Genomic DNA, 115,343 nt, shown 5'->3' on the forward strand with positions numbered 1-115,343 from the left:
CGTTGATAGGTTGGGTGTGTAAGCGCTGTGAGGCGTTGAGCTAACCAATACTAATTGCCCGTGAGGCTTGACCATATAACACCCAAGCAATTTGCTTGCTTCGAAGCTGAAAAGCGAAAGAGCACCAGATTGCGGTGTGTGAAGACGAAACGAACCGAAAGTTCGAAACGCACAAACACCAGCTGTCACATACCCAATTTGCTGAAGCGAGGCCATCTGGTCACGAGTCAGTACCCGAATTTCTTGACGACCATAGAGCGTTGGAACCACCTGATCCCATCCCGAACTCAGCAGTGAAACGATGCATCGCCGATGGTAGTGTGGGGTTTCCCCATGTGAGAGTAGGTCATCGTCAAGATTAAATTCCGAAACCCCAATTGCGAAAGCAGTTGGGGTTTTGTTTTGCCTGCGAGAAAGTTCGATACGTCGTCCAAGCCGACGAATCGACATGGCGAACCTCCCGATCCGGTGCCTTAATGTCTCTCTTTCGGGGCGGGGGGATGAGTATGCGACGTCGCGGAGCCAAATATTGGTTATGGATCAACAGCCGTTTACCGATGCACAGCCATGACGAGACACTGAGCGACGGCTTACAGATCGAGGTCCAGGCTCGCGTAGGTCTGAGTGGCGACACGCAAGTATTCATCGGCGTTTATACGAAAGAGGGGCGAGCGGTCAGTGAAGAATTTCATGACCGTGGCAAAGACATTCCCTGCGAAGTTGCGCTGAAATGGGCAAGCGAGCGAGCCCGGGAGATCGTTATCGATCAACAGGAATTCGCCGCCCCGCATCGTACCCAGATCACCCTGAGCGCAGTGGTGACTGACCCCTCGGTGGTGGCCATCCGGCGAATGGAGATGAGCGAATACGAGCGACTTAAACTCAAGGCGTCGGATGCCTGGTCAGAATATCTGGATGCCAAGAACGCCATGCTCGACCTGATGCGCCTGAGGCGCGTCGACCCAGGCATCTGGGCCGAGAGCAAGGCGCGCCTGCAGCAGGCGATCGACCGTCGCGTGTGCATCCAGCGCGCCTATCTGCGCTGATTACCGTTAAAGCAATTGCGAGCGGCGCAGCGCATCAATGGTGTCGATCAAATCGTCATAGGCCACAGGCTTGCCGAGGTGCTGATCAAAACCTGCTTCGCGAGATTTCTGCATATCGCTCTGCGTGCCATAACCGGTGAGGGCAATGGCTGGCACGTTTTTCACTAGCGGCAATTTGCGTAACGCGCTCATCAGTTCGTAGCCGCTCATGACCGGCATGCCCAGATCGGAAATGATCAGATCGAAGCGCGTGCTTTCAGCTGCTTTCAGTGCGGCGACCGGATGATCGAATGCAGTAACGTCCGCGTCTTCCATTTCCAGCAACATCTTCAGCGTGTCGAGCACTTCGGGTGAGTCATCCACCAACAGGATACGCAGGCCATCCAGTTTGCCAGACGCCACTTCAACTTCTTGCGGCGAATCTTCTTCAACAACATCAATAGCCAAAGGCAGGCACACGGTAAACGTGCAACCGGCGCCTAGCCCCGGCGATGTCACCAGAACCGAGCCATGTTGTGCCTCAGTCAATTGCCTCACCAGTGACAGACCAATTCCCAGACCTTCACGCTGGTGATTGGTGTGCTGCTTTTCCGCTTGGCCAAACAGATCGAACACATGTTCCAGATTTTCCGCAGCGATGCCGACGCCGTTGTCCTTGATGTCCAGGCGGGCCATTTGCGCGCTGCGACTGGCGATCAATTCGATTCGCCCGGTCGGTGGGGTGAATTTCAGCGCGTTGTTCACCAGGTTCCAGATGATCTGCTCAACCCGTGTCGGGTCGGCATGGATGACGAGCGGATCGTCGGGCAACCGTAAATCGACTCGCGTTGCATGCTGCTCATTCAGCACCACCGTATGGATGTCACGCAGTACGGCGCTGAGGTCAACCCGTGTCAATTGCAGCTTGAGCTTGCCGGTGCGCACTCGCGCGACGTCGAGCAGGTCATCGATGATCCGCGCCTGGCTGTTGACCGCATCGCAGATGGTATTGACCGCTTTGGTCGCCGGCCCTGCGGTACGGATGACCGGAAGGCGTCGCAGCAGCTCGGCGTTGAGCTGAATAAGGTTCAGTGGATGTTTGAGTTCATGGGACATGACTGCGAAGAACTCATCACGCAGGGACACCGTGTTACGCGTCTGCGCCAGTTCCTGACTCTGTTCGTCCTGCGCGCGTTTGTGGCCGGTCAGGTCGCGGGCGATCTTCACGTAGCCTTGCAGATAATCGCCGCTGAGCAGGGTGACTTCACCGCTGCAGAAGAAGCGGCTGCCGTCCTTGCGCTGGTGCCAGCGTTCATCTTCGGCGCGGCCGTGGGTACGGGCGGTCGCCAATTCATTCTCGGCCATCCCGGCGGCGCGATCTTCGGCAGTAAAGATAAAATCGTAGAAAGCACCCTCGGCTTCGGCCTTGCTGTAGCCGAAGATCAGCTCGGCGCCTTTGTTCCAACTGGTGATTGCGCCTTGCTCATCGAGGATGATGATCGCGTAATCGCGGGTGCTCTCGGCCACCAGGCGCATGCGTTCTTCGCCCAGGCGCAATTCCTCTTCGGCAGCGCGGCGTTTGGTGATGTCGATGAAGGTCAGCACCGTACCGTCGATATGGTCTTCGCTGGAGCGATACGGCAGTAACCGGGCGATGTACCAGCGGTTATCGGTGCTGTTCACTTCGCGCTCGATCATGTTCAGCGACTCGAACACCTGCGCTGCGTCCTCGGCGAGGTCGGCGTAATTCAAACGATGGGTAATGTCGAGCAATGAACGTCCGGTGTCGACCGGCAGCATGCTGAAAATATCGGTGGCGCGCGGGGTGAACCATTTGATGCGCATGCTGCGATCGACGAAAACCGTGGCGATGTCGGTCGAGGCGATCAGGTTGGTCAGGTAATCGTTGATCTTGTCTGTTTCTTCGACCTTGGTTTTCAGCTCGTAGTTGACCGTCAACAGCTCTTCGTTGATCGACTGCAACTCTTCCTTGCTGGTTTCCAGCTCTTCGGTGGCCGAGCGCAGCTCCTCGTTAATCGCCTGCATCTCTTCGTTGGAGGCTTTCAGTTCTTCGCTGGAGACTTCCGACTGTTCGATGGTGTCCTGCAGGTGCAGCTTGGTGCGTTGCAGTTCGCGCTCGAGGTTTGACAGCACCTGGCTCTCCGTCTGCAACATGGTGGTCGTCGCATCTTCGGCGGGGTCGATTTCCGTTTCCTCGAAAATCACCAGCACGCATTCGCTGTCCGACTCGTCGTCTTTATACGGTTGGGCGATCAGATCGATGCGGAACTGCCGCTCTTCGCGCTTGAGGATCACTTCCCGCGAGCGCACGGTCAGGTTGCTTTGCTGCACCTGGAACAGCGTGGTGCGAATCTCCAGGCGCAGCTCCGGCAGGATCAGCGTCAGCAGGTTGCGCGACAGCTCGCCGCCGACATGCCGCAGAAAGCGCCCGGCGCTTTCGCTCATGTGCAGGATATCGGCGTTGCTGTCGACAATGATGCTCGGCGGCGCCGAACGCTCGATCGCGCGACGATGAATGTCGGCGAATGACAACTTGGGTTGTTCGCTGGGCTTCACTTCCGGACGCGAGACACTGCTGCGCATATAGCCGCCACGCGGCATGGTCGGCGTGCGACGGCTGTTCGGCGTGCCAGTCTTGGCGCGGAAGATGCGGTTGCGCTTGTCCACCGGGGTGAACAATTCATGGCAAGCATCGGCGCTTTCCGAGGTACCGAGAAACAGGAAGCCTCCCGGTCGCAAGGCAAAATGAAACATCTGCAGGATCTCGCGCTGCACTTCGCGATCCAGATAGATCAGCAAGTTGCGGCAGGTGATCAGATCGATCTGCGAAAACGGCGGATCGGACAGCAGGCTGTGCTTGGCGAACAGGACCTTCTCGCGGATTTCCTTGCGGATGCGGTAATGCTCGTCGTCTTTAACGAAATAATGGCGCAGGCGATTAGGCGGTACGTCGGTAACGATGGCTTGCGGGTAAGTGCCGGCGCGGCCGACGCTGATCGCGCGTTCGTCGATATCGGTGGCGAATACTTGCAGATTGGCCTTGCTGTTTTCGACTTGCATTTGGTCGTCAAGCAGGATCGCCAGGCTGTAGGCTTCTTCACCGGTAGAGCAACCGGCGGACCAGACGCGTAATTCCTCTTTTTCAGCCGAGCTGGATACCGACTGCACCAATTGCGGCAGTACTTCGCGTTCCAGCGCTTCAAAGGCTTCGCGGTCGCGGAAGAAGTTGGTGACGCCGATCAGCATGTCGCCCAGTAACGCTTTGGCTTCGTCTGCGGTGTTTTGCAGGTAATCGTAATAGGCGCTGAGGTCGGACTGGCCGGTGACCTGCATGCGCCGCTCGATGCGGCGCAGCACGGTGGCGCGCTTGTAATGCTTGAAATCGTGGCCAGTACTGGCGCGCAGATAGATCAGGATGTCGTGCAGACGCTGTTCGGCAATCGCGGCTTCCTGATCGCTGGACGGCGATTGCACTTTGATGTCGGGGTCATTGGCGCTGGGCAGGGTGATGTTCTGCGAATTGCTCCACAACTCCATCAGTTTTTGCGGCATCTCCACCACGGGCAGCACCAGGTCGACCATGCGCGTTTCGATCGCGGCACGCGGCATGCCGTCATATTCGGCGTCCTCCGGCACTTGCGCGAGGGTGACGCCGCCCTGTTCCTTGATGCGCGACAAACCCACTGCGCCATCGGAGCCGGTGCCTGACAGCACCACGCAAAACGCCCGCTCGCGATGCACATCGGCGAGATCGCGGAAGAACAGGTCGATTGCCAAATGTCGGGTGGATTGTGTGGCGGCGGCGCTCACGCGCAAATAACCATCGTTCATCGACAGCGATTGCGCGGGTGAAATCACGTACACGCAGTTTTTTTCGATCGGTACCGGCTGCGTCACCTGCAGGACCGGCATCCGCGTCGACTCCTGAATGATCTTGTCAGCGACGCTCTGATGATCCGGCGATAAATGCAGGATGATCACGAAGGCCATGCCAGTGTCTTGCGGCATGTGCTCGAAAAACAGCTTGATCGCTTGCAGGCCGCCAGCGGACGCGCCGATGCCGACCACCGGAAAGTCCAGGTGACTGGGGCTCAGGCCTCGGCGCTCGGGAGCAGAGGGCGAGGAGGGTGATTTCGAGGTCATGACTTCGGCCTTGAGAAGGCGACGGATGGGGTCGCGGTGGATCAAAAAACGCATGGGTAACTGCGCAGGATAATCCTGTTTCCGACTTTTTTCCTGCCGCAGTTCGAATGGCGTGCTGGTTGTTTTGTGTTGACCGCGCTCTCGGGCTAAACGCACCAACTATCTTCAAGAGATTCGAGGGAGCGGCCGATAACCCGTTCGGTGACAGCAACGTCGCGCGAAATCGCTTGATAGCATTTGGCCGGCAGCTATCATCTGCGCGCCTGAAATTGCCCTCTCTTCATTTGCCTGGAAATCGTCGATGTCGTCGTATCACCAAAAAAGCTTTCTGATCGTCGATGATTTTTCGGATTTCCGCAGTTCCGTGCGTTCGATGCTGCGTGAACTGGGCGTCAAGGATGTCGATACCGCTGACACGGGTGAACAGGCGCTGAAGATGTGCTCGCAGAAATCCTACGATTTCATCCTGCAGGATTTCCATCTCGGCGACGGCAAGAAAAACGGCCAGCAAGTGCTCGAAGACCTGATGTCGGAAAAGCTTATCAGCCACGAAGCGGTGTTCGTCATGGTCACCGCCGAGACCAGTCAGGCGATGGTGCTCAGTGCGCTGGAACACGAGCCCGATGCGTACCTGACCAAGCCATTCAACCGCTCCGGCCTGGCCCAGCGCCTGGAGCGTCTGGAGCAGCGCAAGACCCTGCTCAAGCCGATTCTGCAAGCCCTCGACCGTGGCAAACCGGTCGAAGTGCTCAACGCCTGCATCGCCTTGTGCAAGCAGGACATCCGCTATTCGCCGCTGTGCCTGCGCTATCGCGCCGATGCGCTGCGCGACATGAATCAGAACGAAGCGCTGGAACGCCTCTATGACGGCATCATTGCCGATCGGCCGTTGCCATGGGCGTTTGCCGGCCTGGGCAAGCTGTTGTTCAAGCGTGGCCAGGTGACACAGGCCAAAGAAGTCTATGAGAAAGCCTTGAAGGTTTTCCCGATGATGCCGGCGCTGTATGACGGCATGGCCGATGTGCTGGTGGCCGAGGGCGACAGTAAAGGCGCGCAACGGGTGCTGGAAGAAGCGATTCGCCTGTCACCGTTGGCGGTGCGTCGTCAGGCCTTGCTGGGCAAACTGGCGATGGCCAACGAGGATTTCGAAACCGCCTCGCGCGCCTATCGTCAGGCCGTGTCGCAGGGCGCGCAATCGCGCTTCAAGGACCCGGAAAGCAACCTCGGCCTGGCGCATGCGCTGATCAGCAAGGGCAGCGATCGTGGCCTCGATACGCGCACGCGACTGGAGATCAACACAACCCTCAGCGCGGTCGCCAAAGAAAACCCGAGTGACCCCGGTCTGCAGATTCGTGCGCGGCTGATGAAAGCTACCAGTCTGCTGCTCAACGACGCCGAGACCGCCGACAAGCTCACCGAACAAGCGCTGATGCGCCTCGACGGCATGGAGCAGTTCATGAGCCCGGAAGCGGCGTTGCTGGTGGCCAAGCAGTTGCAGATGCTCGGGCAGGCCGAAGCGGGCACCTCGATGCTCAAGAGCTGCGCGGAAATCTACGGTGATGACCCGGCGGTGATGAAAGACATCGCCAAGCTCACCGATGACCCGACCATTCTCAGTTCCAGTAACGCCGCTGCTGACCTCAACCGCCAAGGCGTGCGGGTGTACAAGACCGGCAACCTGGTGGAAGCCCGCGAGGTGTTCCGCAAGGCGTTGAAGATGCAACCGAAGAACCTCAGCATCGCGCTGAACCTGGCCCAGTCGCTGCTGCATGGCACCGACACCAGTGTGCCGTCGGCCGAGCTGGAAGAATGTCGGGCCTGCCTGAAAATGGTCGGCCTGATGCCCGACACCGACGCGCGCTTTGCGCGTTATCAGAAGCTGAAAAGCAAGGCGTTTGGCGAATGAATCACAACGAGCAGGCGCTGGATTTTTCCACGGTGATCGCCTCCACCGTTCACGACATGAAAAACTCCCTGGCCATGCTCATGCAGGCGCACAGCCAATGGCTGGCGCGACTGCCGCAAGCGCAGCGTGAGGGCGCGGAGCAGGGCGTGATCGACTTCGAGTTCGCTCACCTCAACGGCATGCTTGTGCAGTTGCTCGGGCTGTACAAGCTCGGCGTCAATCAGCTGCCGCTGCAACCGGCCTATCACGAACTCGACGATTTCATCGAGGCGCAACTGGCCGCGCATCAGGAGGTGTTCGCCAGCCGCGGCATCATCGCCACCTATGAGGTCGATCCGCTGAGCCCGCTGGGTTTCTTCGATCGCGAGCTGATCGCTTCGGTGCTGAGCAACTGCATCAACAACGCCATTCGTTATGCGCGGGAGTCGTTGCTGATCACCGTCAGTGACGAGGCCGGGCAACTGGTCCTGAGCATCAACGATGACGGCGCCGGTTATCCGCGCGAGATGCTTGAGCGTCAGGCCGATTACGTGCAAGGCATCAATCACAGCAGCGGCAGTACCGGGCTCGGCCTGTACTTTGCCCATCGCATCGCGGCGCTGCATCAGCGCAATGGTGTCGAAGGGCGCACGGAAATCAGTAACGGCGGTCCGCTCGGCGGCGGAGTATTCAGTCTGTATCTGCCGTAATAATGGTTTTTGCTGACGCTGCTTGATATTCCGAACAGCCGGAGCCTATTTTGTACGGGTCGCCGTTCGCGGCTCGCACAATAACAAGGATTGCGTCATGACAACCGATGGCCAGCGCTCACTCGCACAGCGACTGACGGGCATTGATGAGATTGAATGTGTAACGCCGGATCTTAATGGCGTGCCGCGGGGCAAAGTGATGACCGCCGAGGGTTTCCTCGAAGGGCGGCGTCTGCAGTTGGCGCGAGGTGTGCTGCTGCAATGCATCATGGGTGGTTATCCGCCGGCGCGGTTTTACGGCAGCGACGACGGCGACCTCGCCCTCGTCGCCGAACCGACCCAGATCCATCGCCTGCCCTGGAGCGACGAGCCGCGCGCCCTGGCGATTTGCGACGCTGACGAGCTGAGCGGCGAAAGCTCGCCGCTGTCGACCCGTGGCCAACTAAAGAAAGTCATTGCCCGTTACGCCGCGCGCGGATTGGCGCCGGTGGTGGCGACCGAGCTGGAGTTTTTTGTTTTCGCGCCCAACCCTGATCCGACCCAAGCGTTTCGCCCGCCCGTCGGCCTCGACGGTCGTCGCGAGGACGGCCAGTCGGCATTCAGCGTCAGCTCCAATAACGGACTGCGCCCGTTCTTCAGCGAAGTCTATAAATGCATGGCCGCGCTGGGCTTGCCGCGCGACACCTTCATGCACGAAATGGGCGTCAGCCAGTTCGAGATCAATCTGCTGCACGGCGATCCGCTGTTGCTGGCCGACCAGACGTTCCTGTTCAAGCATCTGCTCAAAGAGGTCGCGCTCAAGCACGGCCTGACCGTGGTGTGCATGGCCAAGCCGCTGGCGCATACGCCGGGCAGTTCGATGCACATTCACCAGAGCGTGGTCGAGATCGGCAGCGGCAAAAACGTTTTCAGCGACTCGAGCGGCGAGGCGACTGCCATGTTCCGTCATTTCATCGGCGGCCAGCAGGCAGCCATGGCTGACTTCACCGCACTGTTTGCGCCCAACGTGAATTCCTATCAGCGCCTGTGCCATCCGTATGCGTCGCCGAACAATGCCTGCTGGTCCCACGATAACCGTGCCGCCGGGCTGCGCATTCCGGCCAGTTCGCCGGTCGCTCGTCGGGTCGAAAACCGCTTGCCGGGCGCCGACGCGAATCCGTATCTGGCGCTCGCCGCCAGTCTGGCCGCGGGTTTGCATGGCATTGAGCAGGAACTCGAGCCCAGCGAGGCGATCCAGGGCGAGTTTGTCGTGCCGGATAATCTTGCGTTGCCGTGTACCTTGCATGCCGCTCTGGAACGTCTGAAGCGTAGCCACTTGGCCAGGGAACTGTTCGGAGCCGAATTCATCGAAGGCTACATCGCTTCGAAGACCATGGAGTTGACCAGCTTCTTCGATGAAATCACCCCCTGGGAACGGCGTGTTCTAGCAGCCCAGGCCTGACGTACTGTCGCCACCGGGCTAGCCTTTGGTTAGCCCGGTCTTTACTGCAAGGAGCCGCTCGGAACGCCGATGCGCCAAATCTGGAAATCCTTTCGAGCGCTATATTTCGCCTCGCTGATGATGTTGATCGGCTCGGGCCTTCTTTCTACCTATCTGGCCTTGCGTCTGGCCGCAGACAATGTCGACGGCCTGTGGGTCGGTGCGCTGATGGCCGCCAACTATTTCGGCCTGGTACTGGGCGGCAAGATCGGTCACCGACTGATCGCCCGGGTCGGACATATCCGTGCCTATTCGGCATGTGCGGGAATTGTCGGTGCGGCAGTGCTGGGCCATGGTCTGGTCGATTGGCTGCCGGCGTGGCTGGTGCTGCGGACGATCGTCGGCCTCGGCATGATGTGCCAGTACATGGTGATCGAAAGCTGGCTCAACGAGCAGGCGGATGCCAATCAGCGCGGTCTGGTGTTCAGCGGTTACATGATCGCTTCGTATCTGGGCCTGGTACTCGGTCAGTTGATTCTGGTCATGCACCCGGGCCTCGGGCTCGAGCTGCTGATGCTGGTCGCGCTGTGCTTTGCGCTGTGTCTGGTGCCTGTGACGCTGACCCGGCGGATTCACCCGGCCCCGCTGCATCCAGCGCCGATGGAGCCGCGTTTCTTTATCAAGCGGGTGCCGCAATCGTTGAGCACGGTGCTCGGCGCCGGTTTGATCATCGGTTCGTTCTACGGTCTGGCGCCGTTGTATGCCTCGCAGCAAGGGCTGTCGACCGAGCAGGTCGGTCTGTTCATGGGTAGCTGCATTTTTGCCGGTTTGCTGGTGCAGTGGCCGCTCGGCTGGTTGTCTGATCGCTATGACCGGGCGTTGCTGATTCGCTGCTTCGCCGGGTTTCTGGCAGTGGCGGCGCTGCCGTTGGCGGTGTTGCCGCAAGTGCCGCTGGAAGTGCTGTTTGTGGTGGGCTTCCTGTGTTCGCTGGTGCAGTTTTGTCTGTATCCGTTGGCCGTGGCGTTTTCCAACGACCATGTCGAGGGCGATCGGCGGGTGTCGCTGACGGCGATGCTGCTGGTGACCTACGGCGTGGGCGCGAGCATCGGGCCGCTGCTGGCCGGCGTGCTGATGAAATTTCTTGGCAGTCAGAGTCTGTATGCGTTCTTCAGCTTTTTTGCACTGGTGCTGGTGTGGCGGATTCGGCCGAAAGCCGTGACCAATCTGCATCAGGTCGATGATGCGCCGCTGCATCACGTCGCCATGCCGGACAGCATGTCGAGTTCGCCACTGGTGGCGGCGCTCGACCCGCGCGTCGATGAGCAGGTGGTGCAGGAGCAGATGGTCCAGGACCCGGCACCGACCAGTCCAGAGCCGGAACCTGAGCCAGCCGAGCCGCCGCAAGCGGTGGTCGAAGAAGATGTGACCAGCGCAGATGACAAGCCTGCGCCGGATATCAGTGGCGCGCGACCCTGAATCGAAGATAAACACTCGCGCATGAAAAAGGGCAGTCCTGTGAGGGGCTGCCCTTTTTTTTAGTCATTACGGCTCAGAGATCGTCTTTATCAAACCGCCGCGCTTCACGTTGAAGCTGATAAACGAAACGCTCGACGTTGCGCGCCGCCTGTCCGCTGATGTTGTGAAAGCGCAGGCCGGCGAAGGTGATGTTGAGCTTTTCTTCGAAGTGCAGGTAGCGCAGTTCGACGGCGATCGGCTGGTTGCCGAACAGCGGCGGGGCGATCAGGCGGTCGTAGACCTGGCCCAGTTGCAGGCGGTCGGTGATATCGCCTTCGAAACGAAACTTGCAACCGGTCGCGGAAATATCCAGGAGCTTGCCGTGGATCGGCGACTTGAGTTTTTCGCCACCCAGTTCAACGCTGACCAGATCAGTCAGTTTCAGCGCGGCGCGGAAGGCGTTGCGACGCTGGTGATAAACCACTTCGGTCGGTAGCTCGCCGGTGTAGAAGCGGTCGCCGTCGGATTCTTCGATGTTCAGCGTGCCGTTGCATTCCCAGGCGATGCGTACGCCGTCATGAAAACCTTCAACCTTGAACGGCTCGCCGGCGAGCAGGAAGCGTTCGCCATCGCGCGGGATCATTTCGTCCAGAGCGATCGACGCGCTGTCGCGGTCGACTTTGATCAGGTAGCTCTGAAAACGCTGGCTGCGCTCGTGGAAGGTGATGATCAGCGGATCGTGGCTGTCCTGCAGCTGGCGCAGGTTGCTGGAGATTTCCAGTGGCGTGGTGAGCACCTTAGGGGGCTGCGGAGCATCATCCGCGCTGAGGGCGTTGGACACGGTTTATCAATCTCCAGACAAAATATGACGACTAGCCAGCATTTTGCCAGCATGTTCCGCGGGTTGATAGAGCTGGCGCATCAACGGCTCATGCCTGGCTGAGCGGACGCGGTTTGGCGGGCTTGGCAAAAGTGCCGCTGGCGTCGTACAACGCTGGCGGTTCGCCCCCGGTGAGGATTTTCAGCTGATTGGCCGTGGTGGCCTGCTGGATGCGGATCGACTGGCCATTCTTGACGTTGGCTGCCTGGCATTGGGCGATCAGATCGGTCAGGGCATCGCCCTGTCGCAACAACTGCTCGCCAATGCTCGATTGCGCGGCCAGCTGTTGCAGGCCGTTGCGATCGGTCGGCAGATTGAGGCTGGCGAGGATTTCGCTGCGCTTGCGGCCATGCTGTTCCAGCAGAATGATCAACGCCTGCTTGCGCGCCAGAATTTCTTCCAGCAGGGGCATGTCACGACCGTGCAACGCGAGAGATTCGGTTTGCAGCAACTCCAGCAATTCTTGCGCTGGAGCAAAGTCGTCGTCGATCAGTTGCAATAAAGTAGTGTCGTGCATGGCTGGCCTTGGGGTTTAAGCGTCCAAAAGCCTGGCGCCGGCAAAAGCCTAGCGCTGGGCTTCGAAGTTGAGCAGTTTGCTGGCTACACGGTTGCTGTCGACTTTATAGCTGCCATCGGCAATCGCGGCTTTCAACTCGGCCACACGGGCTTTGTCGACAGCAGGCTGATCGCGCAGCTTGTCAGTGACCTTCTGCAACTGTTGAGCCTCATTGCTGAGGTGTACCGACTCCCCGCTTTTGGCGGCATTGGCCTGTTCGGCCTGGGTATTCAGCGGCGCGGAGGGGCTGTTTTCAGCGCTTTCCTTGGCGTTGCTGGTACGTGTGCTGCCTGTCAGTGACGAGGAACTGTTCAAACGGCTGAAATCGATGACCATGATAAAAACCTCTGGGAATTTGGACGCTTGCCATGTTTTCGGCTATCCCATGAAAAACTTTAGGCACATTTTTTCAATGCGCCGGGCTGCATCGCGGCATGTCCTGCTGCGACACAGTTTAGGGAAGCTGGGAGGTCCGCGCCAGTTTTCTCACAGGGCGTTTACATGGCCACTTCCACTTGTCCCGGCGCGGTGACCTGCGCCTTGATCACCCGTTGTGAATTGAGGTTTTTTACCCGGATCTGTTCTTTCAGGCCGCCGTTGGCCAAGGCTTCGCCCGGCATGCGCACCGCCAATGTGCCGCTGCGTGCGGTGATGACTACCTGATCACCCTTGCGAATGACTTCCGCCTGTTCCAGATGGACCTGGGTGATGACCTGATCGGCGACCGTTGGTCGGGTCAATTTCTGCCCGATCGCTTCGTCCACCGAAGTCAGAAAGCCCTGGTTGATCTGGCTGACGTCGCGCTCGCGCAAGGTCACGTCCTGCGGCTCGATAATACCGGCGCGCTTGAGCGCACGCGTGGTCGTCACAATCTCGCGAAACAGGCGGACTTGAGCGGGTACGAACACCGTCCAGGGCGATGTTCCCTCGCAGCGAACCTTCACCGTGACCCGGCCCAAAGGGCGTGCCGGACTCTCCAGCGTCGCTGTCAATTCCTTGTCGCACATCGGCATGCGCATGCGCGGGTCGAGCTGGTTGACTTCGATTTCATAACGGCCTTCGGTTTGACTGCTCGTCAGATAGTCTTCTACGGTGAACTCAAGAAAGCCCTGAGCGACGCCGATAAGCATGTCAGGCAAGGTAACCGCATCAGCATGGGCAGGACTGCCAAAGAACAAGCAGCAAATGGCACACGCACTGGCAAGCGCTCTGCGAAGAGGCGCTGTCAGGTGTCGGGAAAATGTCGTTTGAATGTTCATACGGGTTAAAAAGCAAGCGCCGTGCCGTTTAGCAATGAATGTGCGTCGCAACAACACTTGGCGTTGATGTAGGAGTCTGGGCATGGCTGGTGTAATGGATTCGGTGAACCAGCGCACGCAACTGGTAGGGCAGAATCGCCTGGAGCTGTTGTTGTTCCGTCTCGACGGTCAACAGCTCTATGGCATCAACGTGTTCAAGGTACGGGAAGTGTTGCAATGCCCGTCGCTGACGTTGATGCCCAAGTCCAGTCCTGTGGTGTGCGGGGTGGCAAATATTCGCGGGGCGACCATTCCGATCCTCGATCTGGCAATGGCGACCGGTTCCGGAGCGTTGAAAGACAAGAACAGTCCGTTCGTGATCATCACGGAGTACAACACCAAGACCCAGGGTTTCCTGGTCCGCTCGGTGGAGCGCATCGTCAACATGAACTGGGAAGAGATCCATCCGCCGCCCAAGGGCACCGGTCGCGATCACTACCTGACGGCTGTGACTCGGGTCGACAATCAGTTGGTCGAAATCATCGACGTCGAAAAAGTGCTGGCGGAAGTCGCACCGACGCCGGAAGCGATTTCGGTGGGCGTGGTCGATGTCGAGACCCAGACCAAGGCGTTGTCGCTGCGGGTATTGACGGTCGATGACTCGTCGGTGGCGCGCAAGCAGGTGACCCGTTGCCTGCAGACGATCGGTGTCGAAGTGGTGGCGCTGAACGACGGCAAGCAGGCGCTGGATTACCTGCGCAAGCTGGTCGACGAGGGCAAGAAGCCGGAAGAAGAGTTCCTGATGATGATTTCCGACATCGAGATGCCGGAGATGGACGGGTACACCCTGACGGCGGAAATCCGCGGCGACGCACGCATGCAAAAGCTCCATATCATCCTGCATACTTCGTTGTCGGGGGTATTCAATCAGGCGATGGTGAAGAAAGTCGGCGCCGACGACTTCCTGGCCAAATTCCGTCCTGATGACCTGGCATCCCGGGTAGTCGACCGGATCAAAGCAGCAGATATCAGCTAGGGACCTACTGTCCCTGGTGATCAACACGATTTAAGAGGCGGCACCATTGTCTACGGGTAATTTGGATTTCGAACAGTTCCGGGTCTTCCTGGAAAAGGCCTGTGGCATTTTGCTCGGTGAAAACAAGCAGTATCTGGTCTCCAGCCGTCTCAACAAACTGATGGAGCAGCAAGGCATCAAGTCCCTGGGTGAGCTGGTGCAGCGCATCCAGACCCAGCCGCGCAGCGGTTTGCGCGAGCAGGTGGTCGATGCCATGACGACCAACGAAACCCTGTGGTTTCGCGACACCTATCCGTTTGAAGTGTTGAAGAACAAGGTGCTGCCGGAAGCGATCAAGGCCAGTCCGAACCAGCGCTTGCGCATCTGGTCGGCGGCCTGCTCGTCGGGTCAGGAACCGTACTCGCTGTCGATGTCGATCGACGAGTTCGAGCGCAGCAACCTCGGCCAGTTGAAGATGGGTGTGCAGATCGTTGCCACTGATCTTTCGGGACTGATGCTCAACAACTGCAAGACCGGCGAGTACGACAGCCTGGCCATCGGCCGTGGTTTGTCGCCGGAACGTCTGCAGCGTTACTTCGATCCGAAAGGGCCGGGGCGCTGGGTGGTCAAGGCGCCGATCAAGAGCCGGGTGGAGTTCCGCTCGTTCAACCTGCTCGACAGCTATGCCGCGCTGGGCAAGTTCGACATCGTGTTCTGCCGCAACGTGTTGATCTACTTCTCTGCCGAAGTGAAGAAAGACATCCTGTTGCGTATTCACAGCACGTTGAAGCCGGGCGGGTATCTGTTCCTCGGCGCCTCCGAAGCGCTGAACGGTCTGCCGGACCATTACCAAATGGTCCAGTGCAGCCCGGGGATCATTTACAAGGCCAAGTGATTGCTGCGGCAATACCAAAAACGGGAGCCCTCATGGGGCTGCCGTTTTTTTGTGCCTGCCGTAATTGTTCCTGACACCAATACCCCCTGTGGGAGCGAGCCTGCTCGCGATGGCGGTCCGTCAGTAAAACAATTGTCCTCTGACACGCCGCCTTCGCGAGCAGGCTCGCTCCCACAGTTGTCCGGCGGTGGTGGCAAGAGGCAACCAAGCGGCAAAAAAGCGGCATATGGCGGAAGCCGGTTGCCGCTTTTCTGGCATTGCCGCTTTGCCGATCACCCGCAAAGCCACGGAAACCGGCAGTTTTACACTCTGGCACGGCGCTTGCTAAAGCTCAGTTACGAAAAATCCGGTCACCTGAAGGTTCCCGACATGAGCATCAGCTTCGACAAAGCGCTCGGCATTCACGAAAAGGCTCTGGGCTTCCGCGCCCAGCGTGCCGAAGTGCTGGCCAACAACATCGCCAACGCCGATACCCCGAACTACAAGGCGCGGGATCTGGACTTCTCGAAAGTACTCGAAGCCCAGACCCAGAAAAACGCCCACGGCACCATCGCGCTGAACAAGACCAACAGCCGTCACATCGAAGCTGAAGGTCTGGGCAATGGCGACGAGTCGCTGATGTATCGCACGCCGATGCAGCCTTCGATCGACCAGAACACCGTGGACGCTCAACTGGAACAGTCCAACTACGCGGAAAACGCGGTCGGCTTCCAGGCCAGCTTCACCCTGCTCAACAGCAAATTCAAAGGGCTGGTGTCAGCCCTGCGCGGAGAGTAATCCATGTCCCTGTCCAGCGTTTTCAACATTGCCGGCAGCGGCATGAGCGCCCAGACCACACGTCTGAACACCGTGGCCTCGAACATCGCCAACGCCGAGACCGTCTCCTCGAGCATCGACCAGACCTACCGCGCCCGTCACCCGGTGTTCGCCACCATGTTCCAGGGCGGCCAGAGCGGCGGCAGTGATTCGCTGTTCCAGAATCAGGATGCTGCCGGTCAGGGCGTGCAGGTGCTCGGCGTGGTCGAAGACCAGAGCAACCTCGAAGCGCGTTACGAGCCGAACCATCCAGCGGCCGACGCCAAGGGCTACGTCTACTACCCGAACGTCAACGTGGTGGAAGAGATGGCTGACATGATTTCCGCGAGCCGTTCGTTCCAGACCAACGCCGAAATGATGAACACCGCCAAAACCATGATGCAGAAGGTGCTGACCCTCGGTCAGTAATAAGGGGCGACTGCCATGAGCGTTACCGATACCACCAGCTCCCTGAGCATGAATGACATCCTGGCGAACTCGTCGAAAAAGACCAGTTCGACCACCGATGGCATTGCTTCGGCGACCAACAGCAGCACCGGCGGACAAGCGCTGGGCAAGGATGCGTTCCTGCAGTTGCTGGTGACCCAGCTGAAAAACCAGAACCCGCTCGACCCGCAGGACAACAGCGCATTCGTTGCGCAGTTGGCGCAGTTCAGCAGCCTTGAAGGCATCACCACGCTGAACTCCACCGTGAGTGGCCTGGCCGGCAACTACAACTCGTCGCAGGCGCTGCAAGCCTCGTCGCTGGTTGGCCGTAACGTGATCGTGCAGACCAACACCGCACAGCTCGATGATCCGAGCAAAGGCCTGACCGGTTCGGTCACCGTACCTTCGTCGATTGCCGGTGGCACCGTGACCATCACCGACAAGGACGGCAAAACCGTTCGCACCATCGATCTGGGCAGCCGCGCCGCCGGCGCTGCGAGTTTCACCTGGGACGGCAAGGACACCGCTGGCACCGTGGTGCCGGTCGGGACTTACACCTTCAAGGCCAACGCACCGATCAACGGCGCGGCGACGGACCTGGCGACTTACCTGCCAGCGACCGTCAACAGCGTGACGATCAGCCAGACCGGCGGCGAGCTGATGCTCAACCTCGCTGGCAAGGGCACCGTCGCCCTGTCCAAAGTTCAAACCATTGGTATATAGAGCCGACTAACCCGGCATAAAGGAGTGGAATATGTCTTTCAATATCGGCCTTAGCGGTCTCTATGCAGCCAACAAGCAACTGGACGTGACCGGCAACAACATCGCCAACGTTGCCACCGCCGGTTTCAAATCCTCGCGCGCAGAATTCGAAGACGTGTACTCGGCGACTCGCCTGGGCAGCGGCAGCAAGGTGATCGGCAACGGCGTGCGCCTGGCCAACGTTTCGCAGCAGTTCACCCAGGGTGACATCAACAACACCGGCAACGTGTTGGACATGGGCATCAACGGTTCGGGTTTCTTCACCATGAACAACAGCGGTTCGGTGTCGTATACCCGTGCCGGTACGTTCAAGGTGGATAACGCCGGTTACATCACCAACACCGACTACACCTCGCGTCTGCAGGGTTACGGTGTGGATGCCAACGGCAAGATCATCAACGGCGTGTTGACCGATCTGAAGATCGACACTTCGAACCTGGCGCCGAAGTCGACGTCGGCAGTGACTTCGAGCATCAACCTGAACTCCACCGCTACGGTGATCGACGACACGGTACCTGCGGGCAAATTCGACCCGGCCAATACCGCGACCTACACCAAGTCGTTCAGCACGCCGATCTATGACAGCCAAGGCAACCAGCACACCATGGATCAGTACATGGTGAAAACCGGTGCCAACACCTGGAAGGTCTACACCCTGGTGGACGGTCGTAACCCGGATGCAACCGGCAGCGATCCGAAAGTCACCGCGCCTGTGGCCTCGACCCTGTCCTTTGACGCCACCGGCAAGCTGACCCAGGTCAGCACACCGAATCCGGCGGGTGGCGCGCCCATCATCAGCAGCGACCTGAAACTCACTGGCTGGGTGCCGGGTACCGTCACCAACGGTACTTTTACGCCTAACGGCGCCGCGGCAAACCCGGCTGGCGTGACCATCTCGATGGCCAAGACCACCCAATACAACGCTGATACCTCGCGTACGATCCCGACTCAGGATGGTTACGCCACTGGCCAGATCACCAACCTGACGATCGACGGTACCGGTACGCTGTTCGCCAACTTCAGCAACAACCAGAGCAAGGCGATTGGTCAGGTTGCACTGGCCAGCTTCACCAACGAGCAGGGCTTGCAGGCGATCGGTGGTACCAGCTGGAAAGAGACTTTTGCTTCGGGTATCCCGGGGTACGATGCGCCGGAAACCGGTACGTTGGGTTCCGTGGTGTCCAACTCGCTGGAAGAGTCGAACGTTAACCTGACCAATGAGCTGGTTGATCTGATCAAGGGTCAGAGCAACTATCAGGCGAACGCCAAGACCATTTCGACTCAGAGCACGATTATGCAGACCATTATTCAGATGACCTGATTGGGGTTTGTGATGGTTTTGGGCCCCTCGTTTTGAGGGGCTTTTTTTTTGGCCGTGGCGGCCTGTGGGCCGACCAGGCTCTGGTTGGATTTGTTTGCATATCCGTTGCTTCGGGGGCTGCGGCTGGCGGTTTCGCCCTTACGGCGAGTCCCTTTTTCAGACGCCAAAAAGGAACCAAAAGGCTTTGCTCCTGCGTTCGGCCCTCGCAGGCTCGGGTTCCTTCGCTCCGGGATCGATCCGGGCGCAGCGGCTACGGTTTGCTTCGCTGCACCTCCTTGCGCTGTGTCTGGCTGCGCCAGACGGTCGCTGCGCTCCCACGCCCGGATCGATCCCTACGCTCAGCCTTCCGATGTCGCTGGTTAGGCAAGATCAAGAGCACTCGAGCTGGCGCTCATTGTTGAGTGGTTAGAAGCGTCGCATGGCTTTGGGATTTGTGGTGGATTCGCCCCTCACCCCAGCCCTCTCCCGAGGGAGAGGGAGCCGATTTTCGTGCTTTTCAAATTGTGCATTCAACTCGATATCCCAGGTCAGCGTATCTCCCACATCCACCTCGGTCAGTCCCCTCTCCCTCCGGGAGAGGGCTAGGGTGAGGGGCTTTTGATTTTGCCTTTGATCCGGCTCTTGATCTGGCTTTTGATTTTTTGCCCCTTCGGAAGGCTGAGTGAAGGGATCGATCCGGGTGTGGGAGCGTAGTGACCGTACGACGAAGTCGTACACAGCGGAAGTAGGTGCAGCGAAGCAAACCGTAGCCGCTGCGCCCGGAGCGATTCCGTAACGAAGGAACCCCGAGCCCCAGCGAGGGGCCGAACGCCGGGGCAAAGCCTTTTGCTTACTTTTCGGCGTCTGGAAAAGTCAGTCGCTGTAAGAGCGAAACCGCCAGCGGCAGCCCCCGCAGCAACGGATATGCCGCCAATCTTCCAATCTCCAATCCCCACCCCCCAAAAAAGAAAACCCCCGACAAACCAGAAGTCTGTCGGGGGCTTTCTATTGGGAAGTCTCAGGCGTCTCACAACGCCCGAGTCAGCTCAGCTTATTGGCAAGCTTCGCAATCCGGCTCGTCAATCGCGCAAGCCTTTGGCACGGGTGCCGGACCGGCCGGAGCGGCCAGGACCGAATCATCACCATGGTTGCCGCCGCTGGAAACAGCATTCAGCTTGCCGGTGTTGATGGTCGACTTCTCGGTGCTGGTCGCGGCCAGGGCACGGAGGTAGTAGGTGGTTTTCAGACCACGGTACCAAGCCATGCGGTAGGTCACGTCGAGCTTCTTGCCCGAGGCGCCGGCGATGTACAGGTTCAGCGACTGGGCCTGGTCGATCCACTTCTGACGACGGCTGGCGGCGTCAACGATCCACTTGGTGTCCACTTCGAACGCGGTCGCGTAGAGCTCTTTGAGTTCTTGCGGGATGCGTTCGATCTGCTGAACCGAACCGTCGTAGTACTTCAGGTCGTTGATCATGACCGAATCCCACAGGCCGCGCGCTTTCAGGTCGCGAACCAGGTACGGGTTGATCACGGTGAATTCGCCCGACAGGTTCGATTTCACATACAGGTTCTGGTAGGTCGGTTCGATCGACTGCGATACGCCAGTGATGTTGGCGATGGTCGCGGTCGGGGCGATGGCCATGATGTTCGAGTTACGAATGCCTTTCTGCACACGGGCGCGAACCGGTGCCCAGTCGAGGCTTTCGTTCAGGTCGACATCGATGTACTTTTGGCCGCGCTGTTCGATCAGGATCTGTTGCGAATCCAGCGGCAGGATGCCTTTGGACCACAGCGAACCGTTGAACGTCTCGTAGGCGCCGCGCTCATCGGCCAGGTCGCAGGAGGCCTGGATCGCGTAGTAGCTGACCGCTTCCATCGACTTGTCGGCGAACTCGACAGCAGCGTCGGAGCCGTAAGGGATGTGCTGCAGGTACAAGGCGTCCTGGAAGCCCATGATGCCCAGACCGACCGGACGGTGGCGGAAGTTGGAGTTCTTCGCTTGCGGCACCGAGTAGTAGTTGATGTCGATCACGTTATCGAGCATGCGCACGGCGGTGTTGACGGTGCGCTGCAGCTTGGCGGTATCGAGCTTGCCGTCGACGATGTGGTTCGGCAGGTTGATCGAGCCCAGGTTGCAAACGGCGATCTCGTCCTTGTTGGTGTTCAAGGTGATCTCGGTGCACAGGTTCGAGCTATGGACCACGCCGACGTGCTGCTGCGGGCTGCGCAGGTTGCACGGGTCTTTGAAGGTCAGCCATGGGTGGCCGGTTTCAAACAGCATGGACAGCATCTTGCGCCACAGGTCTTTGGCCTGGATGGTCTTGAACAGCTTGACCTTGCCCGGGTATTCGGTCAGCGCTTCGTAGTACTCGTAACGCTCTTCGAAAGCTTTACCGGTCAGGTCGTGCAGGTCCGGAACTTCGGATGGCGAGAACAGGGTCCACTTGCCGTCATCGAAGACACGCTTCATGAACAGGTCAGGGATCCAGTTGGCGGTGTTCATGTCGTGGGTACGACGACGATCGTCACCGGTGTTCTTGCGCAGCTCGATGAACTCTTCGATGTCCATGTGCCAGGTTTCCAGGTAGGCACACACAGCGCCTTTGCGCTTGCCACCCTGGTTCACGGCCACTGCCGTGTCGTTGACGACCTTGAGGAACGGCACGACGCCTTGCGATTTGCCGTTGGTGCCCTTGATGTACGAGCCCAGCGCACGCACCGGGGTCCAGTCGTTGCCCAGGCCACCGGCGAATTTCGACAGCATGGCGTTGTCGTGGATCGCGTGATAGATGCCCGACAGGTCATCCGGCACGGTGGTCAGGTAGCAGCTCGACAGCTGAGGACGCAGGGTACCGGCGTTGAACAGGGTCGGGGTCGAAGCCATGTAGTCGAACGAGGACAGCAGGTTGTAGAACTCGATCGCACGGTCTTCTTTCTGCTTTTCTTCGATTGCCAGGCCCATGGCCACGCGCATGAAGAAGATCTGCGGCAGTTCGAAACGCACGCCATCCTTGTGGATGAAGTAACGGTCGTACAGGGTTTGCAGGCCCAGGTAGGTGAATTGCTGATCGCGCTCGTGGTTGATCGCCTTGCCCAGTTTTTCCAGGTCGAAGGAGGCCAGCACAGGGTTCAGCAGTTCGAACTCGATACCTTTGGCGATGTAAGCCGGCAGTGCCTTGGCGTACAGGTCGGCCATCTCGTGGTGAGTGGCGCTTTCGGCGACACCGAGGAAACCCAGGCCTTCGGCACGCAGGGTGTCCATCAGCAGGCGGGCGGTGACGAACGAGTAGTTCGGCTCACGCTCGACCAGGGTGCGCGCGGTCATGACCAGTGCTGTGTTGACGTCGGTCAGGGCCACGCCGTCGTAGAGGTTTTTCAGGGTTTCGCGCTGGATCAGGTCGCCGTCGACTTCTTCCAGGCCTTCGCAGGCTTCGGTGACGATGGTGTTCAGGCGGCCCATGTCCAGCGGCGCCAGGCTACCGTCGGTGCGGGTGATGCGGATCGACGGGTGTGCGTTGACGGCGGCTTCGGCCGGCGCGTGGGCAGCGCGTTCTTTCGAACGACCGTCGCGGTAGATCACGTAGTCGCGGGCCACTTTCTGCTCGCCGGCACGCATCAGGGCCAGTTCGACCTGGTCCTGGATTTCTTCGATGTGGATGGTGCCGCCCGATGGCATGCGACGCTTGAAGGTTGCGGTGACCTGTTCGGTCAGGCGGGCCACGGTGTCATGGATTCGCGACGAAGCGGCAGCGGTGCCGCCCTCAACTGCGAGAAACGCTTTGGTGATAGCGACGGTGATCTTGTCATCGGTGTAAGGAACGACAGTGCCATTACGCTTGATCACGCGCAGCTGGCCAGGCGCGGTAGCTGCCAGATCCGAAGTCGAATCGGCGGCCTGCGGCAAGGTGCCCTGCGGGTTCTCGCGAGTTGTGTCGGTTTGCATGGGGGGTGGTCTCCACATTCTCTATGTTTGTTTGGCACCGTCATGGTGCTCACCGTTCTGTACCGAAGCACTGCAACCGACTTGCGTCGGCAATTACCACTTCGGAACAGACGAAAAAGGCTGCAACGCCGCGTCCCTGCCGAAGTTCTGGTTGCGGGACAATGCCCAAAACCGGATTCCTTCCCGGGTGACAGTAATGACTGCAACACCCATACCGTTTTGTCCGCCTGGAACTAAAAAAACGGTGCCATCCGCAAGCGCGGTTTGGGCTTCGAAAAACTTGCTTCGTTCAACCCGAAACTCGCAATAAAGCGCTTGAGTTTCAGGTCTGAAATGTGGTTGGGCGCTTTAGGCAAAAACCCTACATGTAGGGTCTCTGTTTTCGCCGTGCTACAAGATAATGCGTTTTGAGGGGGCTTGCAACGTACGGGCTGTGGATAAGCCTGTGCGTAAATTGTGTAAGAAACAGGGAAAACGCGTGTAGGCCGCGGACCCGCTGAGCCAGACCGTTTGTCACTGTTTTTTTACCCGGAAAAAACGCTTCAGCGGTTTTTTAAGGGCGCGAACCCTACCACAATTTTTCGCCTGGTCCGAACGCATTTACCGACTTGTTTTCCGGGTGGTCGGCGTTTATACAAGCGCTGGGTGCGCAGGCGTTCTTATCCTCCTCGAACATGACAAAAAGACGGGAGGATGGCGAAAATCCTGTGTGAGCCTGCTCGCGATAGCGTCTTTCCGGTCAGCATCTTCATTGGCTGATCAACCGCTATCGCGAGCAGGCTCGCTCCCACAGGGGGCCGGGTTATTCAGTGATACCTTCTTATATCAATAACAACAGCCAGCAGAGGTCACCGGTGGAGCAACAAACCTTTCAGGTATTGATCGTCGAGGATGACCAGCGTCTGGCCGAGCTGACGCGTGACTACCTGCAAGCCAATGGATTGCGCGTGGATATCGAAGGCAATGGCGCGCTGGCGGCGGCACGGATCATCAAGGAACAGCCGGATCTGGTGATTCTTGACCTGATGCTGCCCGGTGAAGACGGTCTGAGCATCTGTCGCAAGGTGCGCAGTCAGTACGACGGGCCGATTCTGATGCTCACCGCGCGCACCGACGACGCCGATCAGATTCAGGGGCTGGACCTTGGCGCCGACGATTACGTGTGCAAGCCGGTGCGCCCGCGCTTGTTGCTGGCGCGGATCCAGGCCTTGCTGCGACGCAGTGACAGCGCGGAGCCCGCCGCGGAAAAATCCCGCCGTCTGCAATTCGGGCCGTTGGTGGTCGACAACGCCTTGCGCGAAGCCTGGCTGAATGACATCGGCATCGAGCTGACCAGCGCTGAATTCGACCTGCTCTGGCTGTTGGTCGCCAATGCCGGGCGCATCCTGTCCCGCGAAGAAATCTTCACCGCACTGCGCGGCATCGGCTACGACGGCCAGGACCGCTCGATCGATGTGCGCATTTCGCGGATCCGCCCAAAAATCGGCGACGACCCCGACCATCCGCGCTTGATCAAAACCATCCGCAGCAAAGGCTATCTGTTCGTCCCCGAAGCCTGCGTAGACCTTGCGTTGTGAACTCGATCTTCCTGCGCATCTACGGCGGCATGTGCGCAGCGCTGATTCTGGTCGCTGTGCTGGGTGTGCTGGCGCTGCACCTGCTCAATCAGGTGCGCAGCGAGCAATACCGTGAACGCCTGGCCCACGGCACATTTTCGCTGATGGCCGACAATCTGCAGCCGATGAACGAAACCGAGCGCCATCGCGCACTGCTGGTGTGGGAGCGTTTGCTCGGCATCCCGCTGGCGCTGAAGAAATTTACCGAAACTGACCTCGATCTGACCCAGCGCACCCGAGTGCAGCGCGGGCAGGCCTTGGTCGAGCAGACCGGACCGCATGCGGCCAGGGTCTATCGACTGGTCAGCGACAAGGAGCAGTTGGTGCTCACCGGTGAGGTGCAGCAGATCAGTGAGCAACTGGCCCGGGCGACGATTTATCTGTTGGCCGATGAGCTGGTGCGCGTGCCGGTCGCCGAGCAGCCGAAACGCCTGGCGCAGATAAAGGAAGAGAAGGGCTTTGGATTCGACCTGCGTCTGGTTACGGCAAACGACGCTGACATGGACGAGGACCAGAGCCGCCGCGTTTCGGAGGGCGACACGGTGATGGCGCTGGGCAAGGGCGGCGACTCGATCCGCGTATTCGCCGGCATGGTCGGCACGCCGTGGGTGCTGGAAATCGGCCCGCTGTATCAAATGAACCCGTACCCGCCGGAATGGCTGGTGCTGATCGCCGCGCTGGGCCTGACCCTGATCGGGCTGATCGTTTATTTGCTGGTGCGCCAGCTCGAGCGACGCTTGCGTGGTCTTGAAGCCGCAGCCACGCGCATCGCCAAGGGTAGCCTCGAAACCCGGGTGCCGGCGCGCGGTGCCGACTCGGTCGGGCGGCTGGCCGCGGCGTTCAATGGCATGGCCGAGCATCTGCAGCAGTTGCTGGCGATCCAGCGCGAACTGGTGCGCGCGGTGTCCCACGAATTGCGCACGCCGGTGGCGCGTTTGCGCTTCGGTCTGGAGATGATCGGCTCGGCGACCACGCCGCAAGCCCTGGAAAAGTACCGCGAGGGCATGGACCACGACATCGAGGACCTCGATAAGCTGGTCGATGAAATGCTCACCTATGCGCGTCTGGAGCAGGGTTCGCCGGCATTGACCTTCCAGCGCGTCGACCTCGACGCCTTGGTCAATCAAGTGATCGCAGAGCTGGCGCCCCTGCGCGCCGAAGTCACTGTGCAGCGCGGTTTGTGCCTGTCCGCCGCGGATAATGACGATGCCTGGGTTGAGGCCGAGCCGCGTTATCTGCACCGGGCATTGCAGAATCTGGTGAGCAACGCCATGCGCCATGCGCGCGGCAACGTGACGGTGAGTTATCAGGTCGGGCAATTACGCTGCCGGGTCGATGTCGAGGATGACGGCCCGGGTGTGCCGGAAGTGGCCTGGGAGCGAATCTTCACGCCGTTCCTGCGCCTTGATGACAGCCGTACGCGGGCGTCGGGCGGGCATGGTCTGGGGTTGTCGATCGTGCGGCGGATCATTCACTGGCACGATGGTCGAGCGATCATCGGCAAGAGCAAGAGCCTGGGTGGGGCGTGTTTCAGTTTGAGCTGGCCGAGGAATCAGGAGCGGCGGTAGGTTGTGTGGTGGCCTTGATGCCGCCTTCGCGAGCAGGCTCGCTCCCACAGGGGATTGCATTTCAAATGTGGGAGCGAGCCTGCTCGCGAAGGGGTCGTGCCAGGCAATGCACATCTTCAGGCCTGAATGCTCACCAGGCTCAACACCTGTTCATCCCGAACCGCAAACTGCGCCTCCAGCTCCGTGCCGTTGCGCCATTCGCTGGACAAATCAGTCAACAACCGCAGCCTGACCTGACCCGCCTCAGTCCATTCCAGCACTTCGGCATGCTCGAAGTAAAAGCGCTGCTGCACGATCGGGTACAGCGCCTTGAACAGACTTTCCTTCACCGAAAACGTCAGCGTCACCCATAGCGCCCGCAGATCCTGCGAGCCGGCGGCCATGCGCTGCATTTCCGCCGGCGTGAGAATTTCCCCGGCCAGACGTTCGGCGCGGTCATCGCTCAGCAGATTTTCCAGGTCCATGCCCAGGCCGCGCCAGTGCTGGCGGTTGGCGACGATCGCGGCAGCGCGACCGCTGCTGTGGGTAATGGAGCCACAGATATGCGCAGGCCATACCGGTGCGCGATCTTCGCCAATGGCCGGAACCGCGCCGTCGCCTTGCAGTTGTTGCAACGCTGCCCGGGCGCAAATCCGCCCGGCGAGAAATTCGGCCTGACGCTTGGCCACCGAGCGCTGAATGCTCGGCGGCGCCACGATCGCGCTGCGCTGATAATCATCAGCCAGCAATTGGGCCGGATCGAATTGCGTGCTGATCAGCACAGTGTCGGGCAACACGATCGGCAACGGCCAATGGCTGTCGAGCGCGGTGCAGCAGGCGGGGAGGGCGGGGGTGAAATTCATGGCGGGCATTTTGCCGGTTAGTCGAGGCAAGGTCGAGAACGGCGGTGCCGCTTTCGCGAGCAGGCTCGCTCCCACACCGCGCACAGAGCGTGGGAACGATCATCCCTGTGGGAGCGAGCCTGCTCGCGAAGGGCCGCGCCTCGGTCATTGCCGGGTCAGCTGAAGATTTTCATGAAAAACGCCTGCATGTCCGCCCAGGATTTTTCGTCCGCTGCCTTGTTGTAACCAATATCCGGGCCGCCATGCTCGCCATGGCTCAGGCGATCCGCATCGGGATTGCTGAAACCATGCTTGGCGCCATCAAGACTGACAAATTTGTAGTCGGCCCCAGCCTTGTCCATTTCCGCCTTGAACGCGGTGACGTTGTCGGCGGTGACCATGCTGTCCAGCGCGCCGTGCTCGACCAGAATCTTCGCTTTGACGCTGCCGGGCGTTGCCGGCGTCTTGGTGGCCAGCGCGCCATGGAAACTCACCACGCCCGCCAGCGGCACACCTTGACGCGCCGCGTTCAACACCACGGCACCGCCGAAGCAGTAACCGATCGCGGCGATTTTATCTGCGTCGGTCTGCGCTTGTTTCTTCAGCAGGTTCAGCCCCGCCTCGAAGCGCTTGCTGGCCGCGGCCGCATCCTGGGTCGCCGCCTGCATGAACGCCATCGCGTCTTTCGGGTGTTCGGTGTTTTTGCCGTCGCCGTACATATCGATCGCCATCGCGCTGTAGCCCAGTGCGGCGAGATCACGCGCACGGCGCTTGGCGTAATCGTTCAGCCCCCACCATTCGTGAACCACGACGACCCCGGGGCGCTTGCCTTTGATGGCGTCGTCATAGGCGTAGTAACCGATCAGTTTTGTACCGTCGGCGCTCTGGTAAGGGATTTCTTCGGTCTTGATCGCCGCCTGGGTGAGGCTGCTGATGGCAAGCAGGGTGAGGGCAAGGAACAAGCGCATGATCGGTCTCCTTCGCGAAAGTGGTCAGAACAGCCTAGTCGATTTGATTCAGGTCAGGTTCAGAGACGGTTCAGGGCCGGTACAGGGGCCGCTCAGTAATCTTGCGCCATACCCCAACAGCACTGTGCAAGAGGAACTACCCATGACTCGTTTGAACAAACTGTTGCTGGCTTTGAGCGTCATGAGCGCCAGTATCGCGGCCCAGGCCGACACGTCTTCGAACTTCGCCGGCCTGACCTTCGGCCAGACCAGCGACAAGATCGACAAGTCCCGCGCACTGAACAACAACCTCGACCACCCGAACGCCACCGGTGCCATTGACGGCAACAACACCTACGGCGTGCGCCTCGGTCAGCAAAACAGCCAAGGCCGCTACTACGCCACCTACGACAACGTGTCGGGCTCGCACAATGGCATTAAACTGCGCCAGGAAAACCTGTTGGGCAGCTACGATCTGTTCTACCCGGTGGGTGGCAGCACCAAATTGTTCGGCGGTGCCACCGCGGGCTTGACCAAGCTGACCCAGGATTCGCCAGGCTACAGCCGCGACAGCGATATCGGTTACGCCGTCGGCGGTCAGTTCGGTGTGTTGCAGCAAGTCTCGCAGAACACCTCGGTCGAACTCGGTTACCGTTACCTGCGCAGCAACGCCAGCACCGAGATGAAAGAGAGCGGCGGCAGCAAGCAGGGCTCGCTGGACTTGACCAGCAGCGCGCAGACTTATCTGTCGGCCAACTATTATTTCTAAAGCGTTGTCGCGGATTCATGTGGGAGCGAGCCTGCTCGCGAAGGCGATTCGTCAGTCAACCTATGGGTTGGCTTACCCACCGCTTTCGCGAGCAGGCTCGCTCCCACAGGTGTGCTACTGGAGTGTCTGAGTGATCTGGAGAGTGTTATGAAACTGTTGGTCGTCGAAGATGAAGCGCTGTTGCGCCATCACCTGCAAACCCGCCTCACCGAGAGCGGTCATGTGGTCGAGTCCGTGGCCAATGCCGAGGAGGCGCTGTACCAGACCGGACAGTTCAACTTCGACCTGGCGGTGATCGACCTTGGTTTGCCGGGCATGGGCGGGCTCGACCTGATCCGCCAGTTGCGCTCGGGCGGCAAGAGCTTCCCGATCCTCATCCTCACGGCGCGCGGCAACTGGCAGGACAAGGTCGAAGGCCTCGCCGCCGGCGCTGATGATTACGTGGTCAAACCGTTTCAGTTCGAAGAACTCGACGCACGCCTGAATGCCTTGCTGCGTCGCTCCAGTGGTTTCACCCAGTCGACCATTGTCGCCGGGCCGCTGCTGCTCGACCTCAATCGCAAGCAGGCCAGCCTCGACGAACAGCCGCTTGCGCTGACCGCCTACGAATACCGCATTCTCGAATACCTGATGCGCCACCACCAGCAGGTGGTACCCAAGGATCGCCTGATGGAACAGCTCTACCCGGACGACGACGAGCGTGATCCGAACGTTATCGAAGTGCTGGTCGGCCGTCTGCGCCGCAAACTCGAAGGCCCGGCAGGGTTCAAGCCGATCGACACCGTGCGCGGCCTCGGCTACCTGTTCAATGAGCGCTGCACTTGATCCGTTCCCTTCGCGTTCGTTTGATGCTCGCCGCCACCACGTTGGCGGTGTTATTCATGCTCGCCTTGCTCCCGGCGATGCAGGGCGCGTTCAGCCTGGCCTTGCAGGATTCGATCGAGCAACGCCTGGCCTCGGACGTGACCACGCTGATTTCCGCCGCGCGCGTCGAAAACGGTCGGCTGGTGATGCCGACGCAGCTGCCGGACGAGCGTTTCAACCTCACGGACTTCCGCTTGCTTGGCTACATCTACGACCGCGAAGGGCGTCTGGTCTGGCGTTCGAAGGCCACTCAGGAAGAACAGATCAACTACAAACCGCGCTATGACGGGCTCGGCAATGAGTTCGCGCGGATTCGCGAAAGCAACGGGCAGGAATTCTTCGTCTATGACGTTGAAGTGAAATTGCTCGGCGGCAAAAGCGCCGCGTTCAGCATCGTCGCCCTGCAACCGGTGCGCGAATACGAAACCACCCTCGAAGGCCTGCGCGAAAATCTCTATCTGGGCTTTGGCGCAGCACTCCTGGTGTTGCTGGCGCTGTTGTGGATCGGCCTGACCTGGGGCCTCAAGGCCTTGCGCCGCCTCAGCCAGGAACTCGACGAAATCGAGGGCGGCACCCGCGAAAGCCTGACCGAAAAGCATCCACGCGAACTGTTGCGCCTGACCGGCTCGCTCAACCGCTTGCTGCTCAGCGAGCGTCAGCAGCGCAGCCGCTACCGCGACTCGCTCGACGATCTGGCCCACAGCCTGAAAACCCCGCTGGCGGTATTGCAAGGGGTCAGCGAAGACATGGCCCAGCGCCCGCAAGAGCGCGATCAGGCGTGGGTGCTGCAAAGCCAGATCGAACGCATGAGCCAGCAGATCAGCTATCAACTGCAACGGGCGAGCCTGCGCAAAAGCGGTCTGGTACGCCATCAGGTCAAGCTGCGACCGGTGCTCAAAAGCCTGTGCGACACGCTGGACAAGGTCTATCGCGACAAGCAGGTGCGCGTGATTTTCGATCTGCCCGAGCACTGCTACGTGCCGATCGAACACGGCGCTTTGCTGGAAATGCTCGGTAATTTACTGGAAAACGCCTATCGCCTGTGCCTGGGCGAAGTGCGCATCAGCGTGCGCGAGTCGCTGGCCGGGGTTGAGCTGTGCGTCGAAGACGACGGCCCCGGTGTCCCGCCGGATCAGCGCGCACGCATTCTCGAACGCGGTGAGCGTCTGGATGCGCAACATCCGGGGCAGGGCATCGGGCTGGCGGTGGTCAAGGACATCATCGAAAGCTACAACGCCCGGCTGGCACTGGGCGACTCGCCGATGGGCGGAGCGGCGTTCAGGATTCACTTTCCGGCGGTGTGAATGGCGCTTGCCCTCACCCTGACCCTCTCCCAGAGGGAGAGGGCTAGGGTGAGGGGCCTTTGATCTTGCTTCCTATAACTCGCGCGCCCGATAAGCCCCCGGTGTCAGCCCCGTCCACTTCTTGAACGCGCGGTGAAACGCCGACGGCTCAGAGAACCCCAACTGCTCGGCAATCTGCTGCAACGACAGATCCGCGCGTCCCAGGTGATAGATGGCGATATCCCGCCGCAGTTGATCCTTGAGCTCCTGAAAACTCGTGCCTTCCTCACGCAAGTGCCGGCGCAAGGTCTGTGGGCTGATGTGCAGGTGCGCGGCCACCGCTTCCAGGTCCGGCCAATTGTTGCTGTCGCGGCTGAGCAAGCGGCGCAGGCGACTGCTCAGGCTGTCGCCATCGTCCGGGCGTGAGAGCAGGTCCGCCGGTGAGCGTTCGAGGAAATGCTTGAGCGTGCGCTCGTCCTGCAACAACGGCATCGACAGGTAGCGGCTGTGAAACAACAGGCTACTGTGCTCGGCGGCGAAGCTCAGCGGGCAGGGGAACAGCAAGTCATATTCAGCGCCATGGTCGGGGCGCGGGTAACTGAAGGTCGCCTGTTCGAGGCGAATCCGCTGGCCGATCAGCCAGCTGCCGAGGCGATGCCAGATCACCAGCAGGCTTTCAGTGAGGAAGTGATCGGGGTCCCACAACCGCGAATCGTCGAGGCTCAAACGCACCCATTCATCTTCGCGGCTGAGGGTCAGGCGTGGCGCGCCGGCGAACAGGCTGTAAAACAGCAGGCCGCGCTGCAGCGCCTTCTCCAGGTTGCGGCAGTGGATCGAGGCGTGGCACATCATGGCGAAACTGCCGGGCTTGCTCGGTGCGTTGCCGAATCCGAGATATTCGTCGTCCAGCGCCAGCCACAAACCCTGGATCAAACGGGCAAATTGTTCCGGTGCGAGGCGCGCACGTGGCTCTTCAAGCAGTTCCGGGCTGATCCCCAATTGCTCGAGCAGGCCTGAATAATCAAAGCCCTGGCGACGCGCGCCACCGAGGGCGGCACGGGCGAAATGACTGGCGATGGTGCGTTCACGCATGAGCGGCAGATCCTGTTCAGGCGACCGATGGTAGCGGCGAGCCCAATGCGCAACAAGGCGGATTTCCGCCAAATTGCAGGACGAGGGCGGGCCAGTTGGCGGAAATCCGCCATGCGCAGGTCTCCGCCCGGTGACACAAAAACGTGGTTGAGCCCTGATATCAAAAGGCTGGCTGCCCATCGCACCAATCTGGCACGGCGTTTGCGATACAAGCGACAGAAGCGTGCATTTATCCCGTAGGAAAACGCCGCTCCAACAACAAATCCCTCCAGTGCAGGAGGGTTCGCAATTAAGGCTTCGCGGCCAACAGATGGATGTTGTCGCGGGACGCTTGAGGAAACCTGCAATGACGACTCGTCAGCCACTGTATAAATCCCTGTATTTCCAGGTGATCGTTGCCATCGCCATCGGCATCCTGCTCGGTCACTTCTACCCACAGACCGGTGTGGCGCTCAAGCCGCTGGGTGACGGGTTCATCAAGCTGATCAAAATGGTCATCGCCCCGATCATCTTCTGTACCGTTGTCAGCGGCATCGCCGGCATGCAGAACATGAAATCGGTGGGCAAGACCGGCGGCTACGCGCTGCTGTACTTCGAAATCGTTTCGACCATTGCCCTGCTGATCGGTCTGGTCGTGGTCAACGTCGTGCAACCGGGCGCCGGCATGCACATCGACGTCACCACCCTCGACGCCTCGAAAATCGCCACCTACGTGACGGCCAGTAAAGACCAGAGCATCGTCGGCTTCCTCCTCAATGTGATCCCGAACACCATCGTCGGCGCCTTCGCCACCGGTGACATCCTGCAAGTGCTGATGTTCTCGGTGATCTTCGGCTACGCCCTGCATCGCCTGGGTTCGTACGGTCGTCCGCTGCTGGACATGATCGATCGCTTCGCCCACGTGATGTTCAACATCATCAACATGATCATGAAACTGGCGCCGCTGGGTGCCTTCGGTGCGATGGCCTTCACCATTGGTGCCTACGGTGTCGGCTCGCTGGTGCAACTGGGCCAGTTGATGATCTGCTTCTACATCACCTGCGTGCTGTTCGTGGTCGTGGTGCTGGGTGCGATCTGCCGCGCTCACGGTTTCAGCGTGTTCAAGCTGGTGCGTTACATCCGTGAAGAGCTGTTGATCGTCCTGGGCACGTCCTCGTCGGAATCGGCGCTGCCACGCATGCTGATCAAGATGGAGCGTCTGGGCGCGAAGAAATCGGTTGTCGGTCTGGTAATCCCGACCGGTTACTCGTTCAACCTCGACGGTACGTCGATCTACCTGACCATGGCTGCTGTGTTTATTGCTCAGGCGACCGACACGCACATGGACATCACCCATCAGATCACCTTGCTGCTGGTACTGCTGCTGTCCTCCAAAGGCGCAGCCGGTGTGACCGGTTCGGGCTTCATCGTGCTGGCCGCCACCCTGTCGGCGGTCGGTCACCTGCCGGTGGCCGGTCTGGCGCTGATCCTTGGCATCGACCGCTTCATGTCTGAAGCCCGCGCGCTGACCAACCTGGTCGGTAACGCCGTAGCGACCATCGTGGTTGCCAAATGGGTCAAGGAGCTGGACACCGACCAACTGCAAGCCGAACTGGCTTCCGGCGGTCGCGGTATCGCCGATACCCGTCCTGAAGACGACCTGGGTGTGGCTGAAGGCGCAACCCCAAGCAGTGTGAAGTAAGCATTGCTTGTCTGGAAAAACCCGCTTCGGCGGGTTTTTTCATGCCTGCGTTTTGAGCGCAACGGTCATACCCGCTGACATTTTCGGTGATTGCCGCAGGGCTGATCGCTGCCTAGGCTGAATGCATCGCCCAAGGAGTTCGCCCATGTCCGCACCGCTGGCCTCACTGAAGGTTCTCGATTTCTCGACGCTGCTGCCGGGGCCGTTCGCCTCGTTGCTCCTGGCGGACATGGGCGCCGAGGTGCTGCGCATCGAATCACCAACGCGCCTGGATCTGCTGCGCGTGTTGCCGCCGCACGACGGCGGCGTGTCGGCCAGCCACGCCTACCTGAACCGCAACAAGCGCAGTCTGGCGCTGGACCTGAAACAACCGGCCGCGCTGGAAATCATCCGCGAGTTACTGAACGAGTACGACATCATCCTCGAACAGTTCCGGCCCGGTGTGATGGAACGTCTGGGCCTGGGTTACGAAGCGCTGAAAGCGCTCAATCCGCGATTGATCTACGTCTCGATCAGCGGTTATGGCCAGACCGGGCCCTATAAGGACCGCGCCGGCCACGACATCAATTATCTGGCCCTGGCGGGGCTGGCCAGTTACACCGGCCGCGCCGACAGCGGACCGCTGCCGCTGGGCATGCAAGTGGCGGACATTGCCGGTGGCTCGCTGCACGGGGTGATCGGCCTGCTCGCCGCAGTCGTCGCTCGCCAGCAAACCGGGCAGGGCACGCATGTCGATGTGAGCATGACCGACTGCGCGTTCAGCCTGAACGCCATGGCCGGCGCCGGTTATCTGGCTTGCGGCAACGAACCGGGGCACGAAGACCAGATGCTCAATGGCGGCAGCTTTTACGACTATTACCGCACGCGGGACGGGCGCTGGATGTCGGTCGGCAGTCTGGAACCGGCGTTCATGCAGGCCTTGTGTGCAGCGTTGGGCCGACCGGAGCTGGCGGTGCAGGGGCTGTCAGCCAAACCTGAGCAACAGCAGGCGCTGAAGGAGGCGTTGCGGGTTGAGTTTGAAAAGCATGATTTTGCGCAGTTGTGCGAGTTGTTCGCCGGCGTCGATGCGTGTGTCGAGCCGGTGTTGAGCCTCAGTGAAGCCGTGGGTCATCCGCAGATGCAGGCTCGCGGACTGGTGGCGCAAGTACCGCGCGCGGAGGGTACGGCGCAGGCGCAGATGGCCTGTCCGTTGAAGTTTTCCGAGGCGTTGCCGGCGCCGCGACATGTCGGGGCGGCGCTGGGGCAGCATACGGATGAGGTGTTGGGGGAGTTGGGGTTTGGTGCTGAGCGGATTGAAGGGCTGCGTTCCGCCAAAGTGATTCTGTAGTCTTTGTGCCGGCCCCTTTCGCGAGCAGGCTCGCTCCCACAATGGATCTGCGATGTTCACAAATCTCTGTGGGAGCGAGCCTGCTCGCGAAGGGGCCAGTCGATACACCGCAAAACTGTCATTCCACCCGCATCTCACCACTGAACACCAGCGTCGTGCGGCAACGCCGGCAGAAATACCGTCGCCCCTGTCGCACCAGGCTATGGCGCTGCGCGGTAAACGGGAAATCACTCTCGGGACACGGGCATTTGTAGATGTAGCGGGTCACGCTGCGGCGTTTGACTTCGTAGGTGTGGCAGCGATCCGGCGGCAGTTCGTAAACGCCGCGCATGATCAATTGCCATTCCTCGCCATGGGGCTGGATACGGTCGCCGAACAATTGATGGGCGATCAGGTGCGCGACTTCGTGGGCCACGGTCTGCTTGAGGAAGTGCTCGGTGTTTTCCCGATACAGCTGCGGATTGAAGCGCAGCTTGTTTTCGTGCAGGTGCGCGACACCGGCTTTCTGCCCGCGCAGCTTGAGGCTGACGACGGGGCGTTTGAAGGAACGTTTGAAAAAGGATTCAGCGAGTTGGTAACAATCTTCGACGCGGGTATTGAGTTGCTCGGGCATGCTTGATGGATCTCCAGAGACGCCGAGTATGCCGCAACCCCGGGCGCTTGCGAATCGCCGAGCTGCCGAATGGTCATCGCGCAAATGACAAGGCCGCCTTGCGGCGGCCCCTCTCAGCAGGCGGATATCGTCAGTTGGTGTACACCGGCCCCACTCCCAGGCCCCAGACGATCACGGTAAACGCCATGATCGCCACCAGCACCACCAGGCCTACCGCCAGCACCGAGCTGGAGAACAGGAAGCCTTCGTCCGGAGGAATGTTCATGAACGTCGGCAAACCCACATACAGCAGATACACCGTGTAGCAGATGGCCGCCGTACCGACGATCATCCCCAGCCACATGTGCGGATACAGCGCCGCCAGCCCGCCGACAAACAACGGCGTCGCGGTATAGGTGGCGAAGGCCACGCAACGGGCCAGACTGGGGTTGGCATCATAGGTACGCGCCATCCAATGGACAAAGGCGCCCATCACCGCAACGCCACCGAGCATCGCCAGGTACGACATGATCGTCATCCACAGCGCACTTTCAAACGTGAGCATCACCGGCGCGCGGTTGCCGATCACCCAGCCGACCTGCGTTGTACCGATAAACGCCGAGACGGCGGGGATCGCCGCCAGTATCAGCGTATGGGTGAGGTACATGTGGCTGATGCTTTCCTCTTGGTCGCCACGGATTTCCTTCCATTCCTGATCAGGGTGGGTAAACAGTCCCACTACGTGATGGATCATGCCATTCACTCCTCTTGATATTGCCATCGCCCCCCAACGGAGCGCCTACGGGCCAGGCGGCCGAGCAAATACAGGTCTTCAGACGTATGCGACCTTATGTCGCAGTATAGAAAGGACTGAACCGCACCGGTATCAGGGGCTTAGAGCAAATCGCGCTGTAAACCGGACGGATAATCGCCTTGGGGTCTGTGCGTGGTGCCCTTTGGCGGCCGACAACGCGTCCCCACAGCGGCGGGGTTTTTGCGTAAAATGCCGGCCTTTCGTCACACCTCACGGATTTCGCGTCATGGGCACTCTTACGGTCAACCAGAACAAACTGCAAAAGCGCCTGCGCCGCCTGGCCGGCGAAGCGGTCGCCGATTTCAACATGATCGAAGACGGCGACAAGGTCATGGTCTGCCTGTCCGGGGGCAAGGACAGCTACACCATGCTCGACGTGCTGCTGCACCTGCAGAAGGTTGCACCGATCAAGTTCGAGATCGTCGCGGTGAACATGGACCAGAAGCAGCCGGGCTTTCCCGAACACGTGCTGCCGGCCTACCTGAAAGAGCTGGGCGTCGAGTACCACATCGTCGAGAAAGACACCTACTCGGTGGTCAAGGAACTGATTCCCGAAGGCAAGACCACCTGCTCGCTGTGCTCACGCCTGCGTCGCGGCACGCTGTACACCTTTGCCGATGAAATCGGCGCGACGAAAATGGCCCTCGGTCACCACCGCGACGACATCGTCGAGACGTTCTTCCTCAACATGTTCTTCAACGGCAGCCTCAAGGCCATGCCGCCGAAGCTGCGCGCCGATGACGGGCGCAACGTGGTGATCCGTCCGCTGGCGTACTGCAACGAGAAGGACATACAGGCCTACTCGGACCTCAAGCAATTCCCGATCATCCCGTGCAACCTGTGCGGTTCGCAGGAAAACCTGCAGCGTCAGGTGGTCAAGGAAATGCTTCAGGACTGGGAACGCAAGACCCCGGGCCGCACCGAGAGTATTTTCCGCAGCCTGCAGAACGTGATCCCGTCGCAACTGGCCGACCGCAACCTGTTCGACTTCACCAGCCTGAAGATCGACGAAACCGCGGCGTCGCGCTTCGTCAACGTCGTCAATCTGTAACCCGATCCAAATGTGGGAGCGAGCCTGCTCGCGAAAGCGTTGTGTCATTCAGCACATGCGTTGAATGATCCGACGCCTTCGCGAGCAGGCTCGCTCCCACAGGGATCTATTTGTTTCATTCGATAGGAGAGGGCATGCGCGATTACAAGTGGCTGCACGAATACTGTCTGAACCGTTTCGGTTCGGCGGCTGCACTGGAAGCCCATCTGCCTGTTCCGAAAACCCCTGCACAACTGCGCAAGATCAGCGATGACCGCTACCTCTCGACCATGGCGCTGCGGGTGTTTCGCGCCGGCCTCAAGCACAGTCTGGTCGACGCGAAATGGCCAGCCTTCGAAGAAGTGTTCTTCAGGTTCGATCCGGAAAAAGTCGTGCTGATGAGCGCCGAGCACCTTGAGCGCCTGATGCAGGACGCACGGATCATCCGCCACCTCGGCAAGCTGAAAAGCGTGCCGCGCAATGCGCAGTTCATTCTTGATGTCGAGCAGGACAAGGGTAGCTTCGGTGCGCTGATTGCCGACTGGTCGGTGACCGATATCGTCGGCCTGTGGACCTACTTGAAAAAGCACGGCCATCAATTGGGCGGGCTGTCGGCGCCGCGTTTTTTGCGTATGGTCGGCAAGGACACTTTTGTGCCGAGCTATGACGTCGTCGCAGCCTTGAATGCGCAGAAGATTGTCGACAAGGCGCCGACCAGCCTGCGCGATCTGGCGACCGTGCAGAACGCGTTCAATCAGTGGCACGAACAGAGCGGCGGGCGGCCAATGAGCCAGATTTCGATGATGCTGGCCTACACCGTCAATCATTGAGCCAATCTGATCGTTCCCACGCTCCGCGTGGGAATGGGAATGCCGCCCGGGACGCTCCGCGTCCCTGAGACGCAGAGCGTCTCTGGATGCATTCCCCTGTGGGAGCGAGCCTGCTCGCGAAAGCGGTTTTTCAGGCGACGCTGATTTCGCCTTCGCCCGCCCGCTTGCGATCAAGCTGATAACGCCAGCGCACATACAGCAGCGCCGAGCAGAACAGCGCCAGGCTCGCGGCCATTTCCAGCACACCGAACCACTGTCGGTTCGGGTCATACGCCGCCAGTGCGCCTTTGATGAAATACAGATTCACCACAAAACACGTCCACGAATGTCCACGGGCGCTGCCCATGATCATCGCCGGTGCGAGCACCAGCCACGGGATCAGTTCGACCAGCAGGATCACCCACGGTCGCGCGCCATGCAGGTCGGCGAACCACAGGTAATACGCCGTGAGCAGGCCGGCGAGGGCGAAAAAGCTCAGCAGGCTGAGCGCCCGCATCGCCTTCACTCGCGGCTCAAGCCAGGCGACCGAGGGCAGGATCTTCGGCTTCTTTGCCATCTCAGCCCACCAGTTTCTGCGCGGTTTTCGCCAGGCGCAGGCCGAGGGCGCGGCACAGCGCCACTTCATGCTGATCGAGACCGCTCTTGCCGTCGGCGCCGGCATGATGGCTGGCGCCGTAAGGCGTACCGCCGCCCTCGGTTTCCAGCAGCGCCGATTCGCTGTACGGCAGGCCGGTGATCAGCATGCCGTGGTGCAACAGCGGCAGCATCATCGACAGCAGGGTGGTTTCCTGGCCGCCGTGCAGGCTGGCGGTGGAGGTGAACACACCGGCCGGTTTGCCCACCAGCGCGCCGGTCAGCCAGAGATTGCTGGTGCCGTCGAGAAAGTATTTCAGCGGGGCGGCCATGTTGCCGAATCGTGTTGGGCTGCCCAGTGCCAGACCGGCGCAGTTTTTCAGATCATCGAGCGTCGCGTAGAGCGCGCCTTCTGCGGGGATGTCCGGGGCGACGGCTTCGCACTCGGTGGAAATCGCCGGCACCGTGCGCAGTCGCGCTTCCAGTCCGGCCTGCTCGACACCGCGGGCGATTTGCCGGGCCATTTCGTTGGTCGAGCCGCTGCGGCTGTAATACAGGACCAGAATGTACGGCGCGCTCACGGCAGCAACTCCAGAATGTTTTCCGGCGGGCGGCCGATGACTGCTTTGTCGCCGACTTCAAGGATCGGTCGTTCCATCAGTTTCGGATGCGCAGCGATGGCGTCGATCAATTGCGCTTCGCTGAGGCTTTCGTCCGCGAGCTGAAGCATTTTGTATTCATCTTCCCCGCTGCGCAGCAACTGCCGCGCGCCAATCCCGAGCTTGCCGAGCAGCGCCTTGATTTGCGCAGCATTCAGCGGGGTTTCGAGGTAACGCACCACGGTTGGCGTCAGGCCGCGGGCTTCGAGCAGTTCCAGTGCGCCGCGGGATTTCGAGCAGCGCGGATTGTGATAAAGCGTCAGATCGGTCATGGCGGGTCGCTTCTGGCGTAAAGTGGCGGCTATTCTAACTGTGCAGCGCGCAATCCAGAACCGTCAGAGGCGATGGGTCGCAGGCGCCTTCGAATTTTCTCAAGGAACACGACATGACACGGCGATTGGCAGCGGCATTGACGGTAATCGGGGCGTTGATGCTGGGGGGCTGCGGCAATGACTACGGGATCGACCAGAACGGCCAGAAGGTCGCGTCCGAGCGTCTCGACAAACACTGGGTGGTGCTCAACTACTGGGCCGAATGGTGCGGCCCGTGCCGCACGGAGATTCCGGAACTCAATCATCTGGCTGACCAACTCAAGAGCAAGAACGTCGGTGTGTTCGGCGTCAACTTCGACAACGTGCAAGGCGCGGAACTGAAAGAGGCCAGCGAGAAACTCGGCATCAAGTTCACCGTGCTGGCGCAGGATCCGGCGGAGCTGTTCGAATTGCCGCGCAGCGAGGCGTTGCCGGTGACTTACCTCATCGACGACAAGGGCAAGGTGCGGGAGCAGTTGCTGGGTGAGCAGACGGCGGCGGGGGTGATGGCGAAGCTTGAGGCGTTGCAGGCGACGAAGTAAGCCGCCAGAAGCCCCTCACCCCAGCCCTCTCCCTGAGGGAGAGGGGGCCGACCGAGGTGTCTTTCGTCATACGTCGACCTGAGACACCGAGTTGATTATGGACCCGTCATACAGGATCCAGTCGATTATGGATTCGGCGAAGAATTTCCATGTCGACGTAACTCTTCAATATCTCCCAATCAGTCCCCTCTCCCTCTGGGAGAGGGCTAGGGTGAGGGGCTTGGCGATTCAAGCGATCAACCCTCTTCCAGCCACCAGCGCAACGGCTTGCCTTCGGCCGGCCAGAACCGCATCTGCTCGATCGGCGAGATGTCCCAGCGCTCGACCTTTTCCAGCGCCTGCAAAAACCGTTGTTCCTGCTCCATCAACGCCGGGGCGCAGAGTTTGCGGGTCTTGCCGATCTTGCCAAACGACAGCTTGTCACCCTCCAGCGTGTACGGCGCGAACCAATGGTTGCAGCCGCCGTTGCCATAGGCGCGACCATCGTCGCCGAGGGTCACGGTCAGATGGCTGTAATCCATCAACGGCCGCTCGCCGATCCATTCCAGAATGTAGCTGCGGTTGTGTTGCAGTTGCACCGGCTCGGCGGCGCAACCCGCCAGACCAACACCGACCAGAGCGGCCAGGGCGAAGCGTTTCATCACGCGGGCTCCTGGCATTTCGGGCACAGGTGCTTGTCGCCCACGGCTTTCCAGCCCAGCTCGGCGATGCGCGCGGTGGCGGCCGGTTTTTCAGCGGCGTTGCCGAGTTTGGCATCGACCGCGAATTCGAAGCTCAGCTCTTTGCCGCAGCTGTCGCAGTTGACCTGCCAGGTGTGGATCGCCAGTTCGCCGAACAGCGGGCCGGTGGTCATCGCGGTCCATTGGCCCGGCGGGTTGATCAGGTGGCGGACGGTATCGACGGTCAGGCGCATGGACAAATCCTTGCTGCCTTTGAGGGTCACCAGCAGGACATCACCGATGCGGATCGAGCCACCGTTGCCGGTGACCTGATAGCGGCCCGGTACGAGGGCGCGGCATTCGGTGAGGGTGTGTTGCGGGTTCATCAGGGTGTAGCGGAAATCGTGTTCGACCATGGGTCCTCCAAATATGCGCGACATGCTAGCACGGCCCCGATTGCAGAATGATGCGCGCGTGCGACCTTCGATCCGGTTCAAATTCGCCAGCACTCATGGCAAACTGCCGGCCCCGAATCTGAAGGAACGGAACATGGCGCTGATCGAATGTTATGAATGCAAGCGGAGCATCAGTTCCGAAGCGCTGGTGTGCATTCATTGTGGGGCGCCGATGGCTGAACACGCCGCCATGCAGGCGAAACCGGCATCCAGCTCAACGATTTCCTTCGGCAGCCTGCCACGCAACAAGGCGGTGCCTGAAGTGTCGATTGCGCCGACGCCCGAGCCGTTACCCAAGGTGATGCCGGCAGCAACCGGGCGGCGCCGCCGTCAGGAAGCCGCGCAACAGGCGCAACAACCGCTCAATCCCGACGGCAGCCGCCCGGTGGAAGGTTGGCTGAAGATTATGGTGTTTCTGCTGCCGATGGTGTTTGTCTGGTTTCTGCTGCGCAATGGTCATTCGGCGAAACAGCGGCTGTTCGGTTTCGGCTGGCTGGCCTTGCTGATCCTGGCGTCTTCGCTGTCGCCGAAGTAACGTCTCGGCTCAACCCTCGACCTGGTTCTGCGGCGCGCCGGCCGCCCAGCTCGCGATGTTGTGCAGCGTTGTCGAGGCAATCGCGCCGAGTGCCTCGCGCGTCAGAAAGGCTTGGTGCGCGGTGACGATCACGTTGGGAAAAGTCAGCAAGCGTGCCAGCACATCGTCCTGCAAGGGCAGGTCCGAGCGGTCCTCGAAAAACAGCTGCGCCTCTTCTTCATACACATCCAGCCCCAGATAACCGAGTTGGCCGTCCTTCAGCGCGTCGATCAGCGCCGGTGTGTCGACCAGACCGCCGCGCCCGGTATTGATCAGCATGGCGCCGGGCTGCATGTGCGCCAGCGAATCACGGTTGATCAGGTGCTTGCTCTGCTCATTGAGCGGGCAATGCAGGCTGATGATCCGCGACTGCGCGAGCAGTTCCGGCAAGCTCAGATAACGCGCGCCCAAAGCGAGTACGTCGGGATTCGGATACGGGTCGTAAGCGAGCAGTTCACAGCCGAAGCCGTGCATGATTTTCGCAAAGGTCGCGCCGATCTGCCCGGTGCCGACAATCCCTACGGTTTTGCCAACCAGATCGAAACCGGTCAGGCCATGCAGGCTGAAATCGCCTTCGCGGGTGCGGTTATAGGCGCGGTGCAAGCGTCGGTTGAGGGCGAGGATCAGCGCCACCGCATGCTCGGCCACCGCATGCGGCGAATACGCCGGCACTCGCACCACGGCCAGTCCGAGGCGTTTGGCGGCGATCAGGTCGACATGGTTGTACCCCGCCGAACGCAAGGCAATCAGGCGGGTGCCGCCGGCGGCCAGACGTTCCAGCACCGCCGCGCTGAGGTCGTCATTGATGAATGCGCAAACCACCTCATGCGCATCGGCCAATGCCACCGTGTCGAGGCTCAGCCGCGCCGGTTGAAAGTGCAGCTCGATGCCTGCCGGGCAGTCGGCGCCGAGGAAACTGTCGCGATCGTAGGTCTGGCTGCTGAAAACGATGGTGCGCATGCAATCCTCCTTGAACATCGACAGGGTTGAATCATCGTCAGCCACTGTAGCGCTGACAGCGCCGCCGGGTATTGCCGTGGATCAGGCGCTGATCTTCGCCTGCGCCGCGAGTCGGTTGATCGCGCGTTCCAGTTCATCCAGCGCCAGGGTGGCTTTCGGGTCGTCCTGTTTGAGCAGGGTTTCGCTGCGCTGGCAGGCCGCGCGCAATTGCGGCACGCCACAGTAACGCGTGGCGCCGTGCAGGCGATGTACACGTTCGAGCAGCGCGTTCTGATCGTGGCTGTCGCGAGCGGCGCGGATGGCTTCGCGGTCGGCTTCCAGTGAGGCAAGCAGCATTGCCAGCATGTCCGCGGCCAGGTCGGCCTTGCCGGCGGCCAGACGCAAACCTTCTTCATGATCGAGCACCGGCAATTCATTGCTGCTCGCCGCGCTGTCGCTGCCACGCTCCGGCGCTTGGTTGCGCAGGGCCAGACCGGTCCATTTCAGCACCACCTGCGCCAGTTGCCGTTCGCTGATCGGTTTGGTCAGGTAGTCGTCCATGCCGCTTTGCAACAACGCGCGTTTTTCATTGGCCATGGCGTGGGCGGTGAGGGCGACAATCGGCAGCGGCGTGCTGTGCCGCTCGCTTTCCCACTGACGGATCGCTTCGGTGCTCTGGCGACCGTCCATGCCCGGCATCTGCACGTCCATCAGCACCAGATCGAAGGATTCAGTCTGCACCGCTTTGACCGCTGCATAGCCGCTTTCCACCGCAAGGACCTTGGCGCCCATGTCTTCGAGCAGCGTTTGCACCAGTAGCAGGTTGGCCGGGTTGTCGTCCACGCACAGCACTTTCGGCGCCCGGCTCGACAACGGTTCGCCCGGCTCATGGCGTGGCTGGCGCGGGTTGACCAGATCGGACAAGGCCCGACGCAGCTTGCGTGTGCACGCCGGTTTGGCCTGCAACTGGCTGTGCGGGTTCGGCACCGACAGATGAAACAGGGTCTGCTCGGTGGTCGGGCACAGCACCAGCACTTTGCAGCCGAGGTGTTCGAGGTCCCAGATGTGCTGATTCAAGCGCTCGGGCAGCATGTCGTTGCTGGTGATCCCAATGACCGCCAGATCGATCGCCTGATCGGTCTGGTGCGCGCCGGTGACGCCATTGGTCAGGCTTTCAAGGGTATTGAACGGGGTGACGTCGAGGCCGCAATCTTCCAGTTGATGCTGCAGGGCCTGCCGCGCCAGTTCGTGGTTTTCCAGCACCGCGACGCGGCGCCCGAGCAGTGGCGCGGCGGGCATGTCTTCGGCGTCGTCGCGGGTTTTCGGCAGGCTCAGGCTGATCCAGAATTCCGAACCTTCGCCCGGCGTGCTGTCGACGCCGATCTCACCGCCCATCTGTTCGATCAAACGTTTGGAAATCACCAGTCCCAAACCGGTGCCGCCGGGTTGGCGCGACAGCGAGTTGTCAGCCTGGCTGAAGGCCTGGAACAACGCGCGCACATCCTGATTGGACAAGCCGATGCCGGTGTCCTGAATACTGATGCGCAGTTGCACGCTGTCTTCGTGTTCATCTTCCAGCATGGCCCGCGCGACGATGGTGCCTTCGCGGGTGAACTTGATCGCATTGCTGACCAGGTTGGTGAGGATCTGCTTGAGCCGCAGCGGATCGCCGACCAGTGACAGCGGTGTATCGCGGTAGACCAGGCTGACCAGTTCCAGCTGCTTGGCGTGCGCCGCCGGGGCAAGAATGGTCAGGGTGTCCTGGAGCAGGTCGCGCAGGTTGAAGGGTATATGGTCGAGCACCAGTTTGCCGGCCTCGATTTTCGAGAAGTCGAGAATCTCGTTGATGATCCCCAGCAGGCTGTCGGCGGATTTTTCGATGGTGCCCAGATAGTCGAGCTGGCGCGGGGTCAGTTCGCTTTTCTGCAATAAGTGGGTGAAGCCGAGAATGCCGTTGAGCGGCGTGCGGATCTCGTGGCTCATGTTGGCGAGAAATTCCGATTTGATCCGGCTCGCCTCCAGTGCCTCTTTGCGCGCCAGATCCAGTTCGATGTTCTGGATCTCGATGGTTTCCAGATTCTGCCGCACGTCTTCGGTGGCCTGATCGACACTGTGCTGCAATTCTTCGCGGGCGTTCTGCAGGGTGCCGGCCATGCGGTTGATGCCCGAGGCCAGTTCATCCAGTTCCTGGCTGCCAAGCGGCGGCAGGCGGGTTTCCAGATGACCATCCTTGAGCTGGGCGACAGCTTGCTTGATCTGCCCGAGCGGGCGGTTGATCGTGCGGCCCATGCGCAACGCCAGCAACGCCGCACCGGCCAGCCCGGCGACAATCAGCAGCAGGCTGGCGAACAGGCTGCGATAACCGCGCAGCAACATGCCGTTGTGCGACAGCTCCAGCTCGACCCAGCCGAGCAGGCGGTCGGATTCTTCCGGGATCAGCTCGCCAGCGAGGTTGCGGTGCTTGCCGAACACCGGCATCAGATAACGCGTTGCGTCATTGCCGCTGCGCCGTTGCAATTGCGCGCTGTCACCGCTTGGCGCCTGATTGAGCATGGTCGGGCCGGCGTGCGCCAGTGGCGAGCGATCCGGCGCCAGGAACGTCACCGCGCGTACGTCGGGTTGTTCCAGCGACTGCGTGGCGATGCGCTCGAGCAGTTCGTTATTGCCGTGGCCCATGGCTGGTGCGACCAGCGGTGCCAGTTGCTCGGCGATCATTTCGCCGCGCTGCATCAATTGGGTCTGCAGGTCGGACTGCTGCGTCCAGGTGAAATAGCCGCCCAGCACCAGCGCCATCAGGCTGGTCGGCAACAAGGTCAGCAACAATACGCGACCTTTGATTCCGAGTTTCTTGAGCACGCCTGTCTCCTGCATCCCGCTGATCTGTTGACTCATGCGTGCATCCGGCACGCGACATGGGCGCAGTGTAGCGATTTGCTCGCGGGCAATCTTCGGAAAAATGTGCCAGCGATGGCGAGGCGGGCACAGGCGCGTTGGTCTGATGGCCGATCCTTGAGTTGCCGCAAGCCCGGCAATCTTGAATAATCGCGCTCAACTGAGAATTACTTGCAGATAATCATGACTCCTGTTTCCGTTGGTCAGCCACGCATTCTTTCCATCGAAGACGATCCGGTACTCGGTGCCTATGTGCATGAACATCTGGGCCGCAGCGGCTTTCAGGTGACCTGGTGCCAGAACGGCGAAGAAGGCCTGAACATCGCCAGGCACCAGCCGTTCGACGTGGTTTTGATGGACATTCTTCTGCCAGGGCTCGACGGCTTGAAGCTGCTGACGCAATTGCGCCAGAGCCATTCGACGCCGGTGCTGTTGATGTCGGCCCTTGGCGCCGAAGCGGATCGCATCAGCGGTTTTCGTCTCGGTGCCGACGATTATTTGCCCAAGCCGTTCAGCATGGCCGAATTGCATGTGCGCATCGAAGCCATCCTGCGCCGCGTCGCCCTTGATCGCCGCCCGGCCATGGCTGCGCTTCCAGTGACAAACGGTGCGTTGCGCTTCGACGATGAGCAATGCGAGGTGTTTTTCCGCGAGCAGGCCGCCGGGCTGACCCGCAGCGAGTTCCGCTTGCTCGACACCCTCAACCGCAACGATGAGGAGGTGCTGAGCAAAGCCTTCCTTTATCAGCATGTGCTGCAACGCGGCTATGCCGCCCACGACCGCAGCCTTGACATGCACATCAGCCAGATCCGCCGCAAACTCAAAGCCATTGGTTACACCGAGCGAGAAGTGCGCACGGTCTGGGGCAAGGGCTACGTATTGAGTGGCGCCGATGAAACGCTCTGAACTGCCGGGGCGGCATTCGCTGTTCTGGAAGCTGGCTCTGCTGCTGGTGGCGTTCTGTCTGCTGATGATCTGGCTGAGCTGGTCGTGGGGGCGCTACATGGAGGAGCGCAATCAGTTTCTCTCCGACGAAGCGCGCGGCACACTCAGTCGCTATGCCGCCCAAGCAGAGCAGGCGTGGCAGCACGACGGCCGCCACGGTGTGGATGACTGGCTGCAAAGCATGGAATTGCGCGAGGCCAGTTGGGTCGGCGTGATTGGCGGCAATTTGCAGTCGCTGAGTAGCGAACCGTTGAACGAGGCGGAAGTGCAGCACCTGACCTTTCTGCGCGGCCTCGACTGGCCAATCCACAAGAAGGGACGACCGTGGCTGCGCGTGCCGTTTCCTAAAGAACCGTCCGCCGGCATCCTCGTCATCGAATTGCCGGAGCGCTTTGTGCCGGGCAAATACCGGGTGTTCTGGCGCGTCATCACTAATGGCGTGATACCCGGGCTGTTTACCTTGCTGCTGTGTGTGGGCCTGTACCGCTTGTTGGTGGTGCCGTTGAACAGTCTGCGTGAACAGGCCAACGCCTGGCGCGCCGACCAGTTGAACGTGCGCCTGTCGAGTGGCATGACCCAGCGCCCTGACGAACTCGGTGACCTGGCCCGCGCATTCGATTCGATGTCCGAACGCCTGCAAACCACCGTCGCCGTGCAACAGCAACTGCTGCGCGACTTGTCCCATGAACTGCGCACACCACTGAGCCGCCTGCGCGTCGCCAGTGAAGGCGAGCAGGGGCTGCCGCAGTTGCGCGAACGCATTGGTCGCGAGGTCGACGGTATGCAGCGGCTGGTCGAAGACACCTTGCAACTGGCCTGGCTCGACACTGACCGCACACCCTTGCCGGACGAAGCGATCCAGGTTCAGGCACTGTGGGAAATGCTCACCGATAACGCTTGCTATGAAAGCGGCTGGCCGAGCTTGCAGTTGCAATGTTCGGTCGATGCATCGTGCTGGGTACGCGGCCATCTCAATACCTTGGCGCAAGCGCTGGAGAATATTCTGCGCAACGCCATCCGCCATTCGCCCGAGGGCGCAATTGTCCGGCTCGATGGACAGCGCGATGGCGATTATTGGCATTTGTGGCTGCAGGATCAGGGCGGCGGCGTGGCTGAAGCGGATCTGGAGCGGATCTTTTCGCCGTTCATTCGATTGGACGGATCGAGACCCGGGGATGGCGGGTTTGGCTTGGGCTTGAGCATTGCGCGCAACGCGGTGCAGCGCCAGGGCGGGTTGCTCTGGGCCGAGAATGCCGGGGCGGGGTTGCGGTTGAATTTGCGCTTGCTGGCGGATGATGGTGTCGCCAGTTCTGACGCCTTCGCGAGCAGGCTCGCTCCCACAGTGGAACTGGGTTCGCCGCAGGTTGTGTGATCTACCGTTAATAGTGTCATCACTGCTGACACTAAACCCTGTAGGAGCGAGCCTGCTCGCGAATTGGCCCTGAGCAGCCCCATGAAAACCGAGTGTTACTCAGATAAAAGTCTCACTACTGGTGAGACTATTGCTGCTTATTCCCATAAACCATAAGCACCGCACTTTGCGTGATATGGCCTGCGCGGGTTTGCCGGTATGATAGGCGCCCCCGCACGTCTGGATTGCGAATACGCCATGACCCTGCAGTACCCAACCATCGCCGATTGCGTCGGCAACACGCCGCTGGTGCGTTTGCAGCGCCTGCCCGGCGCCACCAGCAACACCCTTTTGCTCAAGCTCGAAGGGAATAACCCGGCGGGTTCGGTCAAGGACCGTCCGGCGCTGTCGATGATCACCCGTGCCGAGTTGCGCGGGCAGATCCACGCCGGCGATACGCTGATCGAGGCGACTTCCGGCAACACCGGGATCGCCCTGGCCATGGCTGCCGCGATCAAGGGTTACAAGATGATCCTGATCATGCCGGACAATTCCAGCGCCGAGCGTAAAGCGGCGATGACCGCGTATGGCGCCGAGCTTATTCTGGTCAGCCAGGAAGAAGGCATGGAAGGCGCGCGCGATCTGGCGCAGCGCATGGAAGCCGAAGGCCGCGGCAAGGTGCTCGATCAGTTCGCCAACGGTGATAACCCCGAAGCGCATTACACCACCACCGGTCCGGAGATCTGGCGCCAGACCCAGGGCAGCATCACCCATTTCGTCAGTTCGATGGGCACCACCGGCACCATCATGGGCGTCTCGCGCTATTTGAAAGAGCAGAGCGACAGCGTGCAGATCGTCGGCCTGCAGCCGATGGAAGGTTCGGCCATTCCCGGCATCCGCCGCTGGCCGCAGGAATATCTGCCGAAGATCTATCAGGCCGACCGTGTCGACCGCATCGTCGACATGGCGCAAAGCGAAGCCGAAGACGTCACCCGGCGTCTGGCCCGCGAAGAAGGCATCTTCTGCGGCGTGTCCTCAGGCGGTGCGGTGGCAGCAATGCTGCGCTTGTCCAAAGAAGTTGAAAACGCGGTGATCGTCGCGATCATTTGCGACCGTGGCGACCGTTACCTGTCGACCGGCATTTTCGACGCGCCCAACTGATGGCCAAACACGAGAGAGGCCTGCGCTTCCAGCCCACCGGCGGCAGCAAGGCTGCACAAATCCCGACCGGCAAAAAGCAGCGCTTGAACATCGAGCGCCTGGCCAATGACGGTCGCGGTATCGCGTTTTTCGAAGGCAAGACCTGGTTCGTTCTCGGCGCTCTCGCCGGCGAAGAAGTCGAGGCGCGGGTGCTTGGCGCCCACGGTAAAGTCGTCGAGGCGCGCACCGAGCGCGTGTTCAAGGCCAGCCAATTGCGTCGCCCGGCGCCGTGCCCGCATGCCGGCCGCTGCGGCGGTTGCAGCGTGCAGCATCTGCCCCACGACGAACAGCTCGCCCTGAAACAGCGCATGCTCGCCGAGCAATTGTCGCGCGTTGCCGGCGCTGAGCCGCAAGAATGGGCCGCGCCGTTGACCGGTCCGGAATTCGCCTATCGCCGTCGCGCGCGGATTGCGGTGCGCTGGGACATGAAGGCCAAGCAACTTGAAGTGGGTTTCCGTGCCGCCGGTAGCCAGGACATTGTCGCGATCAGCGAATGCCCGGTGCTGGTACAGCCCTTGCAGCCGATCATGACTCGACTGCCGGAGATGCTGCGGCGTTTGAGCAAGCCGCAGGCGCTGGGCCATGTCGAATTGTTCAGCGGCTCGTCGCTGGCCGTGTTGCTGCGGCACATGGCGCCGCTGTCCGAAGCGGACCTGACGATCCTCAAGGATTTCTGCCAATTCCATGAGGCGCAATTGTGGCTGCATGGCGAAGGCGAGCCGCAACCGGTCGACGCCAGCCAGGCGCTGGGTTATCGCCTGGAACAATGGGACCTCGATCTGGCCTATCGCCCCGGCGACTTCGTTCAGGTCAATGCCGGCGTCAACGAGGCGATGGTCGCCCAGGCGCTGGACTGGCTGAAGCCAAGGCCGGAGGAACGGGTGCTGGACCTGTTTTGCGGTCTGGGCAACTTTGCGTTGCCGTTGGCCCAAAGCGTGCGTGAAGTGGTAGCGGTCGAGGGCGTGCAGACCATGGTCGAGCGCGCCGCAGCCAACGCCGCCAGTAACAATTTGCATAACACAAAGTTTTTTCAAGCCGATTTATCCCAGCCTTTGAGCGATGCCCAGTGGATCGGAAGCGGCTTTTCTGCGGTACTCTTGGACCCACCCCGTGACGGTGCTTTCGAGGTGGTGCGCAAGCTGGCGAGCCTGGGTGCCAAACGGCTGGTGTATGTGTCGTGCAACCCTGCAACTCTGGCGCGCGACACGGTCGAATTGATCAAGCAGGGCTACCGGTTAAAACGTGCCGGGATTCTCGATATGTTTCCTCAGACGGCACATGTCGAGGCCATGGCGTTATTTGAAGCGAGCCAGGACGGCTCGTCTGAATCCGTCTGATCTGTCCGTGCCGCTCGCCTGAGCCCCGCGAGCGCAACCGGGCGATGAGGATCAGCGATTTGACGCATTGAATCTGCGTCGTAGGGAAGGTAAAGCGACATGGTACAGGTGAGAGCACACCAGCCGATCAACACCGACGGCAGTATCAATCTCGAGGCTTGGCTCGATCACGCGGTCAGTGTCGATCTGGCACTGGATCGCGAAGCCTTGAAAGAAGCCTGCGAGTTCGCTCGCGAGGCTGAGCAGCAATCCAACGCGAAGAAGAATCTGTGGGCCGAGGGCTCCGGCAGTTTCAGCACCGGGCTTGAAATTGCCGAGATCCTTGCCGACCTCAAGCTCGATCAGGATTCGCTGGTCGCGGCGGTCTTGTATCGCGGCGTACGCGAGGGCCAGATCGAACTCGCTGCCGTCGGCCAGCGTTTCGGCCCGGTGGTGGCCAAACTGATCGACGGCGTGCAGCGCATGGCCGCCATCAGCGCCAGCCTCAGCCCGCGCCAGTCGATGGTCATGGGCACGCAAGGGCAGGTGGAAAACCTGCGCAAGATGCTCGTGGCGATGGTCGACGATGTGCGCGTCGCGCTGATCAAACTGGCCGAACGTACTTGCGCCATTCGTGCGGTGAAAACCGCAGACGATGAAAAACGTAACCGTGTCGCCCGGGAAGTCTTCGACATCTATGCGCCGCTCGCGCACCGCCTCGGCATCGGCCATATCAAATGGGAACTGGAGGACTTGTCCTTCCGTTACCTGGAGCCCGATCAATACAAACAGATCGCCAAGTTGCTTCACGAGCGACGGCTGGACCGCGAGCGTTTCATCGCTGACGTGATGACCCAGCTCAAGGATGAATTGCAGGCCACCGGTGTCGAGGCCGACATCAGCGGGCGAGCCAAACACATCTATTCGATCTGGCGCAAAATGCAGCGCAAGGGTCTGGAGTTCAGCCAGATCTACGACGTGCGTGCGGTGCGCGTGCTAGTCCCGGAAATGCGCGACTGCTACACCGCGCTGGGCATCGTCCACACCTTGTGGCGGCACATCCCGAAGGAATTCGACGACTACATCGCCAACCCGAAAGAGAACGGCTACCGCTCGCTGCACACCGCGGTAATCGGCCCGGAAGGCAAGGTCCTCGAAGTACAGATCCGTACGCACTCGATGCACGAAGAGGCCGAACTCGGCGTCTGCGCGCACTGGCGCTACAAGGGCACCGACGTCAAGTCCGGTTCCAATCACTACGAAGAGAAAATTTCCTGGCTGCGTCAGGTGCTTGAGTGGCACGAAGAGCTAGGCGACATCGGCGGGCTGGCCGAACAGCTGCGCGTCGATATCGAGCCGGACCGGGTCTACATCTTTACCCCCGACGGTCACGCCATCGACTTGCCCAAAGGCGCGACGCCGCTGGACTTCGCCTACCGCGTGCACACCGAGATCGGCCACAACTGCCGTGGTGCGAAGATCAACGGGCGCATCGTCCCGCTCAACTACAGCCTGCAGACCGGTGAGCAGGTCGAGATCATCACTAGCAAGCACGGCACGCCGAGCCGCGACTGGTTGAATTCGAACCTCGGTTACGTCACCACCTCGCGGGCGCGGGCGAAGATCGTGCACTGGTTCAAACTGCAGGCGCGCGACCAGAACGTCGCGGCCGGCAAGACCCTGATCGAGCGCGAACTGACGCGCCTCGGCCTGCCTGCGGTGGACTTCGACAAGCTGGCCGACAAGGCCAACATGAAAACCGCCGAAGACATGTTCGCCGCCCTCGGTGCCGGCGACTTGCGCCTGGCGCAACTGGTTAACCTGGCGCAGCAACTGGTCGAGCCGGAGCGCGGCAACGAACAGCTGGAACTGATCCCGCGCAAGGCCACCGGCTACAAACCGGGCAAGCGTGGCGACATTCAGATCCAGGGCGTCGGCAACCTGATGACGCAGATGGCCGGCTGTTGCCAGCCGCTGCCGGGCGATGCGATCGTCGGCTACATCACTCAAGGGCGTGGCGTGAGCATTCACCGTCAGGACTGCGCCTCGGTGCTGCAACTGGGCGGGCGCGAGCCGGAGCGGATCATTCAGGTCAGCTGGGGGCCGGTACCGGTGCTCACCTACCCGGTGGATATCGTCATCCGCGCGTACGACCGTTCCGGTCTGCTGCGTGACGTCTCCCAAGTGCTGCTCAACGAGCGCATCAACGTGCTGGCGGTCAATACCCGCTCGAACAAGGAAGACAACACCGCGCTGATGTCGCTGACCATCGAGATCCCGGGCCTGGACGCGCTGGGGCGCTTGCTGGGGCGGATTTCGCAGTTGCCGAACATCATCGAAACGCGGCGTAACCGCACGCCTTGAACATGTGCCGGTTGTTGATCGTTCCCACGCTCCGCGTGGGAATGCCTCAAGGGACGCTCTGCGTCCAGTGACGCGGAGCGTCACGGGCTGCATTCCCACGCAGAGCGTGGGAACGATCAATGTGGGAGAGTTATAAAATTGTATTCACTCGAAGACCTGCTCCACCTGATGTCTCGCCTGCGCGATCCGCAGTTCGGTTGCCCGTGGGACATCAAGCAGACCTACGCCACCATCGTCCCGCACACCCTCGAAGAAGCCTACGAAGTGGCCGACGCCATTGAGCGTGGTGACTTCGATCACCTGCAGGGCGAACTCGGCGACCTGCTGTTTCAGGTGGTGTATTACAGCCAGTTGGCCAAGGAAGATGGTCGCTTCGAATTCGCCGGGGTGATCGACAGCATCACCCGCAAGCTGATCCGCCGTCATCCGCATGTTTTCCCCACCGGCGATCTGTACGCGCCGCTCGACGTGCCGCGTCTGAGCGAAGCGCAGGTCAAGCAGCGCTGGGAAGAAATCAAGGCTGAGGAGCGCGCCGAGAAATCCGCAGCGCCCGAGCAACTGTCACTGCTCGACGATGTGCCGTCCGCGCTGCCCGCATTGTCGCGTTCGGCGAAATTGCAAAAGCGCGCTGCGCAGGTAGGTTTCGACTGGCCGGACGCCTTGCCGGTGCTCGACAAAGTGCGTGAAGAGCTCGACGAAGTGCTCGAAGCCATGTCCGAAAACGATCCCGTCGCGGTGGCAGACGAGATCGGCGACCTGCTGTTTTCCGTGGTCAATCTGGCCCGGCATCTGAAGGTCGACCCGGAAACCGCGTTACGTGGCGCCAACGGCAAGTTTGAAAGACGTTTCCGTTTTATCGAACAGGCATTGCGCGACACCCACCGTCCCATGGAAGATTGCACCCTCGAAGAGTTGGACGCCCTCTGGGGTGAAGCCAAACTTCAGGAAAAGAATATGCCCGGCTGCGGCTGAGCCACTGCCCAAGTGAGTAAGCACCATGAGTATTTCCCTTCGCGACCAGTTGCTCAAAGCAGGCCTGGTCAACCAAAAGCAGGCCAAGCAGGTCAGCAAGGACAAGCAGAAGCAGCAGCGCCTGGCGCACAAGGGTCAGATCGAACTCGATGACTCGCAGCAGCGCGCTGCCCAGGAAGCCATGGCCGAGAAGGTCAAGCGCGACCAGGAGCTGAACCGTCAGGCGAAAGAGAAAGCCGAAGCCAAGGCGCGCGCCGCGCAGGTCAAGCAGTTGATCGAAGTCTCGCGTCTGCCGAAGCTGACGACCGAGGACTACTACAACTTCGTCGACGACAAGAAGGTCAAGCGTATCTCGGTCAACACGCTGATGCGCAACAAGCTCAGCAATGGTTCGCTGGCGATCGTCCACCATAACGGCGGTTACGAAGTGATCCCGCGTGAAGCGGCGCTGAAGATCCAGGAGCGTGATCCACAGCGCATCGTCCAGCTCAACGTCAAGACCGAAGAGGTCAGCACCGAGGACGATCCGTACGCGGCGTACCAGATCCCGGATGACCTGATGTGGTAATCCGCTGAAGGCCACAACGACAAACCCCGCTCATGGCGGGGTTTGTCGTTTTCAATGCTGTGGTTGTTTCAGGAGGAGCGGGCGTCGCGTTGCTGCTCTTGTACTTCGAGTTCGGCCTTATAGTTGTGGGCATCGACTTCGCTGTGGAACATGCCGACCAGCAAGTCTTGTTGATGCACATCCCAGATGCGAATGCCGGCGGCCACGCCTTCATGGGACATGTGTGAATCGTCGCGTTCAGTTACTTTTACAGTCATCTGCTAGCTCCAAATCTCAGGTTATCTGCAGCAAGGCCTGTGCAGGACTCTGTTATAGGATTTGTTAGCCAGCTAAGTAAACGGTTGATTCGCGCAAGGTGTTGTTGCGTATTTTGCAACAGTGCTGCAGCCCGCGTAATCCGCGACATTCGGTCGCAGGGCGTTTGGTTTCATGACAAACGTTTCATTTTCAGACACCCCGGATTGATCGTTCCCACGCTCTGCGCGGGAATGCCTCAAGGGACGCTCCGCGTCCAGTGACGCGGAGCGTCACGGGCTGCATTCCCACGCAGAGCGTGGGAACGATCAGTAGTGAGCTGGGAGTTTCTGCAGGCCAAAAAAAACGCCCCGAACCAGTCGGGGCGTTTTCATGTGCGGCTCAAGCAGCGGGGAATTACTTACCTTCCCAGCGCTTCAGCACCAGCGTGGCGTTGGTGCCGCCGAAGCCGAAGCTGTTGCTCATCACGGTGTTGATGGTGGCGTTTTCGCGGGTCTTGGTCAGCACCGGCAGGTCGGCCACTTCAGGGTCCAGCTCGTCGATGTTGGCAGAGCCGGCAATGAAGTTGCCTTCCATCATCAGCATGCAGTAGATCGCTTCGTGAACGCCGGCGGCGCCCAGGGAGTGACCGGACAGGCTCTTGGTCGAGCTGATCGCCGGAGCCTTGTCGCCGAACACTTCACGCACACCTTTCATTTCCGCAACGTCACCGACCGGAGTCGAGGTGCCGTGGGTGTTCAGGTAGTCGATCGGGGTGTCGACGGTGGACAGCGCCTGCTGCATGCAGCGAATCGCGCCTTCGCCACTCGGGGCAACCATGTCGTAGCCGTCGGAGGTCGCGCCGTAGCCGACGATTTCCGCGTAGATTTTTGCGCCGCGGGCCAGAGCGTGTTCCAGCTCTTCGACCACGACCATGCCGCCACCGCCAGCGATGACGAAACCGTCACGGTCGGCGTCGTAGGCACGGGAAGCCTGTTCCGGGGTTTCGTTACGCTTGCTGGACAGCGCGCCCATGGCGTCGAACAGGAACGACTGGCTCCAGTGCTCTTCTTCACCGCCGCCGGCGAAGACGATGTCCTGCTTGCCCATCTGGATCTGTTCCATGGCGGTACCGATGCAGTGAGCACTGGTGGCGCAGGCAGATGCGATGGAGTAGTTCAGGCCCTTGATCTTGAACGGGGTGGCCAGGCAAGCGGAAACGGTGCTGCTCATGGTCCGCGTTACGCGGTATGGGCCGACGCGCTTGACGCCTTTCTCGCGCAGGATGTCCAGCGCTTCCATCTGGTTCAGCGTGGACGCGCCACCGGAACCGGCGATCAGGCCAGTGCGCGGGTTGGACACTTGCTCTTCGGTCAGGCCGGAGTCAGCAATCGCGTCTTTCATGGCCAGGTAGGCGTAAGCCGCTGCGTGACCGACGAAGCGATAGATCTTGCGATCGATCAGTTCTTCAAGGTTGAGGTCGATGGAGCCGGAAACCTGGCTACGCAGACCCATTTCGGCGTATTCCGGGTTGAACCGGATGCCAGGGCGGCTTGCACGCAGGTTAGCGGAGACGGTCTCTTTGTCATTGCCCAGGCACGAAACGATGCCCAGACCAGTGATAACGACGCGGCGCATGCGAATAACCCTTAGAAGTTGTCAGTGGAGGTGAACACGCCGACGCGAAGGCCTTCGGCGGTGTAGATTTCGCGACCGTCGACAGTCACCGAACCATCGGCGATGGCCAGGTTCAGCTTGCCCTTGAGGACGCGTTTGATATGAATGTTGTAGGTGACTTTCTTGGCGGTCGGCAGGACCTGGCCGAAGAACTTCACTTCGCCCGAACCCAGCGCACGGCCGCGGCCCGGCAGGCCTTGCCAGCCCAGGAAGAAACCGACCAGTTGCCACATGGCATCCAGACCCAGGCAGCCCGGCATCACCGGATCGCCTTCGAAGTGGCACGCGAAGAACCACAGGTCAGGGTTGATATCCAGTTCGGCGACCAATTCACCTTTGCCGTACTTGCCGCCTTCTTCGCTGATCAGGGTGATGCGATCCACCATCAGCATGTTCGGGGCGGGCAGTTGCGCGTTACCTGGGCCGAACAGCTCACCGCGACTGCAGCGCAGCAGATCTTCCCGAGTAAAGGCGTTTTGTTTGGTCATGCGAGCTCCTCAATAATCCCATGCGGCAGGTGGGGCAAATCTTCCCGACCGTTCGAAGCGTTCATGCCTCGAACCGGCAGCCTACTCATAGACTATTGCGTTGTGGTGAAAGTCACAGCACCAAGGACATGAATGTACACTTGTGCACTGAAATTTTTAATCAAGCCCCTTTTGGGGCTCGTTCGGGTGCCTAAGACTGCCGCACTTTCGCTTTTCACGCCAGTCGCAGATGGTCGAAAGGCCCACGTTACGACACCCAGCGCTGCAGAATCTGCTGCAGATCATTACGTTTGAACGGCTTCGCCAGATAATCGTTCATCCCCGCCGACAAGCAGGTCTCGCGGTCGCCCTGCAAGGCGTTGGCGGTCAGCGCGATGATCGGCACCTCGCTGCGTCCGGGCAGGCGGCGGATCTGGCGCGTAGCCTCGTAGCCATCAATGATCGGCAAGCGGCAATCCATCAGAATCGCTTCGAAGTCAGCGCCTTCGGCACTGCGCACCGCTTGCGCGCCATCGGTGGCGACGCTGACCGCAAAACCCAGACTGCGCAGCATCGCTTCGATCACGGTCTGGTTCACCGGGTTGTCTTCGACCAGCAGCACATGACGGCCTTCGCCGTGTTCCCTGCCGTTGAGCGCACGCGGCGCGGCCAGCGGTGGCAAGGCCTGCCTGTACAGCGCCAGAGGGATTTCCAGGGTGAACACCGAGCCGCGACCTTCCTCGCTTTGCGCACGCAACGTGCCGCCCATGCGCTCGGCCAAAGTGCGCGCGATCGGCAAGCCGAGCCCGGTGCCACCGTAACGCCGGGAGATCGAGCTGTCGGCTTGCTGGAAAGCGTTGAACATCAACTCCAGGCTTTCCGAGGAAATACCGATGCCACTGTCGCGCACCGAGCAGGTGAACCACAGCAGTTCATGATCCAGCGACTGCCACTGCGCCTCGATGCTGACGCGGCCCTGTTCGGTGAACTTCAGTGCGTTGCCGACCAGATTGACCAGAATCTGCCGGATCCGCGTCGGATCACCCTGCACCTGCAGGCCGCGCAGATCATCCGGGATGCGCAGGTTCAAGGCCAGGCCACGTTGCGCTGCGCTGTGCTGGAACGACTGCGCGCAGGCGCCGATCAGTTCGGCGAGGTTGAACGGAATGTGTTCCAGCTCCAGTTCCGAACGTTCGATCCGCGAGAAATCGAGAATGTCGTTGATCACCTTCAGCAGGTGTTCGGTGGACTCCGAGGCGAGGGCGGCGTATTCGACTTGCTCCGCAGTCATCTCGGTGGTTTCGAGCAATTGCAGCATGCCCAGCACGCCGTTCATGGGCGTACGCAGTTCATGGCTCATCATCGCCAGAAAATCGGATTTGGCGTTGTTGGCTTTTTCCGCTTCTTCGCGGGTCTGGATCAGTTGCGCCATCGCCTGATGCTGCTCGCGGCTGGCTTGTTCCAGCGCTTGGGCGAGGTTGTTGATGTGCTGCGACAGGGCGCCCAGTTCGGTGTCATCGACTATCGGTAGCGGGGCTTTATAGTCGCCGTCCTGAATCGCCTTCACCGCATCGCCGATTTCGCGGATCGGCTGCGACAGACTGCCGGCCAGACGCCGCGCCAGCACAAACGTGAAGAGCAGGGCGAACAACGCGAGAATGGCGGCCTTGAGGAGGATTTCCTGTTGGCGCTGGCTGAAGGCATCGTTGGACAGACCGACGATCACCCGCCCCAGATAATCCTCGGCGGTTGCGCCGTTGGTGACTTTGCCATCCTGGAAAAAATCATTGTGCAAGGCGATACGTTGCAGGCGCACCGGGGCCTGGAACACTTCGACCTGATGCGGTCGACGGTGCACATCGGCGGGTTGTTCGACGTAGACCAGAATCCGGTTGGCACTGTCCTGGACTTCGAGAAAGCGCACGTTGGGCGTGGCCAGCGTGGCCTTGAGCAGGCTCTCCAGCACTTCATTGTTGCCGGAAATCACTCCGTATTCGGTAGCGGGCGCCAGTTGGTTGGCAATCAACTGGCCGGTGTGGGTCAATTCCTGACGCAGATCCTGAATGCGCACAAAGGTAAAGAAGCTGATCAACAGCAAAGTCAGCAACAGCGCCGGGCCCAGGCTGATCAACTGGGTGCGGGTGTTGATGTCCCAACGGCGACGGAAATTCATGGGCGGCGCTCTCCTTCGGCCAGCAGGCTGGCGACAGACACATCATCGGGCGGTTCGATACCCAGAGAACGAGCCACCTGCGCATTACTTGAGACTTTAAAGCGTGCGGGATAGAGCGCTCGCGGCCAACTGGCCGCTGGCTGGTCGAGCAAGTGGTCGAGCAGGCTCAGCCAGTCGTGCTGGTCGCTGTAGGTGCTGGCGAGGCTGCCGGCACGGACGAAGGCGATGTTGGGGCCGACCAGCGCCATCTGCCGCGAATAACTACTGAGCAACAGATTTTTCGCGGTTTTCGGGCTGTACAGGTCGGGATCATCGAGGCCAAGCAGCACATCGCTGTTCTTCAGCACCGATTGCAATGGGCGGCTGTCGTGGATGTCCTCCCAGCGCTGACTGAAAACGTGCAGGCCCAACGGTTCAGCGGCGAGATTGAGCTCCTTGAGGAGAAATTCGCTGTGCTCGCCGAACAGCACCCCCACGCGTCGCGCCTGCGGCAGAATTTGCCGGATCAATTGCAATTGGCGGCTCAACGGCGGATCACTCCAGAGCAGGCTCAAGTGCGCCGGCTGGCTGCTGCCCAGCCGTTGCCGCGCCTGCAAGCGGCTGATGCGCAACACCAGCGTCGCCGGGCCCTGGGGTTCCTGCAGGCGCCAGTCCAGGCTCGGCAGATCCAGCAAAATCAAGCGCAGGCTGGCCGGCAATTTGCCGGGTGCCGGTAGAGTGGCCAGTGGCTGGAAACGCACGCTGTCGGTCGGGCGCAACTCGCTCAGCGCCTGGACGAAGGCTTGCACGCCGGGGCTGTCCTCGGCGCCGGTCAACAGAATGTCCGCGGCCTGTACCGCGACCCCGTGCAGCCACGCGCTGACGAACAGAAACACCCCGGCCAGCCAGTGACTCAAGGTCGGCGTCTTCCGTGACCGGCCGTAGCGCATGCTAGAACTCCAGCTCGGCGCTGACATACATGACCCGGCGCTCGTCGTAGTTATTGTCGACAAATGTGTTCGGTTCATGATCGAGGCGCTGCTGCAACACGCCGGCCAGTTGCAGTTGCGCCTTGCCCAGTGCAATGCGTTTGGCGATGCGCGTGTCGACCCGCTCGAAGCGGTAGCCGTTGAGGGCGTTGTCGCCGTAATAGAAGAGGGCGCTGTTCCAGCCGTGGCCCCAGTCGCGCAGCCAGCCGGCCGAGCCGCTGTTGCGTGCGGTGAATTGCTGATCCAGCGGATTGCTCGCCTCGGCATCGACGAAGGCGTAAGTGAAGCGCAAACGGTCGGCGCGGCTCACGCGCCAGTCGAGCTGGGTCTCGGTGCCGCGAAAACGTGAGCTGTTGGCATTGCTGGCGATGTACTGGTTGTTGCGCAGCGGCTCGCTGATCATCCCAGTGATCTCGTCGTAGAACAGCTTTACGTCGAGCGCCAGACCGAGTTCGGCGAAATAACCGTTGTAGCCCAGCTCTCGCGAGCGCATGTGTTCCTGATCGAGATCACCCGGACCGCGGGTTTTGACAAAGTAGCGTGCCGAGGATTGCCCGTAGGCCGAGGGCCGCAGTTTGCTGACCTGATAGCTCCAGTTGACATTGTTTTCGAACATGTCCGGCGAGCGGATCGCTTCCGAGTACACCGCGCGCAGACTGTGGCGCGGATTGATCAGGTAATTCACCGCGAAGCGCGGAGTCAGCGAACTGCCGATCAGCCGGGTGTCTTCGAACATCGCGCCGCCCTGCAAAAGCCAGTGTTCGGTCGCGCGCCATTCCAGTTGGCCGAACGCGCGCCAGGTGGTGTCGTCGAGCGTGCCATTGAAATAGGTTTCAGAGTTGGCGCGGTCGTAACGGTAATTCAGGCCGCTGACCAGGCGCAGGCTGTCGGACAGGCTGAGGGTGTCTTGCAGTTCGAGGTCATAGCGTGATTCGCGCGCGCTCTGGTCAATGTCACCGCACAGGGTTCTGCTGGCGCCGTTGCGCCATTGCTCAAGCACCTGATTGGCCAGCGCCATTTCCTGTGGTGTGCCGGGCGCCGCGCCGGGGCCGGTGAAACGGGTGATGTTGCGCGCCAGCCGCTCGGTGTAATTGGGGTTGAGTTGCCACAATTGCGTCAGCTCGGGGCTGAACGACACCTCCGCATCGCAGGCGCGCCAGGTTTGCTGACGGTCCCAGTGTTGCGCCGAGCCCTGGACATACAGGCTGTGCTGCGGGTTGATGTCGAGGTTCCAGCGCACCGAGCCGGCGTAATCCTTGGCTACCACGTCGGAATTGTTCCCGGCGGCGGTAATCCCCGAAAACACCGGTTGGTAGGTATAAGGTCGTTGATTGCTGCCGTCCTTGGCGTTGAGTTGCCAGTCGAGGCTCTGATCATCGCTGAGGGTGTGACTGACGGCGAGGCTCAGGCGATTCAGGCGGCGGCTGTCGCGATAATCCGCGCCCGTGCGATCACTGTCGAAGCCGTCGTCTTCCTGGCCGGATAACGACAGGCGCAAGTCGCCGCCATTCCAGCCAATGCCCTGGCTGGCATAAAAGTCATTGATGCCGCGTTGACCGCGGGTGTACTTCAGCCGGGTGCCGTGGCTGTCTGCCGGATGACGGGTGATGATATTGATCACCGCCATCAGTGCGTTGGCGCCATAGCTGACGGTATTCGGGCCGCGAAAGACTTCGACGCGCTCGACATCTTCGATGGCGACCGGAATGTCGCTCCAGTCCACCGTGGCCAGCCCGGCGCGGTACACCGAACGGCCGTCGATCAGCACCTGCATGCGCCGCGCCTCGCTGGCGTTGGTTCCGTGATAGTTGACCGCGGCCTGGTTGCCGCTGATGTTGCCGACCATCATGCCCGGCACCAGACGCAGCAATTCGCTGATGTCGCGGGCGCCGCTGGCGTTGATCAATTCGTTGTCGAGTACGGTCATGCTGCCCGGCACTTGCGCCGGGGTTTGTTTCAGGCGTGTGGCCGTGAGCACTTGCGGCAGTGCTTCGCTGTCGACGAACAGGTCATCCGCCTGCGCGGCCGGGCAGACCAGCAGCGCCAGCAACAGGGATGAACGCGAAGGAAGAGAACCGACGGACACGACACAGCCTTGAAAGCGAAGAATTGGCGCGCATGTTAACCGAGGGCAGCGACTTTTCCAGTCACGTTGCAGGCATTTTCCTAGGTTTTATTGGTCTTCTTCGTACAAGTGTCGGTAATTGTTGCTGGGGCTGGCCGCCACCGGGTCGCCCCGTATAATGCCGCCATCGCCACTGGTATGGATTAACGGATTGCATATGACTGAACAGCGCCCGATTGCGGTCCTGGGAGGCGGAAGTTTTGGTACCGCCGTGGCCAATCTGCTGGCCGAAAACGGCCATCAAGTCCGGCAGTGGATGCGTGACCCCGAGCAGGCCGAAGCCATCCGGGTCAATCGCGAAAACCCGCGTTACCTCAAAGGCATCAAGATTCTCCGGGGGGTGACCGCAGTCACCGACCTGCAGGAAACCCTCGACGCCTGTGATTTGTGCTTTGTCGCGCTGCCCTCCAGCGCCTTGCGCACGGTACTCGCCGCCCACGCCGAGCGGTTGAGCGGCAAGATGCTGGTCAGCCTGACCAAAGGCATCGAAGCGCAGACCTTCAAGCTGATGAGCCAGATTCTCGAAGAAATCGCTCCGCAAGCGCGCATCGGCGTGCTGTCCGGGCCGAACCTCGCTCGAGAAATCGCCGAGCATGCGCTGACCGCCACGGTGGTCGCCAGCGAGGACGAGGAGCTTTGCAAAGCGGTGCAGGCCGCATTGCACGGGCGCACCTTTCGGGTTTACGCCAGCGCCGACCGTTTCGGTGTCGAACTGGGCGGGGCGTTGAAAAACGTTTACGCGATCATTGCCGGCATGGCCGTGGCGCTGGAGATGGGCGAAAACACCAAGAGCATGCTGATCACCCGCGCGCTGGCAGAAATGACCCGCTTTGCGGTGAATCAGGGTGCCAATCCGATGACCTTCCTTGGTCTTGCCGGTGTCGGCGATCTGATCGTCACCTGCTCGTCGCCCAAGAGCCGCAACTATCAGGTCGGCTTTGCCCTCGGTCAGGGCCTGAGTCTCGATGAAGCGGTGTCGCGTCTGGGTGAAGTCGCCGAAGGGGTGAACACCCTGAAAGTGCTTAAGGCCAAGTCGCAGGAAGTCGGCGTCTATATGCCGCTGGTCGCCGGGCTGCACGCGATTCTGTTCGAAGGTCGCACGCTGGAGCAGGTGATCGGTCTACTGATGCGCGCCGAGCCAAAAACCGACGTCGACTTCATCTCCACCAGCGGTTTCAACTGACTCAGCCGTCACACGCACAGGAAGCAAGCCATGCACGATCCGAAAACCGAAGCCCAGTACGAATCCATTCTCCTGCGGGTGTTGTGGATGATCGTTTACCTGCTGGTCTGGCAAGTGGCGCAATTCATCCTCGGCGCCGTGGTGCTGGTGCAACTGATCTACCGTTTGATCTACGGGGCGCCGAGCGCCAGCCTGATGAATTTCGGCGACAGCCTGAGCCAGTTTCTCGCGCAGATCGGCCGCTTCGGCACGTTTCACAGCGACCAGAAGCCTTGGCCGTTCGCCGACTGGCCGGTGCCGCGCACCCCGGAGGGCGAAGCGCCGCATGCCGTGGCGCCAGCCGCGCATCCGGTTCGAGATGAGGAACCCAAGCTATGAAACTCTGGGTATTGCGTCACGGTGAGGCTGTGCCTCATGGTTCGAAAGTCGACCCCGAGCGCGAATTGACCGAACACGGTCGCAAAGAAGTCTTGCGTAGCGCCGCGCATTTGATCGGCCAGCCGCTGACGGCGATTTATGCCAGCCCTTATATACGTGCACAGCAAACCGCGCAGATCGTGCGCGAGGCACTGGGGTTCCAGCCGGAGATTCGCACGGTCGAGTGGCTGACGCCGGAGTCCGATCCGGACAAGGTCGCCGAACAACTGGTCTCGGTCAGCAATGTCTTGCTGGTCAGCCACAACCCGCTGGTGGGTAACCTGCTCAGCTATCTGCAGCATGGCGCCGGGTATCCGCCGGAGCGGGTCAGCACGGCTGGCCTGGCCGAGCTGGAAAGCCCCGAGCTGCTGATCGGCTCCATGACCCTCAACAGCCTCAAACACCCTTAACGCAACACCCTTGTGGGAGCGAGCCTGCTCGCGAATGCGGTATGTCAGGCGACACTTTTGTCGGCTGACACTCCCTCTTCGCGAGCAGGCTCGCTCCCACACTGGTTATTGCGAACTCCTGAAATTATTTGTTAGAAAAATCCAACCAAGCACTTGCTTGGTTGACTACGCTTGCTCCAGACCAAAAAACAGGAGCGAGTCGCATGTCTGCCGCCTTCCGTTTGCCGCTGGACGTGTTCTACGAACGGGAAGCCCGGCACCCGCGCCAGCGCTTTCTGGTGCAGCCGATTGGCGGTGGGCAGGTCGAGACCCTGACCTGGGCCGACGTCGGCCATCAGGCCCGCAGCGCCGCCCACTGGCTGCGCTCGCGGGAATTGCCACCCGGCAGCCACATCGCCCTGATCTCGAAAAACTGCGCGCACTGGATCATCGCCGACCTCGCCATCTGGATGGCCGGGCACGTCTCGGTGCCGTTGTATCCCAATCTGACCGCCGACTCGGTCGCGCAGGTGCTGACGCACTCCGAAAGCGTGCTGGCATTTATCGGCAAGCTTGATGACTGGCCGGGCATGTCCAAGGGCATACCGGCCGGTCTGCCGACGATCAGCTTGCCGCTGCATCCGCCCGGCGAATTCGATTTCAGTTGGGCCGATCTGCAAAACTGCTCGCCGATCCAGGACGACCCGCGCCCGCCCTCCGAGCAACTGGCGACGATCATCTACACCTCGGGCACCACTGGCCTGCCGAAAGGCGTGATGCACAGTTTCGCCAATCTCGGGTTCGCCACGACCCATGGCACGCAATTGTTCGGGCTCAACCAGAACGACCGGCTGCTGTCCTATCTGCCGTTGTGCCACGTGGCCGAGAGGATGTTTGTCGAGCTGGCCTCGATCTATACCGGGCAAACCGTGTTTTTTGCCGAAAGCCTTGAGACCTTTATCACGGACCTCAAACGTGCGCGGCCGACCGCGATGTTCGGTGTGCCGCGGATCTGGACCAAATTCCAGATGGGTGTGTACAGCAAGATGCCGGCAAAACGTCTGGATTTTCTGCTCGGGCTGCCTTTTATCGGCAAGCGGGTCGGGCACAAGGTGCTCGCCGGGCTGGGTCTGGATGCCTTGCGTGTGGCGTTGTCCGGCGCCGCACCAGTGCCGCAGACCTTGCTCGCCTGGTACCAGAAACTCGGCCTCGACGTGCTGGAGGTGTACGGCATGACCGAGGGCTGCGGCTATTCGCACATCTGCCTGCCGGGGCAATACCGCCAAGGCTGGATCGGCAAGCCATGCCCGCAGGTCGAGGTGCGCATCGATGAATCGGGCGAAGTGCAGGTGCGCAGTCAGGCGACCATGCTCGGCTATTTCAAGGAGCCGCAGAAAACTGCCGAAACCATCACCCAGGACGGGTTCCTGCGCACCGGTGACAAGGGAGAGCAGGACAGTGAAGGGCGCCTGCGCCTGACCGGGCGACTGAAGGAAATCTTCAAGACCAGCAAGGGCAAATACGTTGCCCCGGCGCCGATCGAAAACCGTCTGGCGGTGCATTCGCGCATTGAACAAGTGTGTGTGGTGGGAGACGGATTGAGCGCGCCGTTGGGCTTGTGCGTGTTATCGACCGTCAATCAGGAGGAGGGCCGGGCGAGTCTGCATTCGAGTCTGGAAAAACTGCTGGAAGAGGTCAACGCCGCCCTCGACAAGCATGAACGCTTGCGCCGTCTGGTGGTGGTCAAGGACAGTTGGGCGGTGGAAAACGGCTTTCTCACGCCGACCCTGAAGATCAAGCGCAATGTCATCGAAGACATTTACGGCAGCCGTTTCGAAGAATGGAGCGAGCGCAGCGAGGCAGTGCTGTGGCAGGATTGAGACGACCAGAACAACAAAAGGAAGTCTGCGATGAGCGTGTGGCGTACCACTCCGAATATCGAGCAGTTGAACGCGATTCAGAAAAACACCATCGGCGAACTGCTCGACATTCGTTTCGAGGCTTTCGATGACGACTCGCTGACGGCGAGCATGGTCATCGACCATCGCACCCATCAGCCCTACGGCTTGCTGCACGGCGGCGCCTCGGTGGTGCTGGCGGAAAGCGTCGGTTCGATGGCCAGTTATCTGTGCATCGATGCGAGCAAATTTTATTGCGTGGGGCTTGAGATCAACGCCAACCACTTGCGCGGGTTGCGCAGTGGCCGGGTGACGGCGGTGGCCAGACCGATTCACGTTGGTCGCACCACGCACGTCTGGGATATCCGCCTGACCAGCGACGAAGGCAAGGCCAGTTGTGTATCGCGCCTGACCATGGCGGTGGTGCCATTGGGCGAGCAGCCGCCGGTGCGTTGAACCCTCACCCCAGCCCTCTCCCAGAGGGAGAGGGGGCCTACCGTGTGGTTTTCGCAATCCTCGTCGACCTGATAAATCGAGCTCAGGTCCCGGATACTCCCCCGATCTGCTCCCTTTCCCCTCGCCCCTTGGGGGAGAGGGCTGGGGTGAGGGGGGACGATCTGATTGACACCCATCACCCTGACCAGACTGTCATCATTCCTGGCACTTACAGTCATTGCTGTCAGCGCCACTCTTACGGACAATCAACGCCACGTTTTCCACGCATGGATTTGCCCAGCATGTCGCAACCGATCTTCTTCGCCCACGCCAACGGCTTCCCTTCGGGCACCTATGGCAAGTTGTTCGCGGCGCTGGCGCCCGAGTACCGGGTTGCGCATCTGGAGCAGCATGCCCATGACCCGCGATTTCCCGCAGACGACAACTGGTACAACCTCGTCGACGAACTCATCCATCACTTGCAGCAACAGGATCAGCCAGTGTGGGGTGTCGGTCATTCGTTTGGCGGCGTGCTGCACCTGCACGCGGCACTGCGCTGTCCCGAGCTGTATCGCGGCGTGGTGATGCTCGACTCGCCGGTGCTGACCCGCACCGATCAATGGGTGATCCGCGCAGCCAAGCGCTTCGGTTTTATCGACCGCTTGACCCCCGCCGGACGCACATTGGGCCGCCGCGAAGAGTTCGCCGACCTCGACAGCGCGCGCAGTTATTTTGCTGGCAAGACGCTGTTTCGCGGTTTCGATCCTGAATGCTTCGATGCCTACTTGCACCACGGTTTGCACAAGGTCGGTGACAAACTGCGCCTGCGTTTCGATCCGGCCACTGAAATCAGCATCTATCGCGGCGTGCCGCACACCAGCCCCGCTCATACCCGGCAATTACAGGTGCCGCTGGCGGTGGTGCGTGGGCACAAGAGCCGCGTGGTCATGCGCCATCACACGCGTTTCGTTGCGCGCCTGGCCCAGGGCGAGGCGTTGAGCATGCCCGGCGGGCACATGTTCCCGCTCGAACGTCCGCAGGATACGGCGCGCTTGTTGAAGACCTTGTTCAGCCGCTGGCAAACCCGTCAGGACAAGGATTGCGCATGAACCCGATTTTCGAAGAAGTGCGCCTGAGCCTGCCGCATATCGAGCTGGCCGCGCATTTGTTCGGTCCTGAGGACGGCTTGCCGGTCATTGCTCTGCATGGCTGGCTCGACAACGCCAACAGCTTTGCGCGTCTGGCACCCAGGCTCAAGGGGCTGCGCATCATCGCACTGGACATGGCCGGGCACGGGCATTCCGGGCATCGTCCGAATGGTGCGGGTTACGCGCTGTGGGATTACGCCCACGATGTGCTGCAGGTCGCCGAGCAACTGGGCTGGAAACGTTTCGGCCTGCTCGGGCACTCCATGGGCGCAATCGTCTCCCTGGTGTTGGCCGGCTCGTTGCCGGAGCGCATCAGCCATCTGGCGCTGATCGACGGTGTGATTCCGCCTACAGACAAAGGCGAGAATGCTGCCGAACGCATGGGCATGGCCCTGCAAGCGCAACTGGATCTGCGTGACAAGCGCAAACCGGTCTATCCGACCCTCGATCGCGCCATTGAGGCGCGCATGAAAGGTCTGGTAGCAGTCAGTCGCGAAGCCGCAGAACTGTTGGCCCAGCGCGGTCTGATGCCGGTGCCTGGCGGTTACACCTGGCGCACCGACAATCGCCTGACCTTGCCCTCGCCATTACGCCTGACCCAGGAGCAGGCGCTGGCCTTCGTCGCGCGCATTGCTTGCCCGGCGCAACTGGTGGTGGCCGCCGAGGGCATGCTGGCCAAACATTCCGAGCTGCTTGAGCGCCTGCCCTTTGGCCGTGAAGAGTTGGCGGGCGGGCATCATTTGCACCTCAACGATGAGGCCGGCGCGGATCTTGTCGCAGACTGTTTCAATCGCTTCTTCGCCATTCCTTGACTTGCAGCGGGCAACTGTCGAGGCTGGTCGGGTTGAAATGGGAGACGACAACAATGGATTTCTATACCGCTGCGACCCCGAATCACTCGATCATGCCGATCCGATGAGCCTGACGATGCGCTCAATCAGTCTGTGGGCACTGTGCTGTTTCAGCACGGTTTCGTTCGCCGCCGACGTGCCGGGCAGTCAGGATCTGCCGATCGTGCCACGTCTGGCCGACGCGCAGATCGTCGACTATCGACCGCCAGTCGAGCTTGAGCGGATCTATCCGCTGGGCTCGATCCGCAAGATCAGCGGCCAGTTGCGCTTCGACGGCCAGGTCACCGCCCGTGGCCAGACCACCGCGGTCACTTACGAGTTGCCGCCCGAACATTCCGCTACAGAAGCCTTCACCGAGGCGCGCAAGGCCCTGCAGAAACAGGACGCCGAATTGCTGTTCTGGTGTCAGGCGCGTGACTGCGGCGAAAGCAGCCTGTGGGCCAACGAGGTATTCGGCAACGCCAAACTGTATGGCGCCGACGAGCAGCAGGCGTATCTGCTGTTGCGCCTGGCCGCACCGCGGGACAACACACTGGTGGCGCTGTACAGCATCACTCGCGGCAATCGCAAAGCCTATCTGCATGTCGAGCAGTTCGAGGCGGCAGCGCCACTGGGTGAGTTGCTGCCGACCTCGGCAACCCTGCTGCGCCAACTCAAAAGCACCGGCGAGCTGGATTTCCCCGACCGCGTCGATGCTCCCGACGACACCTGGCTACGGCTGATCTCCCGTGGCCTGAACCTCGATACGACGTTGCGGGTGACATTGTCAGGGCCCAAGGCCGAGGCGTGGCGCCAGGCGTTGATCAGTCAGGGGGTGCGAGCGGCGCGCATGGAAACCGGTACTGTCGAGGGCAAAGGTCTGCGCATCGACCTGTTGCGGTAAGCTACCGGGCGTACATCTTGCCTGTTCGCCCACTCTTTGCCTGACTGACTTTTTCGAGATCACCCATGCTCAATAATGATCGCCTGCTGGTGCAGATCCTTCTGCTGGTGCTGTTCGGCGCCAGCCTGTGGGTGATGGCGCCGTTCTGGTCGGCGCTGTTCTGGGGCGCGGTACTGGCGTTCGCCAGTTGGCCGCTGATGCGCCTGTTGACGCGCTGGCTCAATGGCCGCGAGTCGCTGGCCGCAGCCATTCTGACCCTGGGCTGGATGCTGCTGGTGGCGGCACCGCTGGTCTGGCTGGGCTTCAACCTTGCCGATCATGTGCGCGATGCCACGGCATTCATCAAGGATGTGCAGGTCGACGGTCTGCCGGAAGCGCCGGAGTGGCTCGGTACTTTGCCGTTTGTGGGGGAACGGCTGGTGGGGTTGTGGAACAGCATCGATCAGCAGGGCGCGGCGCTGATGGTGTCGATCAAGCCTTATCTGGGTCAGGTCGGCAACTGGCTGCTGGCGCGCAGTGCGCAGATCGGCGGCGGTATTCTCGAACTGACGTTGAGTATTGTCTTCGTGTTCTTTTTCTACCGTGACGGGCCACGGCTGGCGGCGTTCGTGCACGGTCTGCTGGAACGCTTGATCGGTGAGCGCGCGGGCTATTACATCGAGCTGGTGGCGGGTACGGTGCAGCGGGTGGTCAACGGGGTGATCGGTACAGCGGCGGCGCAGGCGGTTCTGGCGTTGATCGGCTTCCTGATTGCCGGGGTGCCGGGCGCGCTGGTGCTGGGGATCGTGACCTTTCTGCTCAGTCTGATTCCGATGGGGCCCCCGCTGGTGTGGGTGCCGGCCACGGCCTGGCTGGCCTGGAAGGGTGAGTACGGGATGGCGGTGTTTCTCGGGATCTGGGGGACGTTCATCATCAGTGGCGTGGACAACGTGCTCAAGCCGTATCTGATCAGTCGCGGGGGGAATTTGCCGCTGGTGATTGTGTTGCTCGGGGTGTTTGGCGGGTTGATTGCGTTCGGGTTTATCGGGTTGTTTATCGGGCCGACCTTGTTGGCGGTGGCTTATAGTTTGTTGACGGACTGGAGCAAGAGTCAGGGGCGGGTCGAGGAGCGGCGGTAGCTGGTTTTTTCGTTTGACCTTGGCGGCCTCTGGGCCGACCAGGCTCTGGGTGTTTTGGGTGAATATCCGTTTTTTTTGGTGTTGCGGCTGGCGGTTTCGCCCTTACGGCGAGTCCCTTTTTCAGACGCCAAAAAGGAACCAAAAGGCTTTGCTCCTGCGTTCGGCCCTCGCAGGCTCGGGTCCCTTCGCTCCGGGACTGATCCGGGCGCAGCGGCTACGGTTTGCTTCGCTGCACCTACTTCCGCTGTGTCTGGCTGCGCCAGACGGTCGCTGCGCTCCCACGCCCGGATCAATCCCTGCGCTCAGCCTTCCGATGTCGCTGGTTAGGCAAGATCAAGAGCACGCGAGCTAACGCTCATTGTTGAGTGGTTAGAAGCGGGTGGTTGGCTTGGGATTTGGGGTGGATTCGCCCCTCACCCCAGCCCTCTCCCGAGGGAGAGGGAGCCGATCGGTGTGCTTTCAAGTGCTGGATTCAACTCGATATCCCGGGTCAGCGTATCTCCCTAATCCCCCACGGTCAGTCCCCTCTCCCTCTGGGAGAGGGCTAGGGTGAGGGGCTTTTCATTGGCTGACCGCAACAGCCAGCTCAACTCAAGCCGCCACATCCAGATACTTCTACTTTCTACCGGGGACCATTGTGTTTTCAGGTCCGCGGCAGGCGAATCACGGCGGTCAATCCACCGCCTGAGGTTTCTTGCAGATTCAACTGTCCACCCAAACGCTGTGCCGCTTCGCGAGCAATGGTCATGCCCAGGCCGACGCCGCCGGAGTTGCGATTGCGTGAGCCTTCCAGTCGGTAAAAGGGCTCGAACACGGCTTCGCGTTGGCCTTCGGCAATCCCGGGGCCATGGTCGATTACGTGGATCAGTAGTTGTTCGCGTTGATCGTGCAGTTCGATGCGCGCCTGGCCGGCGTAACGCAGGGCGTTGTCGAGCAGGTTGTTGAGGCATGAACGCAGTGCCATCGGCTGTACTGGCAGCGGGGCGCAATGGCCGCTGACCTGTACGTCGGCACCCTGGTCCTGGGCGTTTTCGCACAGCGATTCGACCAGCGCCTGCACGTCCATCAGTTGCAGGGCTTCGCTGGTGCGCTGTTCGTGGAGGTAGGTGAGGGTGGCGTCGAGCATGCCGATCATGTCATCCAGATCCTGACGCATCTGGCCCTGGAGTTTTTCGTCGCTGATGTTTTCCAGGCGCAGTTTCAGTCGTGACAGCGGTGTGCGCAGGTCGTGGGAGACGGCGCCGAGCATGCGCGCGCGTTGCTGGACCTGTTCACGGATACGCCGTTGCATCAGGTTGAAGGTAGATGCTGCTTGTCGCGCTTCGCGTGGGCCGGATTCGTCGAGGGGCGGGCTGTCGAGATCTTCGCTGAGGCGTTCGGCGGCGTCGCTCAGGCGCTGGATCGGCCGGCTGAGCAGTTTGGCGCCGTACCACGCGGCGATCATCAAGGTAATGAACTGGAACGTTAGCGGCACCACCGGGCCACCGAACCATGGACGCGGTGGGCGGGGCGGGTAACGCGGATCGGGTGGCGGCTGTTGCCTCTCGGTACCGTGAGTAAATTCTGGTGGCGGTGGAGGCGGGCCGTAAAGACGGAACCAGGTGAACGCCAGCAGATGCGCGAGGACGATCGCCGCGAACAGCACGCCGAACAGGCGCCCGAACAGTGTGTCGAAGCGCGCCCGCATCAGCCGATGTCCCGTGCGTCGAACAGATAACCCTCGCCGCGCACGGTTTTGATCAGATGTGGCGCTTTCGGGTCATCGCCGAGTTTCTGCCGCAGGCGCGACACCAGCAAATCGATGCTGCGGTCGAATGCTTCGATCGAGCGGCCGCGGGCGGCGTCGAGCAATTGTTCGCGGCTGAGCACCCGGCGCGGACGTTCGATAAATACCCAGAGCAGGCGGAATTCAGCGTTGGACAGCGGCACCACCAGGCCATTGTCGGCAATCAACTGGCGCATGACGCTGTTCAGGCGCCAGTTATCGAAACGGATATTGGCTCGCTGTTCGCTGCGGTCGTCGCGCACGCGGCGCAGAATCGTCTGGATGCGGGCCACCAGTTCGCGCGGCTCGAACGGCTTGGCCATGTAGTCGTCGGCGCCGAGTTCGAGGCCGATGATGCGGTCAGTGGGTTCGCAGCGGGCAGTGAGCATCAGGATCGGAATGTCCGATTCGGCGCGCAGCCAGCGGCACAGCGACAAACCGTCTTCGCCGGGCAGCATCAGGTCCAGCACCACGACGTCGAAATGTTCGGCCTGCATCGCCTGGCGCATGGCCGCACCGTCGGTGACACCGCTGGCGTGGATGTTGAAGCGGGCGAGGTAATCGATCATCAACTCGCGAATCGGCACGTCATCGTCAACGATCAGGGCACGAATGCTCCAGCGCTTGTCATCTTTGGGCTCATCCATCAGGGGCGTTTGGGTGTTGTGCATGGGGCTGTTCGTCTGCCAGTTGGCCGCCAACCACAAAAGATGGGCTGCGAGGTGGTGGTTTTCAGCATAGGCGTCCGGCCTTGAGGCGGGAAGTGCTGTTGTAAGAACGTGTTGCGGCTGGCGAGGCTAATGCGGGTGCATGTTGGCGACATGTCGGCTGTGTATCGAAGTCGACACAATAGCAGCGAGCGCTATGCTGATCAGCGCCGGGGCGACGATTTACCGATCATCGGGTGCCGCGCCGCCGCCGGTTCCGCTACAATGCGCGCCGATTTCGACCTGCCTGAGAGCCCATTCATGTCCGCCTGCCAGACTCCTATCATCGTCGCCCTGGATTTCCCCACCCGTGACGCCGCACTGAAGCTGGCCGACCAGTTGGACCCGAAACTGTGCCGGGTCAAAGTGGGCAAGGAACTGTTCACCAGTTGCGCCGCGGAAATCGTCGGCACCCTGCGAGACAAGGGTTTCGAAGTGTTCCTCGATTTGAAATTTCACGACATTCCCAACACCACCGCGATGGCCGTGAAAGCTGCCGCCGAGATGGGTGTGTGGATGGTCAACGTGCATTGTTCCGGTGGCCTGCGCATGATGGCGGCCTGTCGTGAAGAGTTGGACAAGCGCAGCGGCCCGCAACCGTTGCTGATCGGCGTGACCGTGCTGACCAGCATGGAGCGTGAGGACCTGGCTGGCATCGGTCTGGACATCGAGCCGCAGGAGCAGGTGCTGCGTCTGGCGGCACTGGCCGACAAAGCCGGGATGGACGGTCTGGTTTGCTCGGCACTGGAAGCCACCGCGCTGAAAACCGCGCACCCGTCGTTGCAACTGGTGACCCCGGGGATCCGTCCGGCCGGCAGTGCGCAGGACGACCAGCGTCGCATTCTGACCCCGCGTCAGGCGCTGGATGCCGGTTCCGATTATCTGGTGATTGGCCGTCCGATCAGCCAGGCGGCTGATCCGGCCCAGGCGCTGGCTTCGGTTGTGGCTGAGATCGCCTAAGCCTCACTGAAGATCAGAATGTGGGAGCGAGCCTGCTCGCGAATGCGGTGAGTCAGTCGATGCAGATGTCGACTGACACTCTCTCTTCGCGAGCAGGCTCGCTCCCACATTGGTTTTGTGATGAGTTTAGACTTTCAGCACCAACTTGCCGAAATTCCCGCCGTTGAACAATTTCATCAAGGTCTCGGGGAACGTCTCCAGGCCTTCGACGATATCTTCCTTGCTCTTCAGTTGCCCCTTGGCCATCCATCCGGCCATTTCCTGCGCGGCGCTCGCATATTGCGCGGCGTAGTCCATCACCACGAAGCCTTCCATCCGCGCGCGATTGACCAGCAGCGACAGGTAATTGGCCGGGCCTTTGACGGCTTCTTTGTTGTTGTACTGGCTGATTGCGCCGCAGATCACCACGCGCGCTTTCATGTTCAAGCGGCTCAGCACTGCGTCGAGGATGTCGCCGCCGACGTTGTCGAAATACACGTCGACGCCTTTCGGGCATTCACGCTTGAGCCCGGCGATCACGTCTTCGCTCTTGTAATCGATGGCGCCGTCAAAGCCCAGTTCGTCGACGAGGAACTTGCACTTGTCGGCACCGCCGGCAATGCCGACCACGCGGCAGCCCTTGAGCTTGGCAATCTGCCCGGCGACGCTGCCCACCGCGCCAGCCGCACCGGACAGCACCACGGTGTCGCCGGCCTTTGGCGCGCCGACATCGAGCAGAGCAAAGTAGGCGGTCATGCCGGTCATGCCCAGCGCAGACAGATACACCGGCAGCGGGGCCAGTTTCGGATCGACCTTGTAGAAACCTCTGGGCTCGCCGAGGAAATAATCCTGCACGCCGATGGCGCCGTTGACGTAGTCACCAACGGCAAAGCCGGGATTGTTCGAGGCAATGACTTTTCCCACGCCCAGCGCGCGCATGACTTCACCGATACCGACCGGCGGGATGTAGGACTTGCCCTCGTTCATCCAGCCGCGCATGGCCGGGTCCAGGGACAGGTATTCGTTCTTCACCAGAATCTGCCCCGCCGCCGGTTCGCCGACCGGTACTTCCTGATAGGTAAAGGTCTCACGGCTGGCCGCACCCACCGGGCGTTTGGCGAGCAGGAACTGGCGATTGGTCTGGTTGGTCATGACTGGCACTCGAACGGAATGGAGCTTTGTTGATAGACGCTCGGCGGCCATGGTGCAAGATTGGCTGATGCGGCGAATGCACTTCAATCGACTACGATGATAGTGGCCCGCATAGGTTAATCACTGCAGTTCATGGGGGCATAACCGCTGTGTGGATAGTGCTGACGCGCGATCGAGCGCCATGGCTATGCTGCGCTCCAGCCAATACCAGCATTCCCAACTGTTCGAGGACATCCGCATGAGCATGACGTTTTCCGGTCAAGTCGTTGTCGTTACCGGAGCGGCCAACGGCATCGGCCGCGCGACCGCTCAGGCGTTCGCCGCCGAAGGCCTTAAAGTGGTGGTTGCCGACTTCGACGCGGCGGGCGGCGAGGGCACGGTGGCGCTGATTCGTACTGCCGGTGGCGAAGCGTCCTTCGTGCGTTGCGACGTGACCGTCGAGAGCGATGTGAAAAATCTGATGGACGAGGTCGTCAATACCTACGGTCGTCTCGACTACGCCTTCAACAATGCCGGAATCGAGATCGAGAAGGGCAAACTGGCCGACGGTTCGATGGATGAGTTCGATGCGATCATGGGCGTCAACGTCAAAGGCGTCTGGCTGTGCATGAAGTATCAGTTGCCATTGCTGCTGGCGCAGGGCGGCGGGGCGATCGTCAATACGGCGTCGGTGGCGGGGTTGGGGGCGGCGCCGAAGATGAGTATTTATGCGGCGTCCAAGCATGCGGTGATCGGGCTGACCAAGTCGGCGGCGATCGAGTATGCGAAAAAGAAAATTCGCGTCAATGCAGTGTGTCCGGCGGTGATCGATACCGATATGTTTCGTCGTGCTTATGAGGCTGATCCGAAAAAGGGTGAGTTTGCCAATGCCATGCATCCGGTGGGGCGCATTGGTACGGTCGGGGAGATTGCCAGTGCTGTGCTGTATTTGTGCAGTGATGGGGCGGCGTTTACTACTGGACATTCGTTGGCGGTAGATGGGGGGGTTACGGCGTTCTGATTTTTTTTGTGGGCGTGGCGGCCTGTGGGCCGACCATGCTCTTGGGGTTTGTTTTGGGGGAATATCCGTTGCTTCGGGTGGTGCGGCTGGCGGTTTCGCCCTTACGGCGACTTACTTTTTTACAAGCGCCTAAAAAAGTAAGCAAAAAACGCTTGCTCCTACGTACGGCCCTCGCAGGCTCGGGTCCCTTCGCTCCGGGATCGATCCGGGCGCAGCGGCTACGGTTTGCTTCGCTGCACCTACGTCCGCTGTGTCTGGCTGCGCCAGACGGTCGCTGCGCTCCCACGCCCGGATCGATCCCTCCACTCAGCCTTCCGATGTCGCTGGTTAGGCAAGATCAAGATCAAGGGCACTCGAGCTAACGCTCATTGTTGAGGGGTTAGAGGCGGGTGGTTGGCTTGGGATTTGGGGTGGGGCTGCCCCTCACCCCAGCCCTCTCCCGAGGGAGAGGGAGCCGATGTTTGTGCTTTTCAAAATGTGCGTTCGACTCGGTTTTTCATGTCGGCGTATCTCTTCCATCCACCACGGTCAGTCCCCTCTCCCTCCGGGAGAAGGCTAGGGTGAGGGGCTTTTGATTTTGCCTGCAAGCGATGGCGGCGTTCAGATAACGCAACTGCAATTGACACTCCGCCATCGCCAGCAGGCTGGCTACTATTTACGATCCAGCCACACAGTCTGCGCGTTGCAGAATTCGCGAACACCAAAGTGTGAAAGTTCGCGGCCGAAACCGCTTTTCTTCACGCCGCCGAAGGTCACGCGGGGGTCGCTGGCGGAGTAGCCGTTGATGAACACGCCGCCGGTGTCCAATTCACTGGTCAGTTGCTGAGCCAGTTGTATGTTGGCGGTGTAGATCGTCGCGGTCAGGCCGAATTCGCTGTCATTGGCCAGCGCTACGGCATGGGCGCAGTCGCGGGCGGTGATGATCGAGGCGACCGGGCCGAACAGTTCCTGTTTGAACGAGGTCATGCGGTCGGTGACGTCCGCCAGCACGGTGGGTTCGTAATAATTGCCCGGGCCTGTCACCTTGCCGCCGCCGAGCAGCAACGTCGCGCCTTCTTCCAGGGTGTCGCGCACTTGCTGATCGAGTTCATCGCGCAGATCGAAACGTGCCATCGGGCCGATGTAAGTGTCGGCAGCCAATGGGTCGCCGACCTTCAACTGACGCGTGGCTTCGACGAATTTACGCGTGAACTCCTCGACTACGCCTACCTCGATGATCAGACGCTTGGCTGCTGCGCAGACCTGACCGGAGTTCTGATAGCGACCGATCACGGCAGCCTGCACGGCTTCATCGATGTCAGCGTCGTTAAGCACGATGAACGGGTCAGAACCGCCCAATTCCAGCACGCATTTTTTCAGGGCTGCACCGGCCTGAGCACCGATGGCCATACCGGCGCGGACGCTGCCGGTCAGGGTCACCGCAGCGATGCGCGGGTCGGCGATGGCGGTCGACACGCCTTCTGGCGTCACGTTGATTACTTCAAACACACCATCGGCGAAACCGGCGCGGGTGAACGCGTCGCGCAGCAGGTAAGCGCTGCCCATCACGTTCGGCGCATGCTTGAGCACATAGGTGTTGCCGGCGATCAGCGCTGGCACGGCGCCGCGCAGCACTTGCCAGATCGGGAAGTTCCACGGCATCACTGCCAGAATCGGCCCGAGCGGGCGGTATTCGATACGCGCCTTACCGCCCTCGACCTGAGTCGGTTCGGCGTCGAGCATGGCCGGGCCGTGTTCGGCGTACCACTCGCAGAGCTTGGCGCATTTTTCGATTTCACCGCGGGCCTGAGCAATCGGCTTGCCCATTTCCTGAGTGATCATGGTCGCCATGGCCTCAGCGGTGTCGCGCAGCGCGCCGGCGAGGGCGGTCAGCAAACGAGAACGATCCTGCAGCGGCTTGCGCTTCCACTTGCCGAAGCCGTAAGCGGCGCGGGTCAGCGCAGCATCGAGGGCGGTAGCGGATTCGAATGCATAGTGGCCGATCTGCTCACCGGTCGCTGGGTTGATCGAGATAGCGTGGGTCTGGCTGGAAATCTGGCTCATGGCGTCGTCCTGCGTATGTTCAGTGGATGGGCCTAGAGTAGGGTGGTGTTTGTTTTCTGGAAACTGAATAATAAAGATCGTTTCTTTCACGATTGGAGAATGCCTGTGGATCTGGTGCAACTGGAAATCTTCAAAGCCGTTGCCGAGCATGGCAGCATCAGCGCCGCCGCCACGCAGATCCATCGCGTGCCGTCGAACCTGACCACGCGCATCAAGCAACTGGAGCAGGATCTGGGCGTCGATTTGTTTATCCGCGAGAAAAGCCGCCTGCGCCTGTCACCGGCCGGGTGGAGTTTTCTTGAGTACGCGCGGCGGATTCTCGATCTGGTGCAGGAGGCGCGGGCAACGGTCGCCGGCGAAGAGCCGCAGGGGGCGTTTCCCCTGGGCTCGCTGGAAAGCACGGCAGCGGTGCGCATACCCGAACTGCTGGCGGCATATAACCAATTGCACCCGAAAGTCGATCTCGACCTGTCGACCGGCCCCTCCGGCACCATGATCGACGGTGTGCTGTCCGGGCGCCTCGCGGCGGCGTTCGTCGATGGTCCGGTGCTGCACCCGACCCTGGAAGGCGTGCCGGCCTTCGAGGAAGAAATGGTGATCATCGCGCCGCTCAATCACGCCCCGGTGCAGCGTGCGGCGGATGTGAACGGCGAAAACATCTACGCCTTCCGCTCCAACTGCTCTTACCGGCATCACTTCGAAAAATGGTTCAGCACCGATGCCGCCGTGCCGGGCAAGATCTTCGAAATGGAGTCCTACCACGGCATGCTCGCCTGTGTCAGTGCCGGCGCCGGGCTGGCGCTGATGCCGCGCAAAATGCTGCAAAGCATGCCCGGTAGCGCCACCGTCAGCGTCTGGCCGCTGACCGCGGATTTTCGTTACCTGACTACCTGGCTGGTCTGGCGTCGGGGTGCGGTGTCGCGCAGCTTGAGCATGTTTGTGCGCTTGCTCGAAGAGCGCGGAGTGGTGCCGGCGGATGCCTGACCGCGGCTGCACTCGGCCGCAGTCAGGCATGTGCTCATTGCGATTCGAGGCTGGCGATCAACGCGTCGGTGTCGGTAATGACATGAGCGAACGTCGGGCCGTTGAGCTCGTGGGCGGCGTGCATCATTTCCGCTTTGAACGCGGCGGTCGCATCGCGCACCAGCGTGACGTGGTAGCCAAGTTCCGCTGCATAGCGGGCGGTGGCTTCGATGCAGGTGTTGGCCAGCAGGCCGACGATGATGACGTGGGTGATGCCTTTCTGCTTCAAGCGAAAATCCAGGTCGGTATTGGCAAATCCGCTTGAGCCCCAATGCTCCTGAACGACAATGTCGCCGTCCTGCGGGGCGAAATCCGGATGCCATTCGCCGCCCCATTCGCCACGGGCGAAATGGTGCATGTGCATGATCTTGCACTGCGTGGGCGTGGGGTGATCCCAGTTTTCGTAGTCGCCTTTTTCCCAACGGTGATGCGGTACGATCACCACCGGAATCTGCAGGCTGCGCACCGCGTGATCGAGTTTGCGCAGGTTGTCGAGCAGGCCGTTCTGCTCCGCCATGGGTTTGAGCAAAGGGAAAACCTTGCCACCCTCGGAAAGGAAATCGTTGTACGGATCGACCAGCAGATAGGCGGTGCGGTTCAGCGGATAAACAGGGTTCGACATGGCGGCTTGTTCCACGAAAAGGAAAGAGCGGTGCGCAGGGCTTGTCCTGGCATCGTGTTGATATGATAATCATAGTAACTGTAAAAGAGGCAAGCCCCGATGACTATCAACGATAGCGCGCCCGACACGCTGTGCCCGATTTCACGAGCCGAAAACATCGTCGGTGATCGCTGGACCGTGCTGGTTCTGCGCGAGTTGTTCATGGGCAATCATCGCTACGACGAGATCCAGGCGCAGACCGGCGGCACCCCGCAAATGGTTGCCACGCGTCTCAAATGCCTGGAGGCGGACGGGCTGGTCGAGCGGCGTTTGTACAACGAACGGCCGAAACGCTACGAATATCACCTCACCGCGAAGGGCGAAGCGTTCTACCCGGTGATCCTGGCTTTGCGCGCGTGGGGCGAAACCTGGTGCAAAGCGCCCGAGGAAGGGTTGGCGGTGATCTTCACCCACAAACCCTGCAACCATCCCGCAGGTCTTGGGCCGCTGTGCGCACATTGCGGCGAACCGCTACGCCGGGAAGACCTGATCAGCCAGCCGCAAGCGGCTTATACAGCCGAACGCCAAGGGCGGCGCGAGGCGTTCAAGCATAAATGACAAAATGCTGGATTAGTCCGGGTATGGGAGCGCAGCGAGCGTTTGGTTCAGCCTGGATTGCCGGGGGATGCTGGAACTCAGTCCGAAAATCAAAAGCCCCTCACCCTAGCCCTCTCCCGGAGGGAGAGGGGACTGACCGTGGTGGATGGAAGAGATACGCCGACATGAAAAACCGAGTCGAACGCACATTTTGAAAAGCACGAACATCGGCTCCCTCTCCCTCGGGAGAGGGCTGGGGTGAGGGGCAGCCCCACCACAAATCCCAAGCCAACCCCCCGCTTCTAACCACTCAACAATGAGCGTTAGCTCGAGTGCCCTTGATCTTGATCTTGCCTAACCAGCGACATCGGAGCGAAGGAACCCGAGCCTGCGAGGGCCGAACGCAGGAGCAAAGCCTTTTGGTTCCTTTTTGGCGTCTGAAAAAGGGACTCGCCGTAAGGGCGAAACCGCCAGCAGCAACACCCGAAGCAACGGATATGTACCCAAACCAAAAAAACTCACCGCCTGAAAGAAAGCCTTCGCGAGCAGGCTCGCTCCCACAGGTTTTGCAGCGTCAAAAAATCCCGGGCATTCCACCAAATCCAACCGCTCACGGCGTCCCGTTACGCCCATACAACCGATACCCCTCACGCAAACTCAACCGCTCGTAATAAGCGCTAACCGCCGGAAAATCAGGATGCTCCAGCGGCGTTTCGAACCAGCGATTGACCGACAGCCCGATCGGAATATCAGCCAGAGAAAACTCCCGCCCACTGACGTAAGCCCCGGTCTTGTGCAACTGTCGATCCAGAATCTCCATGTTCCGCGCCCAGTCCCGGCAACCCGCGCCCAGCGCAGCGCTGTCCTGGTACTCCGGGGATTTGCGCACCAGCGCCATCAGCGGATACGACCACGACCGGTTCAGCTCCGAAGCCTGCCAGTCAATCCACTGATCGACCTGCGCCCGCGCCTGCGCCTCAGCGGGATAAAGGTCCGCGCCGCCATAGCGCGTCACCAGATAACGAATGATCGTATTCGACTCCCACAGGGTGAAATCATCGTCCTGAATCACCGGCACCATCGCGCACGGATTGAGTGCCAGAAACTCTGGCGTATGCGTTGACTGAAACCCCGATCCCCAGTCTTCCCGTTCGAACGGAATGTTCAATTCAGCACACGTCCACAGCACCTTGCGCACGTTGATCGACGAAGCTTTACCGAGTATTCGCAACATGGCTTGTCCTTCCAAAGAGCCGACACAAGCCATAAATACCACAGCACAATGCAGAAGGCCCGCACACCGGCGGGCCTCCTTTTTCAGTCTGGTCAACAGCTCACAGACTGCTCGCCAGCTTCGCGCCCATCATCCGTCGACGATACGAGGTATCGCGGCTGGCCAGCCAGAAGTACAGCGGCGAAGTCACCAGCAAGCCCACCAGCCACGACAGATCCGCGCCGTTGATGTGCGCCGACACCGGGCCGACGTAAAGCGGCGTGTTCATGAACGGAATCTGCACGGCAATGCCGATCACATAGGCAAGCAAGGCCTGCGGGTTGTAGCGTCCGTAGATGCCCCCATCGACCTGGAAAATCGACTGGATGTCGTACTGACCTTTGTGTATTGCGTAGAAGTCGATGAGGTTGATCGCCGTCCACGGCACCAACACCACCAGCAGCACCAGCACCATGTCGACGAAGTGGCCGATGAAATCTGCCGACGCACCGACAGCGGCAAAACAGCATGCCAGCAGGACGATGAGCGAAATCACTGCACGGCTTTTCGCGGTGGGAATCCAGCGATAGGCGAAGGTCTGCACCAAGGTGATCAGCGACAGCACCGCGCCGTACAGGTTGAGCGCGTTGTGGCTGATCACGCTGAGCAGGAACAGCACCAGCATCAGCGGGCCGATCGAGCCGGTGGCGAGTTTGACCGCGTCCATGGTGTCCATGCCCACCGGCGTCGCCAGTACCGCGACGGCGCCGAACACGAATGACAGGCTCGAACCCAATGCCGAACCCAGGTAGGTCGTCCAGAAGGTTGACGACACTTTCACGTCGGCCGGCAAGTAGCGCGAATAGTCCGACACATACGGCGCGAACGCGATCTGCCACAACGCCGCCAGCGACACCGTGGCGAGCCAGCCGGACAGGTTGAAACTGCCGCGCGTGAGAAAATCATCGGTCTGAATGTGGGTCAGGATATAGCCGAAACCGACCACGATGCCGATGCCCAGCACCCAGGTGCCGATACGGTTGAGCACATGGATGAAACGGTAGCCAATGATGCCGATGATCCCCGAACCGAGCGCGCCGATGACGATGCCCACCGGCACCGGAACACTGTCGACCACACCGTGCAGCGACTTGCCGGCGAGGACGATGTTGGAGGCGAAAAAGCCGACGTACATGACCCCGGCAATCAACACCACCAGCAAGGCGCCGAGGGAGCCGAACTGCGCGCGGCTCTGGATGATCTGCGGAATGCCCATCTGCGGGCCTTGCGCCGAATGCAGCGCCATCAGCACGCCGCCGACCAGATGGCCGACGAGAATCGCCACGATGCCCCAGAGCAGATTCAGCTGAAACAGCTGCACGCCCAGCGCTCCGGTGACGATGGGCAACGGCGCGATGTTGCCGCCGAACCAGAGCGTGAACAGATCCCTGACTTTGCCGTGGCGATCTTCGGGAGGCACGTAGCCTATCGTGTGTTTCTCAATGAGCGGAGCGGAAGATGCGGTTGCGCTAGCCATGACGAACTCCAAGGCAAGGTTGAGTACGTGGACGTACTTCGGTAAGCGCCGGCACGGACGGCGCACTTGTTGTTGGAGTGATCATGTGCAAAGTGAGGCGCGAGATAAATTAGTAAGTTTGTTGCTTGAAACCTTAAAAAAACAGGCTTCGGCGCGCGGCTCAGAGGCTGATGAACACCAGCATCCGCTGGAGCATTTGATCGCAGGCATGCAGTTGCTCAAGGCTGACAAACTCATCGGGTTTATGCCCCTGAACCATGCTGCCGGGGCCGCACACCACGGTAGGAATGCCAACGGCATCGAACAGTCCGCCCTCGGTGCCGAACGCCACCGTGCCGAATTTCCGAGAACCGCTGAACGCTGCAATCAGCTCAGCGGCCTGACTCTGCGCATCGGTGGCCAGCCCCGGGTACGCCGACAATGCCCGGAAGCGAATATCGCTTTGCGCACTGACCGCACGCATGCGCGGCAACACTTCGCGCTCGGCATAGTCTTTCAATGCTTCGGCCACCAGCGCCGGATCCTGTGAGGGCAGGGCGCGGATCTCGAAATCGAAACGACAATCGGCCGGCACGATGTTCAATGCCTTGCCTCCGTTGATCACGCCGGTCTGCACCGTACTGTAGGGCGGATCGAAGCGCGCATCGTGATGCTGCGGCGCTTTCAGTTGCTGGCCGAGTCGGCCCAGTTCAGCGATCAGTTCGGCGGCATATTCGATGGCGTTGACCCCGAGCGGCGCATAGGCCGAATGACACGGATGACCCTGCACATCGCAGCGCATCGCCAGTTTGCCCTTGTGGCCGAGTACCGGTTTCAGCTCGGTCGGCTCGCCGATGATGCACAGCAATGGTTTGACCGGGCGCTGCTGCAATACCTCAAGCAACGAACGCACGCCGAGGCAGCCGACCTCTTCGTCATAGGACAGCGCAATGTGCACCGGCAGACGCAGCGGCGTCGTGACCAGCGCCGGCACCAGGGCCAGCACGCACGCGATATAACCCTTCATGTCCGCCGTGCCGCGGCCAAACAATTTACCGTCGCGCTCGCTGAGCTCGAACGGCGGCAGGGTCCACGGCTGACCGTCGACCGGCACAACATCGGTGTGCCCGGACAAGACAATGCCCGGTTGATCCACCGGACCGATCGTGGCGAACAGGTTGGCCTTGCTGCGCTCATCGTTGTAGATCAGCACGCTCGGCACGTCGAACCCGGCGAGGTAATCGCGGACGAATTCGATCAGTTGCAGATTCGACTCGCGGCTGGTGGTGTCGAATCCCACCAGCACTTTGAGCAGTTCGACGCTGTTCATCGATCGTCCCCGGCAACGCCATAGCCCGGTGCCCTGGCCGGATCGAGGGCGCGGTCGATGTAATCCTGCAACTGCGGTGCGTAGGCGTTCCAGAGTGTTTGCAACTGACCGATCGGGTCTTCATCGGCCCAGTCGACGCGCAGATTGACGATCGGCCAGGTCTGCTCGCCCACCACCACCACGGCGGCCGAATGCACCGGCCCGGCTTCGCCGCCCAAGGCCTGAGCGGCATGCAGCGCAGCGAGCAAGCGGTCGGCCAACTGGCCTTCGCCGGCTTCGAATGCGCTGACCATTGCCTCGATCACCTCGCGCCCGGCGAGCATGTTGCCGGCGGCCACGCACTGTTCGCCGCTGACGGCATTGTGCACGCCGAGGGTCTGCGCACCGCTGAAATGCGCGGTCTCGCCCAGATGGTTGATCGCGGTGATCTGCCGATACTGGCTGTAACCGTTGCGCGTGAGCACTTTGTCGAGGGCAGCATCCGGGCTCACGCCTTGCTCCAGCAGCCCGAGCACTTCCGGGCCGAGGGAGGGCAGGGTGATGTTCTGGCTCGACACCGCGCCAACGCCCGGCAGCAGCCAGGGGCAACGGGCGCCGACGGCGATGCTGGAGGAACTGATGGCAACGCCGAACTGACCGGTTTCGGCGCAGCGGGCGGTGATGGAAAAAGTCATTTGGGTGATCCTTCTCAGAAATTTGTTTGTCCTTTCTGGCCCTTTCGCGAGCAGGCTCGCTCCCACATTTGAAATGCATTCCCCTGTGGCAGCGAGCCTGCTCGCGAAGGCCGCGACGCGGTGAGATGCCTTACTCTGGAATCACCGCAATCACATCAATCTCCATCAACCACTGCGGTTGCCCCAACGCCGATACCACCAGCCCGGTGGAGATCGGGAACACGCCTTTGAGCCACTTGCCGACCTCCTGATAGACCGCCTCGCGGTAGCGCGGGTCGATCAGGTAGGTGGTGGTCTTGACGATGTGGCTCATGTCGCTGCCGGCTTCTTCGAGCAGTTGCTTGACGTTGCGCATGGCCTGTTCGGCCTGCGCACGCGGGTCGCCCAGACCGACCAGATTGCCGTCGAAATCAGTGCCGACCTGACCGCGCACATACACGGTGTTGCCGGCGCGCACCGCCTGGCACAAATCGTTGTCGAGCGTCTGGTTCGGGTAAGTGTCCTTGGTGTTGAACATGCGGATGCGCGTGTGTGTAGGCTGGCTCATGTGCCGCTCCTCAAAACAGGTTGGGCGGCGCCATTGGCGCCGCGAAAGGAATCAGGCGTCGACGGCGTCGGCGACCGGGCTGTGGACCGCTGAATGCAGCGCGGCTTCACGCTGTTCGGCATCGCGGTATTCGAGGTATTTGCGCTGGGTGGCGATGTGATCGGCGACATGTTTGGCGTCATGCCAGACGCCCCAGATGAACGACGAACCGCGACGCGACTGCCACGGCAAACCGAGGAAATACACCCCCGGCTCAGCCGACACGCCGCGCTGATGCACCGGCTTGCCCTTGTCATCGAAAGCCGCGACCTGTAGCCAGGAATAATCCACGGCAAACCCGGTGGCCCAGATAATTGATGTCACGCCAGCCTCGGCCAGATGCAGATTGCGCAGCGGATTTTTCACGCATTCCGGATCGGCGAAGCGTTTACGCGCCTCTGGCTCTTGCGGCAGATCGAGGCCATTTCTCTCGATATAGGCATCGGCGGCGTCGAGCAGGGCCAGATAATTTTCGTCACCGCGATTGAGGTTTTCGAGCAGGTCCTGCTTGAAGGTCACTACGCCGTTTTCGAACGACTCGGTGACCCCGACCAGGGTCATGCCGCGATGGGCCAGGCCACGAAAATCGATGGTGCGCCCGCCATGAGCGCCGCTGACCGCGATGGTCACGTGCTCGCGGCCCGGTTTCATCGCCGCTTGATCCCATTCGCCCAGCACCCCGAGCCACCAGCAGAAATCACGATTGCGATAGGCACGCGGCGGCCGGTCGTGGGCGCCAACCGACAGATAGACTTGTTTGCCGGAGCGTTGCAGTTCATCGGCAATCTGCACCCCGGATGAGCCGGCGCCCACCACAAGAACCGCACCTTCCGGCAGTTGCTGCGGATTGCGGTAATCAGCGGAATGGATTTGCAGCAAACGTGCGTCCTGCGGTGCGATCGGCGGGATCACTGGCCGCTGGAACGGCCCGGTTGCCGCGACAACACGGCTGGCTTCGATCACGCCTTCCGAGGTCTCGACGGTGAAGCCGGGGCGACCGACATTGCGCACCACGCTTTTGACCTCGACGCCGGTGCGGATCGGCGCGTTGAATTTCTTCGCATAGGCTTCGAAGTAATCGGCCACGCGTTCTTTCGGCGCAAAACCGTCGGGATCGACGTCATCGAATTCCAGACCGGGGAAACGGTCGTGCCACGCCGGGCCGTTGGCGACCAGCGAGTCCCAGCGCCCGGTGCGCCAGCGTTCGGCAATGCGACTGCGCTCCAGCACCAGGTGTGGCACGCCGAGTTTGCTCAGGTGTTCGCTCATCGCGACGCCTGCCTGGCCAGCACCCACGATCAGCGTGTCGATTGTTGTTATGTCAGTGGTCATCTCTACATCCTTCCTAGCAAGGCAGTGGGATTCGGGCCGCTGTTGGCTTGTCCGTTTGGCTTGAGGTCAGACTAGGGAGAGGGGGGATATCGGTAAAATATTATTAAGCTGGGATGTGAAGATAAAATTCTGATGCAGCGCGGCGAAAGCCTTTGAATACGGGGAGTGGGCGACGCGCCCGAGCAAAGCAAGGTGCCCGGGCGACGAAGAAATCTTCATCGCCCGGGCAGTTTTGTCAGCGCTGCAGGAACGCCAGCAAATCTTCGTTCAACGCCTGCGCATGAGTCACGGCAAAACCGTGCGGCGCACCGGCATAGACTTTCAGCTCGGCGCCTTTGATCTGCGCGGCGGCCTGTTTGCCGGTGGTTTCGAACGGCACGATCTGGTCACCGTCACCATGGATTACCAGCGTCGGCACATCGACTTTGGCCATGTCCGGACGAAAGTCGGTTTCCGAGAACGCGGTGACGCAATCCACCGTACCTTTCAAGGACGCCATCAGCGCGATGTTCAGGGTCTGCGTGAGCACGCCGTCGGAAACCGTCTGGCCTTGATTGGTGCCATAGAACGGCGCGGCGAAATCGGCGATGAACTGCGCGCGGTCCTTCAGCAGGCCGGCCTTGATCCCGTCGAACACCGATTTGTCGACGCCTTGGGCGAAGTCGGGCTTCTTGCCGAACAGCGGCGTCACCGCACCCAACAACACCAGACCCGCCACACGCTCGCTGCCATGCCGGGCGATGTAACGGCTGACGTCACCGCCACCCATGGAGAAGCCGACCAGGGTCACGTCGCGCAGGTCCAGATGGTTGATCAGGCCGGCGATGTCATCGGCAAACGTGTCGTAGTCGTAACCGGTCCACGGCTGATCAGAGCGGCCAAACCCGCGACGGTCGAAGGCAATGGTGCGATAGCCGCGGCTGCTCAGGTATTCCATCTGGTATTCCCACATGTCGCCGTCCAGTGGCCAGCCATGGCTGAACAACACGGGTTTGCCGCTGCCCCAGTCCTTGTAATAGATCTCGGTGCCGTCTTGGGTCGTGAAGGTGCTCATGAAAACTCCTTGTGATCGTGTGTGGGTATGACTGAATGCCGAATGGGCCGCGTTCACTATCTGCGCAACCACGGTTTTGCACTTGTACGCAGGTGCTGGTTTTACCCGCGCAACAGCGCCTCGAGGCCGACCAATGGTAGAACATAAGTTTGACGTCAAAATGATGGCCATCTAATATCGCGCCACTATTTTGATGTCACTTTCGTCTCGAGGGATCGAACATGTCCTCACCCGCCCTCGTGGCGCGGTTGTGCGTAGCGTTGCTGTGCCTTTCTCCGCTTCATTTCGCCGTTGCTGCACCCACCCCAGGTGAAACCGACCTTATCCGCGACCGCCAGAATCGCCTGCTCGAAGAGCAGCAGCGCCGTCTCGAAGAACTCAAGGATTTGCCCGGCAAAGGTCTCAAGCCAGCGCAACCGGCAACTCCCACCGATAGCCGCTGTTTCCCGATCAAGGACATCGAACTCAAAGGCGCAGACAGCCTGAGCGAGGGCGAAAAGGCTCGCCTGCTCAAGCCTTACATCGGCGCATGCCTCGGCGTGCCCCAGCTCAATGAGCTGCTCAAAGTCATCACCGACCACTACATCGAGAAGGGCCTGGTCACCAGCCGCGCCTATCTGCCGCAACAGGACCTGTCCAGCGGGCATCTGCAAGTGCTGGTGGTCGAAGGCCGGCTCGAGGGCATGAAGGGCGCCGACAACAGTCGGCTCTCGGATCGCGAACTGGCCATGGCGTTTCCCGGCAAGACCGGCGAGTTGGTCAACCTGCGCGAGATCGAGCAAATGGTCGATCAGCTCAATCGCCTGCCGTCCAATCAGGCGAAAATGGAGTTGGCCCCCGGGCAGAACGTCGGCGGCAGTGAAGTGCGCGTTACCAACAACCCGCAGAAGCCATGGCGCGCTGGCCTGTCGCGTAGTAACGACGGTCAGCGCAGCACCGGCGAACAGCAGTGGGGCACCACGTTCGACTGGGACAGCCCGCTTGGCCTGGCCGATCAGCTGAGCCTGCGCGGCGGTCACGATGCGATGACTGACCATCAGCACACCTCCAATAACGCCATGCTCAATTACAACCTGCCATGGGGCTGGTGGACGTTCAGCTACACCTACAGCCAGAGCGAATACCGTTCGCAGATCGCCGCCAACGGCTACAACTTCAAGCAGACCGGCGACAGCGAAAACCATCAGTTGCGCGCCGAGCGGGTGATTCATCGCGACGCGGTCAGCAAGACCTCCCTCAGCGCCGGCCTGTCGTACCTGCGCACCAACAACTTCATTGAAGACAGCAAGCTCAAGCTGAGCAGCAACCGCATCAGCGAAGCGCAGTTCGGCTTCAACCACGGCCGCCGTGTCGGCAGCGCGTTCGTCAACTTTGACGCCGGCATGCAGGAAGGCATCGGCGCCTTCGATGCGCAGGGCAGCCACGATCCCGGCCCCGGCGAACCCGAAGCGCACTACCGCAAATACAGCGCAACCCTGAGCTACCTGCAGCCATTCAAGCTCTGGGGCGAGTCGTTCAGTTTCAGCAGCCTGATGACCGGCCAACGCAGCGAAGACGTGCTGTTCAGTTCGCAGCGCACCAGCCTCGGCGGATCGTCATCGATCCGCGGCTACAAGGACCAGTCGCTGTCCGGCGACAGCGGTGGTTACTGGCGCAACGACCTGCGCTGGAGCCGTCCGGTGAATGCCGACTGGCTGCAACCGGTGTTCGCCGAGTACGGCGCCAGCCTCGGTTACGACCAGGGTGTGATTGCCAATGATCGCTATAACGGCGATCAGCACGGGCGCATGTCGAGCAATTCGCTGGAGCTGTTCGTCCGCGGCCAGCACGTCGCCGCCAGCGTGACCTTCGCACATTCCCTGGAACGACCGGACGCGCTGCCCGAGCGCGAAGCACCGATCTATTTCCGCCTCGACTTTTTCATCTGATAACGACTTTTAGAGAATCGCCCACATGGACGTTCGTCACCCCGACTCGCTCGCCGATCAGCCCCGCGCAGCCGTAAACCACCAGGAGACGTTCCTTGGCATGCCCAAGCGCGGCCTGGCCTTTCTGCTGGCGAACGTCATGTTCTGGCAACCGATCTGGGCGCAGGCTGACGGCATCGTCGTCGCCAACCCGAATACCACGCTGGATCGCGCCGGCAACGGTGTGCCGATCGTCAACATCGCCACGCCCAATGCCAGCGGTCTGTCGCACAACCAGTTCCACGATTACAACGTCGGCGCGCAGGGCGTCATCCTCAACAACGGTTCTGCACAAACGTCGAACACGCAACTGGGCGGGCACGTCATTGGCAACCCGAACCTGAAGAACAGCGGTTCGGCGCAGGCGATTCTCAACGAAGTCATCAGCGGCAATCCGAGCCAATTGCGCGGTTACACCGAAGTGGCCGGGCAGTCGGCGCGGGTGATTGTCGCCAACCCTTACGGCATTACCTGCAATGGCTGCGGTTTTATCAACGCACCACGGGTGACGCTGACCACTGGTAAACCGGTGCTGGAAAACGGCCGGCTGGATCGCTTTCAAGTCGATCAGGGTTCGGTGGCCATCGAAGGTGCGGGCATTAACGCGACCAATGTTGATCGCTTCGAAATCATCACCCGCAGCGCGAAAATCAATGCGCAGATTCAGGCGCAGAACCTGGCGATTGTTGCCGGTCGTAACGACGTCAATGCCGACAGCCTGAATGCCACCGCGCGCGCCGATGACGGCAGCGCCAAACCGCAGCTGGCGATCGACTCCTCGGCACTCGGTGGGATGTATGCCGGGGCGATCAAACTGGTCGGCACTGAAGCTGGCGTCGGGGTGAAACTTGACGGCAAGCTGATTGCCAGCGGCGGCGATATCCAGCTCGACGCCAACGGCCAGTTGAGCCTGGCCGACACCTCGGCCGCCGGCGCGGTCAACGTCAAAGCCGCCAGCCTTGATGCAAAAAGTCCGATCTACGCCGGCACCGCGCTGAACGTGCAAACCCAAGGCAACCTGACCAATCGCCAGACCTTCGCCGCACGCGACAGCATCACCCTCAGCGCCGGCGGGCAGTTGACCAACGCTGGCACCATTGAGGCCGGCGTCAATCCTGACGGCAGCCGCAATGCCAACGGCGATCTGAGCCTGAGCGCACAGATCGTTGAAAACGCCGGCAACAGCCTTGCCGCCAGCCGCAACCTGAGCGTCAACGCCACGCAAACCCTGAACAACCAGAGCGGCATGCTCAGCGCGAAAAACATCACCGTAACAGGCGGGGCGCTGAACAATTTCAGCGGCCAGGTGCTCGGTGACCTGGGCCTGTCGATCGATCTGCGCGGTGCGCTGGACAACCGTGACGGCGTGCTCGGTTCGGGCGCTGCGGTGTTCGTCAAAGCCGCGAGTCTGGATAACCGCCAGGGCGGTGCGCTGGTCAGCGATGGCAGCCTGACCGCGCGCATCAGCAGCACGCTCGACAACCGCAACAAGGGCGATATCTCGGCCAAAGGCGCCATCGATGTGCAGGCCGGTACGCTGGATAACCGCGACGGCAAAATCATCGGCAAAAGCACGCTGGCGTTGCGCAGCGATGTGGCCGATAACCGGGCCGGGGTGATTCAGGCTGATCAGCAGTTGAGCGTGAATGTCGCGCAACTGGATAACCGTGACAAAGGCGTAATCAGCGCCAAGGCCGGCCTGACATACGCAGGCACCCGACTGGACAACAGCGGCGGTCTGGTCAGCGCAGCGGGGCCTTTCAATCTGACGGCCGCCGAGATTCAAAACGCGGCCGGGCGGATTTCCAGTCAGGGCGACCTGCTGGCGACCATCGGTCTGCTGCAACAGCAGGGCGGTGAACTGGTTGCCCAAGGCAACCTGAACCTCAGCGGTAAAACCCTCGACAACCGTAACGGCGGTCTGGTCGGCACCACCAAAGCGCTGACACTGAGTGTTGACGACATCGATAACCGCAGCGGCGAGATCTCCAGCAGCCTGTTGCTGAACGTCAAAGGCCTGCGCCTGGACAATAGTGATGGCGGCAGAATCCTTGCCGGTACCGATCTCGGTCTGAGCGTCGCCAGACTGATCAACCAGAACAAGGGCTTGATCTCCGCCGTCAAAGGCGCGGCGACCGTTACTGGCACGACGCTGGGCAACAGCGGCGGCACGCTGAGCAGCCTCAATGGCTTGGTGATCACCCTCGACGATGCGCTGATCAACGCTGGCATCATCAGCACCGAAGGCGCGCTGAGCGTCACCGCCGCGCGTATCGACAACCGCAGCGGCAGCCTCGGCAGCGCCGGCAATCTGCGCCTGACCAGCAGCGGCGCCTTGCTCAACTCGGGCGGTTCGATCAGCACTGACGCAGCGCTGACCCTCAACAGCGCCAGCCTGGATAACAGCCACAAAGGCGTGATCTTCGGCCAGGGCATCAGCCGCGTCGAAACCGGCGCGTTCGACAACAGCGATGGCGGCAAGCTCACCAGCGGTGCGGCACTGACGCTCAAGGCCGGGCAGGTCAACAACGCCAGCGGACGCATCGCCAGCCAACAGGCCCTCGACGTTTCGCTGACCGGGCTGGATCAGCAGGGCGGTGAACTGTTCAGCAAGTCTGATCTGACCCTCGACCTGCGCAACGGCCAGTTGAACAACCAGAACGGCTTGATCAACGCGCCGGGCACGCTGCTGCTGAAAAACCTCAACGGCGTGAACAACCAGAATGGCGAAATCTCCAGCCAACAGGCCTTTGCGCTCGCCGCGCAAAGTCTCGATAACAGCAACGGCAAACTGCTCAGCCAACAGGGCCTGGCCCTGCGTATTGCGGCGGCGTTGAACAACGTAAAAGGTGTGATTTCCGGCGCCTCGCTGGACAGCCACAGCGCCAGCCTCGATAACGGGCAAGGCTTGATCAGTAGCCGTGGCGTGTTGCTTTTGACCGCCGACAACGCTCTGAACAACCAGCTCGGAACAGTCATTGCTGACGGCCAACTGACGGTTAACGCCGATGAGTTGGTCAACGGCGAAGGCAGCATTGCCGGTAAAGCAGACGTGAATGTCGGGGCGCGCACCGTCAACAACCAGAAAGGTCAGTTGTTCGCCACCGGTGTACTCAAAGTGGACGCTGATCAACTTGACAACCGGCAGAACGGCCTGCTCGGTTCAAGCCAGGACATGAGCCTGACGGTCGGCGAGCTGGATAACCGTGGCGGCGAAATCAGCACCAACGCTGATCTGCACATCAGCGGCACAAAGCTCGACAACAGCGAGGGCGGCAAAATCTTTACCGGCAAGGCGCTGACCCTGATCGTCGACGAGGTGATCAACCGCAGCAAAGGCCTGATCGACGCCGGTACATCGCTCGATCTACGCGGACGCACGCTGGTCAATGGCGGATCATTGCTCAGTCAGCACGGCCTGCAATTGACCCTCAGCAGCGCTTTCGATAACAGCCAGGGCAAGGTCAGCAGCGAACAGGCGCTTACCGTCAAAACGGCGCAACTGACCAACTCCGGCGGCAGTCTGTCCAGCGCCGGCGATCTCACCGTGAACAGTGACGGTAGCGTCGTCAACCAGGGCGGCCAGATCGTTACCGATGGTGCGCTGGTGCTCAACAGCGCCAGCCTCGACAACCGCTCGCAGGGCACCCTCAGCGCTAAAGGCGCCGTCAGCATCGGCACGGGCGCCTTCGATAACAGCAACGGTCGGCTCAGTAGCGCCGACACGCTGAACCTGACGGCCGGCCAGGTCACCAACGGCGATGACGGCAGCATTGGCAGCCAGAATGCTCTGACAGCTTCGGTCACCGGCTTCGATCAACGCGGCGGCAAACTGTTCAGCAACTCAAGCCTGAGCCTCGATCTGAACCACGGCCAGTTGAACAATGTCGGTGGTCTGATCAACGCACCGGGGACGCTGCTGCTGACGCAGCTCAACGGCGTCAACAACCAGGGCGGCACAATCTCCAGCGCTGAAGCCTTTACGCTTGCCGCGCAAAGTCTCGACAACAGCAACGGCAAGCTGCTGAGCAATCAGAGCCTGACCCTGCGTATCGCCGCAGCCCTGAACAACGTGCAAGGCATGATCGGCGCCGCAGCCATCGATGCGCAGGCCGCAAGCTTCAATAACAGCGGTGGCAGCCTGGTCAGCCGTGGCGACCTCGACCTGAGCGTAGACGGCCTGCTGCGCAACGATGCCAAAGGGCTGATCAGTGCTGCGCAAACCCTTGAACTCAGCAGTGGCGAGTTGAACAACCGCGACGACGGGTTGATCAACAGCCAGGGCCAGCTGACGCTGACCGCCACCGATCTGGACTCCAGCAATGGCGGCGAAGTCTCCGCCAGTGGCGACATCGATCTGCACCTGACCTCGCTGACCCAGAACGGCGGCCGCCTGCTCGGCGATAAAGCCGTCACCCTCGACCTGGCCAACGGTGACCTCGACAACCAGAGCGGCTGGCTCACCGCCAAAGGTCCGCTGACCCTCAAGCGTCTGCGTGACCTGAACAACCAGAGCGGCGAAATCTCCAGCAACCTCGGTTTCGATCTCATCGCCCAAGCGGTGAACAACACGTCGGGCAAAATCATCAGCGGCGAAAAACTGCTGTTGCGCGGCACCACTCTGATCAACCAGAAAGGCCTGCTGTCGGGCTGGCAAGGCCTCACCGTCAATGGCGACAGCCTGGACAACCGCAACGGCGGTACGCTCTCGAGCAAGTTCGCCGATGTATCGGTCGATCTCAAAAACGCACTGCTCAACGGCAACGCCGGCGCCGTGGTCGCGCAGGGCGATCTGAACATCAAGGCCAACTCACTCGACAACAGCGACAAAGGCAACCTCAGTAGCGCAGCCGGGCAGACCCTGACGCTGGGCGGCGCGCTGAACAACGACCTCGGTGGCCTGATTTCCAGTGGCGCGGCGCTGGATATCGTCAGCACGGCGTTCACCAACGCCGGCGGGATAATCAATGCCGAGCAGGCCTTCAACGCCACTGCTTCGCGCCTCGACAACCAGGGCGGACAGATCGCCAGCAATGCGGCGATCACCCTCAACCTGAGCGGCGAGCTGAACAACACCGCCGGCAAACTCGCCGCCGCAGGACCGATGCTGATCAAGGGCGTGACCGATCTGCGCAACCAGAACGGCCAGATCGCCAGCCAGAAAACCCTGGAGGCGCGCACCGGTTCGCTGGACAACAGCAACAAGGGCACGATCGCTGCCAATGATCAGTTGCAGCTCTCCGCGACTGGCGTCGTCAACAACAGTGGCGACGGTCTGATCTACAGCAAGAACGCCGATGTGCAACTGACGGCGGCCAGCCTGGGCAACGGCAAGGGCTCGATTCAGAGTGAAACCGCACTGACCCTCGACGTCAGCGGCGACTTCGACAACCAGAGCGGCAAGGTCATCGCCCAGAACGGCAATGTCCTGGTCAAAGCGGCAAACATCGATAACCGTGGCGGCACCTTGGCGAGCATCCAAGGCGCATTGGAAGCGCGCACCGTGGGCGTGCTGCGCAACGGGTTTGATCTGAATAACAATCGTCAGGGCGGGATCGTTCAGGCGCAGAGCCTGACCCTGTCGGCACTGGCCGGGCTGAACAACAACGGCGGGCGGATTTCCGCACAAGCCGCAGACCTGGGTATCACCACGGCGGCGCTGGATAACGGCAGTGGCGTGCTTTATTCCAAAGGCCTGTTGAGCATTACCGGCACCAGCCTGGAAAACGCCGGTGGCCAGATCGCTGCCAACCGCATCGACTTCGGCCTCAGCGGCGCACTGCGCAATGGCGCGGGCGTCATCGAAAGCACCACTCAACTGACCGTCAAGGCCGCCAGCGTTGACAACCAGAACGGCCGGCTGCGTTCGCTGGGCAACACCGGCAAGACCCTGTTCCAGATCGGCGGCTTGCTCGACAACCGCAACGGCGTGCTGGAAACCGCCAACGTCGACATGACCCTCGCCCTCGGCGGCTTCCTCAATGGCGGCGGGCAACTCAACCACGTTGGGCGCGGCAAGTTCGACATTTCCACCGCCAACGTCATCGGCGCCGGCGGCAGCATCGTCACCGGTGGCCTGCTGGAGCTCAACGCCGACACCTGGAGCAACTCCAACGTCATTCAGGCCGGTCGCCTGAACATCAACGTGCGCGAGTTCAGCCAGACCGCCAGCGGTAAATTGCTGGCTTCGGATGCGTTGCGGATCGTGGGTGGCAACTGGACCAACGATGGCTTGATCGCCAGTGACGGATCGATCGACATGCGCTTGTCCGGCAACTATGGCGGCAACGGGCGCTTGACCAGCCTGCGCGACACCTATCTGTCTGCGGCTTCGATGAACCTTGGCGCGGCCGGCAGTTTTGCCGCAGGTGCGACGTCGACGATCCAGATTGACGGGCAACTGCTAAATGCTGGTCGCATCACGTCCGGCGAAGACCTGACGGTCAACGCTGGCAGCCTCGTCAACCATGGCACCCTTGGTGCGGCGCAAAACCTGATCGTCAAGGCGCCGGTCTTGCTGAACGACCGCGGCCTGATTTTCAGCGGCAACGACATGACCCTCAGCGTCGGCACGCTGACCAACCAGAGCGGCGATTTCTACGGTCTGGGCAACGTGGTGATCGCCGGCTACAGCGGCGGCACGCGAGCGGCGGGGGTGTACAACATTTCCGGTGCGATGGAGAGCGGCGGCGGGTTCACGCTGGATGCCGATGTGTTCGAGAACCGCACCGAAGGGCCAACGGCGTCGGCTGAGCGCAAGTTGATCTCGGGGTTGATCGCGGCCAGTTGCGGTGACTGCGTCGGCGGCACGTTCAATAACTTCCTTGCGACTCGCGAGACGTACCAGTTCATCGACACCGATAACAGCGCATCTGCCGTCCTTAACGTCGGCAAGGACTTCGTCTTCCACGGCGGTACGTTCCTTAACAGCAAAAGCACGATAGCGGCGGGCGGCGGCATCGACATCACCGCGGTCAGCCTGAAGAACATCGGCACCCAAAGCGGGACCATCGAGGTGACCCGTCAGTACAACTTTGAAATGGGCACGGGCACCACGGCGCAGTTCATGGCCAACGTGATCATGCCGTACAACCAGCGCAACAACCCTGATTTCCCGTTTGTGTATTACGTGATTGCGCCGGAAGGCCTGATCCGTAAAGCCATTGCCAAAACCGTGGGCAACGGCATCGTCATTGTCGACGCCGAGACGGGCGAAAACATAGGTAGCCGCAAGTATGGCCGGGCCATGTCGGGTTACAGCGCCGGCTTCGAAACGTCGACGCCCTCGTTGTACGACCCGAATAACCTGATGGCCATACCGACCGAACTGACGCAGTTCCAGAAAGGCGACGCGGTTGAAGTGAGCGTCGATGGCGCGGGTGCGCCCGGCACAACCACCGGACGCAACGCGGTGATTCAGGCTGGTGGCAAGGTCTCGATCAACGCCACCAAAGAAATCGAAAACAGCGTTATCCAGCAGGACTACAGCGCCACCGGCGGCACCAACAAAGTCGCCGATACCAGCGTCAGCAACAGCAACACCACCGTGGTGCGTATCAACAGTCAATTGCCACCGGACCTGGCTCAACAGCAAGTCAATCCGCTGAGTCTGCCTGGGTTTTCCTTGCCGACCGGCGAGAACGGTTTGTTCCGTTTGAGCGGGCAGGGCAGCAGCGACGCTGTCGCCGGCAACATCGGGCCAGCGCCGACCTGGACGGTGAGCACTGAGAAAGTCGATATCCAGGAGCACGCAGTCGCTGCTACCAGCGGTGGACCGCGCAATCTGTTCATCGATGCGCCGGCTGCGGTCTCCGACAGTACGCGCATGGTCGACACCTTCGACCGCAAACCGAGCCAAACGAAAGCGGCCGCCAGCAGCATCGATACCAACGTTCCGGTGGATTCTGCCGGGCCGGGCCTGCACGACCGTGACAACGACATGAAGGAGTCGATCGACACGCGTCCGGTCACCCGCGTGACGGGCCTGCCCGACACCCAGGCACCGTCCAACCCACACAAATACCTGATCGAAACCAACCCGGCACTCACCGACCTCAAGTCGTTCATGAGCTCCGATTACCTGCTCGAAAAACTTGGCTACGACCCCGACCAGAGCGCCAAGCGCCTCGGTGATGGTCTGTATGAGCAACGCCTGATTCAGCAAGCCGTCACCGCGCGCACCGGCCAGGCGTTCCTCGACGGCCAGACCTCCAACGAGGGCATGTTCAAGTACTTGATGAACAACGCCATCGCCAGCAAGGACGCGCTCAACCTGTCGGTCGGCGTCGGCCTGACGTCGCAGCAAGTCGCCGCGCTGACCCACGACATCGTCTGGCTCGAAGAACACGAAGTGAACGGCGAAAAAGTGCTGGTGCCGGTGGTGTATCTGGCGCAAGCCAATGGCCGTCTCGGCCCGACCGGGGCACTGATTGCCGGTAATGATGTGACGCTGATTGCTGGGGAGAATCTCGATAACGTTGGTACGCTCAAGGCTACCAACAACCTGTCCGCCACTGCGGGTAATGACTTGATCAATAGTGGAGTGATTCAGGCTGGCGGGCGGTTGGATCTATTGGCCGGCGACAATATCGTCAATAAGTCTGGAGGTATTATCACCGGTCGAGACGTAAGCTTGATTAGCGTTGATGGTGACGTCATTAACGAACGCACTCTAACGAGCATTGACAATGTAAATCAGCATCGCGACTTTACCGATAATGCCGCAAGAATTGAGGCTGCTAACGAACTGACAGTCTCTGCTGGCCGTGATTTTACAAATTCGGGGGGTACGCTTAAAAGTGGGGGCGATACGTACATTGATGCTACACGCGACATCAACATTCTCGCTGTGGCAGAGCGACAATCAGATATCCTTGGCCGTAATAGAAATGAGATCATCAAGCAGCTTGGAGCGACTATTGAAGCAGGAAGTAATCTAACGCTTAAAAGCGGGCGAGACCTGGCGGTAATCGCAAGTGGAATAAGCGCACAGCGTGATGTTTCCATGACGGCTACTGAAAACATCGTCATAACGTCAGCAGCCGATGAAAGTCACTCGTATTCAAAAAGCAAAAAAGTGACCAAGCAAGAGGATCATGTCAGTCAAGTCGCTTCGACTATTAGCGCCGGTGGGAACTTCACATTGAACGGGGGGCAAGACGTCACGTTGGTCTCAAGCCGCATTACCGCAGGTGAAGAAGCCTATCTGGTTGCCGGCGGAAACTTGGAATTATTAGCTGCTCAAGATAGCGACTATTCTCTTTACGATAAGAAAAAGAAGGGGCGTTTCGGTAGTGGTCAAACCAAGAGAGATGAAGTCACCGATGTGCGTAATATCAGTACCGAGATCACCACGGGTGGAAAGATAACGCTATTAAGCGGGGGAGACCAGCGTTATCAAGCAGCCAGTCTCGATAGTGGCCAAGACATTAGCTTGATCAGTGGTGGAAAAATTACTTTTGAAGGCGTAAAGGACCTACATCAAGAAAGTCATGAAAAAAGCAAGAACAGTATGGCTTGGAGCTCTTCCAAAGGCGAGGGAAAGACCGACGAAATACTGCGTCAAACCGAAATCCTAGCGAACGGCAATTTGGTCATCAATGCCGTCAATGGTTTGAATATCGATATAAAAGATATAAACCAAAAAAGCATCAGCCAAACTATTGATGCGATGGTCAACGCTGACCCGGGGTTGGCGTGGCTCAAAGATGCGGAAAAGCGGGGTGATGTTGATTGGCGCTTGATTAAAGAAACCCACGACTCCTTCAAATATAGCAATTCAGGCATGGGGCCGGCCGCGATGCTGGCGGTAATTATTATTGTTAGCGTCATTACAGCTGGCGCTGCAAGCACAGCTGTAGCTTCCGCAAGCGGGGCCATGGGCGCGACTTCCGCGACAGCTATGGGTAGCACGATGGCAGCGGCGACGGCGACAACTGCTGCCGGCCTTGGAAATGTCATTGCGTCAGCTGTTTTGACTTCAATGGCGAGTACGGCTGCTGTAAGCGCAATCAACAACAAGGGAAATATTGGTACAGCATTTAAGGAGGTTTTTTCATCAGAAAGTTTAAAAGGTTATGTACTTGCCGGTGTCACTGCCGGGATCGCGGCAAAGTTAGGCTATGTTCCAACTGAACTGAAGTTCGATCTGTCGAGCGCTGAAACGGTCGCTACAAAGGCATTGGCAGACGCGCTGGCTAAAACAGCAATCATGGGTGGTAGTCTCAAAGATAATCTGATGGTTTCCGCGTTAGGATCAGCAGTTAGCATCGGCGGCGCGATCACTGCAAATAAAATAGGAGACATAACCGTCTTTGAAAACGGAAAAATCTCCAAAATAGTTATGCACGCTGCCCTTGGCGGTTTAATGGCTGAGGCATCCGGCGGTGATTTTCGAACTGGTGCAATCGCCGCAGGCGCAAACGAAGCGCTTGTCGATTTCCTTGCAGAAAATTTACTACCAAAAAATGTCGATACTAATAGTCTCGAGTATAAGAATGGCGTAAATAATTTAATGTCCGCTTCACAGTTGGTCGGCGTGTTAACCGCAGCATTTACCAACGGTGATCCCTCGGTCGCTGCAGACGTCACAGCAAATGCAACACAGTTCAACTACCTGAATCACACCGAAATGCAGGCGCTTGCCAATGAGCTTGCGACATGTAAAAAAACAAACAGTTGTGACGGTGTGTCAGCTAAGTATTTTGAAACGCATCTGGCAAATCAGGAGGTGCTAAACGCGGTCTGTGATGTCGATATAAGCGGTTGCCAGATAGCATTGCGTGATATTTACAATGCAACGACGGGTTTCATGCGTGGTGATTACGAAGTTGATCTTCCAGCGGATCTAAGGAAGATTATGAATTCGTTCCATGAGTTCAATCTTGATGCGAGCGCTGATCCGACAGCCAAAGTTGCTATGCCGTCTATCGAACGTTTTATCGAGGCGGTAGGGCTGGATATTAATAATCCAGCAGTTAAAATAGTTGCGCGAGATCTTGCTTCGCTTATCATCGCAAAGAAAACCGGAATGCTGGGAGCAAACGGCGTAAAAATTGCGGGGAGCAAAACGATTTGGAAAGGCGTAGGGAAGGAAAGACTTGATGTGGAAAACCCAGATCCCGGCGGTAGGCCAGGTCAACTACACTATCAAGGTGTAGATAACGCCAAATATCTTTATGATCCTATTTCCAATACTTTTGTGGGGGCTCCGAAGTCCGTTAACAAGCTATTGGAAAGACCTGATTTCAAGAAAGCCGTAGAGAAAGGCATGACAAAATATCTAGGAGAGCGACCATGAAATGCAATGCGGCGATGACAGCAGCCTTATCGATGCTGCGGCTGCCTGATAAGCTTTCCGATGACTTGGCTTCAATTGCTGAGGAAGGTTTCTTTCAGCGTAATGGCTGTGAATTTTTAAATTTTTTTAAGTCCTCAAGTATTGCAGTTAGTTTGGATTATCTTCAAGATCGCACCGGCTATGAATGCTACGTCAATTCAATTCATATCGATGACTATGTTGATTTAAACTGGCTAGGTGAAGCTTTGCTATTCGCTAATAGGCTGATTGAGCATTGGTTAGCTCGCTCCAGTCCCGAATTATTGCAAGTCATTGTCTCTTGCGATGAATTCGGCGCTATGGTGAAAGCTCATGTCATTCGGGCTGGCGAATCCTGGTTGCGGGAGAATTTGGACGAATACGACGACCCAGTATTGCTCGCCAGGTCAGATAGTGCGGACCTAATTGAGCTTCTGACGCAGCTAAAAAATAACGGTGCGACCTTTCAGCAGTAAACTTTGTACGAAAAGGGATAAATGGCACAGACCCTGAGGGATCCGCACAAATCTACTCCAGGCTCTGCGCCTGATGAGGACAAATGGGGACAGGCCACGTTTAGAAAACACTCCAAAAACGTGGTCCATCCCCGTTCCCATTCTTTGCAGAAACATGCCAATAATCCCAGCGCTACTCAGTTTATGGACGCAAGGACAGGGCATATCAATGTAATTCAAGAAGTTGAAGGGAAGCTGATCCGAATTATTGTGCCAAGAGACAAAATGAAAATTATTTCCGTTCGTCCAATTAAATTTAACCAAGTTAAAAGTTATTAGGTAAAAAACGAATGGGGACAGACCACGTTTAGAAAGTACTCCAGAAACGTGGTATGACCCCGTTTCCTCTCCTCCCCAAGGAGAAAGGGGGACAGACCACATTTAGAATGTAAACCGAAAACGTGGCCTGTCCCCGTTTACCTGGTTCAGTATCTTGCAGACTTGATACTGCCGGAGAATTACGACCCGGACATGCCGGGAGCCGATCAGGCCAAAGCTAACCTCCTGGCAATGTCACAACTGATCGCGGTGCTCTCCGCCGTAGTTGCCGACACCGACCCAAATATCGCAGCAAACATCGCGGCGACTGCGACGCAATACAATTACCTTTCACACTCGGACCTTGAGCGGGCTGCGCACGAGTTGTCCGCTTGTGGCAATGACGCGGCCTGTGCCAATACGAAATACGCGGAGTATCACGACCTTAGTCAGAAGCAAGACATTCAGGCGGTTGCTCAGTGTGCGGCGAACCCCGCCAACTGTGACAATCTTTCGAGACTTGTCGCTGAAGCCGAGGCGAAGGCGCAGCAACTGAAAGACTTGGCAGCTTCCGCATCCCCTGAAGCTGTCCAACTCTTCAACCTGTTGATTGCAGAGAACTTTGGATTCCAGAATATGCTGGCGGGTATCACCGCAGGGCATTCCGTCGCGGCAATCGCGGACACTCTGGTTAAGACGTTCAGAATGAGCCGGGAAGTGGCGATGGCTACCGCTGAAGGTCTCGTGACTGCAGCGTCTACAATGGGTCCGCTAATCAAGACGACCGCAGGCGGAAAAGGTATAGTCAAGGAAGGCGCAGGCGAAATCGCTGGTACCGCAAAAAAATTCTCAATTGCGGATCGCGTATTTGGCCAGCTCAACGACCCTCGAATGGGTCAGCTTGCAGGAAAGCTTGACGCCGACACATTGCAGATACTTGCCAATAATCCCAGCGCCACTCGGTTTATGGACGCAAGGACAGGGCATATCAATGTAATTCAAGAAGTTGAAGGGAAGCTGATTCGAATTACTGTGCCAAGAGACGAGATGAAATTATTTCCGTTGGCCCAATTAGACCTAACCAAGTTAAAAATTTATTAGGTGAGGGCGATTTTGTCCCGTTACCTTAAGTTCGCGGAGGACTTATGGCTTCAATTCATATTGAGGAAATTCAAAAAATCTTGTCTGGGCAAGGCAATAAAGATGCCTTGCCAAATCAAGCTAATGGGGAGGGTTATTTTGTAGAAATTAGATTGGACAGTTCTACTCGCAAGGCATCTAGGGATGCTGATGAAGAGTATAAGAATAAAGTAATAACTCTGGATTGCCCCTACGGCACAGTAGTTATTTTGTGTGATGAGGAAGGACAGTTAAAATCAATTGAATTAAGTTAGCTGCACTCAAGTGACTTTCCCAGCACCGGCCTTGCGCCGGTGTTTGTTGCACCCTGTTTGCCCTCGGGTAGCACCTTTCCTGCACTCAAGTTGCACTCGAAAGCTAAAGGGGGACAGACCACATTTAATGTAATTGACTGCAATAATACGTAAAAATTTGCCGTCACAAACAAATGGGGACACAAACAAATGGGGACAGACCACTTTTAGAAAGCACTCCAAAAAACAAATGGGGACAGACCACTTTTAGAAACCACTCCAAAAAACGTGGTCTTTCCCCGTTTCCTTGTCCCCGTTTCCTCCTTCAGGGTGTGAAGGGGGCTGTCAGCAACTAAAGATGGGCTTAGAGAGTTTCTGAGGAGACTGCATTGATCAAGGTTATGAAACAAATAAATAGTATAAACGCGTCCGGATATGGAAGTTTTATTCCCGGTATTGATCATGAGTTTTTAGGTGTTGGTATTTATCAGTTAAGTTTTGGGATCGACACTTTCAGGATTTTTCGATGTGGATTTTCGATTTTGTCAAAAGGACTGGAGAAAAACGTTTATTTTAAAAATATTAAAAAAATAAGGAGTCATTTAAATGCGTCGATATTCTCAGAGGCGTCTCAGGAAAGAAAATTTGATATTTTACTTCCATTAGCTATAGAGGCATCGGATGATGAGGTTGTAGTCGAGGTTCCGCTACTGATTTATTCGAGGCTTCTGATTGTTTTGAATGAAATGCGTGACTTGTAGGGCTTAAAGACGGTCAGGCCACGTTTAACGGGTGCGAGAAATCGGGACAGACCACGTTTAGAAGTAAAGGAAGTAAAGGGGAAGTAAAGGGGGGGCAGACCACGTTTAATGTAATTGACTGCTATAATACGTAAAAATTTGCCGTCATGTTTACCTTTCGGCCCGCTAAGCTTTCAGTTCGACCAATTGAAAGGATTCATCGATGCCGCGTAGAGCCCGAGTTTTGATACCAGGCGTACCGCTCCACTTGATTCAGCGAGGAAACAATAAATCTGTCTGTTTCTTTACCGAAGAAGATTACCTTTTTTATTTGGAGACTTTGGTCGAGCAGGCTTCTAAAAATTATTGTGATATTCATGCGTGGTGCTTAATGACCAATCACATTCATTTGTTAGTCAGTCCTCATAATGCCAACAGCGCAAGCCTACTGATGAAAGGTGTCGGGCAGAGATACGCCCAATATATAAATCGTACGTATAGTCGCAGCGGGAGCTTGTGGGAAGGCTGGTATCGTTCTTGCCTTGTTGAGAATGAACGATATTTGTTGTGCTGTTATCGATACATCGAAATGAATCCCGTCAGAGCTAAAATGGTAAATCATCCGGCAGAATATCGCTGGTCAAGTTACCGTGTTAACGCACAATCAGAGCGATCACACATTGTTACCCTTCATGCTCAGTATTTGGCGCTGGGAGGGCAGGGCCGGCAACCGGCAGATGCTTATCGCGAACTGTTCAAAAATGACTTAGAGTCAGGATTGGTTGACCAGATTCGTGACGCGACCAATGGAAATAATGTTTTTGGCAGTTCAAAGTTTGCTATTAATGTTGAGGCAATGATCGGTCGATGTGTGCAGCGAGGGAGCCCGGGACGGCCGAAAAAACCAACAATTTAACGGAAAACGTGGTCTGGCCCCGTTTTCGCTCCCGGGAAGGTGCCTCCAAAGCTTGAGGCATTCACCAATCCCCCCCAAAGCCCGGTAACTCCTTTAACGTGGACAAGTAAGCCAGGAAAAACGTCAGGGAGTATTATTTATTTTCCGCCGGATACGGATCCATCAGCACCGGGAAGTACGTATATCCGATTAATGCCTGCTGGCTCCGCTCCTGTTCCAAGCTTGGAGAGGGGTTATTGGATCTCGGTGAAAAATGGGCAACCGATTAACCCGGCGACAGGCGGAACCGGCACGAAAGGACAAACACATCTGCCTTTGGCACCTGATACCTTTCCGCCAAAAAGATGAGGTGGTAATAATGATTGAGCAGAGAGATTTGGCTGAGTTTAAATCAGCAATTCTTACAGGCGTGATTGTCGGAATAGGATCGTTTGTTCTGATTTTTGATAATAGTGTGTCAGTGCTGATCCAGTGCCCCTTCGCCTGCGGTGATGAGGGAGCGTTGAAATATGGGCACGGCGAAAATCTTCATAGTGCTGTCGTCCTTTTTGAACTATTGAATCGTCGTGTGAAAGAGACGGGTTTAGAAAAAGGAGAAAAGTTGGTAATAACGTTTGATGATCGTAAGTTGCTTGAGATAATTCCTGAGGAAAATGGTTTTGAATCTTATGTTCTCACAACTCGACATGGAATTTGTCCCGTTTCGATCAGTTAGGAGGGCTGGAGGGTAAATGGGGGACAGACCACATTTAGAATGTAAACCGAAAACGTGGTCTGTCCCCGTTTACCCCTTTTCCCTGCCGTGCTGAACTGAAAAGCCCCGAACTGTTCGGGGCTTTTTTATCTGGGGCAAACAATCAGCAGTGACTCAACGAAACGCCGGCACCACATGCTTGATAAACAACTCCAGCGACTTCTTCTTCTCCGCATGCGGCAAGCTGTTGTCACACCAGAAACTGAACTCATCCACGCCCAGTTCCTGGTAGTACTTGATCCGCGGAATGATTTCTTCCGGCGTACCAATCATCGCCGTCTTGTGCAGGCTTTCCAGTTCAAATTCCGGGCGTCCGGCAAACTTCTCTTCCGGGCTCGGCGCGAGGAAACCGTTGACCGGGGTTTGCTTGTTGCCGAACCACGCGTCGAAGGTGCGGTAGAAACGCGAGATGGCTTTGGCGCCGACTTTCCAGCCGTCCGGGTCGTCGGCGGTGTGCACGTGGGTGTGACGCAGCACCATCAGTTGTGGGCGCGGTACGTCGGGGTTGTTGTCGAGTGCGGTCTGGAATTTGTTTTTCAGGTCGACGACTTCTTCGTCGCCTTTCATCAATGGCGTGACCATCACGTTGCAGCCGTTGGCCACGGCGAAGTTGTGCGAGTCCGGGTCGCGGGCGGCGATCCACATCGGCGGGTTCGGTTTCTGGATCGGTTTCGGCACGCTGGTCGAGGTGGGGAATTTCCAGATGTCGCCGTCGTGGGCGTAGTCGCCTTGCCACAGGGCGCGGACCACCGGGACCATTTCGCGCAGGGCCTGGCCGCCGCTGGAGGCGGGCATGCCGCCGGCCATGCGATCGAATTCAACTTGATAGGCGCCGCGTGCGAGGCCGACTTCCATGCGGCCGTTGCTGATCACGTCGAGCAGGGCGCATTCGCCGGCGACGCGCAGCGGGTGCCAGAACGGCGCGATGATGGTGCCGGCGCCGAGGTGGATGGTGGTGGTTTTCGCCGCGAGGTAGGCCAGCAGCGGCATCGGGCTCGGCGAGATGGTGTATTCCATGGCGTGGTGTTCGCCGATCCACACGGTGCTGAAGCCGCCGGCCTCGGCCATCAGGGTCAGTTCGGTGAGGTCTTCGAACAGTTGGCGGTGGCTGACGCTTTCGTCCCAGCGTTCCATGTGGATGAACAGGGAAAATTTCATGACGCTACCTCGAGTCTTTTGTCATTGGCCGGTCGCTTGCTGGCCTGTCGAACTGCCGTGAGCGCTGAACGCTCGCGAGTTTTATCACCCATCAGGCACGCCTTCGAGGACGGCTGGTCGGTTGATTGAATATTGGTATACCATAATACGGGATATCCGCAAAATATTTCTGACCGACACTTCGAACAAGGAAGGCGCAACAGATGAACATCAAACAAAAACTGACCATGGCATTCGCCGTGATCGCCAGTCTGCCGGTGTTGCTGGTGGCGGCGCTGATCATTCTCAATGTCCGCGATGGGGCGCGGGACAATTTCGTCGACAGCACCGGACGCGAAGTGCGTCAGGTCGAAAACGCGATGCAATTGTTCTTTGAGGGTATCAGCCAGAACGTCGCTTATCTGGCCGAGCATCCGCAATTGCAGAGCATCGACGGCAGCCTCAAACGCTATCTGAGCAGCGACGCCGCGCAAGTGCCCATGGGGCCGCAGGATCAGCAGTTGTTCAAGCTGTTCGCCGGGCTGGCCAAGGCGCATCCGGCGTACACCTATCTGTCGCTGGGCACCGAGCAGGGCGGTTACCTGTTCTGGCCGGGCGATGCGCAACTGGCCAATTACGACCCGCGCACGCGGCCCTGGTACAAAACGGCGATGGCCAATCCCGGCAAAACCTTGCGCACCGAAGCCTATTACTGGGCGGCCGATGATGTGGTGCTGGTCAGCACCGTGCGCAGCTTCAACAACCAGTTGGGCAACAATGCCGGTGTGGTAAATATCGACGTTTCGCTCAAGCAACTGACCGATCTGGTCAAGCAGATCCGCCTCGGCGACAGCGGTTATCTGCTGCTGATGGAGGCCAACAACACCGTGTTGGTCGATCCGAGCGATCCGGCGCACAACTTCAAGAAACTCACCGAGCTGGGTGATGGCTACCGGCAACTGGCCGAAGCGAGCAAAGGCCTGGTGGAGGTGGAACTGGCCGGCGAGCGCTACATGGCGCTGGTCTGGCCGTCCGAGGCGCTGGGCTGGCGGTTTGTCGGGCTGGTCAAAGCCAGTGAAGTGATGGCCGGGGCCACGCGGCTGACGTGGATCATCGGCGTTATCGCTGTCGTCTGCGCGCTGCTGTTTGCCATGGCCGGGGCGTGGTTTGCCGGGTTGATGGTCAAGCCGATACGCGGCGTCGCCAGTGGTCTGGAAGGCATTGCCCAGGGCGAGGGCGATCTGACCGCACGCCTGGAAGTGCGCGGGCAGGACGAAACGGCGCAACTGGCCGGCTGGTTCAACCAGTTTCTCGAAGCGATCCGCACCTTGATTCAGCGCATCGGCCAGGCGGCGGGGCAGATCCACAGCAGCTCCGGCAGCGCCACGGAAGTCTCGGCGGAGATGGCCGAAGTCGCGTCGCGTCAGCGCGAGGCGGTGGACATGGTCTCGACCGCGTTCCACGAAATGGTCGCCACTTCCAATGAAGTCGCGCGCTCCTGCAGTCAGGCCGCAGACTCGGCAGACAACGGCCAGCGTCAGGCCCACACCGGGCAGCAGCAGATCGATGCGGCGGTGAGCAGTGTCGGCCGTCTGAGCGAGGAAATCGGTCACAGCGCCGAGTCGATGCAGCAACTGGAGCAGGACAGCAACGACATCCAGTCGATCCTCGGCACCATTCGCTCGATCGCCGAGCAGACCAACCTGCTCGCGCTCAACGCCGCCATTGAAGCGGCGCGGGCGGGCGAGCAGGGGCGGGGGTTCGCGGTGGTGGCCGATGAAGTACGGGCGCTGGCAAAACGCACCTCGGATTCAACCGGCGAGATTGATGCGCTGCTGGGCAATCTGGCGCGGCGTACTCATCAGATGGGCAAGCAGATGCATGCCAGCCTTGAGGTGTCGCAGGAAACCGTGGTGTCGATCAACGAGGCGCGGGCGAGTTTTGAATTGATTCGCGAGTCGGTGGATGTGATCCGCGACATGAACACGCAGATCGCCACGGCGGCGGAGGAACAGCATCAGGTGGCCGAGGATATCAATCGGCACATCAGCCAGATTCATGGCGATGCGCAGTTGGTGGCGAGTCTGGCGGATTCGACCCGTGAGGATGCGCAGAATCTGACGGCGCTGTCGCAGACGTTGAATCAGTTGGTGAGCCGGTTTCGTACGTAATCAATAACCATCAGACACCGTATAAACCTGTGGGAGCGAGCCTGCTCGCGAAGAGGGAATGTCAGGCGACATCTGTGTTGAATGACATACCGCTTTCGCGAGCAGGCTCGCTCCCACATGGAATCCAGAGCGGACTCGAAATCAAACCAGCACCGGCAAAGCCCCCATCTTGCCGTGGCAATACACCAGCGGCCCGGCCACTTGCTCGGGCACGATCAGGTTTTTCACTGCGCCGACCATGATCGCATGGTCGCCACCTTCGTATTCGCGCCACAGTTCGCACTCGATCACCGCCGTCGCATTGGCGAGGATCGGGTTGCCCAGTTCGCTCAACGTCCACTCGATGCCCTGCGCCTTGTCCTTGCCTTTACGGGCGAAGGCGTAGGCTTCGCTTTGCTGGCCGCCAGACAGAACGTGAATGGCAAAGCGCTTGTTCTTGATCAGCACCGGGTAGGAGTCAGAGCTGTAGTTGGGGCAGAACAGCACCAATGCCGGGTCCATCGACAGCGAGCTGAAGGCGCTGGCGGTCAGGCCGACGATCTGGCCGTCATCGTCGAGCGTGGTGATCACGGTGACGCCGGACGGGAACGAGCCCATGACTTGTTTGTAAATGGCAGCATCGATCATTGGTCATTCCTCGGGTTTGTGCAGCGGTTTTTATTGAATTAATGGTCTGATGGTATACCAGTAATCTGAGTTTGCAAGCGCTTTCAAGCTGAACCGATAAACGTGCCGCGTTCGTCGGAAACTCAGTGTTTACGGGGCTTTCAGCTGGCTTGACAGCGCTGCTATGGGCGAGGATGGCGTATCAGATGGCGCGTTAAATCACGGATCAGTCTTGTGAAAAGTTTGGAATACCATAATATGGTCTGCATCTGAGGGGCGACCATAGAGTCCCCCCGGTTTGGCTTCATACAAAGATAAGAACAGACAAACTCGAGTTCATGCATATGTCCCAGATGTCCCGGCAAGATCCGTTGATCGAGAATCACACGGTCGATTACGTCCCACTCGCGGAACGCCACGGGAAGGCCCGCGACCTGTTCACCCTTTGGTTCAGCACCAACATTGCGCCACTGCCCATCGTCACCGGCGCCATGGTGGTTCAGGTGTTCCATCTTGATTTGTTCTGGGGGCTGCTGGCGATTGCGCTGGGGCACATGATCGGCGGCGTGGTGATTGCGCTGGCGTCGGCCCAGGGCCCGCGCATGGGCATTCCGCAGATGGTCCAGAGTCGCGGCCAGTTCGGCCGTTATGGCGCGCTGCTGATCGTGTTTTTTGCCGCGCTGATCTACATCGGTTTCTTCATTTCCAACATCGTCCTGGCGGGCAAATCGATCGTCGGTATTGCGCCGTCGGTGCCGGCGCCGCTGAGCATTCTGATCGGTGCATTGGCGGCCACGGCGATCGGGGTGATCGGCTACAACTTCATCCACACGCTAAACCGCATAGGCACCTGGGTGATGGGTGGCGCGTTGCTGGCCGGCTTCATTTACATCTTCGCCAATGACTTGCCCGCAGACTTCTTTACTCGCGGCAGCTTCAATTTGTCCGGCTGGCTGGCAACGGTGTCGCTGGGGATCATCTGGCAGATCAGCTTCTCGCCGTACGTGTCCGATTATTCGCGCTACCTGCCGGCCGATATCGGCATTGCCAAACCGTTCTGGGCGACTTATCTGGGTGCGACGCTGGGGACCATTCTGTCGTTTGCCTTCGGCGCCGTGGCGGTGCTGGCGACCCCGGAAGGTACCGAAGCGATGTCGGCGGTCAAGCAGTCGACCGGTTGGCTGGGGCCGATCCTGATGGTGCTGTTTCTGCTCAACATCATCAGCCATAACGCGCTGAATCTGTACGGCGCGGTGCTGTCGATCATCACCTCGATCCAGACCTTTGCCAGCCAGTGGACGCCAAGCATCAAGGTGCGCGTGGTGTTGTCGAGCGTGGTGCTCGCCGGTTGCTGCGTGGTCGCGCTGGGCGCTTCAGCGGATTTCATCTCGCATTTCATCGGGCTGATTCTGGCGCTGTTGCTGGTGCTGGTGCCGTGGGCTTCGATCAACCTGATCGACTTCTACCTGATCAAGCGCGGCTGCTACGACATCAGTTCGATCTTCCGCGCCGATGGCGGGATCTACGGGCGCTTCAACCTGCACGCAATCATTGCCTACTTCATCGGCATCATCGTGCAGTTGCCGTTCGCCAACACCTCGCTGTACGTCGGGCCTTACGCCAATCTGGTTGAAGGCGCGGACTTGTCCTGGCTGGTCGGCCTGGTGGTCACCGTGCCGCTGTATTACTGCCTGGCGACCCGTGGCCAAACGCAGCAGAGCAGGGCGGCAAAATTGGGTTATACCGACTAAGGTGACTGATACGGCTTAAGTTGATCCGCTGTTCAATCAATGCCCGGCCCTGTGCCGGGCATTGTCGTTTGCGCATCCCGGCGGTCATCGAAATTGGCCATATCGATCCCCTTTTGGCCGATGCCCCACTGTGATCCCTTGGCACTCTCGGCAAGAATCAAAGCCACAACGAAACGCTCGACCTTATTACCCTTGGCCGCCATTTTGGCCACTGCCGTGTACAGAACATAAAAACCATCGAACTCACGCCGCTTTTGGGGAACAACCATGGTCACGATGAAACGTATTCTGGGTGCCACCGTGTGTGGGCTGACGCTGTTGGCCAGCGCCGTCCAGGCCGAGCAACGCGAACTGCGCGTCTACAACTGGGCCGATTACATCCTGCCCGCCGTGCCCAAGGATTTCGCCGCGCAAACCGGCATCAAAGTGACCTGGGACACCTTCGACACCAACGAATCGCTGGAAGCCAAATTGCTCACCGGCAACTCCGGTTACGACTTGGTGGTGCCGTCGAACCAGTTCCTCGACACGCAGATCAAGGCCGGTGTGTTCCAGAAACTCGACAAGTCGAAATTGCCGAACTGGAGCCACCAGGACCCGGAACTGTTGAAACTGCTGGACAAGAACGACCCCGGCAACCAGTACGGTGTGCCGTACATGGTCGGCACCGTGTTGATCGGCTTCAACCCCGCCAAGGTCAAAGCGGCGCTGGGCGACAACGCACCGGTCGACAGCTGGGACCTGGTGTTCAAACCGGAGAACATGGAAAAGCTCAAATCCTGCGGCGTGGCGATGCTTGATTCGCCCTCGGAAATCCTCCCGCTGGCGCTGCACTATCTCGGTCTCGACCCGAACAGCCAGAACCCCGCCGATTATGAAAAAGCCAAAGCGCTGATGCTCAAGGTTCGCCCGTACGTGACCTATTTCAACTCGGCCAAGTACATGACCGACATCGCCAACGGCGATATTTGCGTGGCCATCGGTTACTCGGGCAGCTTCTACCAGTTCGGCAACCGCGCCAAAGAGGCGGGCAATGGTGTGGTGGTCGACTGGCGTTTGCCGAAGGAAGGCGCGCCGATCTGGTTCGATACTTTCGCCATTCCGAAAAGCGCGAAGAACGTCAACGAGGCCCACGAATTCCTTAACCACTTGCTCGACCCGAAAGTGATCGCGCCAATCAGTGATTTCCTCGGCTACCCGAACGCGAACAAGGATTCGCTGGCGTTGATCAACAAGGAAATCACCGACAACCCGAACCTGACGCCGACCCCGGAAGCACTGAAAAAACTCTACGTGGTTCAGCCGTTGCCGCAGAAACTCGAACGCGTGCGGACCCGTGTATGGACCAGCATCAAGTCTGACAAGTAACAATCACCGCAATCCAAATGTGGGAGCGAGCCTGCTCGCGAAAGCGGTGTGTCATTCAACTTCGATGTTGACTGGTCCGACGCCTTAGCGAGCAGGCTCGCTCCCACAGGGTTTTGTGGTGTGTCATTCGGTGCTACGTTCAGCATTTCGGGTGATGACAAGGCTCAGCAACACCGAGCCCAGAATCACCGCGCCCACCACCGCCAGCGACCATTCCACCGGCATGTGGAACCACGGCATCAGCACCATCTTGCCGCCGATGAACACCAGCACGATGGCCAGCCCGTACTTGAGCAAATGAAAGCGATCAGCCATGTCCGCGAGCAGGAAGTACAGCGCGCGTAATCCCATGATCGCGAAGATGTTCGACGTGAAGACAATGAACGGGTCGGTGGTCACCGCGAAAATGGCCGGGATGCTGTCGACCGCGAACATCAGGTCACTGGCCTCGATCAGCACCAGCACCAGAAACATCGGCGTCGCCCAGCGCACACCGTTCTGCACGATGAAAAACCGCTCGCCGTGAAAACCACTGGTGATGCGCATGTGATTGCGGACCCAGCGCAGCAACGGGTTTTTATCCAGGTCCGGTTGCTGCTCGGCAAACACCAGCATCTTGATCCCGGTGATGATCAGGAAAACCCCGAACGCATACAGCAGCCACTCGAACTGCGACACCAGCCACACCCCGGCAAAGATCATCACCGCGCGCATCACGATCGCCCCGAGTACCCCGTACAACAGCACCCGTCGCTGCAATTCCGGTGGCACGGCGAAGTAGCTGAAGATCATCACGAAGACGAACATGTTATCGATCGACAGCGATTGCTCGATCAAATAACCGGTAAGGAATTCAAGGGTTTTCTGCCGGGCGATCTCGCCGCCGAACTCGCCGTGCAGATACCACCAGAGCAACCCGGCAAAGCTCAGCGCCAGCAGACACCAGGCAATCACCCAGGCCAGCGCTTCACGCACTGACACCCGATGCGCCTTGCGCCCGCCAAACACGAACAGGTCGAGTGCCAGCATCGCCAGCACAAAAACGATGAAGGCGCCCCACATCCACGGTTCGCCGATATTGAGGTTGGTCGCTGGCATGTCACGCTCCCTGTCGATGGGCTTGAGGTCAGACAGGGCCATGCTAACGACGGATTTATGCGCAGGAAAAATCGTTTATTTCTGGGCAATGGTTCGAGAAAAACGAAGTGTCGGAGATTTACCTAGCGGAAAAACTCCCCCGGCGTCTGCCCGAACTGCTGCCGAAACGCTGCAATGAACGCCGACGTCGAGTCATACCCGCACGCCAATGCCACATCGGTCACCCGTTCGCCTTTTTCCAATGGCGTCAGCGCGCCGAGCAGGCGCAGGCGTTGGCGCCAGGCGCGAAAGGTCAGGCCGGTGTCGCGCAGGAACAGGCGGGTGAGGGTTTTTTCGGTGACGCCGAATTGCTCGCTCCAGTGACTAAGGGTGGTTTGTTGTTCCGGGTGTTGTTCGAGGCTCTGGTAGATCTGCTTTAAGCGCGGGTCTTGTGGCAGCGGCAGCATCAGATCGATTGGCGCTGCCTCGGCCAGTTGATCGAGGATCACTTGCGCCAGACGCCCGTGGGCGCCGTTCTCGTCGTACTCAACCGGCACCTGACTGAACGCACGGATCAGTTCACGCAGCAGATCGCTGACGGCCAACACATGGCAACGTTCGGCGGCCCAGGCCGAAACGCTGCAATCGATGTACAGGCTGCGCATCTCCGTGTGCGGCGCGCTGAAGACCCGATGCGGCACGCCGGCGGGAATCCACACGGCGCGTTCCGGCGGGGCGACGAAGCGCCCGGCGCTGGTCTGCACTTCGAGCACGCCTTGAATCGCGTAGGACAACTGCACCCACGGGTGAATGTGGCGGCGGGTCAGGGCGCGATTGGGCAGCGATTCGGTTCTGCCGTATAGCGGCCGCGGCAGGCTGGGCAGCCCGGGAATGCTGCGGCGAACGCTGTTGGTCTGTCCTTTAGGCGGCATCTTGCGACTCTTAGGCGTTAGTCGGTAATTGCCAGTCACGTTAGAGTCGTCGGCAAGCACTGGCAACCCCCGGATGACTATCATGACGCGCCCCCGTTTTTTACCCGACAACTTCACCCTGACGCTGATCGGCGTGGTCCTGCTGGCGAGTTTTCTGCCGGCCAGCGGCCAGGTTGCGGTCGGTTTCGGCTGGCTGACCAACCTCGCCATCGCGCTGCTGTTTTTCCTGCACGGCGCCAAGCTGTCCCGCGAATCGATCATCGCCGGTGCCGGCCACTGGCGCCTGCATTTGCTGGTGTTCGGTCTGACCTTCGTGCTGTTTCCACTATTGGGGCTGGCGCTCAAGCCTGTGCTGTCACCGTTGATCGGCGACCAGCTGTACATGGGCATGCTGTATCTGTGCGCGTTGCCCGCCACGGTGCAATCGGCGATTGCCTTCACTTCGCTGGCGCGGGGCAATATTCCCGCGGCGATCTGCAGCGCGGCGGCGTCGAGTCTGTTCGGGATTTTCCTGACGCCGTTGCTGGTCACGCTGTTGCTCAACGTCCACGGTGATGGAGGTTCGACGCTCGATGCCATCGTGAAAATCAGCGTGCAGCTGCTGCTGCCATTCATTGCCGGACAGATCGCCCGCCGCTGGATCGGCGCCTGGGTCGGGCGCAACAAGAACTGGCTGAAGTTCGTCGATCAGGGCTCGATTCTGTTGGTGGTCTACGGCGCGTTCAGCGAGGCGGTCAACGAGGGCATCTGGCAACAGATTCCGTTGTTCGAATTGCTCGGGCTGATCGTGGTTTGCTGCATCCTGCTGGCGCTGGTGCTGCTGGCGTCGATCCTGCTTGGCAAGGCGTTTGGCTTCAATCAGGAGGACCGCATCACCATTCTGTTCTGCGGATCGAAAAAGAGCCTGGCCACCGGC

Annotated in this window: 95 protein-coding genes, 2 rRNA genes and 2 pseudogenes (1 of these 99 running past the window's edge); 58 read left to right on the top strand and 41 right to left on the bottom strand. The window is 59.9% G+C overall.

What is annotated here, in order from left to right:
* From ACGSLL_RS15020 to ACGSLL_RS15030, 3 genes are all read left to right on the top strand, one after another.
* Nucleotides 1-75 (top strand): 23S ribosomal RNA (locus ACGSLL_RS15020); the annotation flags it as partial.
* Nucleotides 76-242: 167 nt separating this feature from the next.
* A 5S ribosomal RNA gene (gene rrf, locus ACGSLL_RS15025) occupies nt 243-358 on the top strand.
* A gap of 148 nt (nt 359-506) precedes the next feature.
* Nucleotides 507-1,046, top strand: coding sequence for a hypothetical protein (locus tag ACGSLL_RS15030; RefSeq protein WP_394506893.1), 540 nt, complete (start codon nt 507-509; stop codon nt 1,044-1,046).
* Nucleotides 1,047-1,052: 6 nt separating this feature from the next.
* Here the strand turns inward: ACGSLL_RS15030 and ACGSLL_RS15035 are convergent, their stop codons facing one another.
* Nucleotides 1,053-5,189: a CheR family methyltransferase gene (locus ACGSLL_RS15035; RefSeq protein WP_394507128.1), complete on the bottom strand. Its 4,137-nt coding sequence runs from the start codon at nt 5,187-5,189 to the stop codon at nt 1,053-1,055.
* A 301-nt stretch (nt 5,190-5,490) separates the two neighbouring features.
* Between ACGSLL_RS15035 and ACGSLL_RS15040 the strand changes: the two genes are divergently transcribed.
* From ACGSLL_RS15040 to ACGSLL_RS15055, 4 genes are all read left to right on the top strand, one after another.
* Nucleotides 5,491-7,095, top strand: a complete 1,605-nt coding sequence (locus ACGSLL_RS15040) for a tetratricopeptide repeat-containing response regulator (protein ID WP_090285377.1) — start codon at nt 5,491-5,493, stop codon at nt 7,093-7,095.
* A complete protein-coding gene (locus ACGSLL_RS15045; RefSeq protein ID WP_394506894.1) occupies nt 7,092-7,784 on the top strand; it encodes a sensor histidine kinase in 693 nt (230 codons plus the stop codon). Before ACGSLL_RS15040 ends, ACGSLL_RS15045 begins: the two co-directional genes overlap by 4 nt.
* Before the next feature lie 199 nt (nt 7,785-7,983).
* Entirely contained in the window at nt 7,984-9,225 is a 1,242-nt protein-coding gene (locus ACGSLL_RS15050) for a glutamine synthetase family protein (RefSeq protein WP_394507129.1), read from the top strand.
* 69 nt (nt 9,226-9,294) lie between these two features.
* Nucleotides 9,295-10,680 carry an MFS transporter gene (locus ACGSLL_RS15055; RefSeq protein ID WP_394506895.1) on the top strand — a complete coding sequence of 462 codons (1,386 nt, stop codon included), beginning with the start codon at nt 9,295-9,297 and terminating at the stop codon, nt 10,678-10,680.
* 73 nt (nt 10,681-10,753) lie between these two features.
* Here the strand turns inward: ACGSLL_RS15055 and ACGSLL_RS15060 are convergent, their stop codons facing one another.
* The 4 genes from ACGSLL_RS15060 to flgA form a co-directional block, all read right to left on the bottom strand.
* Nucleotides 10,754-11,500: a flagellar brake protein gene (locus ACGSLL_RS15060; RefSeq protein ID WP_208940134.1), complete on the bottom strand. Its 747-nt coding sequence runs from the start codon at nt 11,498-11,500 to the stop codon at nt 10,754-10,756.
* Nucleotides 11,501-11,588: 88 nt separating this feature from the next.
* Nucleotides 11,589-12,056 (bottom strand): flagella synthesis protein FlgN, encoded by a 468-nt coding sequence (locus ACGSLL_RS15065; RefSeq protein WP_332769161.1) that lies wholly within the window; start codon nt 12,054-12,056, stop codon nt 11,589-11,591.
* Nucleotides 12,057-12,104: 48 nt separating this feature from the next.
* Nucleotides 12,105-12,431, bottom strand: a complete 327-nt coding sequence (gene flgM, locus ACGSLL_RS15070) for a flagellar biosynthesis anti-sigma factor FlgM (RefSeq protein ID WP_090285364.1) — start codon at nt 12,429-12,431, stop codon at nt 12,105-12,107.
* A 161-nt stretch (nt 12,432-12,592) separates the two neighbouring features.
* Nucleotides 12,593-13,354: a flagellar basal body P-ring formation chaperone FlgA gene (gene flgA, locus ACGSLL_RS15075; protein ID WP_394506896.1), complete on the bottom strand. Its 762-nt coding sequence runs from the start codon at nt 13,352-13,354 to the stop codon at nt 12,593-12,595.
* Between the two features lie 82 nt (nt 13,355-13,436).
* On the opposite strand from flgA, the gene ACGSLL_RS15080 reads away from it, so the two are divergent.
* From ACGSLL_RS15080 to flgE, 6 genes are all read left to right on the top strand, one after another.
* Entirely contained in the window at nt 13,437-14,369 is a 933-nt protein-coding gene (locus tag ACGSLL_RS15080) for a chemotaxis protein CheV (protein ID WP_090285360.1), read from the top strand.
* A 46-nt stretch (nt 14,370-14,415) separates the two neighbouring features.
* Nucleotides 14,416-15,243: a protein-glutamate O-methyltransferase CheR gene (gene cheR, locus ACGSLL_RS15085; RefSeq protein ID WP_016773612.1), complete on the top strand. Its 828-nt coding sequence runs from the start codon at nt 14,416-14,418 to the stop codon at nt 15,241-15,243.
* Nucleotides 15,244-15,612: 369 nt separating this feature from the next.
* On the top strand, nt 15,613-16,020 hold the full coding sequence (gene flgB / locus ACGSLL_RS15090; protein ID WP_394506897.1) for a flagellar basal body rod protein FlgB: 408 nt from the start codon (nt 15,613-15,615) through the stop codon (nt 16,018-16,020).
* Between the two features lie 3 nt (nt 16,021-16,023).
* The gene (gene flgC / locus ACGSLL_RS15095) at nt 16,024-16,467 is read left to right on the top strand and encodes a flagellar basal body rod protein FlgC (RefSeq protein WP_007937507.1); all 444 of its coding nucleotides are present in this window, start codon (nt 16,024-16,026) and stop codon (nt 16,465-16,467) included.
* Nucleotides 16,468-16,482: 15 nt separating this feature from the next.
* Nucleotides 16,483-17,208, top strand: a complete 726-nt coding sequence (flgD, locus tag ACGSLL_RS15100; protein WP_394506898.1) for a flagellar hook assembly protein FlgD — start codon at nt 16,483-16,485, stop codon at nt 17,206-17,208.
* A 31-nt stretch (nt 17,209-17,239) separates the two neighbouring features.
* Nucleotides 17,240-18,568, top strand: a complete 1,329-nt coding sequence (flgE, locus tag ACGSLL_RS15105; RefSeq protein ID WP_394506899.1) for a flagellar hook protein FlgE — start codon at nt 17,240-17,242, stop codon at nt 18,566-18,568.
* Nucleotides 18,569-19,598: 1,030 nt separating this feature from the next.
* On the opposite strand, the gene ACGSLL_RS15110 is transcribed toward flgE, so the two are convergent.
* A complete protein-coding gene (locus ACGSLL_RS15110) occupies nt 19,599-22,493 on the bottom strand; it encodes a ribonucleoside-diphosphate reductase subunit alpha (RefSeq protein ID WP_093099251.1) in 2,895 nt (964 codons plus the stop codon).
* An 854-nt stretch (nt 22,494-23,347) separates the two neighbouring features.
* Between ACGSLL_RS15110 and ACGSLL_RS15115 the strand changes: the two genes are divergently transcribed.
* Together ACGSLL_RS15115 and ACGSLL_RS15120 are read left to right on the top strand one after the other, a co-directional pair.
* Nucleotides 23,348-24,070: a response regulator gene (locus ACGSLL_RS15115; protein WP_394506900.1), complete on the top strand. Its 723-nt coding sequence runs from the start codon at nt 23,348-23,350 to the stop codon at nt 24,068-24,070.
* Nucleotides 24,067-25,677, top strand: a complete 1,611-nt coding sequence (locus ACGSLL_RS15120) for an ATP-binding protein (protein ID WP_394506901.1) — start codon at nt 24,067-24,069, stop codon at nt 25,675-25,677. The genes ACGSLL_RS15115 and ACGSLL_RS15120 overlap by 4 nt, the downstream gene beginning before the upstream one ends.
* Nucleotides 25,678-25,793: 116 nt before the next feature.
* Here ACGSLL_RS15120 and ACGSLL_RS15125 read toward each other — a convergent pair whose 3' ends face one another.
* Together ACGSLL_RS15125 and ACGSLL_RS15130 are read right to left on the bottom strand one after the other, a co-directional pair.
* Nucleotides 25,794-26,519 carry a 4'-phosphopantetheinyl transferase family protein gene (locus ACGSLL_RS15125; protein WP_394506902.1) on the bottom strand — a complete coding sequence of 242 codons (726 nt, stop codon included), beginning with the start codon at nt 26,517-26,519 and terminating at the stop codon, nt 25,794-25,796.
* Between the two features lie 155 nt (nt 26,520-26,674).
* Nucleotides 26,675-27,466, bottom strand: a complete 792-nt coding sequence (locus ACGSLL_RS15130; protein WP_394506903.1) for a dienelactone hydrolase family protein — start codon at nt 27,464-27,466, stop codon at nt 26,675-26,677.
* Nucleotides 27,467-27,608: 142 nt separating this feature from the next.
* Here ACGSLL_RS15130 and ACGSLL_RS15135 point away from each other — a divergent pair, with 142 nt between their 5' ends.
* The 3 genes from ACGSLL_RS15135 (at nt 27,609) to ACGSLL_RS15145 (ending at nt 30,382) form a co-directional block, all read left to right on the top strand.
* A complete protein-coding gene (locus ACGSLL_RS15135; protein WP_394506904.1) occupies nt 27,609-28,214 on the top strand; it encodes a hypothetical protein in 606 nt (201 codons plus the stop codon).
* 147 nt (nt 28,215-28,361) lie between these two features.
* Nucleotides 28,362-29,039: a response regulator transcription factor gene (locus ACGSLL_RS15140; RefSeq protein WP_093099267.1), complete on the top strand. Its 678-nt coding sequence runs from the start codon at nt 28,362-28,364 to the stop codon at nt 29,037-29,039.
* Nucleotides 29,036-30,382, top strand: a complete 1,347-nt coding sequence (locus ACGSLL_RS15145) for an ATP-binding protein (RefSeq protein ID WP_394506905.1) — start codon at nt 29,036-29,038, stop codon at nt 30,380-30,382. The genes ACGSLL_RS15140 and ACGSLL_RS15145 overlap by 4 nt, the downstream gene beginning before the upstream one ends.
* Nucleotides 30,383-30,454: 72 nt before the next feature.
* Here ACGSLL_RS15145 and ACGSLL_RS15150 read toward each other — a convergent pair whose 3' ends face one another.
* Nucleotides 30,455-31,453: an AraC family transcriptional regulator gene (locus ACGSLL_RS15150; protein ID WP_394506906.1), complete on the bottom strand. Its 999-nt coding sequence runs from the start codon at nt 31,451-31,453 to the stop codon at nt 30,455-30,457.
* 346 nt (nt 31,454-31,799) lie between these two features.
* Between ACGSLL_RS15150 and ACGSLL_RS15155 the strand changes: the two genes are divergently transcribed.
* A complete protein-coding gene (locus ACGSLL_RS15155; protein WP_332769193.1) occupies nt 31,800-33,134 on the top strand; it encodes a dicarboxylate/amino acid:cation symporter in 1,335 nt (444 codons plus the stop codon).
* A gap of 145 nt (nt 33,135-33,279) precedes the next feature.
* Nucleotides 33,280-34,461 carry a CaiB/BaiF CoA transferase family protein gene (locus ACGSLL_RS15160; RefSeq protein WP_394506907.1) on the top strand — a complete coding sequence of 394 codons (1,182 nt, stop codon included), beginning with the start codon at nt 33,280-33,282 and terminating at the stop codon, nt 34,459-34,461.
* A 118-nt stretch (nt 34,462-34,579) separates the two neighbouring features.
* Here the strand turns inward: ACGSLL_RS15160 and ACGSLL_RS15165 are convergent, their stop codons facing one another.
* Together ACGSLL_RS15165 and ACGSLL_RS15170 are read right to left on the bottom strand one after the other, a co-directional pair.
* Nucleotides 34,580-35,074 carry a SprT family zinc-dependent metalloprotease gene (locus ACGSLL_RS15165; protein WP_090285334.1) on the bottom strand — a complete coding sequence of 165 codons (495 nt, stop codon included), beginning with the start codon at nt 35,072-35,074 and terminating at the stop codon, nt 34,580-34,582.
* 130 nt (nt 35,075-35,204) lie between these two features.
* Complete coding sequence (locus tag ACGSLL_RS15170; protein ID WP_090285332.1) at nt 35,205-35,807, bottom strand: Yip1 family protein; 603 nt, start codon at nt 35,805-35,807, stop codon at nt 35,205-35,207.
* Nucleotides 35,808-36,093: 286 nt separating this feature from the next.
* On the opposite strand from ACGSLL_RS15170, the gene ttcA reads away from it, so the two are divergent.
* Entirely contained in the window at nt 36,094-36,918 is an 825-nt protein-coding gene (gene ttcA / locus ACGSLL_RS15175; protein ID WP_090285330.1) for a tRNA 2-thiocytidine(32) synthetase TtcA, read from the top strand.
* Between the two features lie 134 nt (nt 36,919-37,052).
* On the top strand, nt 37,053-37,727 hold the full coding sequence (locus tag ACGSLL_RS15180) for a DNA-3-methyladenine glycosylase I (protein ID WP_394506908.1): 675 nt from the start codon (nt 37,053-37,055) through the stop codon (nt 37,725-37,727).
* 130 nt (nt 37,728-37,857) lie between these two features.
* On the opposite strand, the gene ACGSLL_RS15185 is transcribed toward ACGSLL_RS15180, so the two are convergent.
* The 3 genes from ACGSLL_RS15185 to arsC are packed head-to-tail and all read right to left on the bottom strand — an operon-like array spanning nt 37,858 to nt 39,231.
* Nucleotides 37,858-38,283: a DUF2069 domain-containing protein gene (locus ACGSLL_RS15185; protein ID WP_394506909.1), complete on the bottom strand. Its 426-nt coding sequence runs from the start codon at nt 38,281-38,283 to the stop codon at nt 37,858-37,860.
* 1 nt (nt 38,284) lies between these two features.
* Nucleotides 38,285-38,881, bottom strand: coding sequence for an NAD(P)H:quinone oxidoreductase (gene wrbA, locus ACGSLL_RS15190; protein ID WP_090285324.1), 597 nt, complete (start codon nt 38,879-38,881; stop codon nt 38,285-38,287).
* Entirely contained in the window at nt 38,878-39,231 is a 354-nt protein-coding gene (arsC, locus tag ACGSLL_RS15195) for an arsenate reductase (glutaredoxin) (RefSeq protein WP_394506910.1), read from the bottom strand. The genes wrbA and arsC overlap by 4 nt, the downstream gene beginning before the upstream one ends.
* Before the next feature lie 113 nt (nt 39,232-39,344).
* On the opposite strand from arsC, the gene ACGSLL_RS15200 reads away from it, so the two are divergent.
* Entirely contained in the window at nt 39,345-39,812 is a 468-nt protein-coding gene (locus ACGSLL_RS15200) for a TlpA disulfide reductase family protein (protein ID WP_394506911.1), read from the top strand.
* A 236-nt stretch (nt 39,813-40,048) separates the two neighbouring features.
* Here the strand turns inward: ACGSLL_RS15200 and ACGSLL_RS15205 are convergent, their stop codons facing one another.
* Nucleotides 40,049-40,453 (bottom strand): META domain-containing protein, encoded by a 405-nt coding sequence (locus tag ACGSLL_RS15205; protein WP_090285318.1) that lies wholly within the window; start codon nt 40,451-40,453, stop codon nt 40,049-40,051.
* The gene (locus ACGSLL_RS15210) at nt 40,453-40,887 is read right to left on the bottom strand and encodes a hypothetical protein (RefSeq protein ID WP_394506912.1); all 435 of its coding nucleotides are present in this window, start codon (nt 40,885-40,887) and stop codon (nt 40,453-40,455) included. Before ACGSLL_RS15210 ends, ACGSLL_RS15205 begins: the two co-directional genes overlap by 1 nt.
* A 133-nt stretch (nt 40,888-41,020) precedes the next feature.
* Between ACGSLL_RS15210 and ACGSLL_RS15215 the strand changes: the two genes are divergently transcribed.
* Nucleotides 41,021-41,461 (top strand): hypothetical protein, encoded by a 441-nt coding sequence (locus tag ACGSLL_RS15215; RefSeq protein ID WP_394506913.1) that lies wholly within the window; start codon nt 41,021-41,023, stop codon nt 41,459-41,461.
* A gap of 9 nt (nt 41,462-41,470) precedes the next feature.
* Here ACGSLL_RS15215 and ACGSLL_RS15220 read toward each other — a convergent pair whose 3' ends face one another.
* A complete protein-coding gene (locus ACGSLL_RS15220; RefSeq protein ID WP_394506914.1) occupies nt 41,471-42,460 on the bottom strand; it encodes a 2-hydroxyacid dehydrogenase in 990 nt (329 codons plus the stop codon).
* Nucleotides 42,461-42,541: 81 nt separating this feature from the next.
* Complete coding sequence (locus ACGSLL_RS15225) at nt 42,542-45,295, bottom strand: response regulator (protein WP_394507131.1); 2,754 nt, start codon at nt 45,293-45,295, stop codon at nt 42,542-42,544.
* Nucleotides 45,296-45,514: 219 nt separating this feature from the next.
* Between ACGSLL_RS15225 and ACGSLL_RS15230 the strand changes: the two genes are divergently transcribed.
* The 7 genes from ACGSLL_RS15230 (at nt 45,515) to ACGSLL_RS15260 (ending at nt 54,047) form a co-directional block, all read left to right on the top strand.
* Nucleotides 45,515-46,237, top strand: a complete 723-nt coding sequence (locus tag ACGSLL_RS15230; protein ID WP_394506915.1) for a response regulator transcription factor — start codon at nt 45,515-45,517, stop codon at nt 46,235-46,237.
* Nucleotides 46,224-47,648: a histidine kinase sensor domain-containing protein gene (locus ACGSLL_RS15235; protein ID WP_394506916.1), complete on the top strand. Its 1,425-nt coding sequence runs from the start codon at nt 46,224-46,226 to the stop codon at nt 47,646-47,648. The genes ACGSLL_RS15230 and ACGSLL_RS15235 overlap by 14 nt, the downstream gene beginning before the upstream one ends.
* A gap of 237 nt (nt 47,649-47,885) precedes the next feature.
* Nucleotides 47,886-48,788, top strand: a complete 903-nt coding sequence (gene cysM / locus ACGSLL_RS15240; RefSeq protein ID WP_163004698.1) for a cysteine synthase CysM — start codon at nt 47,886-47,888, stop codon at nt 48,786-48,788.
* The gene (rlmD, locus tag ACGSLL_RS15245) at nt 48,788-50,164 is read left to right on the top strand and encodes a 23S rRNA (uracil(1939)-C(5))-methyltransferase RlmD (protein WP_394506917.1); all 1,377 of its coding nucleotides are present in this window, start codon (nt 48,788-48,790) and stop codon (nt 50,162-50,164) included. The genes cysM and rlmD overlap by 1 nt, the downstream gene beginning before the upstream one ends.
* 99 nt (nt 50,165-50,263) lie before the next feature.
* Nucleotides 50,264-52,507, top strand: a complete 2,244-nt coding sequence (gene relA, locus ACGSLL_RS15250) for a GTP diphosphokinase (protein ID WP_090285304.1) — start codon at nt 50,264-50,266, stop codon at nt 52,505-52,507.
* Between the two features lie 138 nt (nt 52,508-52,645).
* Nucleotides 52,646-53,479 carry a nucleoside triphosphate pyrophosphohydrolase gene (gene mazG / locus ACGSLL_RS15255; RefSeq protein ID WP_394506918.1) on the top strand — a complete coding sequence of 278 codons (834 nt, stop codon included), beginning with the start codon at nt 52,646-52,648 and terminating at the stop codon, nt 53,477-53,479.
* Nucleotides 53,480-53,504: 25 nt separating this feature from the next.
* The gene (locus ACGSLL_RS15260; protein ID WP_090285301.1) at nt 53,505-54,047 is read left to right on the top strand and encodes a DUF2058 domain-containing protein; all 543 of its coding nucleotides are present in this window, start codon (nt 53,505-53,507) and stop codon (nt 54,045-54,047) included.
* A 68-nt stretch (nt 54,048-54,115) separates the two neighbouring features.
* Here the strand turns inward: ACGSLL_RS15260 and ACGSLL_RS15265 are convergent, their stop codons facing one another.
* The 6 genes from ACGSLL_RS15265 to ACGSLL_RS15290 form a co-directional block, all read right to left on the bottom strand.
* Complete coding sequence (locus tag ACGSLL_RS15265; protein ID WP_093099317.1) at nt 54,116-54,304, bottom strand: hypothetical protein; 189 nt, start codon at nt 54,302-54,304, stop codon at nt 54,116-54,118.
* Between the two features lie 394 nt (nt 54,305-54,698).
* Nucleotides 54,699-55,919 (bottom strand): beta-ketoacyl-ACP synthase I, encoded by a 1,221-nt coding sequence (gene fabB, locus ACGSLL_RS15270; protein ID WP_090285297.1) that lies wholly within the window; start codon nt 55,917-55,919, stop codon nt 54,699-54,701.
* 11 nt (nt 55,920-55,930) lie between these two features.
* Nucleotides 55,931-56,446, bottom strand: coding sequence for a 3-hydroxyacyl-[acyl-carrier-protein] dehydratase FabA (fabA, locus tag ACGSLL_RS15275; RefSeq protein WP_003227150.1), 516 nt, complete (start codon nt 56,444-56,446; stop codon nt 55,931-55,933).
* Nucleotides 56,447-56,693: 247 nt separating this feature from the next.
* The gene (locus ACGSLL_RS15280) at nt 56,694-58,598 is read right to left on the bottom strand and encodes an ATP-binding protein (protein WP_394506919.1); all 1,905 of its coding nucleotides are present in this window, start codon (nt 58,596-58,598) and stop codon (nt 56,694-56,696) included.
* A complete protein-coding gene (locus ACGSLL_RS15285; protein WP_394506920.1) occupies nt 58,595-59,527 on the bottom strand; it encodes an ABC transporter substrate-binding protein in 933 nt (310 codons plus the stop codon). The genes ACGSLL_RS15280 and ACGSLL_RS15285 overlap by 4 nt, the downstream gene beginning before the upstream one ends.
* 1 nt (nt 59,528) lies before the next feature.
* Nucleotides 59,529-61,652, bottom strand: coding sequence for a TonB-dependent receptor plug domain-containing protein (locus ACGSLL_RS15290; RefSeq protein ID WP_394506921.1), 2,124 nt, complete (start codon nt 61,650-61,652; stop codon nt 59,529-59,531).
* Between the two features lie 196 nt (nt 61,653-61,848).
* Here ACGSLL_RS15290 and ACGSLL_RS15295 point away from each other — a divergent pair, with 196 nt between their 5' ends.
* The 9 genes from ACGSLL_RS15295 to ACGSLL_RS15335 all read left to right on the top strand — a co-directional run bounded on the left by ACGSLL_RS15295 (nt 61,849) and on the right by ACGSLL_RS15335 (nt 70,013).
* The gene (locus ACGSLL_RS15295; RefSeq protein ID WP_394506922.1) at nt 61,849-62,874 is read left to right on the top strand and encodes an NAD(P)H-dependent glycerol-3-phosphate dehydrogenase; all 1,026 of its coding nucleotides are present in this window, start codon (nt 61,849-61,851) and stop codon (nt 62,872-62,874) included.
* 30 nt (nt 62,875-62,904) lie between these two features.
* Nucleotides 62,905-63,252 (top strand): DUF4389 domain-containing protein, encoded by a 348-nt coding sequence (locus tag ACGSLL_RS15300; protein ID WP_394506923.1) that lies wholly within the window; start codon nt 62,905-62,907, stop codon nt 63,250-63,252.
* Entirely contained in the window at nt 63,249-63,701 is a 453-nt protein-coding gene (sixA, locus tag ACGSLL_RS15305; protein ID WP_394506924.1) for a phosphohistidine phosphatase SixA, read from the top strand. The genes ACGSLL_RS15300 and sixA overlap by 4 nt, the downstream gene beginning before the upstream one ends.
* A gap of 203 nt (nt 63,702-63,904) precedes the next feature.
* Entirely contained in the window at nt 63,905-65,560 is a 1,656-nt protein-coding gene (locus ACGSLL_RS15310) for an AMP-binding protein (protein WP_394506925.1), read from the top strand.
* Between the two features lie 30 nt (nt 65,561-65,590).
* The gene (locus ACGSLL_RS15315; RefSeq protein WP_394506926.1) at nt 65,591-66,034 is read left to right on the top strand and encodes a hotdog fold thioesterase; all 444 of its coding nucleotides are present in this window, start codon (nt 65,591-65,593) and stop codon (nt 66,032-66,034) included.
* Between the two features lie 281 nt (nt 66,035-66,315).
* Nucleotides 66,316-67,122 carry an alpha/beta fold hydrolase gene (locus ACGSLL_RS15320; RefSeq protein ID WP_394506927.1) on the top strand — a complete coding sequence of 269 codons (807 nt, stop codon included), beginning with the start codon at nt 66,316-66,318 and terminating at the stop codon, nt 67,120-67,122.
* Nucleotides 67,119-67,973, top strand: a complete 855-nt coding sequence (locus tag ACGSLL_RS15325; RefSeq protein WP_394506928.1) for an alpha/beta hydrolase — start codon at nt 67,119-67,121, stop codon at nt 67,971-67,973. Before ACGSLL_RS15320 ends, ACGSLL_RS15325 begins: the two co-directional genes overlap by 4 nt.
* Nucleotides 67,974-68,088: 115 nt before the next feature.
* Complete coding sequence (locus ACGSLL_RS15330; RefSeq protein ID WP_394506929.1) at nt 68,089-68,895, top strand: DUF4892 domain-containing protein; 807 nt, start codon at nt 68,089-68,091, stop codon at nt 68,893-68,895.
* Nucleotides 68,896-68,960: 65 nt separating this feature from the next.
* Nucleotides 68,961-70,013 carry an AI-2E family transporter gene (locus ACGSLL_RS15335; RefSeq protein ID WP_394506930.1) on the top strand — a complete coding sequence of 351 codons (1,053 nt, stop codon included), beginning with the start codon at nt 68,961-68,963 and terminating at the stop codon, nt 70,011-70,013.
* Between the two features lie 643 nt (nt 70,014-70,656).
* Here the strand turns inward: ACGSLL_RS15335 and ACGSLL_RS15340 are convergent.
* Both ACGSLL_RS15340 and ACGSLL_RS15345 read right to left on the bottom strand, forming a co-directional pair.
* Nucleotides 70,657-71,700 carry an ATP-binding protein gene (locus tag ACGSLL_RS15340; protein ID WP_394506931.1) on the bottom strand — a complete coding sequence of 348 codons (1,044 nt, stop codon included), beginning with the start codon at nt 71,698-71,700 and terminating at the stop codon, nt 70,657-70,659.
* A complete protein-coding gene (locus ACGSLL_RS15345) occupies nt 71,700-72,449 on the bottom strand; it encodes a response regulator (RefSeq protein ID WP_394506932.1) in 750 nt (249 codons plus the stop codon). The genes ACGSLL_RS15340 and ACGSLL_RS15345 overlap by 1 nt, the downstream gene beginning before the upstream one ends.
* Before the next feature lie 297 nt (nt 72,450-72,746).
* Between ACGSLL_RS15345 and pyrF the strand changes: the two genes are divergently transcribed.
* On the top strand, nt 72,747-73,445 hold the full coding sequence (gene pyrF, locus ACGSLL_RS15350; protein WP_208940177.1) for an orotidine-5'-phosphate decarboxylase: 699 nt from the start codon (nt 72,747-72,749) through the stop codon (nt 73,443-73,445).
* Nucleotides 73,446-73,571: 126 nt separating this feature from the next.
* Here the strand turns inward: pyrF and ACGSLL_RS15355 are convergent, their stop codons facing one another.
* Entirely contained in the window at nt 73,572-74,576 is a 1,005-nt protein-coding gene (locus tag ACGSLL_RS15355; RefSeq protein ID WP_394506933.1) for an NADP-dependent oxidoreductase, read from the bottom strand.
* A 238-nt stretch (nt 74,577-74,814) separates the two neighbouring features.
* Here ACGSLL_RS15355 and ACGSLL_RS15360 point away from each other — a divergent pair, with 238 nt between their 5' ends.
* Entirely contained in the window at nt 74,815-75,576 is a 762-nt protein-coding gene (locus tag ACGSLL_RS15360; protein WP_394507132.1) for an SDR family oxidoreductase, read from the top strand.
* Nucleotides 75,577-76,227: 651 nt separating this feature from the next.
* On the opposite strand, the gene ACGSLL_RS15365 is transcribed toward ACGSLL_RS15360, so the two are convergent.
* Nucleotides 76,228-77,619, bottom strand: coding sequence for an aldehyde dehydrogenase family protein (locus ACGSLL_RS15365; RefSeq protein ID WP_394506934.1), 1,392 nt, complete (start codon nt 77,617-77,619; stop codon nt 76,228-76,230).
* Between the two features lie 105 nt (nt 77,620-77,724).
* Here ACGSLL_RS15365 and ptrR point away from each other — a divergent pair, with 105 nt between their 5' ends.
* Nucleotides 77,725-78,603: a putrescine utilization regulator PtrR gene (gene ptrR, locus ACGSLL_RS15370; protein WP_394507133.1), complete on the top strand. Its 879-nt coding sequence runs from the start codon at nt 77,725-77,727 to the stop codon at nt 78,601-78,603.
* A gap of 34 nt (nt 78,604-78,637) precedes the next feature.
* Here the strand turns inward: ptrR and ACGSLL_RS15375 are convergent, their stop codons facing one another.
* The gene (locus ACGSLL_RS15375; protein ID WP_394506935.1) at nt 78,638-79,264 is read right to left on the bottom strand and encodes a cysteine hydrolase family protein; all 627 of its coding nucleotides are present in this window, start codon (nt 79,262-79,264) and stop codon (nt 78,638-78,640) included.
* Between the two features lie 99 nt (nt 79,265-79,363).
* Between ACGSLL_RS15375 and ACGSLL_RS15380 the strand changes: the two genes are divergently transcribed.
* Complete coding sequence (locus tag ACGSLL_RS15380; protein WP_394506936.1) at nt 79,364-79,861, top strand: winged helix-turn-helix transcriptional regulator; 498 nt, start codon at nt 79,364-79,366, stop codon at nt 79,859-79,861.
* 589 nt (nt 79,862-80,450) lie between these two features.
* On the opposite strand, the gene ACGSLL_RS15385 is transcribed toward ACGSLL_RS15380, so the two are convergent.
* From ACGSLL_RS15385 to ACGSLL_RS15415, 7 genes are all read right to left on the bottom strand, one after another.
* Nucleotides 80,451-81,074 carry a glutathione S-transferase family protein gene (locus ACGSLL_RS15385; RefSeq protein ID WP_394506937.1) on the bottom strand — a complete coding sequence of 208 codons (624 nt, stop codon included), beginning with the start codon at nt 81,072-81,074 and terminating at the stop codon, nt 80,451-80,453.
* 100 nt (nt 81,075-81,174) lie between these two features.
* A complete protein-coding gene (locus tag ACGSLL_RS15390) occupies nt 81,175-82,590 on the bottom strand; it encodes a purine-cytosine permease family protein (protein ID WP_394506938.1) in 1,416 nt (471 codons plus the stop codon).
* Nucleotides 82,591-82,750: 160 nt separating this feature from the next.
* On the bottom strand, nt 82,751-83,899 hold the full coding sequence (gene argE, locus ACGSLL_RS15395; RefSeq protein ID WP_394506939.1) for an acetylornithine deacetylase: 1,149 nt from the start codon (nt 83,897-83,899) through the stop codon (nt 82,751-82,753).
* Complete coding sequence (locus ACGSLL_RS15400) at nt 83,896-84,573, bottom strand: DUF1028 domain-containing protein (RefSeq protein WP_394506940.1); 678 nt, start codon at nt 84,571-84,573, stop codon at nt 83,896-83,898. Before ACGSLL_RS15400 ends, argE begins: the two co-directional genes overlap by 4 nt.
* Nucleotides 84,574-84,703: 130 nt before the next feature.
* Nucleotides 84,704-85,120, bottom strand: a complete 417-nt coding sequence (locus ACGSLL_RS15405) for a RidA family protein (RefSeq protein WP_039763092.1) — start codon at nt 85,118-85,120, stop codon at nt 84,704-84,706.
* A gap of 51 nt (nt 85,121-85,171) precedes the next feature.
* Nucleotides 85,172-86,491 carry a flavin-containing monooxygenase gene (locus ACGSLL_RS15410; RefSeq protein ID WP_394506941.1) on the bottom strand — a complete coding sequence of 440 codons (1,320 nt, stop codon included), beginning with the start codon at nt 86,489-86,491 and terminating at the stop codon, nt 85,172-85,174.
* Between the two features lie 235 nt (nt 86,492-86,726).
* A complete protein-coding gene (locus ACGSLL_RS15415) occupies nt 86,727-87,545 on the bottom strand; it encodes an alpha/beta fold hydrolase (RefSeq protein WP_394506942.1) in 819 nt (272 codons plus the stop codon).
* A gap of 221 nt (nt 87,546-87,766) precedes the next feature.
* On the opposite strand from ACGSLL_RS15415, the gene ACGSLL_RS15420 reads away from it, so the two are divergent.
* From ACGSLL_RS15420 to ACGSLL_RS15460, 9 genes are all read left to right on the top strand, one after another.
* Nucleotides 87,767-89,473: a ShlB/FhaC/HecB family hemolysin secretion/activation protein gene (locus ACGSLL_RS15420; protein WP_394506943.1), complete on the top strand. Its 1,707-nt coding sequence runs from the start codon at nt 87,767-87,769 to the stop codon at nt 89,471-89,473.
* Between the two features lie 25 nt (nt 89,474-89,498).
* Nucleotides 89,499-100,811 carry a two-partner secretion domain-containing protein gene (locus tag ACGSLL_RS15425; protein WP_394506944.1) on the top strand — a complete coding sequence of 3,771 codons (11,313 nt, stop codon included), beginning with the start codon at nt 89,499-89,501 and terminating at the stop codon, nt 100,809-100,811.
* Nucleotides 100,808-101,305, top strand: a complete 498-nt coding sequence (locus ACGSLL_RS15430) for a hypothetical protein (RefSeq protein WP_394506945.1) — start codon at nt 100,808-100,810, stop codon at nt 101,303-101,305. The genes ACGSLL_RS15425 and ACGSLL_RS15430 overlap by 4 nt, the downstream gene beginning before the upstream one ends.
* Nucleotides 101,306-101,326: 21 nt before the next feature.
* Nucleotides 101,327-101,623 carry a hypothetical protein gene (locus tag ACGSLL_RS15435; protein ID WP_394506946.1) on the top strand — a complete coding sequence of 99 codons (297 nt, stop codon included), beginning with the start codon at nt 101,327-101,329 and terminating at the stop codon, nt 101,621-101,623.
* Between the two features lie 192 nt (nt 101,624-101,815).
* A complete protein-coding gene (locus ACGSLL_RS15440) occupies nt 101,816-102,703 on the top strand; it encodes a hypothetical protein (protein ID WP_394506947.1) in 888 nt (295 codons plus the stop codon).
* 44 nt (nt 102,704-102,747) lie between these two features.
* Entirely contained in the window at nt 102,748-102,996 is a 249-nt protein-coding gene (locus tag ACGSLL_RS15445) for a hypothetical protein (protein ID WP_394506948.1), read from the top strand.
* A gap of 368 nt (nt 102,997-103,364) precedes the next feature.
* On the top strand, nt 103,365-103,736 hold the full coding sequence (locus ACGSLL_RS15450) for a hypothetical protein (RefSeq protein WP_394506949.1): 372 nt from the start codon (nt 103,365-103,367) through the stop codon (nt 103,734-103,736).
* 202 nt (nt 103,737-103,938) lie between these two features.
* Nucleotides 103,939-104,631, top strand: coding sequence for a transposase (locus tag ACGSLL_RS15455; RefSeq protein WP_394506950.1), 693 nt, complete (start codon nt 103,939-103,941; stop codon nt 104,629-104,631).
* Between the two features lie 253 nt (nt 104,632-104,884).
* A complete protein-coding gene (locus ACGSLL_RS15460) occupies nt 104,885-105,346 on the top strand; it encodes a hypothetical protein (protein ID WP_394506951.1) in 462 nt (153 codons plus the stop codon).
* A gap of 153 nt (nt 105,347-105,499) precedes the next feature.
* Here ACGSLL_RS15460 and ACGSLL_RS15465 read toward each other — a convergent pair whose 3' ends face one another.
* A complete protein-coding gene (locus tag ACGSLL_RS15465) occupies nt 105,500-106,543 on the bottom strand; it encodes an LLM class flavin-dependent oxidoreductase (RefSeq protein ID WP_208937775.1) in 1,044 nt (347 codons plus the stop codon).
* Nucleotides 106,544-106,902: 359 nt separating this feature from the next.
* On the opposite strand from ACGSLL_RS15465, the pseudogene ACGSLL_RS15470 reads away from it, so the two are divergent.
* Both ACGSLL_RS15470 and ACGSLL_RS15475 read left to right on the top strand, forming a co-directional pair.
* Nucleotides 106,903-107,835, top strand: a pseudogene (locus tag ACGSLL_RS15470) (HAMP domain-containing protein); the annotation flags it as partial.
* Between the two features lie 261 nt (nt 107,836-108,096).
* Nucleotides 108,097-108,693 (top strand): annotated as a pseudogene (locus tag ACGSLL_RS15475) (methyl-accepting chemotaxis protein); the annotation flags it as partial.
* A 141-nt stretch (nt 108,694-108,834) separates the two neighbouring features.
* Here the strand turns inward: ACGSLL_RS15475 and ACGSLL_RS15480 are convergent.
* A complete protein-coding gene (locus ACGSLL_RS15480) occupies nt 108,835-109,320 on the bottom strand; it encodes a flavin reductase family protein (protein ID WP_090284134.1) in 486 nt (161 codons plus the stop codon).
* Nucleotides 109,321-109,643: 323 nt separating this feature from the next.
* Here ACGSLL_RS15480 and ACGSLL_RS15485 point away from each other — a divergent pair, with 323 nt between their 5' ends.
* Complete coding sequence (locus ACGSLL_RS15485) at nt 109,644-111,050, top strand: purine-cytosine permease family protein (RefSeq protein WP_394506952.1); 1,407 nt, start codon at nt 109,644-109,646, stop codon at nt 111,048-111,050.
* A 32-nt stretch (nt 111,051-111,082) separates the two neighbouring features.
* Here the strand turns inward: ACGSLL_RS15485 and ACGSLL_RS15490 are convergent, their stop codons facing one another.
* Entirely contained in the window at nt 111,083-111,325 is a 243-nt protein-coding gene (locus ACGSLL_RS15490) for a hypothetical protein (protein ID WP_394506953.1), read from the bottom strand.
* Here ACGSLL_RS15490 and ACGSLL_RS15495 point away from each other — a divergent pair.
* On the top strand, nt 111,318-112,418 hold the full coding sequence (locus ACGSLL_RS15495; protein WP_394506954.1) for a polyamine ABC transporter substrate-binding protein: 1,101 nt from the start codon (nt 111,318-111,320) through the stop codon (nt 112,416-112,418). The genes ACGSLL_RS15490 and ACGSLL_RS15495 overlap by 8 nt on opposite strands.
* 123 nt (nt 112,419-112,541) lie before the next feature.
* Here ACGSLL_RS15495 and ACGSLL_RS15500 read toward each other — a convergent pair whose 3' ends face one another.
* Entirely contained in the window at nt 112,542-113,516 is a 975-nt protein-coding gene (locus ACGSLL_RS15500) for a TerC family protein (protein WP_394506955.1), read from the bottom strand.
* 122 nt (nt 113,517-113,638) lie between these two features.
* Nucleotides 113,639-114,427 carry an AraC family transcriptional regulator gene (locus ACGSLL_RS15505; RefSeq protein WP_394506956.1) on the bottom strand — a complete coding sequence of 263 codons (789 nt, stop codon included), beginning with the start codon at nt 114,425-114,427 and terminating at the stop codon, nt 113,639-113,641.
* An 82-nt stretch (nt 114,428-114,509) separates the two neighbouring features.
* Between ACGSLL_RS15505 and ACGSLL_RS15510 the strand changes: the two genes are divergently transcribed.
* A protein-coding gene (locus ACGSLL_RS15510) for a bile acid:sodium symporter family protein (protein ID WP_394506957.1) crosses the window boundary here: on the top strand, nt 114,510-115,343 show its 5' portion. 165 nt of this gene lie beyond the right edge of the window; the window shows 834 of its 999 coding nt (coding positions 1-834); the start codon lies at nt 114,510-114,512; the stop codon falls past the right edge of the window.

This window comes from Pseudomonas retamae (genome assembly GCF_043496865.1).
Lineage (GTDB): Bacteria > Pseudomonadota > Gammaproteobacteria > Pseudomonadales > Pseudomonadaceae > Aquipseudomonas > Aquipseudomonas retamae.

Coding starts and splice junctions, on each gene's coding strand:
- flgD (WP_394506898.1), top strand. CDS start 16,483: ATGAGCGTTACCGATACCACCAGCTCCCTGAGCATGAATGACATCCTG.
- ACGSLL_RS15050 (WP_394507129.1), top strand. CDS start 7,984: ATGACCGCCGAGGGTTTCCTCGAAGGGCGGCGTCTGCAGTTGGCGCGA.
- flgM (WP_090285364.1), bottom strand. CDS start 12,431: ATGGTCATCGATTTCAGCCGTTTGAACAGTTCCTCGTCACTGACAGGC.
- ACGSLL_RS15125 (WP_394506902.1), bottom strand. CDS start 26,519: ATGAATTTCACCCCCGCCCTCCCCGCCTGCTGCACCGCGCTCGACAGC.
- fabA (WP_003227150.1), bottom strand. CDS start 56,446: ATGACCAAACAAAACGCCTTTACTCGGGAAGATCTGCTGCGCTGCAGT.
- ACGSLL_RS15185 (WP_394506909.1), bottom strand. CDS start 38,283: ATGGCAAAGAAGCCGAAGATCCTGCCCTCGGTCGCCTGGCTTGAGCCG.
- ACGSLL_RS15140 (WP_093099267.1), top strand. CDS start 28,362: ATGAAACTGTTGGTCGTCGAAGATGAAGCGCTGTTGCGCCATCACCTG.
- ACGSLL_RS15220 (WP_394506914.1), bottom strand. CDS start 42,460: ATGCGCACCATCGTTTTCAGCAGCCAGACCTACGATCGCGACAGTTTC.
- ACGSLL_RS15150 (WP_394506906.1), bottom strand. CDS start 31,453: ATGCGTGAACGCACCATCGCCAGTCATTTCGCCCGTGCCGCCCTCGGT.
- ACGSLL_RS15320 (WP_394506927.1), top strand. CDS start 66,316: ATGTCGCAACCGATCTTCTTCGCCCACGCCAACGGCTTCCCTTCGGGC.
- ACGSLL_RS15260 (WP_090285301.1), top strand. CDS start 53,505: ATGAGTATTTCCCTTCGCGACCAGTTGCTCAAAGCAGGCCTGGTCAAC.
- ACGSLL_RS15425 (WP_394506944.1), top strand. CDS start 89,499: ATGGACGTTCGTCACCCCGACTCGCTCGCCGATCAGCCCCGCGCAGCC.
- ACGSLL_RS15135 (WP_394506904.1), top strand. CDS start 27,609: ATGACTCGTTTGAACAAACTGTTGCTGGCTTTGAGCGTCATGAGCGCC.
- ACGSLL_RS15205 (WP_090285318.1), bottom strand. CDS start 40,453: ATGAAACGCTTCGCCCTGGCCGCTCTGGTCGGTGTTGGTCTGGCGGGT.
- ACGSLL_RS15035 (WP_394507128.1), bottom strand. CDS start 5,189: ATGACCTCGAAATCACCCTCCTCGCCCTCTGCTCCCGAGCGCCGAGGC.
- flgA (WP_394506896.1), bottom strand. CDS start 13,354: ATGAACATTCAAACGACATTTTCCCGACACCTGACAGCGCCTCTTCGC.
- ACGSLL_RS15495 (WP_394506954.1), top strand. CDS start 111,318: ATGGTCACGATGAAACGTATTCTGGGTGCCACCGTGTGTGGGCTGACG.
- ACGSLL_RS15200 (WP_394506911.1), top strand. CDS start 39,345: ATGACACGGCGATTGGCAGCGGCATTGACGGTAATCGGGGCGTTGATG.
- ACGSLL_RS15170 (WP_090285332.1), bottom strand. CDS start 35,807: ATGATCCATCACGTAGTGGGACTGTTTACCCACCCTGATCAGGAATGG.
- rlmD (WP_394506917.1), top strand. CDS start 48,788: ATGGCCAAACACGAGAGAGGCCTGCGCTTCCAGCCCACCGGCGGCAGC.
- ACGSLL_RS15235 (WP_394506916.1), top strand. CDS start 46,224: ATGAAACGCTCTGAACTGCCGGGGCGGCATTCGCTGTTCTGGAAGCTG.
- ACGSLL_RS15230 (WP_394506915.1), top strand. CDS start 45,515: ATGACTCCTGTTTCCGTTGGTCAGCCACGCATTCTTTCCATCGAAGAC.
- cysM (WP_163004698.1), top strand. CDS start 47,886: ATGACCCTGCAGTACCCAACCATCGCCGATTGCGTCGGCAACACGCCG.
- ACGSLL_RS15330 (WP_394506929.1), top strand. CDS start 68,089: ATGCGCTCAATCAGTCTGTGGGCACTGTGCTGTTTCAGCACGGTTTCG.
- ACGSLL_RS15110 (WP_093099251.1), bottom strand. CDS start 22,493: ATGCAAACCGACACAACTCGCGAGAACCCGCAGGGCACCTTGCCGCAG.
- ACGSLL_RS15430 (WP_394506945.1), top strand. CDS start 100,808: ATGAAATGCAATGCGGCGATGACAGCAGCCTTATCGATGCTGCGGCTG.
- ACGSLL_RS15390 (WP_394506938.1), bottom strand. CDS start 82,590: ATGGCTAGCGCAACCGCATCTTCCGCTCCGCTCATTGAGAAACACACG.
- ACGSLL_RS15335 (WP_394506930.1), top strand. CDS start 68,961: ATGCTCAATAATGATCGCCTGCTGGTGCAGATCCTTCTGCTGGTGCTG.
- ACGSLL_RS15385 (WP_394506937.1), bottom strand. CDS start 81,074: ATGTTGCGAATACTCGGTAAAGCTTCGTCGATCAACGTGCGCAAGGTG.
- pyrF (WP_208940177.1), top strand. CDS start 72,747: ATGTCCGCCTGCCAGACTCCTATCATCGTCGCCCTGGATTTCCCCACC.
- ACGSLL_RS15355 (WP_394506933.1), bottom strand. CDS start 74,576: ATGACCAACCAGACCAATCGCCAGTTCCTGCTCGCCAAACGCCCGGTG.
- ACGSLL_RS15460 (WP_394506951.1), top strand. CDS start 104,885: ATGGGCAACCGATTAACCCGGCGACAGGCGGAACCGGCACGAAAGGAC.
- ACGSLL_RS15160 (WP_394506907.1), top strand. CDS start 33,280: ATGTCCGCACCGCTGGCCTCACTGAAGGTTCTCGATTTCTCGACGCTG.
- ACGSLL_RS15365 (WP_394506934.1), bottom strand. CDS start 77,619: ATGAGCCAGATTTCCAGCCAGACCCACGCTATCTCGATCAACCCAGCG.
- ACGSLL_RS15045 (WP_394506894.1), top strand. CDS start 7,092: ATGAATCACAACGAGCAGGCGCTGGATTTTTCCACGGTGATCGCCTCC.
- ACGSLL_RS15165 (WP_090285334.1), bottom strand. CDS start 35,074: ATGCCCGAGCAACTCAATACCCGCGTCGAAGATTGTTACCAACTCGCT.
- ACGSLL_RS15300 (WP_394506923.1), top strand. CDS start 62,905: ATGCACGATCCGAAAACCGAAGCCCAGTACGAATCCATTCTCCTGCGG.
- ACGSLL_RS15340 (WP_394506931.1), bottom strand. CDS start 71,700: ATGCGGGCGCGCTTCGACACACTGTTCGGGCGCCTGTTCGGCGTGCTG.
- ACGSLL_RS15500 (WP_394506955.1), bottom strand. CDS start 113,516: ATGCCAGCGACCAACCTCAATATCGGCGAACCGTGGATGTGGGGCGCC.
- ACGSLL_RS15480 (WP_090284134.1), bottom strand. CDS start 109,320: ATGATCGATGCTGCCATTTACAAACAAGTCATGGGCTCGTTCCCGTCC.
- ACGSLL_RS15065 (WP_332769161.1), bottom strand. CDS start 12,056: ATGCACGACACTACTTTATTGCAACTGATCGACGACGACTTTGCTCCA.
- ACGSLL_RS15210 (WP_394506912.1), bottom strand. CDS start 40,887: ATGGTCGAACACGATTTCCGCTACACCCTGATGAACCCGCAACACACC.
- relA (WP_090285304.1), top strand. CDS start 50,264: ATGGTACAGGTGAGAGCACACCAGCCGATCAACACCGACGGCAGTATC.
- ACGSLL_RS15505 (WP_394506956.1), bottom strand. CDS start 114,427: ATGCCGCCTAAAGGACAGACCAACAGCGTTCGCCGCAGCATTCCCGGG.
- ACGSLL_RS15410 (WP_394506941.1), bottom strand. CDS start 86,491: ATGACCACTGACATAACAACAATCGACACGCTGATCGTGGGTGCTGGC.
- ACGSLL_RS15310 (WP_394506925.1), top strand. CDS start 63,905: ATGTCTGCCGCCTTCCGTTTGCCGCTGGACGTGTTCTACGAACGGGAA.
- ACGSLL_RS15265 (WP_093099317.1), bottom strand. CDS start 54,304: ATGACTGTAAAAGTAACTGAACGCGACGATTCACACATGTCCCATGAA.
- flgE (WP_394506899.1), top strand. CDS start 17,240: ATGTCTTTCAATATCGGCCTTAGCGGTCTCTATGCAGCCAACAAGCAA.
- ACGSLL_RS15315 (WP_394506926.1), top strand. CDS start 65,591: ATGAGCGTGTGGCGTACCACTCCGAATATCGAGCAGTTGAACGCGATT.
- ACGSLL_RS15375 (WP_394506935.1), bottom strand. CDS start 79,264: ATGTCGAACCCTGTTTATCCGCTGAACCGCACCGCCTATCTGCTGGTC.
- ACGSLL_RS15400 (WP_394506940.1), bottom strand. CDS start 84,573: ATGACTTTTTCCATCACCGCCCGCTGCGCCGAAACCGGTCAGTTCGGC.
- ACGSLL_RS15280 (WP_394506919.1), bottom strand. CDS start 58,598: ATGAATTTCCGTCGCCGTTGGGACATCAACACCCGCACCCAGTTGATC.
- ACGSLL_RS15345 (WP_394506932.1), bottom strand. CDS start 72,449: ATGCACAACACCCAAACGCCCCTGATGGATGAGCCCAAAGATGACAAG.
- sixA (WP_394506924.1), top strand. CDS start 63,249: ATGAAACTCTGGGTATTGCGTCACGGTGAGGCTGTGCCTCATGGTTCG.
- ACGSLL_RS15155 (WP_332769193.1), top strand. CDS start 31,800: ATGACGACTCGTCAGCCACTGTATAAATCCCTGTATTTCCAGGTGATC.
- ACGSLL_RS15420 (WP_394506943.1), top strand. CDS start 87,767: ATGTCCTCACCCGCCCTCGTGGCGCGGTTGTGCGTAGCGTTGCTGTGC.
- ACGSLL_RS15055 (WP_394506895.1), top strand. CDS start 9,295: ATGCGCCAAATCTGGAAATCCTTTCGAGCGCTATATTTCGCCTCGCTG.
- ACGSLL_RS15485 (WP_394506952.1), top strand. CDS start 109,644: ATGTCCCAGATGTCCCGGCAAGATCCGTTGATCGAGAATCACACGGTC.
- ACGSLL_RS15285 (WP_394506920.1), bottom strand. CDS start 59,527: ATGCGCTACGGCCGGTCACGGAAGACGCCGACCTTGAGTCACTGGCTG.
- ttcA (WP_090285330.1), top strand. CDS start 36,094: ATGGGCACTCTTACGGTCAACCAGAACAAACTGCAAAAGCGCCTGCGC.
- argE (WP_394506939.1), bottom strand. CDS start 83,899: ATGAACAGCGTCGAACTGCTCAAAGTGCTGGTGGGATTCGACACCACC.
- flgC (WP_007937507.1), top strand. CDS start 16,024: ATGTCCCTGTCCAGCGTTTTCAACATTGCCGGCAGCGGCATGAGCGCC.
- ACGSLL_RS15040 (WP_090285377.1), top strand. CDS start 5,491: ATGTCGTCGTATCACCAAAAAAGCTTTCTGATCGTCGATGATTTTTCG.
- ACGSLL_RS15295 (WP_394506922.1), top strand. CDS start 61,849: ATGACTGAACAGCGCCCGATTGCGGTCCTGGGAGGCGGAAGTTTTGGT.
- fabB (WP_090285297.1), bottom strand. CDS start 55,919: ATGCGCCGCGTCGTTATCACTGGTCTGGGCATCGTTTCGTGCCTGGGC.
- ACGSLL_RS15440 (WP_394506947.1), top strand. CDS start 101,816: ATGCCGGGAGCCGATCAGGCCAAAGCTAACCTCCTGGCAATGTCACAA.
- ACGSLL_RS15130 (WP_394506903.1), bottom strand. CDS start 27,466: ATGCGCTTGTTCCTTGCCCTCACCCTGCTTGCCATCAGCAGCCTCACC.
- ACGSLL_RS15455 (WP_394506950.1), top strand. CDS start 103,939: ATGCCGCGTAGAGCCCGAGTTTTGATACCAGGCGTACCGCTCCACTTG.
- ACGSLL_RS15215 (WP_394506913.1), top strand. CDS start 41,021: ATGGCGCTGATCGAATGTTATGAATGCAAGCGGAGCATCAGTTCCGAA.
- ACGSLL_RS15415 (WP_394506942.1), bottom strand. CDS start 87,545: ATGAGCACCTTCACGACCCAAGACGGCACCGAGATCTATTACAAGGAC.
- ACGSLL_RS15465 (WP_208937775.1), bottom strand. CDS start 106,543: ATGAAATTTTCCCTGTTCATCCACATGGAACGCTGGGACGAAAGCGTC.
- ACGSLL_RS15080 (WP_090285360.1), top strand. CDS start 13,437: ATGGCTGGTGTAATGGATTCGGTGAACCAGCGCACGCAACTGGTAGGG.
- ACGSLL_RS15180 (WP_394506908.1), top strand. CDS start 37,053: ATGCGCGATTACAAGTGGCTGCACGAATACTGTCTGAACCGTTTCGGT.
- flgB (WP_394506897.1), top strand. CDS start 15,613: ATGAGCATCAGCTTCGACAAAGCGCTCGGCATTCACGAAAAGGCTCTG.
- ACGSLL_RS15405 (WP_039763092.1), bottom strand. CDS start 85,120: ATGAGCCAGCCTACACACACGCGCATCCGCATGTTCAACACCAAGGAC.
- arsC (WP_394506910.1), bottom strand. CDS start 39,231: ATGACCGATCTGACGCTTTATCACAATCCGCGCTGCTCGAAATCCCGC.
- ACGSLL_RS15380 (WP_394506936.1), top strand. CDS start 79,364: ATGACTATCAACGATAGCGCGCCCGACACGCTGTGCCCGATTTCACGA.
- ACGSLL_RS15445 (WP_394506948.1), top strand. CDS start 102,748: ATGGCTTCAATTCATATTGAGGAAATTCAAAAAATCTTGTCTGGGCAA.
- ACGSLL_RS15360 (WP_394507132.1), top strand. CDS start 74,815: ATGAGCATGACGTTTTCCGGTCAAGTCGTTGTCGTTACCGGAGCGGCC.
- ACGSLL_RS15435 (WP_394506946.1), top strand. CDS start 101,327: ATGGCACAGACCCTGAGGGATCCGCACAAATCTACTCCAGGCTCTGCG.
- ACGSLL_RS15325 (WP_394506928.1), top strand. CDS start 67,119: ATGAACCCGATTTTCGAAGAAGTGCGCCTGAGCCTGCCGCATATCGAG.
- ACGSLL_RS15030 (WP_394506893.1), top strand. CDS start 507: ATGCGACGTCGCGGAGCCAAATATTGGTTATGGATCAACAGCCGTTTA.